This window comes from Streptomyces sp. NPDC049887, from assembly GCF_040656535.1.
GTDB lineage: Bacteria > Actinomycetota > Actinomycetes > Streptomycetales > Streptomycetaceae > Streptomyces.
This window is the reverse complement of sequence record NZ_JBFAMM010000014.1, coordinates 78,997-194,339: the sequence shown is the minus strand read 5'-3', so window position 1 is coordinate 194,339 and position 115,343 is coordinate 78,997. Positions and strand designations below refer to the sequence as shown.

92 protein-coding genes (2 of these 92 only partly in view) are annotated in these 115,343 nt (G+C 71.4%); 45 read left to right on the top strand and 47 right to left on the bottom strand.

From position 1 onward, the window contains the following. The 4 genes from AB0J10_RS19370 to eccD all read right to left on the bottom strand — a co-directional run. Nucleotides 1-750, bottom strand: partial view of a pitrilysin family protein gene (locus AB0J10_RS19370; RefSeq protein ID WP_363063089.1) — the 5' portion only. The gene continues 630 nt to the left of window position 1, outside the view; 750 of the gene's 1,380 nt are visible here — the first part of the coding sequence; its start codon is at nt 748-750; its stop codon lies off the left edge, out of view. Next, entirely contained in the window at nt 747-2,972 is a 2,226-nt protein-coding gene (locus AB0J10_RS19365; RefSeq protein WP_363063087.1) for a polyribonucleotide nucleotidyltransferase, read from the bottom strand. The genes AB0J10_RS19370 and AB0J10_RS19365 overlap by 4 nt, the downstream gene beginning before the upstream one ends. Before the next feature lie 281 nt (nt 2,973-3,253). After that, the gene (gene rpsO / locus AB0J10_RS19360) at nt 3,254-3,541 is read right to left on the bottom strand and encodes a 30S ribosomal protein S15 (RefSeq protein ID WP_059415298.1); all 288 of its coding nucleotides are present in this window, start codon (nt 3,539-3,541) and stop codon (nt 3,254-3,256) included. A 232-nt stretch (nt 3,542-3,773) separates the two neighbouring features. Next, nucleotides 3,774-5,273, bottom strand: coding sequence for a type VII secretion integral membrane protein EccD (eccD, locus tag AB0J10_RS19355; RefSeq protein ID WP_363063085.1), 1,500 nt, complete (start codon nt 5,271-5,273; stop codon nt 3,774-3,776). 223 nt (nt 5,274-5,496) lie between these two features. Here eccD and eccCa point away from each other — a divergent pair, with 223 nt between their 5' ends. From eccCa to AB0J10_RS19330, 5 genes are all read left to right on the top strand, one after another. Next, the gene (gene eccCa / locus AB0J10_RS19350) at nt 5,497-9,477 is read left to right on the top strand and encodes a type VII secretion protein EccCa (RefSeq protein ID WP_363063083.1); all 3,981 of its coding nucleotides are present in this window, start codon (nt 5,497-5,499) and stop codon (nt 9,475-9,477) included. After that, a complete protein-coding gene (locus tag AB0J10_RS19345; RefSeq protein ID WP_363063081.1) occupies nt 9,478-10,035 on the top strand; it encodes a hypothetical protein in 558 nt (185 codons plus the stop codon). A 72-nt stretch (nt 10,036-10,107) separates the two neighbouring features. Continuing rightward, the gene (locus AB0J10_RS19340; RefSeq protein WP_363063079.1) at nt 10,108-10,608 is read left to right on the top strand and encodes a hypothetical protein; all 501 of its coding nucleotides are present in this window, start codon (nt 10,108-10,110) and stop codon (nt 10,606-10,608) included. Nucleotides 10,609-10,620: 12 nt separating this feature from the next. After that, nucleotides 10,621-12,912, top strand: a complete 2,292-nt coding sequence (locus AB0J10_RS19335; RefSeq protein WP_363063077.1) for a hypothetical protein — start codon at nt 10,621-10,623, stop codon at nt 12,910-12,912. A 3-nt stretch (nt 12,913-12,915) separates the two neighbouring features. Continuing rightward, nucleotides 12,916-13,563 carry a hypothetical protein gene (locus tag AB0J10_RS19330; RefSeq protein WP_363063075.1) on the top strand — a complete coding sequence of 216 codons (648 nt, stop codon included), beginning with the start codon at nt 12,916-12,918 and terminating at the stop codon, nt 13,561-13,563. A 322-nt stretch (nt 13,564-13,885) separates the two neighbouring features. Here the strand turns inward: AB0J10_RS19330 and AB0J10_RS19325 are convergent, their stop codons facing one another. From AB0J10_RS19325 to eccB, 7 genes are all read right to left on the bottom strand, one after another. Beyond that, nucleotides 13,886-14,182, bottom strand: a complete 297-nt coding sequence (locus AB0J10_RS19325) for a WXG100 family type VII secretion target (protein WP_336546298.1) — start codon at nt 14,180-14,182, stop codon at nt 13,886-13,888. A gap of 63 nt (nt 14,183-14,245) precedes the next feature. Beyond that, on the bottom strand, nt 14,246-14,611 hold the full coding sequence (locus AB0J10_RS19320; RefSeq protein WP_336546299.1) for a WXG100 family type VII secretion target: 366 nt from the start codon (nt 14,609-14,611) through the stop codon (nt 14,246-14,248). Between the two features lie 101 nt (nt 14,612-14,712). Next, nucleotides 14,713-15,975: a S8 family serine peptidase gene (locus AB0J10_RS19315; protein WP_363063073.1), complete on the bottom strand. Its 1,263-nt coding sequence runs from the start codon at nt 15,973-15,975 to the stop codon at nt 14,713-14,715. Between the two features lie 24 nt (nt 15,976-15,999). Further along, a complete protein-coding gene (locus AB0J10_RS19310) occupies nt 16,000-17,757 on the bottom strand; it encodes a hypothetical protein (RefSeq protein ID WP_363063071.1) in 1,758 nt (585 codons plus the stop codon). Nucleotides 17,758-17,763: 6 nt separating this feature from the next. Then, nucleotides 17,764-18,267 carry a hypothetical protein gene (locus AB0J10_RS19305; protein WP_363063069.1) on the bottom strand — a complete coding sequence of 168 codons (504 nt, stop codon included), beginning with the start codon at nt 18,265-18,267 and terminating at the stop codon, nt 17,764-17,766. A gap of 256 nt (nt 18,268-18,523) precedes the next feature. Beyond that, on the bottom strand, nt 18,524-19,768 hold the full coding sequence (gene mycP, locus AB0J10_RS19300; protein ID WP_363063067.1) for a type VII secretion-associated serine protease mycosin: 1,245 nt from the start codon (nt 19,766-19,768) through the stop codon (nt 18,524-18,526). Between the two features lie 13 nt (nt 19,769-19,781). Further along, nucleotides 19,782-21,302, bottom strand: a complete 1,521-nt coding sequence (gene eccB / locus AB0J10_RS19295) for a type VII secretion protein EccB (protein WP_363063065.1) — start codon at nt 21,300-21,302, stop codon at nt 19,782-19,784. 181 nt (nt 21,303-21,483) lie between these two features. Between eccB and eccE the strand changes: the two genes are divergently transcribed. The 9 genes from eccE to AB0J10_RS19250 all read left to right on the top strand — a co-directional run bounded on the left by eccE (nt 21,484) and on the right by AB0J10_RS19250 (nt 34,133). After that, on the top strand, nt 21,484-22,818 hold the full coding sequence (gene eccE, locus AB0J10_RS19290) for a type VII secretion protein EccE (RefSeq protein ID WP_363063063.1): 1,335 nt from the start codon (nt 21,484-21,486) through the stop codon (nt 22,816-22,818). Continuing rightward, nucleotides 22,818-23,537, top strand: a complete 720-nt coding sequence (locus AB0J10_RS19285) for a hypothetical protein (protein ID WP_363063061.1) — start codon at nt 22,818-22,820, stop codon at nt 23,535-23,537. The genes eccE and AB0J10_RS19285 overlap by 1 nt, the downstream gene beginning before the upstream one ends. Before the next feature lie 216 nt (nt 23,538-23,753). Beyond that, nucleotides 23,754-23,987, top strand: coding sequence for a DUF397 domain-containing protein (locus AB0J10_RS19280; protein WP_363063059.1), 234 nt, complete (start codon nt 23,754-23,756; stop codon nt 23,985-23,987). Between the two features lie 524 nt (nt 23,988-24,511). Continuing rightward, on the top strand, nt 24,512-27,859 hold the full coding sequence (locus AB0J10_RS19275; protein ID WP_363063057.1) for an SCO5717 family growth-regulating ATPase: 3,348 nt from the start codon (nt 24,512-24,514) through the stop codon (nt 27,857-27,859). 208 nt (nt 27,860-28,067) lie between these two features. Then, nucleotides 28,068-30,053 carry an ABC transporter substrate-binding protein gene (locus AB0J10_RS19270; protein WP_363063055.1) on the top strand — a complete coding sequence of 662 codons (1,986 nt, stop codon included), beginning with the start codon at nt 28,068-28,070 and terminating at the stop codon, nt 30,051-30,053. A 3-nt stretch (nt 30,054-30,056) separates the two neighbouring features. Continuing rightward, entirely contained in the window at nt 30,057-31,196 is a 1,140-nt protein-coding gene (locus AB0J10_RS19265) for an ABC transporter permease (protein ID WP_363063053.1), read from the top strand. Continuing rightward, nucleotides 31,193-32,080, top strand: coding sequence for an ABC transporter permease (locus AB0J10_RS19260; RefSeq protein WP_363063051.1), 888 nt, complete (start codon nt 31,193-31,195; stop codon nt 32,078-32,080). The genes AB0J10_RS19265 and AB0J10_RS19260 overlap by 4 nt, the downstream gene beginning before the upstream one ends. Continuing rightward, a complete protein-coding gene (locus tag AB0J10_RS19255; protein ID WP_363063049.1) occupies nt 32,077-33,048 on the top strand; it encodes an ABC transporter ATP-binding protein in 972 nt (323 codons plus the stop codon). The genes AB0J10_RS19260 and AB0J10_RS19255 overlap by 4 nt, the downstream gene beginning before the upstream one ends. Then, entirely contained in the window at nt 33,045-34,133 is a 1,089-nt protein-coding gene (locus AB0J10_RS19250; RefSeq protein ID WP_363063047.1) for an ABC transporter ATP-binding protein, read from the top strand. The genes AB0J10_RS19255 and AB0J10_RS19250 overlap by 4 nt, the downstream gene beginning before the upstream one ends. Nucleotides 34,134-34,276: 143 nt before the next feature. Here AB0J10_RS19250 and AB0J10_RS19245 read toward each other — a convergent pair whose 3' ends face one another. The 9 genes from AB0J10_RS19245 to rimP form a co-directional block, all read right to left on the bottom strand. Next, a complete protein-coding gene (locus AB0J10_RS19245; RefSeq protein WP_363063045.1) occupies nt 34,277-35,227 on the bottom strand; it encodes a bifunctional riboflavin kinase/FAD synthetase in 951 nt (316 codons plus the stop codon). Nucleotides 35,228-35,285: 58 nt separating this feature from the next. Continuing rightward, nucleotides 35,286-39,098 (bottom strand): trypsin-like peptidase domain-containing protein, encoded by a 3,813-nt coding sequence (locus tag AB0J10_RS19240; RefSeq protein ID WP_363063043.1) that lies wholly within the window; start codon nt 39,096-39,098, stop codon nt 35,286-35,288. 218 nt (nt 39,099-39,316) lie between these two features. Further along, nucleotides 39,317-40,246, bottom strand: a complete 930-nt coding sequence (gene truB, locus AB0J10_RS19235; protein ID WP_363063041.1) for a tRNA pseudouridine(55) synthase TruB — start codon at nt 40,244-40,246, stop codon at nt 39,317-39,319. Beyond that, a complete protein-coding gene (gene rbfA, locus AB0J10_RS19230; protein WP_360591184.1) occupies nt 40,243-40,695 on the bottom strand; it encodes a 30S ribosome-binding factor RbfA in 453 nt (150 codons plus the stop codon). The genes truB and rbfA overlap by 4 nt, the downstream gene beginning before the upstream one ends. Before the next feature lie 57 nt (nt 40,696-40,752). Then, nucleotides 40,753-41,046: a DUF503 domain-containing protein gene (locus AB0J10_RS19225; RefSeq protein ID WP_363063039.1), complete on the bottom strand. Its 294-nt coding sequence runs from the start codon at nt 41,044-41,046 to the stop codon at nt 40,753-40,755. A gap of 156 nt (nt 41,047-41,202) precedes the next feature. Further along, complete coding sequence (infB, locus tag AB0J10_RS19220) at nt 41,203-44,286, bottom strand: translation initiation factor IF-2 (protein ID WP_363063037.1); 3,084 nt, start codon at nt 44,284-44,286, stop codon at nt 41,203-41,205. A gap of 154 nt (nt 44,287-44,440) precedes the next feature. Further along, nucleotides 44,441-44,731, bottom strand: coding sequence for a YlxR family protein (locus AB0J10_RS19215; protein WP_363063035.1), 291 nt, complete (start codon nt 44,729-44,731; stop codon nt 44,441-44,443). A 243-nt stretch (nt 44,732-44,974) separates the two neighbouring features. Further along, complete coding sequence (nusA, locus tag AB0J10_RS19210; protein ID WP_269728106.1) at nt 44,975-45,970, bottom strand: transcription termination factor NusA; 996 nt, start codon at nt 45,968-45,970, stop codon at nt 44,975-44,977. 2 nt (nt 45,971-45,972) lie between these two features. Next, a complete protein-coding gene (gene rimP / locus AB0J10_RS19205; protein ID WP_363063033.1) occupies nt 45,973-46,497 on the bottom strand; it encodes a ribosome maturation factor RimP in 525 nt (174 codons plus the stop codon). A 188-nt stretch (nt 46,498-46,685) separates the two neighbouring features. Here rimP and AB0J10_RS19200 point away from each other — a divergent pair, with 188 nt between their 5' ends. The 3 genes from AB0J10_RS19200 to AB0J10_RS19190 are packed head-to-tail and all read left to right on the top strand — an operon-like array spanning nt 46,686 to nt 48,579. Beyond that, nucleotides 46,686-47,261, top strand: coding sequence for a hypothetical protein (locus tag AB0J10_RS19200; protein WP_363063031.1), 576 nt, complete (start codon nt 46,686-46,688; stop codon nt 47,259-47,261). Further along, nucleotides 47,261-47,689 (top strand): DUF4439 domain-containing protein, encoded by a 429-nt coding sequence (locus AB0J10_RS19195; RefSeq protein WP_363063029.1) that lies wholly within the window; start codon nt 47,261-47,263, stop codon nt 47,687-47,689. Before AB0J10_RS19200 ends, AB0J10_RS19195 begins: the two co-directional genes overlap by 1 nt. 17 nt (nt 47,690-47,706) lie before the next feature. After that, nucleotides 47,707-48,579 carry an aminoglycoside phosphotransferase family protein gene (locus tag AB0J10_RS19190; protein ID WP_363063027.1) on the top strand — a complete coding sequence of 291 codons (873 nt, stop codon included), beginning with the start codon at nt 47,707-47,709 and terminating at the stop codon, nt 48,577-48,579. 150 nt (nt 48,580-48,729) lie between these two features. Here the strand turns inward: AB0J10_RS19190 and AB0J10_RS19185 are convergent, their stop codons facing one another. The 7 genes from AB0J10_RS19185 to AB0J10_RS19155 form a co-directional block, all read right to left on the bottom strand. Next, nucleotides 48,730-50,424 (bottom strand): proline--tRNA ligase, encoded by a 1,695-nt coding sequence (locus AB0J10_RS19185; RefSeq protein WP_363063025.1) that lies wholly within the window; start codon nt 50,422-50,424, stop codon nt 48,730-48,732. Between the two features lie 125 nt (nt 50,425-50,549). Then, a complete protein-coding gene (locus AB0J10_RS19180) occupies nt 50,550-51,092 on the bottom strand; it encodes a GNAT family N-acetyltransferase (RefSeq protein ID WP_363063023.1) in 543 nt (180 codons plus the stop codon). Nucleotides 51,093-51,120: 28 nt separating this feature from the next. Continuing rightward, complete coding sequence (locus AB0J10_RS19175) at nt 51,121-51,981, bottom strand: GNAT family N-acetyltransferase (protein ID WP_363063021.1); 861 nt, start codon at nt 51,979-51,981, stop codon at nt 51,121-51,123. Between the two features lie 165 nt (nt 51,982-52,146). After that, nucleotides 52,147-53,301 carry a flavodoxin-dependent (E)-4-hydroxy-3-methylbut-2-enyl-diphosphate synthase gene (ispG, locus tag AB0J10_RS19170; protein ID WP_363063019.1) on the bottom strand — a complete coding sequence of 385 codons (1,155 nt, stop codon included), beginning with the start codon at nt 53,299-53,301 and terminating at the stop codon, nt 52,147-52,149. 193 nt (nt 53,302-53,494) lie between these two features. Next, nucleotides 53,495-54,796 carry a site-2 protease family protein gene (locus tag AB0J10_RS19165; RefSeq protein WP_363063017.1) on the bottom strand — a complete coding sequence of 434 codons (1,302 nt, stop codon included), beginning with the start codon at nt 54,794-54,796 and terminating at the stop codon, nt 53,495-53,497. Further along, complete coding sequence (gene dxr, locus AB0J10_RS19160; protein ID WP_363063015.1) at nt 54,793-56,055, bottom strand: 1-deoxy-D-xylulose-5-phosphate reductoisomerase; 1,263 nt, start codon at nt 56,053-56,055, stop codon at nt 54,793-54,795. The genes AB0J10_RS19165 and dxr overlap by 4 nt, the downstream gene beginning before the upstream one ends. Before the next feature lie 119 nt (nt 56,056-56,174). Continuing rightward, the gene (locus tag AB0J10_RS19155) at nt 56,175-58,157 is read right to left on the bottom strand and encodes an acyl-CoA dehydrogenase family protein (RefSeq protein ID WP_363063013.1); all 1,983 of its coding nucleotides are present in this window, start codon (nt 58,155-58,157) and stop codon (nt 56,175-56,177) included. 2,120 nt (nt 58,158-60,277) lie between these two features. Here AB0J10_RS19155 and AB0J10_RS19150 point away from each other — a divergent pair. Continuing rightward, on the top strand, nt 60,278-60,820 hold the full coding sequence (locus tag AB0J10_RS19150; RefSeq protein ID WP_363063011.1) for a hypothetical protein: 543 nt from the start codon (nt 60,278-60,280) through the stop codon (nt 60,818-60,820). On the opposite strand, the gene AB0J10_RS19145 is transcribed toward AB0J10_RS19150, so the two are convergent. Continuing rightward, nucleotides 60,765-61,637 carry a helix-turn-helix transcriptional regulator gene (locus AB0J10_RS19145; RefSeq protein WP_363063009.1) on the bottom strand — a complete coding sequence of 291 codons (873 nt, stop codon included), beginning with the start codon at nt 61,635-61,637 and terminating at the stop codon, nt 60,765-60,767. The genes AB0J10_RS19150 and AB0J10_RS19145 overlap by 56 nt on opposite strands. A 630-nt stretch (nt 61,638-62,267) precedes the next feature. On the opposite strand from AB0J10_RS19145, the gene AB0J10_RS19140 reads away from it, so the two are divergent. The 11 genes from AB0J10_RS19140 (at nt 62,268) to metF (ending at nt 75,286) form a co-directional block, all read left to right on the top strand. After that, nucleotides 62,268-63,047 carry an alpha/beta hydrolase gene (locus AB0J10_RS19140; RefSeq protein ID WP_363063007.1) on the top strand — a complete coding sequence of 260 codons (780 nt, stop codon included), beginning with the start codon at nt 62,268-62,270 and terminating at the stop codon, nt 63,045-63,047. A 119-nt stretch (nt 63,048-63,166) separates the two neighbouring features. Further along, nucleotides 63,167-63,859 (top strand): type 1 glutamine amidotransferase domain-containing protein, encoded by a 693-nt coding sequence (locus AB0J10_RS19135; RefSeq protein ID WP_363063005.1) that lies wholly within the window; start codon nt 63,167-63,169, stop codon nt 63,857-63,859. Nucleotides 63,860-63,949: 90 nt separating this feature from the next. Beyond that, a complete protein-coding gene (locus AB0J10_RS19130; RefSeq protein WP_363063003.1) occupies nt 63,950-64,651 on the top strand; it encodes a phosphoribosylanthranilate isomerase in 702 nt (233 codons plus the stop codon). Next, nucleotides 64,651-65,322 (top strand): uracil phosphoribosyltransferase, encoded by a 672-nt coding sequence (upp, locus tag AB0J10_RS19125; RefSeq protein ID WP_363063001.1) that lies wholly within the window; start codon nt 64,651-64,653, stop codon nt 65,320-65,322. The genes AB0J10_RS19130 and upp overlap by 1 nt, the downstream gene beginning before the upstream one ends. An 88-nt stretch (nt 65,323-65,410) precedes the next feature. Then, nucleotides 65,411-66,094 carry an NAD(P)H-dependent oxidoreductase gene (locus AB0J10_RS19120; RefSeq protein ID WP_363062999.1) on the top strand — a complete coding sequence of 228 codons (684 nt, stop codon included), beginning with the start codon at nt 65,411-65,413 and terminating at the stop codon, nt 66,092-66,094. 132 nt (nt 66,095-66,226) lie between these two features. Next, nucleotides 66,227-70,324, top strand: coding sequence for an amino acid adenylation domain-containing protein (locus AB0J10_RS19115; protein WP_363062997.1), 4,098 nt, complete (start codon nt 66,227-66,229; stop codon nt 70,322-70,324). 9 nt (nt 70,325-70,333) lie between these two features. Beyond that, nucleotides 70,334-71,293: a pseudouridine-5'-phosphate glycosidase gene (locus tag AB0J10_RS19110; protein WP_363062995.1), complete on the top strand. Its 960-nt coding sequence runs from the start codon at nt 70,334-70,336 to the stop codon at nt 71,291-71,293. A gap of 73 nt (nt 71,294-71,366) precedes the next feature. After that, complete coding sequence (locus tag AB0J10_RS19105; protein WP_363062993.1) at nt 71,367-72,089, top strand: HemK2/MTQ2 family protein methyltransferase; 723 nt, start codon at nt 71,367-71,369, stop codon at nt 72,087-72,089. A 103-nt stretch (nt 72,090-72,192) separates the two neighbouring features. Beyond that, nucleotides 72,193-73,401, top strand: a complete 1,209-nt coding sequence (gene metK, locus AB0J10_RS19100; RefSeq protein WP_363062991.1) for a methionine adenosyltransferase — start codon at nt 72,193-72,195, stop codon at nt 73,399-73,401. A 2-nt stretch (nt 73,402-73,403) separates the two neighbouring features. Next, complete coding sequence (locus AB0J10_RS19095; RefSeq protein WP_363062989.1) at nt 73,404-74,387, top strand: carbohydrate kinase family protein; 984 nt, start codon at nt 73,404-73,406, stop codon at nt 74,385-74,387. After that, a complete protein-coding gene (metF, locus tag AB0J10_RS19090; protein WP_363062987.1) occupies nt 74,366-75,286 on the top strand; it encodes a methylenetetrahydrofolate reductase [NAD(P)H] in 921 nt (306 codons plus the stop codon). The genes AB0J10_RS19095 and metF overlap by 22 nt, the downstream gene beginning before the upstream one ends. A gap of 85 nt (nt 75,287-75,371) precedes the next feature. Here the strand turns inward: metF and AB0J10_RS19085 are convergent, their stop codons facing one another. Next, a complete protein-coding gene (locus AB0J10_RS19085; RefSeq protein ID WP_363062985.1) occupies nt 75,372-76,247 on the bottom strand; it encodes a LysR family transcriptional regulator in 876 nt (291 codons plus the stop codon). A gap of 267 nt (nt 76,248-76,514) precedes the next feature. On the opposite strand from AB0J10_RS19085, the gene AB0J10_RS19080 reads away from it, so the two are divergent. The 3 genes from AB0J10_RS19080 to AB0J10_RS19070 all read left to right on the top strand — a co-directional run bounded on the left by AB0J10_RS19080 (nt 76,515) and on the right by AB0J10_RS19070 (nt 79,460). Next, entirely contained in the window at nt 76,515-77,156 is a 642-nt protein-coding gene (locus AB0J10_RS19080; protein ID WP_363062983.1) for a disulfide bond formation protein DsbA, read from the top strand. 50 nt (nt 77,157-77,206) lie between these two features. After that, nucleotides 77,207-78,184, top strand: coding sequence for an EamA family transporter (locus AB0J10_RS19075; protein ID WP_363062981.1), 978 nt, complete (start codon nt 77,207-77,209; stop codon nt 78,182-78,184). Between the two features lie 67 nt (nt 78,185-78,251). Continuing rightward, nucleotides 78,252-79,460, top strand: a complete 1,209-nt coding sequence (locus tag AB0J10_RS19070) for an MFS transporter (RefSeq protein ID WP_363062979.1) — start codon at nt 78,252-78,254, stop codon at nt 79,458-79,460. 323 nt (nt 79,461-79,783) lie between these two features. On the opposite strand, the gene AB0J10_RS19065 is transcribed toward AB0J10_RS19070, so the two are convergent. The 4 genes from AB0J10_RS19065 to AB0J10_RS19050 all read right to left on the bottom strand — a co-directional run bounded on the left by AB0J10_RS19065 (nt 79,784) and on the right by AB0J10_RS19050 (nt 86,653). Then, a complete protein-coding gene (locus AB0J10_RS19065; RefSeq protein ID WP_363062977.1) occupies nt 79,784-81,229 on the bottom strand; it encodes an aldehyde dehydrogenase family protein in 1,446 nt (481 codons plus the stop codon). Nucleotides 81,230-81,403: 174 nt separating this feature from the next. Continuing rightward, a complete protein-coding gene (locus AB0J10_RS19060; RefSeq protein ID WP_363062975.1) occupies nt 81,404-82,516 on the bottom strand; it encodes an EamA family transporter in 1,113 nt (370 codons plus the stop codon). A 339-nt stretch (nt 82,517-82,855) separates the two neighbouring features. After that, nucleotides 82,856-84,454, bottom strand: coding sequence for a PucR family transcriptional regulator (locus AB0J10_RS19055; RefSeq protein WP_363062973.1), 1,599 nt, complete (start codon nt 84,452-84,454; stop codon nt 82,856-82,858). 102 nt (nt 84,455-84,556) lie between these two features. Beyond that, a complete protein-coding gene (locus tag AB0J10_RS19050) occupies nt 84,557-86,653 on the bottom strand; it encodes an ATP-binding protein (RefSeq protein ID WP_363062971.1) in 2,097 nt (698 codons plus the stop codon). Between the two features lie 591 nt (nt 86,654-87,244). Between AB0J10_RS19050 and gabT the strand changes: the two genes are divergently transcribed. Beyond that, a complete protein-coding gene (gene gabT / locus AB0J10_RS19045) occupies nt 87,245-88,579 on the top strand; it encodes a 4-aminobutyrate--2-oxoglutarate transaminase (protein ID WP_363062969.1) in 1,335 nt (444 codons plus the stop codon). Nucleotides 88,580-88,703: 124 nt separating this feature from the next. Next, the gene (locus tag AB0J10_RS19040) at nt 88,704-89,558 is read left to right on the top strand and encodes a phosphatase PAP2 family protein (protein ID WP_363062967.1); all 855 of its coding nucleotides are present in this window, start codon (nt 88,704-88,706) and stop codon (nt 89,556-89,558) included. A gap of 351 nt (nt 89,559-89,909) precedes the next feature. Here the strand turns inward: AB0J10_RS19040 and AB0J10_RS19035 are convergent, their stop codons facing one another. From AB0J10_RS19035 to AB0J10_RS19005, 7 genes are all read right to left on the bottom strand, one after another. Further along, nucleotides 89,910-90,401: a hypothetical protein gene (locus AB0J10_RS19035; protein ID WP_363062965.1), complete on the bottom strand. Its 492-nt coding sequence runs from the start codon at nt 90,399-90,401 to the stop codon at nt 89,910-89,912. A 248-nt stretch (nt 90,402-90,649) separates the two neighbouring features. Then, nucleotides 90,650-92,062: an FAD-dependent oxidoreductase gene (locus tag AB0J10_RS19030; RefSeq protein ID WP_363062963.1), complete on the bottom strand. Its 1,413-nt coding sequence runs from the start codon at nt 92,060-92,062 to the stop codon at nt 90,650-90,652. 20 nt (nt 92,063-92,082) lie between these two features. After that, complete coding sequence (locus tag AB0J10_RS19025; protein ID WP_363062961.1) at nt 92,083-92,895, bottom strand: ABC transporter permease; 813 nt, start codon at nt 92,893-92,895, stop codon at nt 92,083-92,085. Further along, nucleotides 92,895-93,830 (bottom strand): ABC transporter permease, encoded by a 936-nt coding sequence (locus AB0J10_RS19020; protein ID WP_363062959.1) that lies wholly within the window; start codon nt 93,828-93,830, stop codon nt 92,895-92,897. The genes AB0J10_RS19025 and AB0J10_RS19020 overlap by 1 nt, the downstream gene beginning before the upstream one ends. Then, nucleotides 93,827-94,978: an ABC transporter ATP-binding protein gene (locus tag AB0J10_RS19015; RefSeq protein WP_363062957.1), complete on the bottom strand. Its 1,152-nt coding sequence runs from the start codon at nt 94,976-94,978 to the stop codon at nt 93,827-93,829. The genes AB0J10_RS19020 and AB0J10_RS19015 overlap by 4 nt, the downstream gene beginning before the upstream one ends. A gap of 47 nt (nt 94,979-95,025) precedes the next feature. Next, complete coding sequence (locus AB0J10_RS19010) at nt 95,026-96,276, bottom strand: spermidine/putrescine ABC transporter substrate-binding protein (protein WP_363062955.1); 1,251 nt, start codon at nt 96,274-96,276, stop codon at nt 95,026-95,028. A gap of 53 nt (nt 96,277-96,329) precedes the next feature. Next, entirely contained in the window at nt 96,330-97,844 is a 1,515-nt protein-coding gene (locus tag AB0J10_RS19005; RefSeq protein ID WP_363062953.1) for a gamma-aminobutyraldehyde dehydrogenase, read from the bottom strand. Between the two features lie 175 nt (nt 97,845-98,019). On the opposite strand from AB0J10_RS19005, the gene AB0J10_RS19000 reads away from it, so the two are divergent. Then, the gene (locus AB0J10_RS19000) at nt 98,020-98,592 is read left to right on the top strand and encodes an NADAR family protein (protein ID WP_363062951.1); all 573 of its coding nucleotides are present in this window, start codon (nt 98,020-98,022) and stop codon (nt 98,590-98,592) included. 96 nt (nt 98,593-98,688) lie between these two features. Here the strand turns inward: AB0J10_RS19000 and AB0J10_RS18995 are convergent, their stop codons facing one another. Continuing rightward, on the bottom strand, nt 98,689-99,438 hold the full coding sequence (locus tag AB0J10_RS18995; RefSeq protein WP_363062949.1) for a DUF4190 domain-containing protein: 750 nt from the start codon (nt 99,436-99,438) through the stop codon (nt 98,689-98,691). 107 nt (nt 99,439-99,545) lie between these two features. Here AB0J10_RS18995 and AB0J10_RS18990 point away from each other — a divergent pair, with 107 nt between their 5' ends. From AB0J10_RS18990 to AB0J10_RS18980, 3 genes are read left to right on the top strand one after another with little or no spacing between them, the layout of a single operon-like run. Continuing rightward, entirely contained in the window at nt 99,546-100,571 is a 1,026-nt protein-coding gene (locus tag AB0J10_RS18990) for an adenosine deaminase (RefSeq protein WP_363062947.1), read from the top strand. A gap of 10 nt (nt 100,572-100,581) precedes the next feature. Continuing rightward, nucleotides 100,582-101,289: a glycerophosphodiester phosphodiesterase gene (locus AB0J10_RS18985; RefSeq protein WP_363062945.1), complete on the top strand. Its 708-nt coding sequence runs from the start codon at nt 100,582-100,584 to the stop codon at nt 101,287-101,289. Then, nucleotides 101,286-102,086, top strand: a complete 801-nt coding sequence (locus tag AB0J10_RS18980) for an SAM-dependent methyltransferase (protein WP_363062944.1) — start codon at nt 101,286-101,288, stop codon at nt 102,084-102,086. Before AB0J10_RS18985 ends, AB0J10_RS18980 begins: the two co-directional genes overlap by 4 nt. A 42-nt stretch (nt 102,087-102,128) precedes the next feature. On the opposite strand, the gene AB0J10_RS18975 is transcribed toward AB0J10_RS18980, so the two are convergent. After that, nucleotides 102,129-102,671 (bottom strand): hypothetical protein, encoded by a 543-nt coding sequence (locus AB0J10_RS18975; protein ID WP_363062942.1) that lies wholly within the window; start codon nt 102,669-102,671, stop codon nt 102,129-102,131. Between the two features lie 143 nt (nt 102,672-102,814). Next, nucleotides 102,815-104,005, bottom strand: a complete 1,191-nt coding sequence (locus AB0J10_RS18970) for a spermidine/putrescine ABC transporter substrate-binding protein (protein ID WP_363062940.1) — start codon at nt 104,003-104,005, stop codon at nt 102,815-102,817. 176 nt (nt 104,006-104,181) lie between these two features. Here AB0J10_RS18970 and AB0J10_RS18965 point away from each other — a divergent pair, with 176 nt between their 5' ends. Both AB0J10_RS18965 and AB0J10_RS18960 read left to right on the top strand, forming a co-directional pair. Next, a complete protein-coding gene (locus tag AB0J10_RS18965; protein WP_363062937.1) occupies nt 104,182-104,544 on the top strand; it encodes a DUF1304 domain-containing protein in 363 nt (120 codons plus the stop codon). Continuing rightward, complete coding sequence (locus AB0J10_RS18960; RefSeq protein WP_363062935.1) at nt 104,541-105,146, top strand: TetR/AcrR family transcriptional regulator; 606 nt, start codon at nt 104,541-104,543, stop codon at nt 105,144-105,146. The genes AB0J10_RS18965 and AB0J10_RS18960 overlap by 4 nt, the downstream gene beginning before the upstream one ends. A gap of 122 nt (nt 105,147-105,268) precedes the next feature. Here the strand turns inward: AB0J10_RS18960 and AB0J10_RS18955 are convergent, their stop codons facing one another. Then, nucleotides 105,269-106,708 (bottom strand): gamma-aminobutyraldehyde dehydrogenase, encoded by a 1,440-nt coding sequence (locus AB0J10_RS18955; RefSeq protein ID WP_363062933.1) that lies wholly within the window; start codon nt 106,706-106,708, stop codon nt 105,269-105,271. A 190-nt stretch (nt 106,709-106,898) separates the two neighbouring features. Here AB0J10_RS18955 and AB0J10_RS18950 point away from each other — a divergent pair, with 190 nt between their 5' ends. The 5 genes from AB0J10_RS18950 to AB0J10_RS18930 all read left to right on the top strand — a co-directional run bounded on the left by AB0J10_RS18950 (nt 106,899) and on the right by AB0J10_RS18930 (nt 112,005). After that, nucleotides 106,899-107,393: an Lrp/AsnC family transcriptional regulator gene (locus AB0J10_RS18950; protein WP_269728142.1), complete on the top strand. Its 495-nt coding sequence runs from the start codon at nt 106,899-106,901 to the stop codon at nt 107,391-107,393. Next, nucleotides 107,378-108,766, top strand: a complete 1,389-nt coding sequence (locus AB0J10_RS18945; RefSeq protein ID WP_363062931.1) for an aspartate aminotransferase family protein — start codon at nt 107,378-107,380, stop codon at nt 108,764-108,766. Before AB0J10_RS18950 ends, AB0J10_RS18945 begins: the two co-directional genes overlap by 16 nt. Nucleotides 108,767-108,945: 179 nt before the next feature. Next, nucleotides 108,946-109,674, top strand: a complete 729-nt coding sequence (locus AB0J10_RS18940; protein WP_363062929.1) for an ATP-binding cassette domain-containing protein — start codon at nt 108,946-108,948, stop codon at nt 109,672-109,674. Beyond that, nucleotides 109,656-110,792, top strand: coding sequence for a hypothetical protein (locus AB0J10_RS18935; protein ID WP_363062927.1), 1,137 nt, complete (start codon nt 109,656-109,658; stop codon nt 110,790-110,792). Before AB0J10_RS18940 ends, AB0J10_RS18935 begins: the two co-directional genes overlap by 19 nt. Nucleotides 110,793-110,853: 61 nt before the next feature. Next, nucleotides 110,854-112,005 carry an LOG family protein gene (locus AB0J10_RS18930; protein WP_363062925.1) on the top strand — a complete coding sequence of 384 codons (1,152 nt, stop codon included), beginning with the start codon at nt 110,854-110,856 and terminating at the stop codon, nt 112,003-112,005. Between the two features lie 20 nt (nt 112,006-112,025). Here AB0J10_RS18930 and AB0J10_RS18925 read toward each other — a convergent pair whose 3' ends face one another. The 3 genes from AB0J10_RS18925 to AB0J10_RS18915 form a co-directional block, all read right to left on the bottom strand. Further along, the gene (locus AB0J10_RS18925) at nt 112,026-113,057 is read right to left on the bottom strand and encodes an ABC transporter ATP-binding protein (RefSeq protein WP_363062923.1); all 1,032 of its coding nucleotides are present in this window, start codon (nt 113,055-113,057) and stop codon (nt 112,026-112,028) included. After that, a complete protein-coding gene (locus AB0J10_RS18920) occupies nt 113,057-114,700 on the bottom strand; it encodes an iron ABC transporter permease (RefSeq protein ID WP_363063115.1) in 1,644 nt (547 codons plus the stop codon). Before AB0J10_RS18920 ends, AB0J10_RS18925 begins: the two co-directional genes overlap by 1 nt. Before the next feature lie 92 nt (nt 114,701-114,792). Next, nucleotides 114,793-115,343 carry the 3' portion of a thiamine ABC transporter substrate-binding protein gene (locus AB0J10_RS18915; RefSeq protein WP_363062921.1) on the bottom strand. It continues 547 nt past the right edge of the window, so the window shows 551 of its 1,098 coding nt (coding positions 548-1,098); its start codon lies beyond the right edge, outside the window — the gene reads right to left on this strand; it ends in the stop codon at nt 114,793-114,795.

Below are 115,343 nucleotides of genomic sequence, written 5' to 3'. Positions count from 1 at the left end.
CCGGGCGTCCGTGCGGGTCAGGGCGCCGGCCTGCTCGAAGGCCCTGCGGACCTGCCGCACCACGGTCGCGTGGTCGATGTTGCCCGCCGCGGCGACGACCAGATGGGTCGGGTCGTAGTGCTTGCGGTAGAAGCGGGTGATCTGCGAGCGGTTCAGTGCGTTGATCGTGTCGACGGTGCCGAGGACGGGGCGGCCGAGGGGGGTGTCACCGAACATGGTGCGCGCGAAAAGGTCGTGCACGACGTCGCCGGGGTCGTCCTCGGTCATCGCGATCTCCTCGAGGATGACGCCGCGCTCGGCGTCCACGTCCTCGTCGAGGATCAGCGAGCCGGTGAGCATGTCGCAGACGACATCGATCGCCAGCGGCAGGTCCGTGTCGAGCACCCGCGCGTAGTAGCAGGTGTACTCCTTCGCCGTGAAGGCGTTCATCTCGCCGCCGACCGCGTCGACGGCGGCGGAGATGTCGAGGGCGGAGCGCCTGTGCGTGCCCTTGAAGAGGAGGTGCTCGAGATAGTGGGTGGCGCCGTTCAGCGAGGGCGTCTCGTCGCGCGAGCCGACATGGGCCCAGATGCCGAAGGTCGCGGAGCGCACGGACGGCAGGGTCTCGGTGACGATGCGCAGTCCCCCCGGGAGGGTGGTCTTGCGGACCGTGCCGATGCCGTGCTCGCCCCGGAGAAGCGTTTGGGTACGGGCGACGGCCCGCGCCTCCGAGGAGGTGCGGGCCGTCGTCCTGGCACTACGGGACGTCACTTGTCGGCGTCGTCCTTCTTCTCGCCGTCCTCGGCGCCGTCCTCGCCCTCGATCACGGGGATGAGGGAGAGCTTGCCGCGCTGGTCGATCTCGGCGATCTCGACCTGGACCTTGGCGCCCACCGCGAGCACGTCCTCGACGTTCTCCACGCGCTTGCCGCCGGCCAGCTTGCGGATCTGCGAGATGTGCAGCAGGCCGTCCTTGCCCGGGAGCAGCGAGACGAACGCGCCGAAGGTGGTGGTCTTGACGACCGTGCCCAGGTAGCGCTCGCCGACCTCCGGCATGGTCGGGTTGGCGATGCCGTTGATCGTGGCGCGGGCGGCCTCGGCGGCCGGGCCGTCGGCGGCACCGATGTAGATCGTGCCGTCGTCCTCGATCGTGATCTCGGCGCCGGTGTCCTCCTGGATCTGGTTGATCATCTTGCCCTTGGGGCCGATGACCTCGCCGATCTTGTCCACGGGGATCTTCACGGTGATGATCCGCGGGGCGTTCGGGGACATCTCGTCCGGGGTGTCGATCGCTTCCATCATCACGTCGAGGATGTGGAGGCGGGCGTCACGGGCCTGCTTGAGGGCCGCGGCCAGGACGGAGGCCGGGATGCCGTCCAGCTTGGTGTCGAGCTGGAGGGCGGTGACGAACTCCTTGGTGCCGGCGACCTTGAAGTCCATGTCACCGAAGGCGTCCTCCGCACCGAGGATGTCGGTGAGGGCGACGTAGTGCGTCTGGCCGTCGATCTCCTGGGAGATCAGTCCCATGGCGATACCGGCGACCGGGGCCTTCAGCGGCACACCGGCGTTCAGCAGCGACATGGTGGAGGCGCAGACGGAGCCCATGGACGTCGAGCCGTTGGAGCCGAGGGCCTCGGACACCTGGCGGATCGCGTACGGGAACTCCTCGCGGCTCGGGAGCACCGGCACGATGGCGCGCTCGGCGAGGGCGCCGTGGCCGATCTCGCGGCGCTTCGGCGAGCCCACGCGGCCGGTCTCACCGACGGAGTACGGCGGGAAGTTGTAGTTGTGCATGTAGCGCTTGCGGGTCACCGGGGAAAGGGTGTCCAGCTGCTGCTCCATACGGAGCATGTTGAGGGTGGTGACGCCCAGGATCTGGGTCTCGCCACGCTCGAACAGGGCCGAGCCGTGCACCCGCGGGATGGCCTCGACCTCGGCGGCGAGCGTACGGATGTCCGTGACGCCGCGACCGTCGATGCGCTTCTTCTCCTTGATGACGCGCTCGCGGACCAGGGACTTGGTCAGCGAGCGGTACGCGGCGGAGATCTCCTTCTCGCGGCCCTCGAACTCCGGCAGGAGCTTCTCGGCGGCCAGCGCCTTCACCCGGTCGAGCTCGGCCTCGCGCTCCTGCTTGCCGGCGATGGTGAGCGCCTCGGTGAGTTCGCTCTTGACCGCGGCGGTGAGGGCCTCCAGGACGTCGTCCTGGTACTCCAGGAAGACGGGGAACTCGCCGGTCGGCTTGGCGGCCTTGGCGGCGAGGTCGGCCTGGGCCTTGCACAGGACCTTGATGAAGGGCTTCGCGGCCTCGAGGCCGGCGGCGACGATCTCCTCGGTCGGCGCCTCGGCACCGCCCTTGACGAGCTCGACGGTCTTCTCGGTGGCCTCGGCCTCGACCATCATGATCGCGACGTCGCCGTCCTCCAGGACGCGCCCCGCGACCACCATGTCGAACACGGCGTTCTCGAGCTCCGAGTGGGTCGGGAAGGCGACCCACTGGCCGTCGATCAGCGCGACACGGGTGCCGCCGATCGGGCCGGAGAAGGGCAGGCCGGCCAGCTGCGTGGAGCAGGAGGCGGCGTTGATCGCGACCACGTCGTACAGGTGGTCGGGGTTGAGCGCCATGATCGTCTCGACGATCTGGATCTCGTTGCGCAGGCCCTTCTTGAAGGACGGGCGCAGCGGCCGGTCGATCAGGCGGCAGGTCAGGATCGCGTCCTCGGACGGCCGGCCCTCACGGCGGAAGAAGGAGCCGGGGATCTTGCCCGCGGCGTACATCCGCTCCTCGACGTCGACCGTCAGGGGGAAGAAGTCCAGCTGGTCCTTGGGGTTCTTGGACGCTGTGGTGGCCGACAGCACCATGGTGTCGTCGTCCAGGTACGCCACGGCGGAACCGGCGGCCTGCTTGGCCAGGCGGCCCGTCTCGAAGCGGATCGTACGGGTGCCGAAGGAGCCGTTGTCGATGACGGCTTCGGCGTAGTGGGTCTCGTTCTCCACCAGCGATATCTCCTCGTCTGCGTCCTCCGGCCCGCGTGGCGGGAGGACGGTGGCGGAGAAGCGCGCCTTGCGTGCGGGCCGGTCTTCGATCGAAGCTCCCGGTCGGCATGGCTTCCGGGGGCCACTACCGAGGACCGGCGGCGGAGGGGCGCTCCTCCTCGTTCGGTATTCCGTTTTCGGTATTGCGTTGTGCGACCAGACTACAAAGCGTCTGTGACTCTCCGCACGTACAGCAAAGGGAGCGGCCCCCTGGAAGTGGGAACCGCTCCCTCCACGTCGTCCTACTTGGCGCCCGCGGCACCACGGCGGATGCCGAGGCGGTCGACCAGCGTACGGAAGCGCTGGATGTCCTTCTTGGCCAGGTACTGCAGCAGCCGGCGGCGCTGACCGACCAGGATCAGCAGACCACGGCGGGAGTGGTGGTCGTGCTTGTGGGTCTTGAGGTGCTCGGTCAGGTCCGAGATGCGGCGGGAGAGCAGCGCGACCTGGACCTCGGGGGAGCCGGTGTCGCCCTCCTTGGTGCCGAACTCGGACATGATCTGCTTCTTCGTGGCGGCGTCGAGAGACACTCGGTACTCCTCTTGGTGTTCGATGCGCCTGCGAGTGCCCCTGGTCTTGGTCTCAGGGGAGCTTCCGTGACTCGGAGGCGAAGGCGCGATGGGCGCTGCACCCAGAGCCTGCCGGCTCCGGGGATCGCGTACACAAACGGCCGTCACACAGAGTACCAGCTCCCCGGGCCCCGGCAGGGCGCCCACCCTGCCGGGGGACCCGTCGCGGGCTTTCGGCGGCGCCCCCGGCGTCTCAGGAGGTCAGCGCCCGGATGGAGTGGTAGACCCCGAAGACCGCCAGGCACAGCGGTACGAGCGTGAGCAGCACGAACGTCTCCGCGATCTCCAGGAAGCGGCCCCAGAAGGGGGTGACGCCCTTGCGCGGGACGATCAGCCCGATGGCGATGATCACCGCGCCGACGCCGGCGACCGCGGCGGACAGCCACACCGTGCGGATGTCGAGGCCCGTGCCGTCGCCCTTCAGAGCGGCCACGACGAGCTCGGTGGGCGGGTTCAGTGACAGTCCGAGCCCCAGCAGCACCAGCGAGCCGAGGCCGGCCGCGAGGGCGCACCCGACCTGCGCCGTGTAGCGGAAGAGGTGGGCGCGCATCAGCATGGCGATGCCGGTGGCCAGGGCCAGCAGCCGGCCCCAGACGTCGTCGGAGAACCCGAGCACCGCGGCGGAGCCGACGGCCAGCAGGGCGCAGCCGCCGACGAGGCCGACGAGCAGTTCATGGCCGCGACGGGCCTGGGCGGCGATCCGCTCGGCGTCGACCGGGCCCTGCGGCTCCGGGTCGCCGCCGTAACCGCCGACCGCGGTGCGCGGGGGCTCGAACCCGACGGGGAGGCGGGCGAAGCGGGTGGACAGGCCCGGCAGGAAGGCGAGGGCCCCGACGGCGAGGGGGGCACAGACCGCGGCGGTCTCGGACGGCTCCATCCCGGTCGTGATCGCGACGAAGGTGACGAGCGTGCCGACGGCGGCGGCGAAGGCGAACGCCACGAAGGGCCCGTCCCCGCCGGGCGCGACCATCATCAGGATCACCGCCGCCACCAGTACGGCGGCGCAGGCCAGCAGGAACTGCAGCCGCCCGACGCCCTGGCCGGACGCCACCGGCAGCAGCCCGGCCCCGGCGACCGCGGCGTTCGCCATCGATCCGATCCCGAGGGCGACGGCGGCCCCGCGGTCCGCGTACACCCGGGCACGTACACAGGCGAGCGCGAGCAGCAGCACCCCGGCGACGGCGGCGAGGACGCCCGGCAGGCCGTGCGTGTCGTGGCGCGGATCGGCCGACCACAGCACGAAGGCGAGCAGCACGAGCAGCACCGAACCGCCGGAGAGGCCCGCACCGCGCATCAGGCCGTCCGTCCACAGCGTGCGGTCGCGGGCGACCGCGGACGCCACGGCGTCGGAGACGTCGTCGAAGACGGCCGGGGGCAGCGAATCGGCGAAGGGCCGCAGCGAGAGCAGCTCTCCGTCGAGGATGCGTTGGGAGATGAGGGACCGCGCGCTGTCGAGCACGGTGCCGTCGCGGCGGACCAGGTGGTACCCGACCGGTGCGCCCTCCGCCGGGCTCTGCCCCGACAGCCGCAGGATCTCGGGGTAGAGGTCGGCGAGCGGGAGGTCCTCCGGCAACGCCACGTCCACCCGGCCGTCGGGCGCGACGACGGTGATCCGGCAGAAGCCGGTGCCGCCGCCGGACGGAGTCGCGGGAGCCGGCCGGCCCGTTCCGGTGCCCGCCGCTGGGGCCGTCATACTCACCTGCTGCATCCCCTCGTGATTCGCATGGACCGTCGGGCCGAGCCGCGTTCCGAATGACCCTTTTTTTGCGGTAGTTCATGCGTGCGCAAACACGTCGGGCCACCCTACCGCCCGTCTCCGCACCCCCGCGCAAGTAGGATCCCTCCCCGCGGATGGAACCCGTCGCCACGGGGGCGCCGATAGGAACATTTCCGTCCGGCAAGGGAATTGGTGAGCTGTGAGTCAGATCGTCGTCAAGCGCCCACCACGGGTCCTGCCGTCCGAAGTGCCCGGTGAGCCGGTGCAGCTGCAACCACCGCCCGAACTGCCGAGGGGACAGCAGGAGGGCGCGCTCATGCAGTTGCTGCCGATGCTCGGTATGGGCGGTTCCGTCGTCTTCTTCTTCATGACGCCGAACCCCATCATGCGGATCATGGGCATGGTGATGATCGCGTCCACGGTCGCGATGGCGATCGCGATGCTCGTGCGCTACCGGCGGGGCACCCAGGGGGAACTCGCCGGACTGCGGAGGGACTACCTCAAGTACCTGACGCAGACCAGGCGTACGGTCCTCAGGACCGCCCGGCTGCAGCGGGACGCCCAGTACTACCTGCACCCGTCCCCCGAGCAGCTGTGGGCGCTGGTGGCCGAGGGCAGCCGGGTGTGGGAGCGGCGGGTCGCCGACGACGACTTCGGTCAGGTGCGCATCGGGCTCGGCAGCCAGCAGCTGGCGACTCCCCTGGTGGCGCCCGAGACGGCGCCCGTGGACGAGCTGGAGCCGCTGACCGCGGGCGCGATGCAGAAGTTCCTCACGACCCACGGCACACTCGACGGCCTGCCGATGGCGGTGTCCCTGCGGGCCTTCTACCACCTCACGGTGAGCGGCGAGCCGGACTCGGTACGGTCGGCGGCGCGGGCCATGGTCGGTTCCCTCGCCTCGCTGCACTCCCCCGAGGACCTGGTCGTCGCGATCGCTGCGGACCCCGCGACGGCGGGTCACTGGGAGTGGGCCAAGTGGCTGCCGCACGTGCAGGCACCGGGACCGGGCGACGGCGCCGGCAGCCGGCGTCTCATCACCACCGACGCGCGCGACCTGCAGGACATGCTCGCGAGCCGCCTCGAGGGGCGCCCCCGCTTCCAGGGCCCCCACAACCCGCTGCTCGACCAGCCGCACCTCGTCGTCGTCCTCGACGGGCCGTCCGTGCCCCCGATGTCTCCGCTCGCCGCCGCCGAGGGCCTCCAGGGCGTGACGCTGATCGAGGTCGTCCCGGGCGAGATGAACGCCCCCCGCGGCGGGCTGTCCGTCGTCGTGCACCCGGACTCCCTCCAACTGGAGTCGGGGCACGGCCTGGTCTACGACGGCGCCCCGGACCGGCTGAGCGTCGAGGCCGCCGAGGCGCTCGCCCGGCAGCTCGCACCGCTCCGGGTCGCCACGGGCGGGGACGACGACGAACCGCTGCTGGCCAACCTGGAGTTCACCGATCTGCTCAACCTCGGCGACGCCGCCTCCGTCGACGTCAGCCGCACCTGGCGGCCGCGTTCGCAGGCCGAACGGCTGCGGGTGCCGATCGGCGTGGGTGAGGACGGCTCTCCGGTCATGCTCGACCTGAAGGAAGCCGCGCAGGAGGGCATGGGCCCGCACGGGCTGTGCGTCGGTGCGACCGGTTCCGGCAAGTCCGAACTGCTGCGCACACTGGTGCTCGGTCTCGCCGTGACCCACTCGTCGGAGACCCTCAACTTCGTTCTCGCGGACTTCAAGGGCGGCGCGACGTTCGCGGGCATGTCGCAGATGCCGCACGTGGCCGCGGTGATCACCAACCTGGCCGACGACCTCACTCTGGTCGACCGCATGGGCGACTCCATCCGGGGTGAGCTGAACCGCCGCCAGGAACTGCTCCGCGACGCCGGCAACTACGCCAACATCCACGACTACGAGAAGGCACGCGCGGCGGGTGCTGCGCTGCAGCCCATTCCGTCGCTCGTGCTCGTCATCGACGAGTTCAGCGAACTGCTCACCGCCAAGCCCGACTTCATCGAGATGTTCGTCCAGATCGGCCGCATCGGACGGTCCCTCGGCGTCCATCTGCTGCTGGCCTCGCAGCGCCTGGAGGAGGGGCGGCTGCGCGGCCTGGAGACGTATCTGTCGTACCGGGTCGGTCTGCGGACGTTCTCGGCGGCCGAGTCGCGCGCGGCCATCGGCGTGCCGGACGCCTACCACCTGCCCAACGTCCCCGGCTCCGGGTACCTGAAGTTCGGTACCGACGAGATGGTGCGCTTCAAGGCGGCTTACGTCTCGGGCGTGTACCGGGCGAACGGACAGCAGACGGTCGCACCGGGCGGGCCGCTGCCCGTGGACCGCAGGCCGGTGACGTTCACGGCCGCAGCGGTACCGGTACGGTACGTCGAGTCGGCCGTGCAGGCGTCGGTGCCCGAGGCGCGCAGGCCCGAGGACGACGCGCTCGCCGACTCGGTGCTCGACGTGATCGTGCGGCGGCTCGAGGGCCGTGGCGCGGAGGCGCACCAGGTGTGGCTGCCGCCGCTGGACAACCCGCCGCCGCTGGACGAGATCCTGCCCGGTCTGTCGCCGGTGGAGGGCCGGGGGCTGACGCAGCCGGGCTTCGAGGGTGCGGGCAAGCTCGTCGTCCCGCTGGGCGTCGTCGACAAGCCCTTCGAGCAGCGCCGTGACGTGCTCCACCGGGACTTCTCCGGGGCCGCCGGCCATATGCAGATCATCGGTGGCCCCCAGTCCGGCAAGTCGACACTGCTGCGGACGATCATCTCGGGCTTCGCACTCACCCACACCCCGCACGAGGTGCAGTTCTACGGGCTGGACTTCGGTGGCGGCGGTCTGTCGTCGGTCGCCGGCCTGCCGCACGTGGGCGGTGTCGCCTCACGTCTCGACCCGGAGAAGGTCCGGCGGACGGTGGCCGAGGTGTACGGCGTCATGACGCGCCGCGAGGAGTACTTCCGCAGCGCGGGCGTCGACTCCATCGCCACCTACCGCAGGCTCCGGGCGCGCGGCGACATCTCCGTGGCGGAGCAGCCCTGGGGGGACGTGTTCCTGGTCATCGACGGCTGGGGGAACTTCCGCACGGACTACGAGGGGCTGGAGTCGGCGGTGCTCGACATCGCGGCCCGCGGTCTCGGCTACGGCATCCATGTGATCCTCACGGCATCCCGCTCCATGGAGGTCAGGGCCAACCTCAAGGATCACCTGATGAACCGGCTCGAGCTGCGGCTGGGCGACACCATGGACTCCGAACTGGACCGCAAGGCCGCGGTCAACGTGCCCACAGGCGTACCGGGCCGTGGTCTGACTCCAGAGACACTGCACTTCATGGCCGCGGTACCCCGCATCGACGGCATCAGTTCCGACAGCGACCTGTCCGAGGCCACGGCAGCCATGACGCAGGAGGTGTCCCGGCACTGGACTGCACCGGGGGCACCGCCGGTCCGGCTGCTTCCCCGCACGCTTCCCGTGGAGGGCCTGCCTGCCGGGTACGCGGAGCCGAAGCGGGGCATCGCCTTCGCCATCGACGAGAACAACCTCGAACCGGTCTTCGCCAACTTCGAACGCGACCCTTTCTTCCTGGTGTTCGGTGAGAGCGAGTCAGGCAAGTCGAACCTGCTGCGACTACTGATCAAGCAGTTGGCCGAGCGCTACGACGGGGACTCCTGCAAGTTCTTCGTCATCGACAACCGGCGCGCGCTGCTGGACGTGACCCCCGCCTCCCACCTGGCGGAGTACGTCCCCATGTCCAACAACATGGACCACCATGTGGACGCCCTGTCGGACCTCATGCAGCGCCGCACCCCGTCGGCGGACGTCACCGCCCAGCAGCTGCGCGACCGGAGCTGGTGGCGGGGGCCGTCGGTCTTCGTCGTCGTCGACGACTACGACCTGGTCTCCACGTCGAGCGGCAACCCGCTGGCGAAACTCACCGAGCAGCTGCCGTTCGCCCGGGACGTCGGCGTCCGCTTCATCATCGCCCGCAGCGCCGCGGGAGCGAGCCGGGCGGCCTACGAGCCGTTTCTGCAGCGGATGATGGAGCTCGGCGCTCAGGGTGTGCTTCTGTCCGGCGACCCGCAGGAAGGCGACATCCTCGGCGGAGTCCGTATGCGCCCGATGCCGGCGGGTCGGGGCTTCTTCGTCTCCCGTCAGCGGGGGAACCCGCTGGTGCAGACCGGGCAGATGCCCCATGTGCACGGGGAGAGCTGAGTGATAGGCGCGGCTGCATTCATCGGGTTCTTCGCGGTGGTCTTCCTCGCCTTCGCGGTGTTCGCCGACCCACGCAGACTCTGGTGGCGGTACCGGGCACCGCACTTCGAACACCCGGAGGCTCACGAGCCGCCGACGGCGTCCTTCACGGTGTGCCGTGTCGTCATGGTGGTCCTGGCTGTCTACCTCGGCTGGCAGGCGGTGGGGCTGCTGCGCCTCGCCGGGGTGTTCGAGACCCGTCCCGACCATGCGGAGGTCCTCGACCGCCTCAAGTCCGCGGTGGGTGTCATCGAGACGGACAAGAACGGCGGCCGTTACAAGGTGCCGGGCCGGGAGGGCTCGTGGGGTGATTTCATCAATCCACTGCTCGAAGGGCCGGGAGACGATCCCTATGCGTCTCTGGTCTCCGAAGCCGGGGATGTGGAGCGCTACGAAGTGGACGGAATCTGCCTGACGGTCACCGCCACGCCGTTGCCCGGCCAGTCCGAAATGGCGCACGCAGTCGGCACCCTCATGTACAGCGTCACGACCGATGTCGTGGACAGTCCTTGCACATGATCCCAGACACTGAATAGGTTGATCGATAAATGAGCGTTCGGTCGAACGTGGCACGGGGGAAGGAATATCGCGATGGCCTGGGATGAGTGGGAGCAGCTGAAGGCCGCGGCTGCAGAGCGGCAACCTGATCGGATGCAGATCAACGGGCTGCCTCCGGAGGACAGGCCCAACGCCGGAAATTCACAGGGTGATCTCAAGGTCTCCCAGGCGGACCTGGCGAAGATAGGGGACGAGGCCTTCAAGCTCTACAACCGGCTGTGGAAGGAAGCACGCGTCACCAGCACTGACTCGTGCGGAGCCGACTTGGACACTCAAGGCTTCGCCCTCGGCAAGGCCCTGCAGCACGTTTCCACGAGGTGGGACAAACAGCTCGGCACCGTCATGGATGCGTGCGCACTGATCTCGAACCACATGGACTTCACGAAGAACGCACACCAAGGCGACGAAATCTTCATCGAGCGCCACGTCAGTAGCATTTATGTGCTGGACGACGGGTTTGACGAGTCGTATGCACCGCCCGGGGAGAAGAACGCGGTGTACGGCGAAAAGAGCAAGAAGGACGAGAAGGGCTAGGGACGATCGCTCATGGATTTCGAATCCCTCCACTCGGCCAACTTCAAGCTGCTCGACGACGTGGTCACCGACTGGACGAATGCGCTCACCAGGCTCGCGGACCTGGAGAGGGACGCGCAGGAAGGCCTGCAGGGGAAGTCCGCCAAAGCGAACTGGGCCGGCTACAACGCCACGGTCTCGCGGGAGTTCATCGGCAAGACCGCCGGGGAGTTCCAGGACGCCCACACGCAGGCGACGTCGATCCGCAACATCATCCGTGACACTCGCGACGAGCTGAAGACCCAGCAGAGACTGCTGAAGGAAGCCGTGGAGCGGGGGAGGAACAAGCACCTCACCGTCACCGCGTCGGGCAGCGGGTTCACCGTCCGCGAGAATCCCGACGAGAAGGCTCCCGGAGGGCAGAAGGACGCCGAGGCTTTGCGCGACGAGCTCCAGGGCATCATCAACCAGGCCACGGAGATCGACAGCTCCGCCTCCACCGCCCTCAAGGCTCTCGTGGACCTCACCGACTACGGCTTCGCGGGTGTGAGCCAGAAGGACCGCGACTCGGCGATCGCCTCCCTCAAGGCGGCCGAGAGGCTGGCCGCGCTGGCCAAGAAGAAGCCCGAGGACCTCACCGTCAAAGAGTTCGACGAGCTCAACGCCGGCTTGAAGGAGCACTCCGGCGACGAGATGTTCGCCGAGCACTTCGCCGCGACGCTCGGTGCAAAGGGAACCCTGGAGTTCTGGGCCGGCGTCAATTCTCCCTTCTCGAACCGGGAACTCTTCTCAGACCGGCGCGAGCAGTTCGACGAGCTGCAGAAGCATCTCAGCCTCACGCTGGCCAACGCCACACAGGCGGACACGCCTGAGATGTCGAAGTGGAAGTACGAGATGACCGACCTCGGTAGCCAGACCGTCGGCAAGCAGGGCACCACCATGGGCTTCCAGGTCATGAGCAACCTCATGCGGTGGGGCAACTTCGAGGACCGGTTCCTGAAGGATTACGGCTCCGCCCTCATGGAGACCGAGAAGAGGTTCAGCAGCAACGGCCGCCACACGGCAACGGTATGGACCCGAATGGGCATGGACCCGGACCTCAACCGAACCGGCACCGACTCCGGCTCGGATCCGGTGATCGGCTTCATGAAGGCGCTCTCGAACAGCCCGGATGCGGCGACCGACTTCTTCAACGATTCCTTCGTCACGAAGGACGAGGACCACGAGTTCCTGCGCGACACGGACGGTGACGGCAACAAGGGCAAGGTTGGCCTCAGCAACTTCCAGTACCTTTTCGAGGAGCGTGACTGGCCCCCCGAGACGGACGACAAGGGTAAGGACAGCATCGCGGGTCGCAACAACCTGGCCCTTGCGCTGGAAGCGGCGACGACCGGCCATCCGGCGGGACAAATGCCCACGGCGGATACGCCCGCGCACAATGCCGAGCAGGCAAAGCTGGTGGAGAACATCTTCGCCTCGGTGTCCGAGAACCCCGAGCGACTGACCAAGTACGGCTACATGTCCGACAGTCTTGGCCAGATCGCGGCCGAGTACATGCCCGACATACATCGAGGACTACATCCCGGAGAAAAGCGGGAAGAAGACTTGTTCCCGGTGGCCGGAACCGCGGCGAAGCTGAAGGAGGTGGATGTCACTCGCTTCCTGTACACGGTCGGCCAGAACCCGGACGGTTACGCCTCGATCAACGCAGGACAGACGATCTACACCACCTCTCTCATGGAGTACCACTTCGCTCATCCCGAGGCATACCTGCCCGACAAGAATTTCGATGCGAACGAGAATCTCAAGAAGACGATCGAGGACATCGGAAGAGTCGCCGGAGAAATCGAAGGGACCATCGGAGCCGGGCGGGCATACGCGAACGAGCTGGACGGAGGCGCCAAGGACAAGGAGTTCAACGACGCCATCGAAACCACGGCCACCTGGGTGGGCACGGGCATCGGCATCGGAGTCGGCCTCGGCACGGCGCCCATGGTCGGACCAGGCGGCATCGTGGCCGGAGACGTGGCCGGGACCGCTGCGGACGAAATCCTTGGCAGCCTCACCGAAGGGCTTCTGAAGGACAGCTCGGACGAGGTCATCTACAGCAACGGCCAGGAGATAGACGACACCCGGAACTCCACGTACACACTCGTGGAGACAGCTGCCCAGAAGGCGGGCGAAAGCGCAAAGAACCCTTCACCCCACATTGTCTCCGCTGCCGCGACCGCAGCAGAACAGGGCTTCAGCAACGCTCAGGCCAATCTCGACAGTTTCATCGAAGGCCAGGGAGTACCCCGCCAACTCGACACCAAGAAGGACTGATTCATGGCCGCCCCGACAAAGAAGGTTGTGATCCCGCTCGCGTCCCTGATGTGCGTCGCATCGGCCTGCGGCGCGGCGTACGCTTTCGGATTTCCTCCGTTCGAGCGGCGCGGCGACATCAGGGCGGGCGAGGTGTGCGAGTCCCTCGGCAGTTCGGCGCAGGTGGTCCCCGCCCTTGAGGACTCGCTCCCGAGCGATCCCGAGTACCGATTCCAGAACAGGCTGAGTGGCAGGGACATCACATCGGAGAGCTCCGATTACACCGCCGACTGTCTCGTGTGGGGTGAGGGCGGACTCCTTCTCAGCAGCAGGACCGAGATGATCCTGACGGAGACAGCCGAAAGTTCGGCCTCCGACGTGCGCAGGTGGGCGACATCAGCACTCGACACCCGGGAATCCGACATCAAGAACTTCAACGCAGGCACCGCAGGCGTGACCGCGCCGCGCAAGGCGGCGGTCCTGGTGCCCTGCGCGTCGCCAGGGCGGATCCCAGGTGGGGCCTACAGCCTCAGTGTCGTTGTCGACTTGAGGAGACAGGCCGAATCGGGGGAATCCGCGATCCGCCAGGACTTGATCGACCTGGCGGTCAGTGCGGCGCACTTCTCCCACACGAAGGCGAAGTGCGATCTTCCATCCAAGCTTCCTGGGTAAGGGCTGCCCAGCGGGCCTTCCGACCTGCCTCGTGAATACAGAAGTTGGGCTGACAGCATGCTGAAGCCCCTGTAGACGGGTTCTCGATCAGAGAACCGTCTCCAGAGGCTTCACATGCTTGCCACCCGTCGGGAGTCACGTGTCCAGCCCCGCCTTCCGCTGCCTCACGCAGCAGTTGCGGCGGCACTGCCGCACAATCGGCTCCTGGCTGCGGTGGGGACACGCCCGCGGGGTCTGTGGTGAACAGGCAGGCGAAGGAGCGTCAGGGTGGGCACCTCCCGCACGTGCCCACCCTGATGCTGTCTTTGTGGTGCTCAGCTCACTAGAAGTGGCTGGCCGCCTTCTTGTCGCCGGCCTGGTAAGCCGGGGCCGCCTCGCGGACAGCCCGGGCGATTCCCTTGAGCGCCGTGTGGATGGCCCTCGTCTCCTGGTCCCACTTCTTGTGGGCGCCGTCGGCCGCGGTCTTGGCCTCGCCCTCGAAGGTGCTGGAGATGCCACGGATCTTCGTCTGGATGGCTTCCAGGGACTGGTCCAGGCGAGCCGCCTGCTTCTCGATCGTCGAGGCCGCCTGCTCCAGCGACGAGTAGGTGACGAGCATCATGTCGTTCTGTTGTGACACGGGACCTCCAAGTGCCCTTTAAATCTGCTTGCTGTCTTGCTGCGAGACCGACGTTTGCGTCCGTCAGTACCCGGCGATGTTCGAGGTGGCCTGCCGCGTCGCTCCAGCGTCACCCGAGAAGCCGGCGGTCACATCTACGCCGCGGAGAGCGGCCTCGACCTCGGACTCGGTGTTGCCTGCGGTGGTACGGGTGACCTGAATGGCTTCCTGGAAGTTGAGAAGCAGCTTGGCGATGCGCACCATGCCCTGGTTGATCTCGTTCTGCTTCACATCGAAGGCACCGGCGCCGATGCCCTTCCAGTTGCCTTCGAGGCTGTCGATGACGCCCTGGAGGTTCTTGAGCTGCCCCTTGACGTCTTCGAAGTTCCTGCTGATTTCGTCCTGGAAGTCCTTGAGACTCTGGTCTCCGACCTTCTGGACTCCTGCCATGGGTCCCTCTCCCTCTGTTGCTTCTCACTGGGCCGCGTTCGTGCCGATTTGCACGCACGGCGATGGTCTGTGGGGCTCCGGTAAAGGAGCGGGGGTCGCTGTCAGGCGGTGCGCCGTCGACGCACCACGACGAAGGCCGCACCTGCGAGGACCACGACGACTGCGGCGGCTCCGCCGAGGATGAGGCCCGTCCCGTTGCCGCCGCCGGCGGTCTTCTTGCTAGCGCCTGCAGCGGCTGCGTCGGAAGCGGGCTTGTCCTTCGGTGCCTGCGACGAAGCCGGCGAGGACGGTGCGGCTGAGCCTGCGGGCGCGGCGCCGCTCGTCCTCTTGTTGGTCAGAGGACTGAGGTTGGGGTCGCCCGGCTTACCGAGACCACGGTTGATGTGCGCGTTGGGGCGGACGATGCCGTGGCCGAGGTAGTTGCTGAGGGTGCCTTCCTTGGAACCCTCGGGCCGGGCCGCGCTCTCGAACATGACCCGGAGGACCTGGTTCGCGGTCCAGTCTGGGTGGAGAGACCAGATCAGTGCGGCGGAGGCGGAGGTGAGCGCAGTTGCCGAGCTGGTGCCGCCGTCACCGTCGCAGTAGCGGGTGAAGGTTGTGTCGCACCAGCCGGGGATGTCGTTGCCGGGGGCGGCGATATCAACGAAGTCGCCGTGCTGGGAGTAGTCGGCGACCCGACCATCCCTGTCCGTCGCGGCGACGCCGACCACCTCCGGATAGTTGGCGGGGTACAGCGGCTTGTTGCCCTTCTTGGCTTCGTTGCCAACGGCCGCGAAGAACAACTTCCCCTTCCTTTCAGCGTACTTGACGGCATCAATTTCTTGCTGAGTCATGTACTCGCTGCCGAAGGACATGCTGATGATCCGAGCATCACTGTCTGCGGCAAATCGAATGGCCTCTTCCGCGTCATGGGCGTTCACCGATTCCCTGTTCTGCAGATCAGTGTCAGAGATCCGCAAGGGTAGGATCTTCACCCCTGGGGCGAGACCTTTCAAGCCACCGCCTTCGCCCGTACCTGCGATCAGTTCGGCCATGTTCGTACCGTGGCCGCTGTAGTCGTCCGTGGCGTCGCCTTTGGCACTCGATGCATCCAGACCTTTCAGGACCTTGCCCTTCAAGGAAGGTATGGAGGAGTTCACTCCTGAGTCGATGACAGCAACGGTGATGCCCTCGCCGGTCGTCTTCTCCCAGATCTCCTCGGCATGCATCGCGTCCAGGTACCACTGCTTGGAGCGCATGTCCGCCGCGACAGCGACCGGGGCCATACCGATCAGGGCGGTGGCACATGCTCCTGCCAGTGCCACGGTGAATGCGAGAGCCTGCCGGGAGGCGCGACCCCGCATCCGGCTCGTTCCTGCTGTCATCCCGACTTCCGAACCTTCCTGTGCCTAGTCGATCACTGGCGGTACAGCACCGCGTCGCTGCGCTTTCCACGTCTGCTCGTCCTCAGTCAGGTAGTCAGGGCGCTTGGATTCACCACGCTCCTGATCCTGGCCATTGGACTGCCGTTGACCGGCCCTGAATCCGGGCGCAGTTCCCGAAGCCCGCGGCGTGCCTTGGACCCCGTTGCGTGGCATCCCGACGACACCGTTGACAGTCGGCGTGCCCTTTCCGGCTGCCCGATGCGCGGCATTGCCTGCACCGGAACCGATGACACCGGACTGGCCGGGCCTCGCGGCAGAGCCACGTTGGGCGAAAGTCTCGGCACCGATGACAGTGCCCTTCGGCATACGTGAGCCGGCGTCGCCCGAGACTGGGCGCTGTGGGGTTCCTCCGATGACGCCGTTCGAGTGGCCGGCGCGTCCGCCGGCCGAAGGCGTCTGGCCCGTGCGGCCGGCTGCGGATGGGCCGGCAGCACCCGGCCGGCCGACAGCAGGACTTTGCCCGGAAGTGCCCACGGCACCTGCTCGCCCTGCGGCGCTGCCAGTTCCCAGGGAGCCCGAGGGACGACCGAGAGCGCCTTGCGCGCCCGACGCGGTGGGGCTTCCGGCAACGCCATGCCGGCCGACTGCTCCTGCGCGTCCCGTAGCCGGGGCATTGTTGCCGGGCGCGCTGGGGCGGCCAACCGCGTTGGCGCCGGAACTTCCACCAGCTCGTGGCACGCCCGACGTACCCGTGACTCGCCGTGGCAACCCCTGTACAGGGGTGCCGAAGGCGGGTGGCACGGAAGAGAGTGGGCCTCCTGGGTTACCCGGCATACCCGTGGCAGATGAGGGCGGTGTTCCGCCGGGCGTCACGGTCGGGGCGTGGGGAGTCACCACGCTGTCGATCTCCATCGCCGTGTTCCGCTCCGTCACCGGCGGGGCCGTGTCGAGGGCCCCAGTTCGCGGTCCGCCACCTGCAGTACTCGTCCCACCTTGGTCAGCGCCTGACTGCCTGATGTCGCTCGAGGGTCCGGCACTGAGCCCCGCGTTTGCAGAGGAATCGCCCCACCTTCTGCCCAGTGTCGGCCGCGGCACGTCCGCGCTCAACGCCTTCGGAAACGTCGGCGCCTCCTGCGCGGCCAGCGATTCCTCCGACACCGCGTAGAAGGACGCCAGGCGGTTCATCTGGTTGATGGCCTCCTGGCGGTTCTTCTCGACCTTGACGGCCTCCATGTACTCCGGGTTGTTCTCCTTGTTCGGAGTCAGCGCGAAGTCCTCGACCGTCTTCGCCACCAGGCGGCTGTCGCGTTCCCTTGGCATGGAGTTGCGGACCGAGGTCAGGCCCGTGCTCGCGACCGTCATCTGCGTGCCTGCGGCGTTGGCGAACGTGGCCAGCGCATAGGCGTGCTTGGCCAGGGCGTCGCCGAAGCGCTTGAACTCGGTTGCGGCCTCGCCCTTCCACTCGACCCTGCCGACGTAGTCCGCGAGTTCCTTCGCGGCCTTGTTGAGGGCGTTCTTCGCCTTGACGAGAGCCTCGCCCGCGCTCTCCAGATCCGCGGGATTGGAGTTCTCCACGAGGTCGAGCATTTCGTTGAGCTGCCTGGCCTCGAAGTCCGTCCTGCCGAAGAACCCTCCGGGCCCGCTGCCACTACCGAGGCCGATGTCGTCCATTATCGTCGCGAAGCGTTCGAAGGCGTCCGTCGCGCCGAACCGGGCCCGGATCTGTGTTGCGTCTTCCGCCTGCTGCTGCTCGGGGGTCAGCGGCTTCTTGTTCTCACTCATCGGCGATCACCCCAGGTCCCCGTCACCGGACTGCTTGCTGTCGTCACGCGGCTGCTCGGTCCGGCCGGTCTCGCCGGGTGCGTTGTCCTGCTTGTGCTCCGCCGCCCGGCGCTCCTGCGCCTGGTGTTCCTGGAGTACGCGCGTCTGGATCGAGTGGAAGCGCTGTCGCAGGTCCTCTTCCAGGTTGTCGAATCCGACCTCGGCTCCGCGCACGGCGATGCTCAGCATCTCGATCTGGTCGCCAAGGGACTTCGAGAGCTTGACGATTTCGGTGTGGACCCGGTTGTACTGCGCGTAGAGACCGTCAGCCTCGGCGAAGCCCGAACCGGGGGCGCTGAACGAGCTGCGGGGCACCGTCCGGGTGGCCAGCTTCGACTTGCCGGCCTCGCCTTCCTCGAGTTCCGCGAGCAGCGCGTTCACCCGTTCCTGGAAACGCTTCAGCGCGCCGACGCCGCGCTCAAGGTCGCTCGAGCCCTTCGCGCCGCCCTCGCCAGCGTCCGTTGGCGACATTACGACCGGTCCTCCCCGTTTACAGTCATCACAAGAAATTCACACAACGTGATCGTGGAACGTTGTGACTCATCATTCACTCATACACAGAGGCCACTCTAGTCACTGCCTCTGACAGGCCCAAGTGGCTTGCCCGCCACCCGACTTCCCCCGACTCCCGCCCTTCGTCCGACGACCTGTCGACCCTATGCGGTTGCAACGGGCTTCGAATCCGTACGGCTACTCAGACGCGAACGGCCCCGTGGTCCGCCGGCGTTCATGTCACCGCCCCCGTCCCCCGTCCCCTCGCCCGCCGCCGCGCGTCCCGCACCGTCACCGCGCCGCCGACGATCACGGCGACCAGGACCGCGCCGCCCACCACGACGTACGTCGCGAGGCGCGCGTTGCGTTCATCCGCGGTCTCGCCGAGGTGGAGTTCGGCGGGGGTCGGGGCCTCGGCGCCGGAGAGGCCCTCGTGGGCGACGGGCTTCTCGATCGGCTCGTCGTCCTCGGTGAGCGCGCGCACCGGGTCGACGACGCCCCAGCCGACGAGGCGGTCGTGCCCCGCGATGGACCGTTCCGCGGTCTGCTGGAGCTGGGCGACGACCTGCTCCTGCGTCCAGTCCGGGTGCTTGCTCTTCACGAGCGCCGCCACCGCCGCCACGTAGGGCGCGGAGAAGCTGGTGCCGTTGTCGGCGCAGTGGCCGCCGCCGGGAACCGTGGTGACGACGTCCACGCCGGGGGCCGCGATGCCGACGAAGTCGCCGGACTGGGAGAACGCCGCCCGTTCGTTGTTGCGGTCGGACGAGGCGACGGCGAGCACACCTTCGAAGGAGGCCGGGTAGGTCTTCTTGACGTTCCCGCCCGTCCCGTCGTTGCCCGCCGAGGCGACGACGACGATCTCCCTGTCCAGGGCCTTGTCGATGGCCTGCATCAGCTCGGGGGCGGGTTCCACGGCGCCGGCCGTGTCCTGGGAGATGTTGATGACGCCGGCGCCTTCGGCCACGGCGTGGTCGATGGCCGTCGCGAGGGTCCTGGCCGTGCCGTGCCCCTCGGCGTCGTTCTGCTGGATGGGGATGATCGTGGCCCCGGGGGCGAGGCCGACGAAGCCGGTGCCCTTGGCGGGGCGTGCGGCGATGATCCCCGCGACCTTGGTGCCGTGGCCGACGGTGTCGGAGGTGCCGTTCTCGTTGCCGCGTTCGATCTTGTTGCCGGACGCGTCCTTGAGGTTCCTGTCGAGGAGGTTCCTGCCGCTCCTGACGTCGACCGCCGGGGTCAGCTGCGGGTTCTTGACGTCGACGCCGGTGTCGATGACGGCGACCCTGACGCCCTTGCCGGTGGACTGCTTCCACAGCTCGTCCAGGAGGACGCGCTGCAGCGCCCAGGGGCGGCCCTCGTACTGCTTGCCGGGGTAGGTGCACTGGTCGGGGCCGTCCGCCAGCGCGGGTGCGGCGGGCACGGCCACCAGGGCGAGCGCGACGGCCGCCGGGGCGGCCAGCAGGCGCCGGTACGTGTGCGTCATGTCGGGTACCGCCTCACGAGCCCTGCGGCTGGCGTGCGGCGCCCGTGGAGAGACGGGGGCCGGTCGGCAGGAAGGAGGACCACGCGGCCGGCACCGGCACGGGGTCGACGTCCTTGTAACCGAGCCGGTTCTGGGCCTGCTGGGCCTCCTGCTGCCGGGCCTCACGCTCCTTCCTGGATCCGGAGGCACCGATCCCGGAGTCGTCCGTCGCGCTGTCGCCGTTGGACTGCATGGCGTACCGCAGTCCGGTGTCGGTGACGAGGAAGAGGAACCCGGTGTCCGTACGGGAGCCCTTGAACTGGCGGAAGAGCTGACCGGAGCCGGGGGTGACGTAGGCGCTGCTGGAACCGGTGGGGAGGGTGGCGGGGAACTCGGTGCCCGCCCAGGTGCTGAGGGTGGTGGAGCCGTCGTCGTCCACCTCACGGAGGACGTTGCAGACGGTGTTGCGGCTTCCCTCGTCCGTGCTCGCCGAGTTGACGGGCGCCGGGGCGTGCTCGGGCCACTTCTTGTCCTGGCCGAACGCCCGGCCCGGCCGGAAGGCGGCGGCGCTGACGGGCTCGGCACGGCCGTCCTGGCCGAGGCCGATCAGGTCCCGGCTGCTGAGCAGCAGCTTTGCCGTGAAGTCGGTCACGGGGGCCACCCGGCCGCTGAGGACGACGTACTGCTGGACCCGGGTGCCGTCGGTGGCCTTGAGGACCATGCCCACCTTGTTCACCTCGTCCGGGAGGTCGCCGGGGACGCCGGCGTCCCGGCCTGCGCCGGGAACCGTCGGGAAGCCGACCTTGTCGCCCTTGTGCAGGGTGTCCAGCCACGCGGCGGACACCCGCTGGGGGGCCCGTCCGAGGCCGACGAGCTGGCGCAGGAGAAGTTCGTCCTTGTCGACGGGGTACGCGGTGCCGCCGGCGTCGACGACCCAGCGGGTCGTGTCGGGGCCCTCGACGTAGATCAGCTCCCCGCCGCGGAGCCGTTGGGCCCCCTCGGTCTTCCGTTCCTCCCGCTCGGCGAGGACGAAGGCGGCCTTCTGGATGGTGCGGCCGCCCTCGCCGGGCCGTTCGCAGACCGCCCAGCGCTTGGCGACGCCGGCTTCCTCGGCGTCCGGCAGGCGGTCCGGGGCGTAGGGGATGCCGAGCGTTGCGCCGTGCGGGATCCTGCCGTTGTCGAGCACGGACTCGTCGACGTTGATGACCTTGCCCTTGTCGGGGTCGAGGAGCAGCTTCGCCGACGACATGTTCAGCACGGGGTGGAGCTGCTTCTTGCCCTTCGTCTCCAACACGACATAGCGGGTCGTCGACTTGCTGGCGATGATGACGTTCTCTTTGGGCTTGTCCCAGTTCTGGGGTGCCACCGGCTTGAACATGCCCCACGCGCCGAAGACGGCGAGGACCACCACGGCCACGATGGCTCCGGGAACCACCGCGCGCAGGGGCCGGGGCGCCCCTTCCTCCGAACCCGTCGTGTTGGGCTGCACGAACTGCGCGACCAATCTCCGCTTCGCGAAGGTGTATGCGTTGAGTTCGTCCCGACGTGATGCCATCTGTCCGCTGTCCCTCTCCCCGCTGGGGCGACCAGGTTGCCGTGCCCCCGTGCCGGGGCCCGTCGCCGCACAGCCCCTACTATGCCTGCTGGCACTTGCGCCCCACTGCTCAGGTAGGGTGATCGCCCGGTCAACGCCCATGGGAATTTGGTAAATACGGACACGAGGGGGCAACGCGGCGATGGGTACGGCGACTCGCTCGCGAAGTGGGCGGACTTCCGGACAGACCCCTGAGAGTTCCCGGCGGCAACGCAGCAACGTCCCGCCGGACGGTGGACCCCGGGCCGCTCCGGCCGCGACCACTCTGCGGCCCCTCGCGAGCGCCGGCCGGATCGGACCGTTCCAGTTGCGGCAGTTGGTGCTCGTGGAGCTGGCGCTCGCCGTGGTCCTGGTGGGCGCCGCGCTCGGCGGTCTCTGGCTGGTCCCCGCCTGCGCCGCCGCAGCGGCCCTGCTGCTTCTCGCGGTGGTCCGGCGGCGCGGTCACGCGCTGCCGGACTGGCTGTCCACGGCCCTCCGCCTGAGGGCGCGCCGCCGGGCGGCCGAGCCCGCGGGCGCGGACGTGGATCCCTCTCTGGCGCCTCTCGCGGAAGCCGCTCCGGGGGTACGCCCGTTCACCTACGTGGACCGCGATCGCCGCACGGTCGGCATGCTCGGGGACGGCTCGTTCCTGACGGCGGTCGTGCGGGTGGAGGCGAGCGGCTCCGGGCTGCGTCCCGCCTTCGGGTCGCGGGCACTGCCGATGTCGCTGCTCGGCGGTGCGCTGCAGGTCGACGACATCGCCGTGGAGTCCGTGCAGTTGGTCCAGCAGGTGCGGTCCGCGCCCGCGCCGCATCTGCCGCAGCAGTCGGTCGCCCGACTGTCCTACGCCCCCCTGCAGGAACGCACGGGTGCACCCGCGTTGAGGATGACGTGGGTTGCCGTGAAGCTGGACCCGGAGCTCTGCCGCGAGGCCGTCGAGGCCAGGGGCGGCGGCGTGGACGGCGCGCAGCGCTGTCTGGTGCGAGCCGCCGACCATGTGGCGAGCCGACTCACCGGGGCCGGCTTCCAGGCGGTGGTCCTGGACCAGGAGGAGCTCAACTCCACGATCGCGACCGCGGTCTGCGCGAGCCCACGGGCCGCCGCGCTCGCCGGCCGGCCGGGTGCCGCCGCCCAGCGCCGCACCGCCGAGACCTCCCGCGTCTGGCGCTGCGACGACCGCTGGCACACGACGTACGCCGTCGGCCGCTGGCCCGAGTTGGGGCGTGGGGCGCAGCCGCTGCCCATGCTCGTGTCGGCCCTGACCTCGGCCCCGGCCCATGCGACCACGTTCAGTCTCACGCTGCGGCGCGGCGCGCGTCAGGGTGCGCTGGCGGTGAGCGGACACCTACGGATCACAGGTGGCTCGGACACCGAACTGGTCGGAGTGCGGCGGGTGTTGGAGCAGGCCGCACGCGCGGCCAAGGTCGGGCTGCTGCGGCTCGACCGCGAGCAGCTGCCCGGCGCGCTGGCGACGATGCCTCTGGGAGGTGCGCGGTGATGGGTACGGCGGCGGGCTCCGCACGCGGGCTGAGGGGGCTTTTCGGCCCCCGGCACGCGGGGCACACGATGGCGGCGGACGACCTCGGAGCGCTGTCCCTGCCGGTGGGCGACGACGGGGTGGTGATCGGCGACGACGCCGAGGGCCGTCCCCAGATCGTGGGTTTCCACCGTTCGACTCCGTACGACGTGCTGTTGATCGGCGGTCTCTGGACGGCGCAGGTGCTGGCGCTGCGTGCGGCGGGTACGGGCGCCCGGGTGGCGGTCGAGACCGGGCGGTCCGGGGCGTGGACGACACTGGCGCAGGCGGCTGGAGCGGGCCTGGAGTGCATCACGCTCCACGACGTGGGCCGCGTGCCGCCGATGGGTGCCACTGTCGGCAGTCCGGTGGTCGTCGTCCGCGACTGCGGGATGCGGCCTCCCCGGGGGCGTGTGGTGTCGTCGCCGTGGCAGTCGGTGCTGACGCTGCTGCCGTATCTGAGTCCGGTCGCGCCCCGGCTCCTGCGGGACGCCACGTTGGTGGGCGTGCAGCGGGTCTCGCCGCAGGAGGCCGAGCAGATCGGCCGGATCCTCGGGCTCGGGCGGGCGGAGACCGATGCCCTGCCGACCCTCGCCGACGGGGTGACGCTGTGGGTGTCGGGACGCGAGCGCCACTGGGTGATGACGAGCGGGACGGACGCCGAGACGGGCCTGCTGGGTGTGGCCCGCCGGATGGACTGATTACGTCCCGGCCGCCGGCGGTCCGGCCGTCCCCGTGTGATCCTGCGGCCTGTCCCCGAGCGGCTGTGGTCCTGAACGTCGCTGGATAGGATGCCCGGTGTGACCCGGGCAACATCCATATGCGCGGCCCCTTTTGGGGATCTCGTGGGGGACGGTGCACGACCGGGCCCGTTCGGGGCACTTGGTTCTCGGCACCACCGAAAGGAAGCGTGACTCATGGGCAGCGCACAAGAGAAGGAAGAGCTGTACGCCCTCGACATCTCCGGCGTCGAGTGGCGCGGCGCGCCCGGCACCAGCCCGGACGAGGAGCGCGTCGAGATCGCGTACCTGCCCGGCGGTGCGGTCGCGATGAGGTCGTCGCTGGACCCGGGGACCGTGCTGCGTTACACCGAGGCGGAGTGGCGGGCCTTTGTGCTCGGGGCCAGGGACGGGGAGTTCGACCTGCGCTGAGGACCAGGCGAGTCCGGTTCCGCGCTCGGGGGCCGCGGCGGCGAGTCCCGTCCACGCCGAGGACCCCGGGCCGGTCGTGGGGCCTGGTTCCGGACTCCGGGGCGGGAGACCGGACCTGCCCGCTCAATTCCCGGTGCCGGGTGCTCGGTCGGTGCGGCCGCGGCGGGGCGGCTGCCCCGGCCGCGTTCGACGGTGGGCGCTGACCGTCGGACGTCCGCACTTGTGTCGATCCTGTGACGCCTCGAGTGCCCCGGTGCCCACGCCTTTGCCGGTTTCGCCCTCACCCCGTGGACGCCGCCTGCCACCTGGGGTGAGCCGCGGCGGAGGATGGCGCGGCGGACAGCCGTCGGTGGACGGTCCGGCCTGCCGTACCGTCGGTGTTGGCGATTAGGGTGGGTCAGGGCGCAGCAAGAACCTGCGGGCAGGTGCGCGGCGTCGTACGGGGGGAGAGCCGGGCGGACCGACGACGGTCACGGTCGCCCCCACCCACCACGGCACGAGGGTGCTCGACCACAGGAGGCAAAGTGAACGGCGATCGGGACGAGATCCGCGAGGGCTGGAGCACGCCCGTCGACGATCAGTCCGACGCGGAGCCCTCGGAGATGACGGGTGAGTTCACCATCGACTACACCCCGCCTGCCTGGTACACGCAGAACGCGTCGGGGAACACGGCGGGCGGCTCCCCCGCGCAGGGGGCGACTCCCCCGCCGCCGTCCGGTGCTCCGGTCGCCGTGCCGGGCCTGCCTCCGGGCAGCGGTTTCGAGCCGAACTGGCCTCCGGTGGCGCCCGCCCCGGCGCACCACCAGGCACCCGTGCCCCCTTACGAGCCGGCACCCGGGTCCGAGCCGGTGGCCACGGCTCAGGGCCCGGCTCACGATCCGGTCCGGGATCCGGCCCAAGCGGCGGGAGTCGCAGCGGGCGGTCCGGCTCCCGCAGATGCCCCCGCCGTTCCGGCAGACGCGGCGTCGCAGCCGTTCGGCGGCGGCGATGTGGAGAGCGGGGCGACGATGCGTTTCTCCCCCGCCGCGCTGAAGCGTGAGATCGCGGAACGCGAGGCGGCGGCCGCTGCGGAGCAGGGGGCCGTCGGGGCTTCCGACGGGGCTCCGTCACCCGCCTCGGACACCGGCGGCCGGTATGACGATTCCGTCGCGGCCGAGGGCGGGACGCGCGGCGGACGCGCGGACGCGTCCGGGCCCGAGGACGCGTCCGGGCCCGAGGACGACGGCGGCAGCACGGCCACCGAGGGCGTTGTGGCCGAGGCCGGAAGCCCCGTCGCTCAGCGGAACGAGGATGACGACGCGCCCGAGGACGGTCCCGCGGCTGTGGGCGGGCGTGCGGACGCGGCCCACGCCGAGGGAGAGGCGGGCGAGTCCGCCGATGTCGGACCCGACGCAGAACGGGACGACGCCGCCCACGACCGTCGGCCGGCCGACGCGGGTCCCACCGACGGCACGCCCTCCGACGAAGCGCCCGCCGACACCGCGCCCGGGGACGGCACGCCTGCCGACACCGTGCCCGGGGACGCAGCGCCGCAGGACGCGGTCCACGAGCCCGCCACCCCGCAGGACGCGGTCCCATCGGTGACGCCGCAGGACGCCTCCCCGGCGCCGGCCGCCGCACAACCGTGGGCTCCGGCTCCGGGCGCCGCGCAGGGTGACGGCGGCGGTCTGCCACCGCTGCCGCCGGCCTTCCCGCCCGCCGCGCCCGCCGCCGCGCCCCAGTGGCCCGTACAACCGCAGTCCACGGACCAGCCCGCGGCCGCCGGCTCCCAGTACCCGTCGCCCGTTCGGCCCGAGCCGACCTCGCCCACCGCGGGGGCGCCCGGTCAGCCCGGTTACGGCTTCCCGCAGCCGGACCTCCAGGACCGGAACCCCGTCGCCCCGCATACCGGCTACGGCTTCCCCCAGCAGGCGCACCAGCAGCCCCGGCAGGACGTACAGCACCCCAACCCGGCTGCGCCGCAGCCCGGTTACGGCTTCCCCCAGCAGGCAGACGGCCCGGGGCTGCCCCGGGCGCAGCAGCCCGGTGCTCCGCTGCCGCCTGCCGCTCCCGGTTCCGACGCCCGGCCCCCGCAGGGCGGTTACGGCTTCCCGCAGGCGGGCCGGCAGCCAGGTGTCCCCGGGCAGCCGCCGCACCACGCGCCCCAGGGCGGGCAGCCGCCGCACCCTCCGGTGCCGGCCGCTCCCCGGTCGCCGGCGCAGCAGCCGCCGCCGGAGCAGCCCGCCCAGGCGCCCGGACAGCCGCATCCGCACGGGCAGATACAGCAGCCCCCGGTGGGCCCGGTCGACCCGCGGACCGGTGCGGCCTGGCCCCAGCCCGTCGCGCACGACCAGCGCGAGCGTTCCGTGCCGGGTGCTCCGCTGGGATACACGGCGGCGGTGGAGCTCTCGTCCGACCGTCTGCTGCGGAACACCAAGCCCAAGGCCAAGTCGAGCCGCAACCCCTCCGCCTCGGCCCGGTTCAGGATCGGTGGCAAGAAGGAGGAGGCCGAGCGGCAGCGCAAGCTCGACCTGATCCGCACACCGGTGCTGTCCTGCTACCGGATCGCCGTCATCAGCCTCAAGGGCGGCGTCGGCAAGACGACGACCACCACCGCGCTCGGCGCCACCCTGGCCACCGAGCGGCAGGACAAGATCCTGGCGATCGACGCCAACCCGGACGCCGGCACGCTCGGGCGACGGGTGCGGCGCGAGACCGGCGCGACCATCCGCGACCTGGTCCAGGCGATCCCGTACCTCAACTCGTACATGGACATCCGCCGGTTCACCTCGCAGGCGCCCTCCGGCCTGGAGATCATCGCCAACGACGTGGACCCGGCCGTCTCGACCACGTTCAACGACGAGGACTACCGACGCGCGATCGACGTGCTGGGCAGGCAGTACCCGATCATCCTCACCGACTCCGGGACCGGTCTGCTCTACAGCGCGATGCGGGGCGTGCTGGATCTCGCCGACCAGCTGATCATCATCTCCACCCCGTCCGTGGACGGCGCGAGCAGCGCGAGCACGACGCTCGACTGGCTCTCGGCACACGGGTACGCGGAGCTGGTGCAGCGTTCGATCACCGTCATCTCCGGTGTCCGCGAGACCGGCAAGATGATCAAGGTTGAGGACATCGTGCAGCACTTCGAGACCCGCTGCCGCGGTGTCGTGGTCGTGCCGTTCGACGAGCATCTCTCCGCGGGCGCCGAGGTCGACCTGGACATGATGCGCCCGAAGACGCGTGAGGCGTACTTCAACCTGTCCGCGATGGTCGCGGAGGACTTCGCCCGGGCCCAGCAGGCGCAGGGCCTGTGGACCTCCGGCGGCCAGGGCCACCAGCCGCCGCACATGGCACCGCCGATGCCCAACCAGCCGTACGGGGGACATCCGCAGCCGGGGATGCCGTACGCGCCGGCCCCCCAGCCGCCGCAGCACCCGGGGCAGCCTTCGCAGCAGCCGGGTCAGCCGCCCCAGCCGGGCGGTCCGCAGCACCCGGGTCAGCCGCCGCACGGCGGTCACTCCCCGCAGTACTCGGGGCAGCCGCCGCAGGGCGGGCAGCCCCCGTTCGGGGGACAGGATCCCCATGGCGGGCAGCAGCCGTACGGCGGGCCGATGCCGGGCGGGCAGCAGCCGTGGCAGCAGACTCCGCCGTCCCGGGCTCACTCCGTGCCGAACCCGGCCGGGCCGCCGCAGACACCGCCCGGAGCCTTCCCCGCGCAGCCTCCCCAGCCGGGTCAGCCGCCGGCCCAGGGCGGGACCTCCGGCCGGCAGCCGGGCGAGTCCGGTCAGCCGGGCCAGGGCGATCCCCAAGGACCGCTCCCGCCCGGTGGTTACGGCTACGGCTACCCCGGGCAACAGCCGCCGCAGGCACCGCCGGCCTCTCAGCAGTAGGGCGTCAGCGGTTCAGACCAATGAGGGCCCGCACCGTTTTCCACGGTGCGGGCTCTTTGGCGTTCATGCAGCCCACAAGGGTTTTGACGCGGCGTCACGGCATCGTTGACTCGTCTGGACCACGCTGATAGACCTTCGCATCACCAGTTGGCGCCCAGAAGATCCACGTGCCTCCTCCATGCGAGTTACGACGCGAGGTCAACGTCCCATGATCACAACGGCTCCGCACCGCTCCCCCCGCCCGAACCGCCCCTTCCGCTCGCGGCCGGGACGTCGCCCGCGTCGCCTGCTGCGGCTGCTGCTCGTCTGCGGTATCGCGGCCTCCGCGCTGTCAGCCGTACCACCGTGGACACCGGCCCAGGCACAGGCTCAGCCCCGGGCAGAACGTTCCACGCACGGCACCGGGCAGCTCACGGACGGCCGCACGAGCCGGGACGGCACCGGCACGAGTCAGGACGACGGCAGGAGCGACGACAAGGACGGGGCGGACAACGTTCTGACCGTGGCCGTCTCGCAGAGCGTCGACTCCCTCAGCCCGTTCCTCGCGCAGCGACTCGTCTCCACCAGCGTCCACCGGCTGATCTACGAGTACCTGACGAACTACGACCCCGGGGACGCGCGCCCGGTACCGGGTCTGGCCACCGCCTGGAGCCCGTCCCCGGACAAGCTGACCTGGACGTACACGATCCGCGAGGACTCCACCTGGTCCGACGGCAGACCCGCCACCGCCGAGGACGCGGCCTGGACCTTCAACAAGATGATGAAGGACCCGAACGCCGCGACCGCCAACGGCAGTTTCACGGCCAACTTCGCCGAGGTCACGGCTCCGGACCGGACGACGCTCGTCATCCGGCTCAAGAAGCCCCAGGCCAACATGACGGCGCTGGACGTCCCGATCGTGCCGAAGCACATCTGGGAGAAGGTCGGCGACTTCTCGACGTTCAACAACGACAAGGCGTTCCCGATCGTGGGCAACGGGCCGTTCGTCCTGACCGACTTCAAGGTCGACCAGTACATCCGGCTCAAGCCCAACAAGGGCTTCTGGCGGGGCGCACCGAAGTTCGACGAACTCGTCTTCCGGTACTACAAGGACGGTGACGCCGCGGTCGCCGCGCTGCGCAAGGGGGAGGTGTCCTTCGTCCCCAATCTCACCCCGGCACAGGCCGCTTCCCTGGAGAACGCCGAGAACATCAAGGTCAACGACGCCCCGGGGCGTCGCTTCTTCGCCCTGGCCGCCAACCCCGGCGCGCGGGCGAAGAACGGCGGCCGGTTCGGCAGCGGTCACCCCGCGCTGCTCGATCCGGTCGTGCGCAGGGCACTGTTCCACGCGGTCGACCGGCGGACCATCGTCGACAAGGTGTTCCAGGGCCATGCCGTGGAGGGCGAGGGATACATCCCGCCCCGATTCGCCCCGTACTTCTGGAGGCCGGACGCCTCGCAGCGGATCGCCCACGACCCGGCGAAGGCCGCCGCCCTGCTCGACGCGGCCGGCTACCGGAAGAACGGCAGCGGCAAGCGGACGGGCAAGGACGGCCGGCCGCTGGACTTCCGCATCCTGTGCCACGCCACCGACCCCAACGACAAGGCGGTCGGCAAGTACCTCCAGGAGTGGTGGGGGGACCTGGGCATCGGGCTGAAGGTCGACTGTCTCGACAATGTGTCCGACCCGTGGCTCAAGGGTGACTACGACCTGGCGTTCGACGGCTGGTCGGTGAATCCCGACCCGGACTTCGTCCTGTCGATCCACACCTGCTCGGCCCTGCCCGCAACCCCCGGGGACACCGGTGCCACGGACAACTTCATCTGCGACGAGCGGTTCGACGAGTTGTACGCGCAGCAGGCGGTGGAGTACGACACCGCCAGGCGCGGCGGCCTGGTCCGGCAGATGCAGTCCCGGCTGTACGACACCGGCCTCATGAACGTCATGGTGTACCCGAACGCGCTCGAGGCCTATCGCACCGACCAGATCAAGTCCATCACGACGATGCCCGAGGCCGGGGGCAACCTGTACGGGCAGGACGGCTACTGGAGCTGGTGGTCCGCCGAGCCCGCCGCCGCGGGCCGGGCGGCCTCGGGCGGTGGCGGCTCGTCCGCCGCTGTCGCGATCGGCATCGGGATCTCGGTCGTCCTGGTCATAGCGGTCGGCGTCCTCACCAGTCGGCGCCGCCGTGCCACCGCCGACGACCGCGAGTAGCCGATGAGCAGCACCACGAACTCCTCCGGCTCCTCCCCCGACGCCCCGGACGCCCCGGACGCCCCGGCGGGCACCGCCCCACCGGGCGCCTCCGGGATCGAGATGAAGGTCGTGGCGCCGTGGCACGGCTCCCCCGGCGGGGGAGCCCGGACGTCCGGCGGGAGGGCGGCCGCCTATCCGGCGTACCTCGCCGGCAAACTCGGCGGGGCGGTCGTGTCGTTGTTCGCCGTCCTCGTGACCAGCTTCTTCCTCTTCCGGATCATCCCCGGTGACCCGGTCAAGGCGATGACGCACGGCATGCCGACCAGTGCCGAGCAACTGGCCACGCTGAGACGGCAGTTCGGGCTCGATCTGCCACTGTGGCGGCAGTTCACCGAGTACTGCACCGGCGCCCTGACGGGCGACCTCGGCATGTCGTACCAGTTCCGTGCGCCGGTGGGCGAGCTCATCGCCCAGAAGCTTCCGGCGACGCTGCTGCTCACCGGTGTGGCGGTGGTCGTCTACTCGGCGCTCGGGCTGTGGCTCGGTACACGCTCGGCGTGGCGGCACGGCGGGCTCGGTGACCGGCTGAACACGGGCGTGGCGCTGACGTTGTGGTCGGTGCCGTCGTTCTGGCTCGGGCTGCTGCTGATCATCACCTTCTCGGTGGGGATCGGGCCGGTGCCGGGCGTCTTCCCGACCGGAGGCATGGAATCGGGCGGCACGTCCGGTGTCGCGCACGTCCTGGACGTGGCGCACCACATGGTGCTCCCGGTGCTGACGCTGGTGGCCGTCGGTTACGCGCAGACGCTGCTGGTGATGCGCTCCTCGCTGCTCGACGAGATGGGCGGCGACTATCTGACGACGGCCCGGGCCAAGGGATTGCGGGACGACGACGTGCGGCGACGGCACGCGGTTCCCAACGCCCTGCTGCCGACGGTGACGATGGTGTTCATCAACCTCGGACATGTGGCGGCCGGGTCGATCCTCGTCGAGACGGTCTTCTCCTGGCCCGGGCTCGGCGGGCTGTTCTACCAGGCGCTCAGCGTCCCCGACCTGCCCCTGGTGCAGGGGCTGTTCGTGGTCTTCGCGGGGGCGATGATCCTGATGAACCTGCTCGCCGACGCGCTCTATCCGCTGCTCGACCCGAGGGTGGGCCGATGACCGGATCCCTGCACTGGGCGCGCCGACGCGCCTCGGTCGCGCGCTTCTGGCGCCGGTACCGCACCCACCGGGCCGGGGTCGTGGGCCTCGCCGGTCTGGCACTGCTCGCCCTGATCGCCGTCGCCGCGCCGCTGCTGGTCGGCACCGACGTCCAGAGCGTGACCCACGCCCCCGGCAGGGCGCTGGAGTCGCCGAGCGGCGCCTTCCCGCTCGGCACGGACCGGTTCGGGCGCTCGCTGCTCGGGCTGCTCGTCTGGGGGGCCCGGATCTCGCTCACCGTGGGCCTGCTCGCCGCCGTGCTGTCGGTGGCCATCGGTACGCTCGTGGGCATCGTCGCGGGTCACTACGGCGGCTGGTTCTCCACGGTCGTCATGAGGATCACCGACTGGTTCCTCGTGATGCCGACCCTGGTCCTGGCGATCGTGCTGGCCACGGTGCTGTCGCGGAGCGTGTGGACGGTGATCCTGGCCATCGGGGTCACGACCTGGCCGACGACGGCGCGGCTGGTGCGCGCGCAGACGATCGCGGTCGAGTCGCGGCCGTACATCGAGCGAGCGAGAGCCCTGGGCGGCGGCCACCGGCACATCATGACCCGCCATGTGCTGCCCAATGTGATGCCCCTGGTACTGGCCCAGACGACCCTCGGCATCTCCACCGCCATCCTCACCGAGGCGACGCTGGCGTTTCTCGGGCTCGGTGACCCGTCGGTGGTGTCATGGGGCGGCATGCTCCAGGACGCCCGGGAGGCGGGCGCGGTGTCGTCGGGCCACTGGTGGTACCTCGCGCCGCCCGGGATCGCCGTCGCGCTGGTGGCGCTGGCGTTCACGCTGTGCGGGCGGGCCGTCGAATCCGTCCTCAATCCCAGGCTGGGGGTGGCCCGTTGAGTCTGCTGGAGATCAGGGACCTGCGGGTGACGTACGGGTCCGGGGCGTCAGCCGTCCCGGCCGTGCGCGGAGTGGACCTGAAGCTCGCCGCCGGGCGGAAGCTGGGGGTGGCGGGCGAGTCGGGCTGCGGGAAGTCGACGCTGGCCCTGGCGCTGCTGCGGCTGCTGCCCGGATCGGCCCGGCTGTCCGGCGAGATCCTGCTGGACGGCGAGGACGTGCTCACCATGAAGTGGGGCCGGCTGCGGGCGGTGCGGTGGGCGGGGGCGTCCGTCGTCTTCCAGGGGGCCATGCACTCGCTGAACGCGGTGCACCGCATCGGGGACCAGATCGCGGAGCCGCTGCTCGTGCACGGCCGGGCGACGCACGGGGCCGCGCGTCGGCGTGTCGGGGAGTTGCTGGAGCAGGTGGGGCTGCCGGCCTCGCGCGCGGCGGCGTACCCGCACGAGCTGTCCGGCGGGCAACGACAGCGTGTGATGATCGCGATGGCACTGGCCTGCGACCCCCGGCTGCTGGTCGCCGACGAGCCGACGACCGCGCTGGACGTGATGGTCCAGGCTCAGGTCCTGCGACTGGTCGAACAGCTCGTGTCCGGGCAGGACATCGGACTGCTGATGATCAGTCACGATCTGTCGGTGCTGGCCGGCACCTGCGACCGCCTCGCCGTGATGTACGCGGGCCGGGTGGTGGAGGAGGGCCCGGCCCGCGCCGTGTACGACGCGGCGGAGCACCCCTACGGCCGGGCGCTGTCGGCGGCGTTCCCGCGGATCGGGGATCCCGCGTCGCGCCGGGCCCCGCGCGGGCTGCCGGGCGACCCACCCGACCCTTCGGCACTGCCGGGGGGCTGTACGTTCCGTCCGCGCTGCCCGGTGGCCCTGGAGGTGTGCGGCAGGGACGAGCAGAAGCTGCGCCGGGCCGGTCCGGACCGGCTCGCGGCCTGTGTCCGCGTCGATGTGCGGGAGGAAGCATGAGCGCTGTCGACGAGACCGGAACGGACCGGAGGGAGGCGTCCCCGGATGCCGCCGACGTCCCCCTGCTGTCGGCCTCCGGTGTCCGGGTGTCCTTCCCCGGCCGGCGGGGGGCCGCCGCGGCGCGCGCCGTCGACGGGGTCGATCTGGACATCGGCGCTGGGGAGATCGTCGCACTGGTCGGCGAGTCCGGCTGCGGCAAGACGTCCCTGGCGCGGGCGCTGCTCGGTCTGGTACGGCCGGAGGCGGGGCGGGTGTCCTTCGGAGGCGCGCCGCTCGCCCACGACTCCCGGGCGCTGAAGGCGTACCGCAAGCGGGTGCAGCTGGTGCTGCAGGACCCGAGCGGATCGCTCAACCCGCGGCACACCGTGTACGAGGCGGTGTCGGAGGGGCTGCGGATCCACGGGTACGAAGGCGGCGAGCGGGAGGCCGTCGCGGAGGCGCTGGCGCGCGCGGGTCTGCGGCCGCCGGAGCGGTTCTTCCTGCGCTACCCGTATGAGCTGTCCGGGGGCCAGCGCCAGCGTGTGGTGATCGCGGGCGCGCTGGTCCTCCGGCCCGAAGTCATCGTGGCGGACGAACCGGTGGCCTCCCTGGACGCCTCGGTACGCGGCGAGATCCTGGCACTGCTCCTGCGTCTGCGCGATGAACTGGGCCTCTCCGCACTGGTGGTGACCCATGACCTGGGCCTGGCCTGGAACATCGCGGACCGGGTCGCCGTGATGTACCTGGGGCGCATCGTGGAGACGGGTACGGTGGAGGATGTTCTGACGCACCCTCGACATCCCTACACACAGGCGATGCTGTCGGTGCTTCCGGAGTCGGCGGTGGCGCCGGTGGTCCTCTCCGGCGAACCGCCGGACCCCTCGCGCGTACCGCCCGGATGCCGCTTCCACCCCCGCTGCCAGGTCCTCGCCTCGGGAGCGGCCGACGCCGCCGGTGTCGCGGGCAGGTGCCGTACGGAGGATCCGCCGGTCCTCGCCGGGGGCTCGACGGCTGCGGTGGCCTGCCACTGGGCGGTCTCGACGGGGGCGGCTCCCGGAGGGGGCCTCGACGGCAATGGGGACCCGGTGGTCCCGCCGAGGGCGTGAGGCGGCCCGAGAAGGGTCCGTGCGGGGATTGCCGCCCGGCGGGGTCCGAACGGACCCACGGGCGCGCACGGGGCGAGGCGGCACCCCGGTTCATGCCGAGGCCCCGCTCGCGCCCCGGCTCCCGGGCGCCGGGCCGTGGCGCCCTACGCGTCGTACTCCGCGGTCAGTTCGCGGGCGCGCTTCACATCCGCGGCGATGGCGTCGAGAAGGGCATCGACGGACTCGAACTTCGCCATGCCGCGTACATAGGCGAGGAAGTCGACGGCCACGTGGAGCCCGTACAGATCGAGGCCGACGCGGTCGATCGCGTAGGCCTCGACGGTCCGCTCGGTGCCGTCGAACTGCGGGTTGGTGCCCACGGAGATCGCGGCGGGCATCCGCTCGCCGCCGGCGTCGAGCCACCCCGCGTAGACGCCGTCGGCGGGGATCGCGGTGTGCGGCAGCGTCTCCACGTTGGCCGTCGGATAGCCGAGCTCGCGGCCGCGCTGGGCTCCGCGGACGACGACGCCCTCCACCCGGTGCGGACGGCCCAGGATCTCCGCCGCCCCCTCCATGTCCCCCTCGGCGATCAGCCGCCGGGTCAGCGTGGACGAGAAGGGCTCGCCGCCGCCGGCCTCGCCCCGCACGAACAGGTCGACCACCTCGACCTCGTAGTCGTAGGTGCGGCCGAGTTCGGCCAGGAAGTCGACGTTGCCGGCCGCCTTGTGGCCGAAGCGGAAGTTGGGCCCCTCGATGACCGTGCGGGCGTGGAGTTTGTCCACGAGCACCTTCACGATGAAGTCGGCGGGCGACAGCTTCGAGAACTCGGAGGTGAACGGCAGGATCAGCACCGCGTCCACACCGAGTCCCGCCATCAGCTCGGCACGCCGGTGGTGCGGAGCGAGCAGCGGCGGGTGGCTGCCGGGGCGCACGACCTCGCTCGGGTGCGGGTCGAACGTGACCACGACCGACGGCACGCCCAGCTCACGGGCGCGCTCCACGGTCCGCCCGATGATCAGTTGGTGGCCGCGGTGCACGCCGTCGTAGGAACCGATGGTGACGACGCTGCGCCCCCAGTCCTGGGGGATGTCCTCCAAGCCACGCCAGCGCTGCACTGTGACCGCTCCTCGCCCGAACCCGAATTATCGAACCTGTGTACGCAAGGATGACTTCTCACGCAGGTCTAAGACTGCCATGCCCGCGCAACGCCGTCGGCATCGGCACCTGGCTGCTCAACACCTCCAGCGTCCGGCGTGTGCTGGGTCCGATCACCACCGCCCACTCCCGCGGCGCCGCGGCCTGCCAGCTCACCACCTCGGCGGCGAATCCGGGCACCTGGCGGGCCAGCTCGACGAGTCGGCGGTCGAAGCGGTTCGCGCCCTCGGGAGTGCGCACGAGGAGGAGGCCGACACGATGGACCAGTTCGCGGACTCGGGAACCCGCCGGTCGCCTTCCCGGCGCGCACACGGCTGCCTGGAGCAGGGCGTCCAGGACCTCCGGGTCCCCGCCCGCGTACCGCTCGTGCTCCAGGAGGACGTCCAGCAGCTCGGTGCGCAACGGCTCGCCGGCCGGGCCCCCCGGTGTGGCGAGCACGGCGGCGACCGCGCAGCGTACCTGCACGGGGCGGCCGCGCAGCAGGTCCACGACCAGCGGCAGGAGCACGGCTCGCGCCGACGCGCCCTGCCGCAGCCGGAGCCCGACGAAGGCCGCCGCGTCCGGGGCACCGGCGGGCCGCAGGCCCACGTACTCGCTCACCAGCCCGGCGGCACGGCGGGCCAGCGCGGGCGTACCGAGTCCCGCGAGCGCCCGCAGCACGTCGCCCGCGCCGTCGCCCGGTCGGCGCAGCGCGGCGCGGAAGGCTGCGAACACCGGCTCGGGGTGGGTCGTTGCCGCACTGACGAGAACGTCTGCGGGGACTCCCGGATCGTGGTCGCGATACGCCTCGAGGGCCCTCGCGAGGTAGCACGGCCGGCTGCGCGGGTCGCGGACGAGGACGGCCAGCGCCGCGCCGTGCAGAGCGCTGTCGGCGGGCCGCGCGAGCAACGCGAGCGCCGCGTATCTCAGCAGGTCCCGGTCGCCCTCGCCGGTGACGTGGGCCGCCACCACGGGGGCGTACGTGGCCGCGGCGAGCCGGCGCACCGGCCGGGTGTCGTCGTGGGCCCAGCGGTCGACGGCCCGGCAGACGGCGGACGGCTCGTCCTCGGCGAGCGCGGCCAGCAGCTCCCGGGCACGGGGGTGCACGGTGCTGACGAGCGCCTCGCAGAGGTCGTCGACGGCCCGTCCCCGGTGGGTGTGGAGGAGCGCCTGGGCCGCCGCGGCGACGGTGGGCCTGATGGCGGCGCCGGGCGCGGCGGGCAGCGGCCGGTCGTCGGTGAACCACCGGCAGAGCAGCGGCTGGACGGCCCGGGGCGACCGGGCCAGCCGTTCGGCGACCGCGTCCAGATAGCGGGGAGGCCGGGCGGCACCCGGTTCTTCCCCGTGCCGTCGGCCGCCCGGCGCGGGACGGGTGACGCCCGGCGACCCGGCCGGTCCCGCGCCCGACACCTCGCTGGCCGCCGACCCGACATCGCCCCGCGGCGAACGGGCCGGGCCGGCACCGGGCAGCGTGCCTGCCGGGAATGCGCCGGCGTGGCCCGGCGGCGCGCCGTCCATCACGGCAGCGGCGCCCCTCGGCGTGCCGCCGCGGGCGGTCCCGGCGCGGTCCGGGGGTCCGTCGGCCGGGACGAGACGGCGCAGCAGGTCGATGCGCTCGGCCTCGCCGATGTGCAGCGCCTGCCAGAACGAGGGGCCGAACTCGCCGAGTGCGGCCGGCCGGCGGGGGCCACCCGGCCGCAGCGAGCGCCGGGTGATGCGGTCCGCCAGGGTGCGCAGCACGCCGAGGTACCGGCGGGCGCGCGGCACTCGCAGCAGCGTCTCCCTGAGCAGTCCGGCGGCCCACCAGCGCACGTCCGCGCCCGGCCCGAGCCCCGGGTCGGACCTGCCGTCGGAGCCGTCGAGTCCGTCGAGCACGTCCAGGCTCTCGGGCCCGCCGGACCCCGGCGAACCGTCCAGGCCGTCGAGCACGTCGACCAACGCCGCGAGCCGCGGTGCCAGTGCGGGCTCCCCGGATCGGCGGTCCAGCAGCAGCAGGGCCTGGACGACCGTGCCCTTCCGGTGCCGGGGCAGGGCCGGTGCGGCTCCGTCCGAGGCGGCGGGGTCCGTGGGCCCCGGGCGGCGCAGCAGCGGATGCAGGACCGTGTCCACGTCGAGGTGCGCCGCCTGCAGCCACTCGGCGACTTCCTCGTGGGCGAAGCGGTACCCGCCGCCGGCGGGCACCAGCAGTCCCGTGGCGAGCACCGCGGACGCCCAGCCCGTACGCCAGGGGAAGAGGTTCCCGAAGGTCTCCCGGTCGAGTCCGCCCTCCCCCTGGCCGAGGCAGTGGCGTGCGGCCTCGTGGACCCGCCCGGCCACCCGGGCCGCCAGCCGGCGCACGGCGGCCGCCTCCGGCTCGGCCCCAGCGGCCCCGGCGATCCGCGTGGCGGCCCGCAGGCACATCAGGTCCGTGTGCGCCGAGAGGACGTCCTCACGCGACGGCTGTCCCGGAACGTCGTCGGGCAGTGCTTCCCGCACCTCCGCGAGCAGCGTGAGGGCCAGCGGATGGCGGGCGTCCGAGGCGGCCGGCGCAGCGGCCGGGAGTCCGAGGCGCGTCCTCGCCCGCCGGGCCTCCCCCTCGGTCAGCGGGCCGAGGTGCAGGGCGGGCCGGCGCATGCCGGCCGCCGGGTACAGCGGAGCGGTCCGTTCCCAGTACTCGGGCCGGCAGGCGAGGACGAGCCGTACGCCGTGCCCGCGCAGCCAGCGCGTCGTCTCCGCCGCCCAGTCGGGGAGCCGGGCGGCTAGGGCGGGGGGCATCTCCTCGGGGCCGTCGAGGAGGACGAAGAGCGGTCGGCCCGCCTCCCGGGCGACCCGTGCCACATGGTCCGGTGCTGCCTCGGCGCCGGCCGTGGGAACCGCCCAGGGACCGCTGCGATGGGCCGTGACACCGGCGACGACCCGGCCGGAGCGCGCGAGCGCACGGGCCACGGCGTCCGCCAGGCCGCGGTCGTCCGCCGAGAGGTCGGCGCCGCGCAGCCAGATCGAGACGGCCGGTTCCGTTCCGTGGTGGGCACGGCGGGTGGCGAGCGCGGCGAGTTCGGTGGTCCGCCCGCTGCCGGGGGCGCCGGTCAGGGCGAGGACGAGCGCCGGGGACTCCTCGAACTCGGTGAACTCCCGGACCACGTGGGCGCGTTCGACGGGTTCGGACCGGGCGTCCCCGGCGCGGACCGGGCGGGCGGGGCCGAGGGACACCGCGGCGAGCCGCAGGGCGCCGGCGAGATTGAGATCGGCCCCGAACCCGGCGACGGTCCGGGCGTTGTGCCGCAGCAGCGCGGCGAGCGGCCCGGCGGGGTCGATCGCGGCGGCCGTGCGCAGGGGTACGGCGAGCCCCGCCACGGGATGTCCCGTGGCGGGTGCGGTACCCGCGAGGACGGCCACGACGGAGCCGGTCCTGGTGTCCACCACCGGTCCGCCCGTGGCCGCACCGCCGGGGCCCAGGGCGTCGCTTCCCTCGGTGCCGACGGCCAGTTCGACTGCGCCGTCGAGCCGGTGCGCACGGCCTGCCACGGTGTAGGTGGCCGGGATCTCCCCGAGGACGCGCGCCTCGCGCCAGCCGCCGGCGGGGATGCGCACGTACGCGCCGTCCTCGGGCCGGTCCCGGACGGCGAGGGGCAGGGGTCTCAGTCCGAGCCCCGTGGTCCGGACGAGTGCGAGATCCGCCTCCGGGAGGAATGTGACACCGTCGGCGGCCACGGCTCCGCCGCCGGGCGCCCGCAGCACGATCCGGTCGAGCCCATCGACGGCCTCATGGCTGGTGACGACCGTGCCCAGGTCGTCCACGGCGAAGCCCGTCCCGCACGGCCGGCCCGCCGGATCACAGATGCGCACCAGCGTCGCCAGGTCCCCGCGTCCCATGGTTCCGACGGTAGGCCGGTGTTGATCACCGGGAGAAGGCCACCGGACGAACGCGCCCCCGAGTGCACCCCCGATGCACTCCGAGCGCCTGCCCGTTGGGGTGAATCCCCGCTGCGGGGCGGATAGACACCCTCCGAGGGGGATCGTGGAGCGGGCAGTGGCCCTGCCCGCTCCACGATGGAGTTCTCCCGGCGGCCCCGCCGGGGTGTCCGCGGCCGTCAGCCGAAGACCGCGAGGCTCTTCGCCTTGCCGCTTTGCTGCTCGACCAGCGCCAGGAACCGTTCCTCGGGCCCGAAGACGGCGACCGGACCTCGCGTGGGGTACTCCGGCATGTCGAGGCGTACGCCGTTGAGCAGCAGCCGGGCCCGTCTGGCGTCGACGTCCCAGCGCGGGAACGCCGCCGCGGCGGCCTCGCCGATAGGCATGACCGTCAGCTCCTCCTGGAGCTGGTCGAGCGTCCTGGCCGCGTCGAGCTTGTACGGCCCGACGCGGGTGCGGCGGAGCGCGGTCAGGTGCCCGCCGACGCCGAGCCCGGCGCCGAGGTCGCGGGCGAGGGCCCGGATGTAGGTGCCGGAGGAGCAGACCACCGAGACGACGAGATCGGTCACCGGGGTGCCGTCATCGGCGACGGCCTCGCGGACGTCGTGGACGGTGAACCGCGAGACGGTCACCGGACGCGCGGGGATGTCGAACTCCTCGCCGCCGCGCACCCGCGCGTAGGACCGCTTGCCGTCGATCTTGACGGCGCTGACCTTCGACGGCACCTGCATGATGTCGCCGGTCAGTTCGGCGACCTGAGCGTCGACGGCGTCCCGGGCGATCCCCGAGGCATCGGTGGACGAGGTGATCTCGCCCTCCGCGTCGTCGGTGACGGTGTTCTGGCCGAGCCGGATCGTGCCCAGGTACTCCTTCTCGGTGAGTGCCAGGTGGCCGAGCAGCTTGGTGGCCTTCTGGACGCCCAGCACGAGCACGCCGGTCGCCATCGGGTCCAGTGTGCCCGCGTGCCCGACCCGGCGGGTGCGCGCGATGCCGCGCATCTTGGCGACGACGTCGTGGGAGGTGAAGCCGGCCGGCTTGTCGACGATGACGAGACCGTCCCGGGTGGCGCTCCCGGTGGCGGCGGGGGCGGTGTCGCTGTGCTGGCTCATTCGGAGGCCGCGTCCTCGTCCCTGTCCTCGTCCTCCGGCTTGCGGTAGGGGTCGGCCCCGCCCGCGTAGGTCTTGCCCGTGGACGCCTGGCGGACCTCGGCGTCCTTGGCCCGTGCCTTGTCGAGCAGGTCGTCGATGGTCCGGGCGTTGTCCGGGAGGGCGTCCGGGACGAAGGTCAGGCTCGGCGTGAAGCGGACGCCCGTCTGACGGCCGACCTCGGATCGCAGGACGCCCTTCGCGGACTCCAGCGCGGCGGCGGACGCCGCGCGCTCCTCGTCGTCCCCGTACACCGTGTAGAAGACCGTGGCCTCCCGCAGGTCGCCGGTGACCCGGGCGTCCGTGATCGTGACGAAGCCCAGCCGCGGATCCTTGATTCGCCGGTCCAGGGTCTCCGCGACCACGACCTGGATGCGATCGGCCAGCTTGCGGGCCCGCGCGTTGTCGGCCACCGGTCCTTCTCCTCTTTCGTGCGGTGGTCCGGGGGGCACCCCCCGGACGGTGCAGTCTCAATCATCGTCTCCGTGCAGCCGCCGTCGCACCGACAGCAGCTCCACTTCGGGCCGGGCGGCGACGAGGCGCTCGCACCGGTCCAGTACATCTGTGAGGTGTCCCGGGTCCCCGGACACCGCCGCGAGGCCGATCTCGGCCCTGCGGTGCAGGTCCTGTCCGCCCACCTCGGCCACGGCCACCGCGTACTTGCGCTGGAGCTCGGCCACGATCGGGCGGACGACGGAGCGTTTCTCCTTCAACGAACGGACGTCGCCGAGGAGCAGGTCGAAGGACAGCGTCCCCACATACATGTATGTCCGGATGTCCCGCCGGTACGGGTTCGGTCTGCGTCCTGCCCGCTCTTGGCAGGTACATCAAGAACCGTACACGCACGGCCGGGGCCGATCGACGGGATTACCTCCCGCCGACCGGCCCCGAGCACCGGTGTGCGTGTCAGCCGTGCGGCGTCAGCCGCGGGGCTTCTCGCGCATCTCGTACGTCGCGATGACGTCGTCGACCTTGATGTCGTTGAAGTTTCCGAGGTTGATACCGCCCTCGAAGCCTTCGCGGATCTCGGTGACGTCGTCCTTGAAGCGACGCAGACCCTCGATGTTGAGGTTCTCCGCGACGACCTTGCCGTCGCGGATGAGGCGCGCCTTGGTGTTGCGCCGGACCTCGCCGGAGCGGATGAGGACACCCGCGATGTTGCCCAGCTTGGACGAGCGGAAGACCTCGCGGATCTCCGCCGTGCCGAGCTCGACCTCTTCGTACTCCGGCTTGAGCATGCCCTTGAGGGCCGCCTCGATCTCCTCGATCGCCTGGTAGATGACCGAGTAGTAGCGGACGTCCACTCCCTCGCGCTCGGCCATCTGCGTGGCACGCCCGGCGGCGCGCACATTGAAGCCGATCACGATGGCGTCGGAGCCGGTCGCCAGGTCGATGTCCGACTCGGTGACCGCACCGACACCGCGGTGCAGCACGCGGATGTCGACCTCTTCGCCGACGTCCAGCTGGAGCAGCGAGGACTCGAGGGCCTCGACCGAACCGGACGCGTCGCCCTTGATGATGAGGTTGAGCTGCTGGACCTCGCCCGCCTTGAGCACCTTGTCGAGGTCCTCGAGGGACACCCGGCGGGTGCGCTTGGCGAACGCGGCGTTGCGCTCACGCGCGGCACGCTTCTCGGCGATCTGACGGGCCGTGCGGTCCTCGTCGACGACCAGGAAGTTGTCGCCGGCGCCCGGGACGTTGGTGAGACCCAGGACCAGGACGGGAGTCGACGGGGTCGCCTCCTCCACGTTGTTGCCCTTGTCGTCGAGCATCGCGCGGACACGGCCGTACGCGTCGCCGACGACCATCGTGTCACCGATGCGCAGGGTGCCTCGCTGGACCAGGACGGTCGAGACGGCACCACGGCCGCGGTCGAGGTGGGACTCGATCGCGATGCCCTGCGCGTCCTGCTCCGGGTTGGCCCGCAGGTCCAGGGCGGCGTCCGCCGTCAGGACCACGGCCTCCAGCAGGCTCTCGATGTTCAGGCCCTGCTTGGCGGAGATGTCGACGAACATGGTGTCGCCGCCGTACTCCTCGGCCACCAGGCCGTACTCGGTCAGCTGACCGCGCACCTTCGTCGGGTCCGCGCCCTCGACGTCGATCTTGTTGACCGCGACCACGATCGGCACGTCGGCCGCCTTGGCGTGGTTCAGAGCCTCGATCGTCTGGGGCATCACACCGTCGTTGGCCGCCACCACGAGGATCGCGATGTCGGTCGACTTGGCACCGCGGGCACGCATGGCGGTGAACGCCTCGTGACCCGGGGTGTCGATGAAGGTGATGCGGCGCTCTTCCTCGTTGACCTCGGTCGAGACCTGGTACGCACCGATGTGCTGCGTGATGCCGCCGGCCTCGCCCGCGACGACGTTCGTCTTGCGGATCGCGTCCAGCAGCCGGGTCTTGCCGTGGTCGACGTGACCCATGACGGTCACCACCGGCGGACGCGCGACCAGGAACTCCTCGCCGCCCTCGTCCTCGCCGAACTCGATGTCGAAGGACTCGAGCAGCTCGCGGTCCTCCTCCTCCGGGCTGACGATCTGGACCGTGTAGTTCATCTCGCCGGCCAGGAGCTGCAGCGTCTCGTCGGAGACGGACTGCGTGGCCGTGACCATCTCGCCGAGGTTCATCATCACGGCGACGAGCGACGCCGGGTTGGCGTTGATCTTCTCCGCGAAGTCGGTGAGGGAGGCGCCACGCGACAGACGGACGGTCTCGCCGTTGCCGCGAGGCAGCATCACACCGCCGACCGACGGGGCCTGCATGGCCTCGTACTCCTGGCGCCTCTGCCGCTTCGACTTGCGGCCACGGCGCGCCGGACCGCCGGGACGGCCGAAGGCACCCTGCGTGCCACCGCGACCGCCGGGGCCGCCCGGACGTCCGCCGAAGCCGGGACGGCCACCGCCGCCACCGAAGCCGCCACCGCCGCCGCCGGGACGCGGGCCGCCGAAGCCGCCGCCACCACCACCGGGACGACCGCCGCCACCGCCGCCACCGGGGCGACCGGCGAAGCCGGGACGTCCGGCACCGCCGCCGCCACCGGGACGGCCGCCGGGACCACCGGGGCCACGGCCGCCGGGACCGGGACGCGGACCGGCAGCGGGACGCTGCGGCATCATGCCCGGGTTCGGGCGGTTACCACCGGGGCCGCCACCGGGGCCACCGGCTCCACGCGGAGCCTGCGGACGCGGCATGCCGCCCGGAGTGGGACGGGAACCACCGGGAGCCTGCGGACGGGGACCGCCCTGGCCGGCGCCCTGCGGACGCGGGCCACCGGGGGCACCCTGACCACCGGGACGCGGCGCACCACCGGGACGGGGCGCCTGCGGGCGCGCCATGCCGGTCGAGCCACCGGAGGTGAAGGGGTTGTTGCCCGGACGCGGGCCCGCGGGACGGGCACCGGGACGCGGGGCCTGGCGCTCGCCACCGGGGCGCGGGGCACCGGGACGGGCACCGCCGCCGCCCTGGCCCTGGCCGGGACGGGCGGCCGGACGCGGGCCGGGAGTGGCACCGGGCCGGGGACCGGCAGCCGGGGCGGCCGGGGGCGCGGTGAACTCCGGCGCGGCCGGAGCGGCCGGGGCCGGCTTCGGGGCCGCCGCGGGCTTGGGGCCCGGGGTCGGCCGCGGGCCGGGAGCCGGGGCCGCGGGAACGCTCTTGGGAGCCTCGGCGGCGGCCGGCTTGGGGGCCGGTGCGCCGGGCTTGGGGGCAGCGGGACGCGCCGCCTGCGCCGGGGAGGGCCCGGCGGGCGTGGGCGCGCCGCCCGCACGGCTTGCCGCCGCGGGGGAGGGCGCGGACTTGCGCGGTGCCGCGGGCTTCCCGGCAGGGCGCTTCGCGGGGGCGGCCCCGGAGCCCTGCTGGAAAGCATCGGTCAGTTTGCGTACAACCGGCGCCTCGATCGTCGAGGACGCCGAACGGACGAATTCACCGAGTTCCTGGAGCTTGGCCATGACGACCTTGCTCTCGACGCCGAACTCCTTGGCGAGTTCGTATACCCGGACCTTAGCCACTTCGCTCCTTTTAGGTCCGGGTTACCGCCGGACCGTCGCTACTTCATGGGCGTACTCATCGCGTACTCATCGAGTGCTCATCGCAATCTCGACCTACTTCCGACTCGCGAGGTACCTGACCGCACGGGGATCCGTGCGGTGCTGCTCTTCCTTCTTACGGTGCTGCCTGCGCCGCCGTCGCCCCGATTTCCCGGCGGACGTCCGCGGTGTCGAGCGGCCCCTGGGCCCTGAGGGCCCTCGGGAACGCCCGGCGGCGGACCGCCAGGTCGAGACAGACCGAGGCGGGGTGCAGATAAGCACCCCGGCCGGGCAGCGTACCGCGATGATCGGGGACGCATACGCCCTCGACCGCCACGATGCGCAACAGATCGCGCTTGGCCGCTCGCTCCCGGCACCCCACGCAGGTTCGCTCAGGGCATGCGCGGGCATGCGTCCGACCAGACACGTCCAAGTCTACCTCCCCGCACCGACCTCACCCCTTTGGGGCAAGAATCGAACAGTTGATGGCGCAAAACGCTTGGCGATCCCGCGGTCACGGAACGAGTCTGCGCCCCGATCCATTCCCCGGCACCCCGGGTCGGTGACGGAGCGCGACCCGCGCTCCGCCCCGCTCGTCCGGACCGGATCAGCTCGGCGGGCCGCCCGGTGCCCGGACAGGACCTGCTCGGCGAGCCGCCCCGGGTACGGCTCAGCCCTGCTCGGCGGGCTGCTCGGTGTCCGGCCGGATGTCGATCCGCCAGCCCGTGAGCCGTGCGGCGAGGCGGGCGTTCTGCCCCTCCTTGCCGATGGCCAGTGACAGCTGGTAGTCGGGCACCGTCACACGCGCGGACCTGGCGCCGAGGTCGACGATCTCGACCTTGGACACCCGGGCCGGGGACAGCGCGTTCGCGACCATCTCCGCCGGGTCGTCCGACCAGTCCACGATGTCGATCTTCTCACCGTGCAGCTCGGCCATGACATTGCGCACCCGGCCGCCCATCGGGCCGATGCACGCACCCTTGGCGTTCAGGCCGCTGCGGGTGGACCGCACGGCGATCTTGGTCCGGTGGCCGGCCTCACGGGCGATCGCCGCGATCTCGACCGAGCCGTCGGCGATCTCCGGCACCTCCAGCGCGAAGAGTTTTTTCACCAGATTGGGGTGGGTCCTCGACAGGGTGACGGAGGGGCCGCGCACGCCCTTCGCCACCCGTACGACGTAGGTGCGCAGCCGCAGGCCGTGCGAGTAGTCCTCGCCCGGCACCTGCTCCTGCACCGGCAGGATGGCCTCCAGCTTGTCGTCCAGCTTCACCAGCACGTTCTTGGGGTCCTTGCCCTGCTGGACCTGGCCGGCCACGATGTCGCCCTCACGGCGGGCGTACTCGCCGAAGGTGACGTCGTTCTCGGCGTCGCGCAGCCGCTGCTGGATGACCTGGCGGGCGGTGGACGCCGCGATCCTGCCGAAGTCGTGCGGGGTGTCGTCGAACTCACGGGGCTCCTGGCCCTCGTCGAGTTCCGACGGGTCCTCCTTCGCCCACACCGTCACGTGCCCGGTCTGCCGGTTCAGCTCGACCCGGGCGTGCCGGCGGCTGCCCTCGGTGCGGTGGTACGCGATGAGGAGGGCCGACTCGATGGCGTCGACCAGCAGGTCGAAGGCAATCTCCTTCTCCTGTGCCAAGCCCCTCAGGAGCTTCACGTCGATGTCCACGGCTACGCCTCCTCTTCTTCCTGAATGCCGTTCTTGTCCTTGCGGTTGAACTCGAGCTCCACACGGGCCCTGGCGATCTCGTCGAAGGCGAGTCTGCGTGCGGTGGGCTTGCGCCCCTTCACCCCCGGCACCTCCAGGTCGAGACCCTCGTCGTCGACGTCGAGGATCCGCGCGACCAGCTCCTCGCCCGGCTTCCCGTCCGGGGTGGTCAGCTGGAACCGGGCGAGCCGGCCCTTGGCGCGCACGTAGTGGCGGTGTTCGCTGAGCGGGCGCTCCGCACCGGGGGAGGTCACTTCGAGCTGGTACTCGCCCTCGCCCATGGCGTCGCTCTCGTCGAGCCTGTCGGAGATGACACGGCTGAGCTCGGCACAGGCGTCGAGATCGACGCCTTCCTCCGAATCCACGACGACACGGAGCACACGGCGGCGGCCGGCCCGGGACAGTTCGATCTCTTCCAGATCCAGGTCCGCGGCGCTGACGAGCGGTTCGAGCAGTCCGCGCAGCCTCTCGCTCTGGGTGGTGCTCATCCGGGTGACTCCTCGGCCGCGTGTGCTGTTGTGGGTTTCGTCGTGTGTCAGCACAAAGGGTATCCGGTCGCGGGGGGTGTTGCCGTCCACCCACCGATGACCCGCAGGTACGCTCGCCTGCGGTGATCACATCAAGGCGTCGTCCACCCGATCGGGTGAATGCGTGCCAGGGCCCGAGGAGAGACCAGGTGGAGCGCACCGGAACGACGCGCAGAGGTGCCCTCTCGGCCGCCGGGGCGGCCGCCGCCGCGGTGCTGACCGGGTGTTCGCCGGACCGACCCGGCGCACGGCGCGCCACGCCCCGGAGCGAGTCGGCGGAGACCGTGCTGCGCCGGCGCAGCGCCGAACTGAGCGGCGCCCTGCTGCTGCGGTACGACGCGGTGCTGACGGCCCATCCGGCACTGGCGGCCCGGCTGACACCGCTGCGGGGCGAGGTCGTGCGGCATGTCGAGGCGCTCGCGCCCACCGGGTCACGGCCGCTGCCCGGGACCTCGGCGTCCCGCCCGGCCCCGTCCTCCTCCCCCGCACCGTCCGCGTCCGGGCCCGCGCGCCCCGGGCCGTCCTCCACGGCGAGCCCCGCGGCGCCCCCGGTGCCCGCCGACGCCGGGGCGGCCGTGCGCGAACTCGCCGCCGCCGAGCGGACCACCGCCGACGGGCACACCGCCGCGCTGAGCGGCGCCCCGCCGGAGTACGCACGGCTGCTGGCCTCGGTCGCCGCGGCCGGTGCGGTCCATGCCTATCTGCTGACGGAAGGGTCCCGTTGATGAGCGACACGCTGGCCGCGGCGCAGGCCGCCCTCGCGGCCGAGCACGCCGCCGTCTACGGCTACGGCGTGGTCGGCGGCCGGGTCGGCGAGGCCCGCCGGGCCGAGGCCGTGGCGGCGTACGCCGCGCACCGGGCCCGCCGGGACGCCCTGGAGCGCACGGTCCGTGATCTCGGCGGCAGGCCCACCGCCGCGCAGGCCGCCTACGCGCTGCCCTTCGCGGTGCCCGACGCGGCGGCCGCGGTGCGGCTCGCCGCCGTACTGGAGGACCGGGTCGCCGGCGTCTACTCCGATCTGGTGCGGGCCGCCCGGGGCCCGCTCCGCCACGACGCCGCGGCCGCGCTGCGCGAGGCGGCGGTGCGGTCGGTGCGGTGGCGCGGTACCGGCGTAGCCTTTCCCGGGCTTGCCGAACGAGCCGCCGCGCAGTGAAGGGGAACAACGCACGCATGGGTTTCGAACCGCCCCGGCGTCTGGTGCGGGCGCTCGGCGACAACGACTGGACCGGGCAGCTGCCGAAGCTCGTCGAGGAGACCGCCGCCCGCGACGGGCTGGAGATCGAGCGGGTGGTGGTGCCCGGCGGCCGGAGCAGTCTGGTCGTCCTCGTGCGACGGCGGGACGGCACGCCCGCGGCCCTCAAGCTCGTGCCGCCGCTCGCGGCGCCGGAGCTCGAGCGGGCGGCACTCGCGCACTGGAACGGATTCGGCGCGGTGCGGCTGCTGGGCGGTTCCGGTGGCGCGCTGCTGCTGGAGCGGCTGCATCCCGAGCTGTCCGTGCGCTCGCTCCCGGAGGCGAAGGCGCTGCTCGAGGCCGCGGGCACGGCGCGCCGGCTGTGGGTGGAGCCACCGTCCGGCCATGCCTTCGAGACCGTGGCCGAGCGCACGGCCCGCCAGGTGTCCGCGCTGCCGGAACGCGCCGCCGCCGCACCGCAGGCGCTGGTGGACGAGGCGTTGGCCGCGCGGGAGGAACTGCTCGCGCACTCCCCCGAATCGCTGCTGCTGCACGGGAACTTCCGCCAGAGCAAGGTGCTCGCGGGCGACCGCACGCCCTGGTTGGCGGTCGGGCCGGAGCCGTTGGTCGGCGAGCGGGCTTACGATCTGGCGCGGCTGGCCAGGGACCGGGTGGAGGACCTGGTCGCCGCGGCAGCCGGCGCTGCAGCGGCCCGCCGCCGGGTGAACCGGCTCGCGGACTCGCTGGACGTCGACCGGGACCGGTTGCGCGGCTGGACGCTGTTCCGCGCGGTGGAGTCGGGCACGCGGGCGATCGCCGAGGGGCGGCACGCCGAGGGTGAGCTGTCGCTGGAGTTCGCCGGCTGGCTGTGAACCGCCGGTGAGCGTGCGGACGGGCCGGTGACGGCTCCGTCCCGCGGCGCCCACACCGGGGACCGGCGCACAGCGGCGGAAGGGACCGAGGGTCGGCCGCCGCGGAACGGCCCACCCTCGGTCTCCAGCGTCGGCGCGGGCGCCGCCGCGTCAGTCGGTGAGTCGCGCGACGGCCTCCTCGACCGTCAGCTCCTCGCGCTCGCCCGTGCGGCGGTCCTTCAGCTCCAGGACGCCCTCGCCGGAGCGCCGGCCCGCCACCAGGATCTTCGGGACGCCGATCAGCTCGGCGTCGGTGAACTTCACGCCCGGGGAGACACCGGCCCGGTCGTCCACGAGCACCCGCAGGCCCGCCGCGCCGAGCTTCTCGGCCACGTCGAGTGCGAGCTCGGTCTGCAGCGCCTTGCCGGCGGCGACGACGTGGACGTCCGCCGGGGCGATCTCGCCGGGCCAGCACAGGCCCTGCTCGTCGGCGTGCTGCTCGGCGAGGGCGGCCACGGCGCGGGAGACGCCGATGCCGTAGGAGCCCATGGTCACGCGGACCGGCTTGCCGTTCTGGCCCAGGACGTCGAGCTGGAAGGCGTCCGTGTACTTGCGGCCCAGCTGGAAGATGTGGCCGATCTCGATCGCGCGGTCGAGCTTCAGTCCGGTACCGCAGGCGGGGCACGGGTCGCCGTCCTCGACGACGACCACGTCCAGGTAGTCGTCGACCTCGAAGTCACGGCCGGCGACGACGTTGCGGGCGTGCTTGTCCTGCTTGTTGGCGCCGGTGATCCAGGCGGTGCCCGGGGCGACGCGCGGGTCGGCGATGTAGCGGACCTTCTCCAGGCCCTGCGGGCCGACGTATCCGCGCACCAGGTCGCGGCGGCCGACGAAGTCCTCGGCGGTGACCAGCTCGACGGTCGCCGGGGCCAGGTGGTCCGTGAGCTTGCCGAGGTCGACCTCGCGGTCACCGGGCACCCCGACGGCGACGATCTCGCCGTCGACCTTCACGAGGAGGTTCTTGAGCGTGGCGGAGGCGGGCACGCCGAGGTGGTCGGCGAGCGTCTCGATGGTCGGGGTGTCCGGGGTGTCCAGCTCCTCGACGGGGCCGTGCTCGCCCGTGACCGGCTTCAGGCCGAAGGTGACGGCCTCGGTGTTCGCCGCGTAGTCGCAGGAGGGGCAGTGGACGAAGGTGTCCTCACCGGCGGCGGCCGGGGCGAGGAACTCCTCGGAGGCGGAGCCGCCCATGGCGCCGGAGACGGCGGAGACGATGCGGTGCTCCAGACCGAGGCGCTGGAAGATCTTGATGTAGGCCTCGCGGTGCAGCCGGTAGGACTCCGCCAGGCCCTCGTCGCTGGTGTCGAAGGAGTACGAGTCCTTCATCTGGAACTCGCGGCCGCGCAGGATGCCGGACCGCGGACGGGCCTCGTCGCGGTACTTCGTCTGGATCTGGTACAGGATGACCGGGAGGTCCTTGTACGAGGTGCACTGGTCCTTCACCAGCAGGGTGAAGATCTCCTCGTGGGTGGGCCCGAGCAGGTAGTCCGCGCCCTTGCGGTCCCGGAGGCGGAACAGCTCGGCGCCGTACTCCTCCCACCGCCCGGTCGCCTCGTACGGCTCCTTCGGCAGCAGCGCTGGCAGCAGCACCTCCTGGGCGCCGATGGCGTCCATCTCCTCGCGGACCACCCGCGCGACGTTCTCCAGGACGCGCATGCCGAGGGGCAGCCAGCTCCAGATACCCGCCGCGTTCCGGCGGACGTAGCCGGCGCGGACCAGCAGCTTGTGGCTGAGCGTCTCGGCGTCCGCCGGGTCGTCGCGCAGTGTCTTGACCATCAGACGGGACATGCGCTGGACCTGGGCTGCCATGGATTGTCTCCTGCGTACAAGTGCGTACAAGAAAGGGTGATGTCCAGGAGGTTAGCCGGGCGGTGCCAGCGGGCGGAAATCAGTTCCGTTCGGTACGCCCGTCGCGCGTGCGTGCGGTGCGGCCGTCAGACGCCTCGCAGCAGCGGCAGCGGCGCCCCCATCACCGCGTACGGCTTCGGGGCGCTGGGGAAGAGGACCTGGCGCGCCAGGTCCCGGTAGCCGAGGGCCCGGTACAGCCCGCGGGCCGGGCTCTCCGTGTCGATCGCGGACAGGATCGAGCGGGGCTGGTCGGCTCCGTCCGTGATGGTGGTGATCAGCCGGCGGCCGATGCCCCGCCCCTGGTAGGCGGGGTGCACATGGAGCTCGGTGATCACGAACGAGTCGTCCAGCCAGTCGTCGGAGCCGTTGCCGCGCAGATACGGCTCCACGACCGTGGACCACCAGTGGGTGCGGTCGTTCGGCATCCCGTACACGAACCCGACCAGTCGGCCCGCGGAGGTCGTCGCGCCGAGGGCGTGGGCCCCGGGGCAGAGCAGGTGCCGGAGCACGATGTGGCGGCGGATACCGATCTCCTCCGCGGTGAGGCCGAAGGCGAGGGCCTGGACGGAGAGGGCGTCGTCCACGCGAGCGGCGAGGTTGACCGGCGCGACCTCGACATCGTGTTCCATGCGGGAACCCTACTTCGACGCCGGCCGCTCAGAACAGCACGCTCATGAACGCACCGACCTCGCGGAACCCCACCCGTCGGTAGGCCGCGCGGGCCGCGGTGTTGTAGTCGTTCACGTACAGGCTGACGACCGGTGCGACATCGGCCAGGGCGTAGCGGATCACTGCCGCCATCCCGGTCTCGGACAGGCCGCGTCCACGGTACTCGGGGGCGACCCAGACGCCCTGGACCTGGCACGCCAGCGGGGTGGCGGCGCCGATCTCGGCCTTGAAGACGACCTTGCCGTCGTCGATCCGGGCGAAGGAGCGGCCCGTGCCGACGAGTTCGGCGATCCGCGCCTGGTAGAGCAGTCCGCCGTCGCCCGCCGTCGGGGAGACGCCGACCTCCTCGGTGAACATGGCCACGCAGGCAGGCATGATCACCTCCATCTCGTCCTTGCGGATGCGCCGTACGCAGGGGTCGGGCTCGATGTCCGGGGGCAGGGACTCGGTGACCATGAGCGGCTGGTGGGCGCGGACTTCGCGGGCCGGGCCCCAGCTGGGTTCCAGCAGCTTCCACAACATGGAGGTGGTCTCGGCCGGTCCCACGATGGACGAGCAGCGGCGGCCGGTCCTGCGCGCGCGGTCGGCGAAGGCGCGGACGGCCTCGGGCGTGGCGCAGATGGGGACGAGATTGGCACCCGAGTAGCAGAGCGAGCGGAGCCGTCCGTCCGCGTACCAGCCCCACATCTCGCCGCCGAGGCGCCACGGGTCGAGTCCGGCGACCTGGACCCGGGCGGTGACGAACGCGTTGGCGACCGGGTCGCTCTCCAGAACCGCGAGTGCGGCCCCCAGGTCGTCGGGATCGAGGACCCGGCTGGTCGTCTGCGTCAACACGAGAGGGCCCTCCATCACTCCTTGCGGGCAACGACAGGTGCCGCTCGGTCTGCCGGCACCTGCGCGTATCAGTGGTGGTGTACGGCCTGCCGGTCTGTGCACTGTACCCGGATACCCGGGAGCGGGCCCCTCACGCGAAAGGGCCGGGCCGCCGCGCGGTCCGGCCCTCGCGGCCGTCGGTCAGCTGACGGAGACCTCGGGCTCCCCGGAGGCCACGCCGTCCTTCTCCATCTGCTCGGCGATCTTCATCGCCTCCTCGATCAGGGTCTCGACGATCTTCGACTCCGGCACCGTCTTGATCACCTCGCCCTTGACGAAGATCTGGCCCTTGCCGTTGCCGGAGGCCACGCCCAGATCGGCTTCGCGGGCCTCGCCCGGGCCGTTCACGACGCAACCCATGACCGCGACGCGCAGCGGCACCTCCATGCCCTCGAGGCCCGCGGTGACCTGGTCGGCCAGCTTGTAGACGTCGACCTGGGCGCGGCCGCAGGACGGGCAGGAGACGATCTCCAGCCGGCGCTGGCGCAGGTTCAGCGACTCCAGGATCTGGATGCCGACCTTGACCTCCTCGGCCGGGGGCGCGGACAGCGACACACGGATGGTGTCGCCGATGCCCTCGCTGAGCAGCGCGCCGAAGGCGACGGCGGACTTGATGGTGCCCTGGAAGGCCGGGCCGGCCTCCGTCACGCCGAGGTGGAGCGGGTAGTCGCACTGGGCGGCCAGCTGCCGGTAGGCGTTGACCATGACGACCGGGTCGTTGTGCTTGACCGAGATCTTGATGTCGCGGAAGTCGTGCTCCTCGAAGAGGGAGGCCTCCCAGAGCGCCGACTCGACCAGCGCCTCGGGGGTGGCCTTGCCGTACTTCTGGAGCAGCCGCCGGTCGAGCGAGCCCGCGTTCACACCGATGCGGATGGGAGTGCCGGCGTCCTTGGCCGCCTTGGCGATCTCCTTGACCTTGTCGTCGAACTGCTTGATGTTGCCGGGGTTGACGCGGACCGCGGCACAGCCCGCGTCGATGGCCGCGAAGACGTACTTGGGCTGGAAGTGGATGTCCGCGATCACCGGGATCTGCGATTTCCGGGCGATGGTGGAGAGCGCGTCGGCGTCGTCCTGCGTGGGGCACGCGACGCGGACGATCTGGCAGCCGGACGCGGTGAGCTCGGCGATCTGCTGCAGCGTGGCACCGACGTCGGAGGTCCGTGTCGTCGTCATCGACTGCACGGACACGGGCGCGTCGCCACCGACGGCCACCGAGCCGACCTGGATCTTGCGGCTGATCCTCCGGTCGGCGAGCTTGGTCGGAACGGACGGCATCCCGAGAGAAATCGCGGTCATCTGCTGTGCAACCCCAAGGTGTGGATCGAGGCCCCGACAGGGCGGGCTCCAGCCTTCGACATTACGCCACGGGTCCGCGGCCCAGCACACCGCGGCGGCAAACCACCCGAAGGGACGCGGCCGGACGCCATACGGTGTCCGGCCGCGGTTTCCGCCCGGGGTCCGGGCGGTGTCCCCCGGGCGAACACGCTCCCTAGGAGATCCTCACCGGGTTCACGATGTCCGCCACCAGCACGAGCAGCGTGAAGCAGATGAAGATCCCCGCGACCACGTAGGCGACGGGCATCAGCTTCGCCACGTCGAAGGGGCCGGGGTCGGGCCGGCGGAAGAGCCGGGCGATGTTGCGGCGCACGGATTCCCAGAGCGCTCCCGCGATGTGCCCGCCGTCCAGCGGCAGCAGCGGCAGCATGTTGAACAGGAACAGCGAGAGGTTGAAGCCGGCGAGCAGCATCAGGAACGTGGCCACGATGTTCTGGGTGGGGGCGTCGAGGTTGAGCACCTCGCCGCTGATCCGGGCCGCGCCGACCACCCCGACCGGGGAGTCGTCCTTGCGCTCGCCGTCGCTGAAGGCCGCGGCCCACAGGTCCGGCACCTTGGCCGGGAGCGAGATGATCGCCTGGACGCCGTTCTCGAACATGTCGCCCATGCGGTCCAGGGACTGCCCGAAGGTCTGCGGCACGATCTCCGTCCTCGCCGCGAAGCCGAGGTAGCCCGCCGGCACGAACTCGCCGGGGACGACCTGACCTTCGGCGTCCTTCTTGGCCACCATGTTCTTCAGCAGGGTCGCCTGGAGGACCTTCTCCTCGCCGGCTCGGTCGACCGTGATGGTGGCGGGGCCGATGGTGTCGCGGATGCGTCCGGACAGCTCTCCCCAGTCGCTGACCGGCACCCCGTTGAAGGCGACGATCCGGTCGTCCTTGAGCAGTCCCGCGGCCGAGGCCGGGGATTCGGGGTCGGTGGGCCTGCAGCTGCTGCGCTCCTCGCTCTGCGGGATGACGCACTGCTGGACACCCGCGACCTGGGTCGTCTGGGTGGCGAAGCCGAACGACATCGAGACCCCGAGGAAGATCGCCACGGCGAGCACCAGGTTCATGAAGGGGCCCGCGAACATCACGATGACGCGCTTCCACGGCTTGCGCGTGTAGAAGAGCCGGGTCTCGTCGCCGGGCTTGAGCTCCTCGAAGGCCGCCGTGCGGGCGTCCTCGATCATGCCCCGCCAGGGGGAGGTGGAGCGGGCCTCGATCCTGCCGTCCGGGCCGGGCGGGAACATCCCGATCATGCGGATGTAGCCGCCGGCCGGGATGGCCTTGATCCCGTACTCGGTCTCCCCCTTGTGGCGCGACCAGATCGTGGGGCCGAAGCCGACCATGTACTGGGGCACGCGGATACCGAAGAGCTTGGCGGTCGAGAGGTGGCCGAGTTCATGCCAGGCGATGGAGAAGAGCAGTCCGACGGCGAAGAGCGCTATGCCGAGGACCGTCAACAGAATCGTCATGCGCGAGCCTCCGCTGTCGCCTTCTCTGCCTGCGCGGCCAGTTCCCGGGCGCGGGCGCGCGCCCAGGTCTCCGCTTCCAGGACGTCCGTGACCGTCAGCGAGGTTCCCCTCCCGGGGGTGCCGTGTTCGCCGACGACTGCAGTGACCGTATCCATGATTCCGTTGAACGGCAGCCGTCCCGCCAGGAAAGCGTCCACGCACTCCTCGTTCGCCGCGTTGAACACCGCGGGGGCGGTGCCGCCTTGCTCCCCGACCTGCCGGGCGAGTGCCACGGACGGGAAGGCCTCGTCGTCGAGCGGGAAGAACTCCCAGGTGGAGGCCGTCGACCAGTCGAAGGCGGGAGCGGCGTCCGGCACCCGCTCCGGCCAGCCGATGCCGATGGCGATGGGGCCGCGCATGTCCGGCGGCGTGGCCTGGGCGAGCGTGGAACCGTCCGTGAACTCCACCATCGAGTGAACGTAGGACTGGGGGTGGACCACTACCTCGATGCGCTCGAACGGGATGTCGTAGAGGAGGTGCGCCTCGATGACCTCCAGGCCCTTGTTGACCAGGGTGGCGCTGTTGACCGTGATCACCGGCCCCATCGCCCAGGTGGGATGCGCGAGGGCGTCCTCGGGGGTGACCCGGGAGAGCTCGGCCCGGGTGCGGCCGCGGAAGGGGCCGCCGGAGGCGGTGACGACGAGCTTGCGGACGTCGGCGCGGGTGCCGGCGGCCAGGGCCTGGAACAGCGCGGCGTGCTCGGAGTCGACGGGGATGATCTGGCCGGGCTTCGCGAGCGCCCTCACCAGCGGGCCGCCGACGATGAGCGACTCCTTGTTCGCCAGCGCGAGGGTGCGGCCCGCTTCGAGTGCGGCGAGGGTGGGGGCGAGGCCGATGGACCCGGTGATGCCGTTGAGGACGGTGTGGCACTCGGAGGCGGCGAGGTGGGACGCCGCCTCCGGCCCGGCCAGGATCTCGGGGAGCGGCTCGCCCGTTCCGTACCGTGCCCGCAGGGCTTCCCGGAGCGCCGGAACGGCGTCCTCGCGGGCGACGGCGACCGATCGCACGCGCAGGCGGTGCGCCTGCTCGGCGAGCAGGTCGACCCGCCCGCCGGCGGCGGAGAGCGCGGTGACGCGGAAGCGGCCGGGATTGCGCAGGACCAGGTCGATGGCCTGGGTGCCGATGGACCCGGTGGAGCCGAGGACGACGACGTCCCGGCGGCCTTCGGACGGATCGAAGGCGATGTGCGGATCGGCGAGTGGGACTGGGCTGTCGCTCATGCCCCCATTGTGGCCGTTGCCGACGCGGGCCCCGACAGCGCGTCCCCTGCGCGCCGCCGCTGCGGGCGCCGCCCGGAGGCGGCGGATCCGCAGCAGCGGCCGCACGGCGGCCCGACCGGTCAGCGGAACGGGCGGTGGACGTTCTCCCGCGTCGCCGGGCCGGGGGTCGCGTCCGCGATCCAGGGTCCGTCGCCGCTCGGGTCGAGGACGCCCTCCTCGAGCCAGGTGTAGGAGCCGGCGAGGACGTCCTTGACCACGGACCGGTCGAGGTCGTCGGTGTTGGTCCACAGCCGTCCGAAGAGCTCCTCGACCCGGATGCGGGACTGCCGGCAGAAGGCGTCCGCCAGCCGGTACGCCTCCCGGCCGTGCTCCCCGGTCCTGCGCAGCAGTTCGGCCCGTACGCAGACGGCGCTCATAGCGAACAGCTCAGCGCCGATGTCGACGATCCGGCCGAGGAAGCCCTGCTTGGTCTCCATCCGGCCCTGCCAGCGGGACATGGCGTAGAACGTGGAGCGGGCGAGCTTGCGCGAGGTGCGCTCCACGTACCGCAGGTGCACGGAGAGGTCCGTGTGCCCACGCGGGTGGAACTCGGCGTACGAGCGGGGCAGCTGGCCCGGGCCCGCGACCAGCCTGGGCAGCCAGCGGGCGTAGAACGCCGTGGCCGCCGCGCCCGCCTTGGCCTTGTCGCCGAGCGACTTGTCGGGGTCGATGATGTCGCCCGCCACCGAGAGGTGCGCGTCCACCGCCTCGCGCGCGATCAGCAGATGCATGATCTCGGTGGAACCCTCGAAGATGCGGTTGATGCGCAGGTCACGCAGCAACTGCTCGGTGGGGACGGCCCGTTCGCCACGGGCGGCGAGGGACTCCGCGGTCTCGAAGCCGCGTCCGCCGCGGATCTGGACGAGTTCGTCGGCGATGAGCCAGGACATCTCGGAGCCGTAGAGCTTGGCGAGGGCGGCCTCGATGCGGATGTCGTTGCGGTCCTCGTCGGCCATCTGGGACGCCAGGTCGACGACGGCCTCCATGGCGAAGGTGGTCGCCGCGATGAAGGAGATCTTCGCGCCGACGGCCTCGTGCTTCGCGACCGGTTTGCCCCACTGCTCGCGGACCGCGGACCATTCACGGGCGATCTTCAGGCACCACTTCCCGGCGCCGACGCACATCGCGGGCAGTGACAGACGTCCGGTGTTCAACGTGGTCAGGGCGATCTTCAGGCCGGAGCCCTCGGGGCCGATGCGGTTCGCGGCGGGCACCCGGACCTGGTGGAAGCGGGTCACGCCGTTCTCGATGCCGCGCAGGCCCATGAAGGCGTTGCGGTTCTCGACCGTGATGCCCTCGGCGCCCGCCTCGACGACGAAGGCGGTGATGCCGCCCTTGTGGCCCTCGGACTTGGGGACCCTGGCCATGACGACGAGGAGGTCGGCGACGACGCCGTTGGTCGTCCACAGCTTCACGCCGTCGAGCACGTAGTCGTCACCGTCGGGCACGGCCGTGGTGGCCAGGCGCGCCGGGTCGGAGCCGACGTCCGGCTCGGTGAGCAGGAACGCCGAGATGTCGGTACGGGCCAGGCGCGGCAGGAACTTCTCCTTCTGCTCCTGGGTGCCGAAGGTCTTCAGCGGCTGCGGTACGCCGATCGACTGGTGCGCGGACAGCAGCGCGCCGATGGCGGGGCTCACGGAGCCGACCAGGGCCAGGGCCTTGTTGTAGTACACCTGGGTGAGGCCGAGGCCCCCGTACCTGGTGTCGATCTTCATGCCGAGGGCGCCGAGTTCCTTGAGTCCCTCGATCACCTCGTCGGGGATCCGGGCCTGGCGCTCGATGAGCGCGCCGTCGATCTTCGTCTCGCAGAAGTCGCGCAGTTTGGCGAGGAACTCCTCGCCGCGCTGCACGTCCTCGGAGGCCGGCAGCGGATGGGGGTGGATCAGGTCGAGCCGGAAGCGGCCGAGGAACAGTTCCTTGGCGAAGCTGGGCTTGCGCCAGCCCTGCTCGCGCGCGGCCTCGGCGACCTGGCGTGCCTCACGCTCGGTGACCTTTGGTGCCCCGGTGGCCTCGGGGGACACAGTTACCTTCGGGGCGTCCTGCGGAGTGGATGGTGCGGACATGAGGGACTCACCTCGCCGCTGTCGGAGGGCGGCCGGACCGGAATTACCGACCGGTGCTACTCGTCCGTATCTACCCGATTACCGGCCTCCCCACCAGTCCTGCGGGGCAGCCGGGTGGATCGTGACGGGCCACCGCGGGAGGGCGGCCTGAGCCCCCGCACAGTGGCTCCCTCACAGTGCGGTTGACCTGCGGTTTCTCTCTGAGCTGCGGAAACGCCCGGCGGTCCGGCGCGCATCTTCACGCATCCGGCCCGGTCCCCACCCAGCGACGATCACCGTGTTCCCGTGCGACCGGGAACAGCAGCCGGGGTCTCGGCCTGCCGCGACAGCCGGGGGCATCGGCCGGTCCGGCGGGGCGGCACCCCGGCCCGCGTGCGCGGCCGTGACGGCCGTGGCGCTCTCCCGCCACGGCCGGATACCGGGCCGAGGTGTCGCCGGGCGGGCCGGAGCGCGGCGCCGGCCGGCCGACGGGCCGACCGACGGGACCGGGGCCGCGGTCTTGGGGATCAAGGGGGCGGCGGGCCGCGGTGCGGGCAGTGCACCGTCGCGATGCGGTCGTGGACGGCCGGGACTGGCCGCAGAGCCGAGCAGCGGCTGCGAGGCGGTCACGGGCGCCGGGAGCACGGTCGTGCGGACAGCGGGCGGTGGCCTCCGGCCGGTCGCGCGGACGACCTGTTCCCTCGCTCGCGTGGCCGTGGGAACGGGGCCGGGCGCGCGCCGGTCGAAGTCGATCCCCGACCCACAGCCGGGGCGCCTCCGCGCGATCCCACTGGCGGCCCCGGACTCGATGTGGCCGATTTCGACACGGGCCATCGGGCCGACGTCGAACTTCGCCACACGGGACCTGATCAGTTTCGGACAGATTTCTTAACATCTCGCCGCAGAGGATGTCTGACATTTATCGTAGTTGCGGCAAGATCGAACCTCGGTACGCCGAAGTGAGGTCGGCCGACACACTCAGGGGGGAGCAATCCAACGTGCGTACGAGCGGAGCGGTTCGTGCTCCATGTCGGCCTGAAACACCTCGTGCCCAGCAGGCGCGGGATGCGGGGCTTTCGGACCGGACGCCCGGCTGCAAGCGGGTTTCGCGGTCCGAGAACTCGATCATGAACTGCCGCGACGAAGGCTTTTCCACCATTGCGCCGCGCTCACCACATGTCCGCGTTGGAATTCGTGAGCGGCTGCCCCGGTCGCGCCCGCCCGGAGCAAGCAGGCAATTCGTCTGCCCGGAACCGGTGCTCACGCCGGCGACGCTTTCGACACCCAGCGCCGCGTGATTGCGTTGGCGTCGCTTCCGGCGGTCCGGCCCGACGGCACGGTCAAGGATCTCTCGTCCGAACAGAAGGCTGCGCCGCGGGATTCGGCGGTCGGTCGCGACGCTTCGGCCCACGTCGCTCCTCCAGCGCGGATCGCATCGCGGTCGGCCGGGAGGGCGGCGGCCGACCGGGCAGCGCGGAACTCACGTGGGACTCGCTTCGCTCGGCGATCCGCGGCGAGTCCCGGTACGCCCGGCCGGGCCAGTGGAGAAGAGGTGTGGCGGCCGTGCGCGCGGGTGCCGCCGCAGGCCCGCGGAAGGACGGTCGCGTCGGCGAAGGCGGCACCGTCCGCCGATCCCGGGCTGTCGCACAGGTCGGCGGGCTCCGGCCGACCGGACGCGGCGCGAGGGCATCTCGGCGTCCTCGCACCACCACGTCGCCCGGCTCCCTCGGACCGCGAACGCCGGCGAGATCCTGTCGAAAGCCCCGGGCGTGGCGGCCGACTTCAAGAAACTCGTCAACAACGAAGTGAACCGATACGAAGAGGATTACGAGGCACTAGGGTTGCCACCGTGTCGACGATCTGAGAAAACAACGCGCGCGCGTGCCCTACGACTCCGCGAGCAACCGTGCACAGAGGGGGAAATGTGCCATGCCCAAGGCAGGCCGCCCGCAAACCTGGGGCCGAGAACCGGAAAGAGGGATCGACGATCGGTGGCAGCCCATCGGGGCCGGATCCACGGAATGAACCGGAGCCGTCGCCGCAGTCCCCAATCCGGAAGCGTCACCGGATTTTACCGCCATCTGCGCGTCAACCGACTGCGCTTTCAGGCCGAACAGGAAAGCGCGCGTCTGTTCGCTTCCATGCCGGTCCCGGATCCCTTCGACTTCGACCAGCTGGTCGGGAACATCGCGGAGGTCAAAGGCCGGCAGATCGTCATGAAGCCGATTCCCGACCATCTGACCGGACTCGACGACGTGTGCGGTCTCCTGATCAAACACCACACGTACCCACTCGACCTGCTACTCCACCCCAAGGGCCGCTCGCCGTCCGACGAACTCGAGTTGAAGGTGCACCAACTGGTGCACCTCTGGGCCGGGGACAACACCGGAATCGTCAGATCGCCCGGCATTCTGCGGGCCGGCACGGTGGAACCGGACACCGTGCTCCCGGCGACCGGGCCCTCGGAGCACGACGCGCTCATCGAACTACGCGCCGACAACGTGGCGCGGCTCATCGGCCAGAGGAGCACACACCAGTCCGTCGGCGGGGGACACCCGCCGCGAGCCGTCCCGCCGGTGGCGAAGCCCCCGCCCGGCCGTGAATCGCGGCAGCCGCCCGCCCAACCGGCTATGCCGAGCGCCTGTCCGCATCATCGGCCAGTATCTCCACCATCGTCTCGCTGATGAAGTCGCGGAGCTGGTCCCAGGATTCCTTGGGCATGTCCTGGCCCGCACCGCGCGCGACCATCACGGTGAACCTGTTGCGCACGGCCCGGGCCGAGAGGATGAGGGCGTCGACCTCCGGATCGTCCTGCCGGAAGTACACCGGCGGCACGTCGAAGGCGAGCGCCAGGGCATCGAGGGCCTCATCGCTGGGTTCGGCGACCTCTCCGGCACGCAGGGCCCGGAGCATCGCCCCGGTGAGCACCGCGGAACCGCTCTTCCGGTTCCCCTCGGACGCGAGGTGCGCGTCCGAGGGCGGCACCCCTCCATAGACCTCGATGCGCAGCGCCTCCAGTTTGCGGGCCACGCGGGCACCGTCGGGGGACGGCCCCTCCTCCGGCTCCTCGGGCTGCCCGAAGGAACGCCGCTGCGCGGCGAGCAGTTCGGCGCGGGTCACGTTGTAGGCGGCGGCCAGCGCCGTCACCGCCTGGTCGGACAGTGGCCGTTTGCCCTGTTCGGCGGCCCGCACCGGCATCGGTGACGAGGTATTGGTGTACCGGGCCGTGTCCGACTGAGTCATCCCCGCGTCGCACCGCAGGTCGGCGAGATTCGGCGATTCATTGCGCGGAAAGAGTTCATCCAGATCGGCATCCAGGAAAGCGGCGATCGCCGACAATCGCTCCGGGGGAGGAGCCGCCAAGCCGTTCTCCCAGCGATATACCGCGTTCACCTTCACGTGAAGCCCCGCGGCCAGAGTGGCCTGCGAGAGGCGTTTGATGACACGACGGTCACGCAACTTGCCGCCGTCGAAGACACGGTCGGGCACAGGCAGCTCCACAAGATGAGGGTTCAAGGGATTCTAGTGCCCCGCCAGGGGAAGGTCTTGACATCCGAGATTATCGACCTGGGTCAGCGCATACCACCAGAGGCGCGTCCGCCTTCGCGGACGCCGCCCGCACCGCGCTTCGCCCGTCACGTTCTTCCCATGTTTGCCGGCTTCCTCGAGACCATCGTGCACCCTCCGGAGGAAGCGGCGGATATCGAGTCATTCTTGGCCGTCTTCAAGCGATCCAGGAGCTTGACTGGATCAGCGGAAGTAGATAGATTCATCTTCGGGTGATCGAGGGGGCGAGTTCGGGGACGCCCCCTCCCGGGTCTCCGTGCACATAGCGCTCGCGGCACCACCGCGGTGCGCTCCGCCCGAGGCCGGTGCACCAACGCCGGTTCCCATCCGGTGTTGTGCGCCGGCGGCCATCCCGCCCCTGCACCATCCGTCCGACCTCCTCCCGGCGAAGCCGGACGGCATTCTCGCAATTCCCGCGCATCCGCGTTTGGGGAACACGGCGGCGCGTGTCCAATCCCATCCGTCCGGGGCCGACGGAATTCGCCGCACACCCCGCCCCGCCCACTTTCCGATTTCGCGCGCCCGCGCGTTCTTTTCCCACGTCGTCACAGGAGGCGATCTGTCATGCCCACGATCTCCGTCGGCAACTCGCGTGTCCACTACACCGTGACCGGTGAGGGTCCGGCCCTGCTGCTGGCGCACGGCGTGGGCAAGGGCGGCCAGGTCACCTTCGGCCACCTCGTCGAGGAGTTCGCACGCCGCAACACCGTCATCCTCCCCGAGCTGTCCGGCAGCGAGACCGCGACGGACGACGGCACGCCGCTGACCGTCGAACAGCTCGCCGACGAGGTCGCCGCCGTGATCGAGCACGCCGGTCTCGGCCCCGTGGACCTGGTGGGCTTCTCGCTCGGCGGGGCCGTCGTCGCCGCCACCGCCGCGCTTCACCCCGGGCTCGTCCGCCGCCTGATCCCGGTCGGCGGCCTGGTCAAGTCGGATCTCTACATCCAGAACCTGATCGGTCTGACCCTGAGCCAGAAGCACGACCCGAAGGCCTTCGGCCGCGTGCTCAGCACCACCGCCTTCAGCCCGCGTTTCATCCGCAGCCAGCCCAGCCTGAGCGACGTCGAGAACCTCGGCGCCGAGCTGAGCCCGTCCAGTGGCCGTATCCGCCAACTCGAGCTGCTCGTCCAGGTGGACATCCGCGACCTGGTCGGAAAGGTCGAGGCCGAGACCCTCGTCCTGGCCCCGTACCCGGACGCCGCGGTGCCGGCCGAGCACTCCCGCGAGCTGGCCGCCGCCATCCCGAACTCGTCCTACGCCGAGATCGACAGCGGCCACATGGTGATCTTCGAGAAGCCGGTCGAGTTCGTGAAGCTGGTCCAGGACTTCATCCACAAGGCCTGACGCCCGCCGGGCACCACCCGGCCCTTCACCACCATCCCGGGCGCGGCCCCGCCGCTCGACGTTCGCGTGGTCGCGCCCGACCACCCGCGGAGCACTCCGCAGCGATTCCAGGAGGAAGCATGGCCAAGATCCTGCTTGCCGTCAGCAGCCACGAGACCCTGGGGGACACCGGTAACCGGACGGGCTACAGCGTCTCCGAGGCGGCCCACCCCTACAACGTCTTCGTCGGCGCCGGCCACGAGGTCGACTTCGTCTCCGTGCGCGGCGGCGAGCCGCCGGCCGTCGTCTTCGACGGCGAGGAGAACGACCCGGAGATCATCGGCTTCCTCGCCGACGAGACCGTCAAGGCCAAGCTCGTGGCGACCCGCCGGGCGGCCGACGTGACCCCCTCCGAGTACTCCGCGATCTTCTACGTCGGCGGCCACGGAGCCATGTGGGACTTTCCCGACTCCCCGGACCTGGCCCGTATCGCCATGGACATCCACGGCCGCGGCGGCGTCGTCTCCGCCGTCTGCCACGGACCGGCCGCCCTCGTCAACCTGCGCCTGCCGGACGGAACCCACCTGGTGCGCGGCAAGCGCGTCGCCTCCTTCAGCAACGAGGAGGAGAACTCGCTGGGCCTCGTCGAGGTCATGCCCTTCCTTCTCGAGGACCGGCTGAAGGAGACCGGGGCGCTGCACACCAAGGCGCCGATGTACGAGGCCCACACCCAGAGCGACGGCCGGGTCATCACGGGGCAGAACCCCGCCTCCGCCGCCCCCGTGGCACGTCTCGTCGTCGCCGAGCTCGAGCGGGCCGCCGGCGGCCGCTGAGGCGTTCCCCGGCCGCACGGCCGTCGTCACCGGACGAATCCCATCGCAGACCGGCCCCGGCTCGGAACGACGGGGCCCAAGGAGGCACACGTGTACGGCTTGATCCAGGTCGCGGGCATCATCGACCAGTCCGAGGCCGACCTCATCATCGAGGAGGGCGCCGACTGGCTCGGCTTCGCCCTGCGCCTTCCCGCCAAGAACGAGGACCTGTCGGAGGCGGAGGCCGCGGCCATCGTCAAGGCGATCCAGCCCGACAACAAGGGCGTCATCATCACCTACCTGACCGACGCCGACGAGATCGCCGGCTTCTGCGCCGAGATGGGCGTCGGCGCGATCCAGCTCCACGGGGACGTGACCCCCGCCGAGCTGCGCCGGCTGCGCACACTGGCCCCCGACCTCTACGTCCTCAAGAGCCTCGTGGTGAAGACGGACAACATCGACGAGCTCCGCGAGGTCGTCGAGACCTCCGCCGAGTGGGTCGACATGTTCATCACCGACAGCTTCAACCCGGCCACCGGCGCCAAGGGGGCGACCGGGCTGACCCACGACTGGGCCGTCAGCGCCGAACTCGTCCGGATCTCCCCCAAGCCCCTGATGCTGGCCGGGGGGCTCACCCCGGAGAACGTCGCGGCGGCCATCGAGGCCGTCCGCCCCGCCGCCGTGGACTCGCACACCGGCCTGGAGGACCCCACCACCCGGCGCAAGGACCGCCAGAAGGTGCGCACCTTCGTACAGGAGGCCCGTCGTGCCTTCGCCCGGGTCGCCGCCGAGGACGGGCGGAGCCGGTCCTGATGACCACGCGAACCGAGCCGCTGCGGGGCGTGACCCACCTGCTGCCCCAGACCAACCGGCTGCGCGCCCTGCACTCGATCGTCCGCGACCACCAGGCCAGGCGGGAGGACTTCGTGCCCGCCGCCAACCGGATCATCCGCGGGCTCCTCGACGCCGCGCTGGACCTGCTCCCCTACGAGCCCCGCGACGTCCGCACCCCGGTCGGCCGGACCTACCGGGGCCTGTCCCTGGCCTCACAGGTCTACGGCGTCTCCGTCGCCCGGGCCGGCGACAGCATGGAGTCCGAGCTGCGCCTGATGGCGCCCGAGACCCGCCTGGGCAAGATCCTCATCCAGCGGGACAAGGTCACCAAGCTCCCGCACCTGCACTACGCGGCGCTGCCCTCCGGGATCGACCGGGGCCACGTGCTGCTCCTCGACCCCATGCTCGCCACCGGCGGCACCGCGCTGGCCGCGATCGGCGTACTGCTCGACCACGGCGTGCCCGAGGAGCACATCGTCTTCGTGAACCTGCTGTCCGCCCCCGAGGGGATCAAGGCCGTCCACGACCGTCATCCCGAGGTGCGGATCGTGACCTCCTCCATCGAGGAGCGCCTCAACGAGCACGCGTTCATGCTTCCCGGCATCGGTGACTTCGGCGACCGCTACTTCGGGACCGACATCCCGGCGTGAGCGCCCTCCCCGTCGGAGCGGGCGGGGCTCCGGGCCCCTGGAATCCCGCCGCTCCGGCCCTTCGACCACCGCACCAAGGAGGACTCCCGTGTCCACCGCCGACACAACCTCGTCGACGACGAAGATCGCGATCGTCTACTACTCAGGCACCGGCAACATCCACAGACTCGCCGTGGCCGCCGAGGAGGCCGCCGCGAAGACGGGCGCCGAGGTCCGGCTGCGCCGGGTCGCCGAGTACGTCGACGCCTCCCTGGCCCCCGAGTTCACCGAGTGGACCGCGGCATGGCGGGAGAACGCCGAGGCCATCGCGGGCATCCCCACCGCCGGCGCCGACGACCTCGACTGGGCCGACGCGATCCTCCTCGGCGGCCCCGGCCGGTTCGGCATGATCCCCGCGCCCCTCAAGCACTTCATCGACCTCGCCTGGCCCCTCAACGCACGCGGGGGCCTGTCGGGCAAGGTCATGTCGTCGTTCACCTCGACGGGCGCCCCGCACGGCGGCCAGGAGGCGACGATCCTGTCGCTGAACACCGTCTTCTACCACTGGGGCGGGATCATCGTGCCGCCCGGCATCACGGACGACATCATGACGGCGCCCAGCAACGGCAACCCCTACGGCGTCAGTTCGGTCTCGGGCAGGCAGGCGATTCCGGGCCGGCTGGCGGAGAACGTCACAGAGGACAACCTCGCCGCCATCGCCCACCAGACCCGCCGCATGCTGGAGGTCGCCGACACGCTGCGCAGGGGCCGGGCAGCCGACGCCGACCGGTGATCACCGGTCAGTGCCCCGGCACGGCCACGGATCACCCGGCCGGTGCGCGCGCCGGCCGGGTCTTCGTCACGGGCGGGTGACCACCAGGGCCCGCCCACCACACGGCACACACGCACACCCAGGGGGACTCACATGACCACGGACGCGTCCGACCGGACCCCGGCCACCCGCCCGTCGCTGCCCGAACTGCTCCTGCGCACCGCCGCCGACCGCCCGGACGACACGGCGGTGATCAGTGGCGGCGAGCACGTGACCTTCGCCGAGCTGGTGGGAAGAAGCCGAGGACTGGCCGGGCACCTGAGGGACCTCGGCGTGCGAGCCGACCAGTGCGTCGGTCTGTTCGTCGAGCCCTCGTCCGACCTGATGATCGGGGTGTGGGGGATCCTGTTCGCGGGCGGCGCCTACCTGCCGCTCGCCCCGGAGTACCCGGAAGAGCGCCTGCGCTACATGATCGAGCACTCGGGCGCGAAGGTGATCGTCGTCCAGGGCCACCTCGTCGAGCGCCTTGCGGCACTGGCCCCCGCGGACACCGTGATCGTCCGGCTCGAGGACGCCCGCGAGCCAGCCCCCGGCACGGACGTCGACATCGCCCCCGACTCGCTGGCCTACGTCATCTACACCTCGGGCAGCACCGGCCGGCCCAAGGGCGTCATGATCGAGCACCGCAGCATCGCGAGCCAGATGTCCTGGCTGCAGACCGCCCACGGCATCGACCGCACCCGGGTCATCCTGCAGAAGACCCCGATCAGCTTCGACGCCGCCCAGTGGGAGATCCTCGCCCCGGCCGTCGGTTCCGTCGTCGTGGTGGGCGAAGCCGGCATCCACCGGGACGCCGAGCGGCTGGTGAACGCGGTCAGGAGCCACTCCGTGACCACGCTCCAGTGCGTCCCGACCCTGCTCCAAGCACTCCTGGACACAACCGAGTTCGACTCCTGCGGCTCGCTGGAGCAGGTCTTCACCGGCGGCGAGGCCCTCTCGAAGCCCTTGGCCCGCACCTTCCTGGAGACCCTCCCCGGGTGCGAGCTGATCAACCTCTACGGGCCGACCGAGTGCACGATCAACTCGTCGTCCTTCACCGTGGCCGAGTCCACGGTCGACGACGGCCCCAACTCGATCTCCATCGGCGCCCCGGTCGACGCCACGGAATACCACATCCTCGGCCCCGACCTCACCGAACTGGCGGTGGGCGAGATCGGCGAGTTGTACGTCGGCGGCATCCAGGTCGCGCGCGGCTACCTGCACCGTCCCGACCTGACCGAACAGCGTTTCCTGGACAACCCGTTCGGTCCCGGACGGCTCTTCCGGACCGGCGACCTGGCCTGCTGGAACGCCGACGGCACCGTCCAGTTCACCGGCCGCGCCGACAACCAGATCAAGCTGCGCGGCTTCCGTGTGGAGCTCGACGAGATCAGACTCGCCATCGAGACCCACGACTGGGTCCGGCACGCGGCCGTGCTGGTCAAGGACGACCCGAGGACAGGTTTCCAGAACCTGATCGCCTGCGTCGAACTCGACCCGAAGGAAGCCGCCCTGATGGACCAGGGAAGTCACGGCGCACACCACCAGTCCAAGGAGAACAAGCTCCAGGTCAAGGCTCAGCTGTCGAACCCGGGCATACGGTCCCGGGCCGAGCTCGGCGACCTCCCCGTCCTCGACCTGCCCGGCCGGACACCCACACCGGCGCAGCGCAGCCTCGCCTTCGCCCGCAAGACCTACCGCTTCTACGAGGGCGGCGCCCCGGTGGCGGAGGCCGACCTGCTGAAGCTGCTGGCCCGCCGCCCCGCCGCCGTGCGCGGGCGGGAGCTCGCCGATCTGGACACCGGCGAACTCGGCGCGATCCTGCGGAACTTCGGGCAGTACCTGAGCCCGGAGCGGCTGCTCCCCAAGTACGCCTACGCCTCGCCCGGTTCCCTCTACGCCACCCAGCTGTACCTGGAGATCACCGGCTTCCCGGGAATCCGCTCGGGCATCCACTACCACCACCCGGTCGACCACCGACTGGTGCTGGTCTCCGAGACCGGCACGCCGGGAGACGCGGCCGCGGGCCCCCGGATCCGGGCCCACTTCCTGGGGCGGCGCGATGCCATCGAACCCGTCTACAAGAAGAACATCCGGGAGGTCCTGGAGATCGAGGCCGGCCACATGGTCGGACTCCTCGAGGAGGTCCTGCCGCAGTACGGCCTGGACGTCGAACCCGCCCCGTTCGTCCCGGAGGTCAAGGCCGAGCTACGGGTCGCCGACAGGGACCACTACCTCGGCGCCTTCGACTGGGTGCCGTGCCGGGGGCCCCGCACGGACGAGGACATCGACCTGTACGTGCAGATCCATCCCGGCAGGGGGCTGGACCGGCCGGCCGGGCAGTACCTCTACGAGGGCGACCGGCTGCGCTTCGTCTCCCCGGACCTGATCCTGCGCAAGCACGTCATCGCGATCAACCAGGCGGCCTACGACCGGGCGGGCTTCGGCATCTCGGTGATCAGCCGCAGCCCGCAGGAGTGGCGGCGCTACGTCGACCTCGGCCGCACGCTCCAGCGCCTGTCGATGAACGACCTCGACATCGGCTTCATGTCCTCGGGCTACAGCTCGCAGAGCGGCGACGACCTGCCCTCCGCCCGGCGGATCGACGCAATGCTGCGCGAGCTCGGCCGGCCCGGCGGGGCCTCGTACTTCTTCGTCGGCGGCCGGGTGAGCCAGGAGCAGCGGCGGCACGAAGGCATGCGGGAGGACGTGGTCCACATGCGCGGGCCCGCGGAGCTGATCCGCGACGACCTCGTCGACTACCTGCCGGACTACATGATCCCGAACAAGGTCGTCATCCTGGACGCGCTGCCGACCACCGCCAACGGCAAGATCGACCTCAAGGCTCTGGCCGTCTCCGACAAGGTGGAGGTGGGGGCGGCCGACCGACCCTTCGTGGCTCCCCGGAACGAGACGGAACGCCGGGTGGTCGGGCTGTGGAAGGAGGCGATGAAGCAGGAGAGCGTCTCCGTGCAGGACGACTTCTTCGCCTGCGGCGGCAACTCGCTGCTCGCCGTCGGCCTCATCAACCGGATCAATCGGACGTTCGCGGCCGACCTGCCGCTCGAGGTCATCTTCACCTCGCCGACCGTGGAGGGGCTGGCCCGCCGGATCACGGGCGAGTCGACGGGCGACACCTCGCGACTGGTCCCCCTGCAGGCGGAGGGCCCCGGACGCCCCATCCACTGCTGGCCCGGCCTGGGCGGCTACCCGATGAACCTGCGGCTCCTCGGCGAGCGGCTGGGCAGGGACCGGCCGTTCCTCGGGGTGCAGGCGCACGGGATCAACCCGGGCGAGACGCCCTACGGGACGGTCCGGGAGATGGCGGCCGAGGACGTCAAGGCCATCACGAGGCGGCAGCCGGAGGGGCCCTACACCTTGTGGGGCTACTCCTTCGGGGCCCGGGTCGCCTTCGAGGCCGCATACCAGTTGGAACAGGCCGGCCACACCGTCGACCACCTCTTCCTGATCGCCCCCGGCTCGCCGAAGGTCCGCTCGGACAGCGAGGTCGGCGAGGTCGGCGAGGTCGGCGAGGAGCGTGTCGCCACGTACCGGAACAGGGCCTACGTGACGATCCTCTTCTCCGTCTTCACGGGCACGACCAGCGGTCCCCTGCTGGAGAAGTGCCTCGCCGTCGTCGAGGACGACGAGGGTTTCGCCGACTTCATCAACGAGCACCTCCCGAACCTCGACGTCGGCCTGGTGCGCCGGATCATCCAGGTCGTCGGGACGACCTTCGAGTTCAGCTACACCTTCCGCGAACTGCGGGAGCGGCGGATCTCGGCGCCCATCACCATCTTCAAGGCGCAGGGGGACGAGTACTCGTTCCTCGACGGCAGCAGCGGTTACTCCTCCGCCCCGCCGACCGTCGTCGAGTTGGAGGCCGACCACTACTCCCTGCTCAGGGCACCGGACATCGACGAGCTTGCGACGGCCATCCGCCGGCGCCTGAACATCCGGAAGGACACCGTCATGCCTCACGTCAACATCAAGCACTTTCCGATGGCACTCAGCGACGAACAGCAGTCCGAACTGGTGTCGGCGGTGACCAAGGCGGTCACCAACGCCTTCGGCTGCGACGAGGGGGTGGTGTCGATCGCGGTCGAGCCGGTCGACCAGGAGCTCTGGAACGAGGAGGTCTACATCCCGGAGATCGTCAACCGCAGACACATCCTCAGCAAGGTACCGAACTACGGCCCCGACACCCACTGAAAGACGGCTGTGACGACTACGACCTCACTTCCCCACAAGGACATCCCGCTCGTCTTCGGTGCCGAGGTGGCCGACGCGCTCCACGACGGCCGCCCGGTGGTCGCGCTGGAGTCCAACGTCATCACCCACGGCCTGCCGTACCCGGACAACGCCGCGACGGCCCGCAAGGTCGAGGAGGCCGTCCGGGCCGGCGGCTCGGTCCCGGCCACGATCGCCGTCGAAGGCGGCAAGATCGTGGTCGGCATGACCGACGCCGACATCGACCGGTTCGCCTCGACTCCCGACATCCCCAAGGTCAGCAGCCGGGACATGCCCGTCGTCCTGGCGCAGGGCCGGATGGGCGCGCTGACGGTCGCCTCCTCCCTGGTGGCGGCCGAGCTCGCGGGCATCCCGTTCTTCTCCTCGGCCGGCATCGGCGGGGTGCACCGGGGCGCGGACAGGACCATGGACGTGTCCTCCGACCTGATCCAGTTCACCCGCTCCAAGGTCGCGGTGGTGTGTGCCGGCGGGAAGAAGATCCTGGACCTGGGCCTGACGCTGGAGTACCTGGAGACCCAGTGCGTACCGGTGGTCTCGTACCGGTCGGACGACTTCCCGGCCTTCTACTGCGTGTCCAGCGGTTTCCGCAGCCCGCTGCGGCTGGACGACGACGAGGTGATCGCCCGGTCGATCGAGAACCACTGGGCGTTGGGCAACAACAGCTCGTTCCTGATCACCACGCCGGTCCGGCCGGAGGAGGCGATCGACGGCGACGAGGTCGACGCGGCGATCACCGAGGCCATGACCGCAGCCGACCGGGACGGCATCCGGGGCCAGGCGATCACGAAGTACCTGATGCGTGCGGTGGATGCGGCCACGGGAGGCCGCTCGTCCAGGGCCAACATGGCCGTGCTCATCAGCACGGCCGAGGTCGGCGGCCGGCTGGCCGCGGCGCACGCCCGGCTCCGGGCCGGGTCCCTGTCCGACTGACCGAGGCTCCCTCCGCCAACCCCCGACGACCGAACGCGTTTCCCCTCGCACACCAACGAATGGACACGACACCATGACGAAGCTCGACCAGCAGTCCACGACCGAAGCCGAGTCCTACCGCCCGCTCGTATCCGAGGAGCGGGTGAAGGAGATCAGGGAACTGCGCCGGGCCATGACCTCGCACGGCGGCGGCGAGGAGGGCGAGCAGACCCATCCGTTCCTGGGCCTGACCCTTCGGGTCCCCTCGCAGGTCATGACCCCCTGCCCGGTGTCCCCGATGCTCGGCGGCGCGGTGTTCGCCGAGGTCGAACCGGGTGACCGGGTCCTCGACATGGGCACCGGCAGCGGTTCGCTGGCCCTGATCGCTGCCAAGAAGGGCGCCGATGTCCTGGCGGTGGACCTCAATCCGCACGCCGTGACCGCCGTCCGGGTCAACGCGGAGCTGAACGGGGTCGCCGACCGCGTCGAGGCGCTCGAGAGCGACGTCTTCGGTTCGGTCGAAGGCCGCTTCGACCTGATCGTCTTCAATCCGCCGTTCCAGTGGTTCGCCGCCACCGACTACGCGGACGTCGCGGGCACCGACGCCGGCTACCAGGCACTGACCCGCTTCTTCCGCGAGGCCCGCGCCCATCTGACGGAGACGGGTCGCATGATCCTCTTCTTCAGCACCATGGGCGATGTGGCGTACTTCGAGAAGCTGGTGGCCGACGAGGGCTTCGACCACGAGGTGGTCTTCTCCACCACCCGGCCCGTCTTCGACGTGCCGGTCGAGTTCACCGTGCACCGCCTGTCCTGATCCGGGCACCCACCGGGGCCTCCCGATCGGGAGGCCCCGGTCTCCGGGTGCACATGCCCCGCCGGACCTTCCACGCCCGTCCGTACGACAGGAGCGCCACGCCGTGTCCCACCGTCTGTTCACCTCCGAATCGGTGACCGAGGGTCATCCCGACAAGATCGCCGACCGGATCAGCGACACCGTCCTCGACGCCCTGCTGGCCCAGGACCCGCGGTCCCGGGTGGCGGTGGAGACCCTGATCACCACCGGCCAGGCGCATGTGGCCGGCGAGGTGACCACCTCCGCCTGGGCCGACATCCCCGCGCTGGTCCGTGGGGCCGTCCTGGAGATCGGCTACGACTCGTCCGCCAAGGGCTTCGACGGCGCCTCCTGCGGCGTCTCGGTCTCCATCGGCGCACAGTCCCCGGACATCGCGCAGGGCGTCGACACCGCCTACGAGAACCGGGTGGAGGGCGATCAGGACGAGTTCGACAAGCAGGGCGCCGGAGACCAGGGTCTGATGTTCGGCTACGCCACCGACGAGACACCGAACCTGATGCCACTGACGATCGAGGTGGCGCACCGGCTGTCGCGCCGGCTGACCGAGGTCCGCAAGGACGGCACCGTCCCGTATCTGCGTCCTGACGGCAAGACCCAGGTCACCATCGAGTACGACGACGCGACCCCGGTCCGTCTGGACACGGTGGTGGTCTCCTCGCAGCACGCGAGCGGCATCGACCTCGACGCCCTGCTGACCCCCGACATCCGGCGACACGTGGTGGAGTACGTGCTGGCCGGCCTGGTGGAGGACGGCATCAAACTGGACACCGAGGGCTACCGCCTGCTGGTCAACCCGACCGGCCGCTTCGAGATCGGCGGGCCGATGGGCGACGCCGGCCTGACCGGCCGCAAGATCATCATCGACACCTACGGCGGCATGGCCCGCCACGGCGGTGGCGCGTTCTCCGGCAAGGACCCGTCGAAGGTCGACCGCTCGGCCGCCTACGCGATGCGCTGGGTCGCCAAGAACGTCGTGGCCGCCGGTCTCGCCTCGCGCTGCGAGGTCCAGGTCGCCTACGCGATCGGCAAGGCCGAGCCGGTGGGCCTGTTCGTCGAGACCTTCGGCACCGCCGAGGTCGACGTGGAGAAGATCGAGAACGCCGTCGCCGAGGTCTTCGACCTCCGCCCGGCCGCGATCATCCGCGACCTTGACCTGCTCCGCCCGATCTACGCCCAGACCGCCGCCTACGGCCACTTCGGCCGCGAGCTGCCGGACTTCACCTGGGAGCGCACCGACCGCACCGAGGCCCTTCGCGCGGCCGCAGGGATGTGATCATGGACATCGCCGTCACCGGTTCCATCGCCACCGACCACCTGGCCACCTTCCCGGGGCGCTTCGCCGAGCAGATCGTCCCCGAGAGCCTGGCGACGATCTCCCTGTCGTTCCTCGTGGACGACCTCCAGGTGCGCCGGGGCGGTGTCGCCGCCAACATCTGCTTCGGGCTGGGCCGGCTCGGGCTGGCCCCGGTGCTCGTCGGCGCGGCAGGCACGGACTTCGCCGAGTACGACGCCCAACTGCGCGCCTCCGGTGTGGACACCGGATCGGTCCGGCTCAGCCCCGCGCGCCACACCGCACGCTTCATGTGCACGACCGACGTCGACCACAACCAGATCGCCTCGTTCTACCCGGGCGCCATGGTCGAGGCACAGGAGATCGACCTGGCCGAGGTCATGGACCGCGTGGGCGCCCTGGACCTCGTCCTGGTCGCCCCCGACGTGCCGGAGGCGATGGTCCGCCACACCAGGGCGGCACACGCCGCCGGCATCCCGGTCGCCGCCGATCCCTCGCAGCAACTGGCCCGACTCGACCGGGAGTCGACCCGGCTGCTCGTGGACGGGGCCCGGTTCCTCTTCACCAACGCGTACGAGAGCGCGCTGCTGCAGCAGAAGGCCGGGTGGAGCGAGGCCGAGGTGCTGTCGCGCGTGGGCGTGTGGATCGTCACCCGCGGCGCCGACGGGGTCTCGATCCTGACCGCCGGCGGACCGGCCGAGCACGTGCCCGCCGTCGCGACCGACCGGGCCACCGACCCCACCGGCGTGGGCGACGCCTTCCGGGCCGGCTTCCTCGCGGGCCTCTCCCGGGGACTGCCCCACCGCCGTGCGGCCCAACTGGGGTGCGCCGTGGCCACGATCGTCCTCGAGTCCTTCGGCACCCAGGAGTACAAGCTGCTTCCCTGGGACCTGTCGGAGCGTCTGCTGCGGGCCTACGGGGCCGAGGCGGCGGCGGAGGTCGGCACATGGCCGGGAGAGCCGGCGTGACGGGGCTGCGCGAACTCCTCGCCACCGGGGCCCCCTCGTTCTCCTTCGAGTTCTTCCCTCCCCGCACGGAGACGGGAGCGGCCGGCCTGTGGCAGGCGATCCGCCGGATCGAGGCGTTCGCGCCGAGCTTCGTCTCGGTCACCTACGGGGCCGGGGGGTCGACCCGGGACCGCACCGTCGAGCTGACGAAGCGGATCGCGACGGAGACCACGCTGCGCCCGGTGGCCCACCTGACGGCGGTGGCCCACTCGGTCCCCGAACTGCGGCACGTGATCGGCCAGTACGCGGACGCCGGCGTCCGGGACGTCCTGGCCCTGCGGGGGGACCCGCCGGGCGACCCGAACGCCCCCTGGATCCCGCACCCGCGCGGCTTCTCCAACGCCTGGGAGCTGGTCCGGCTGGTACGGCAGTCGGGGGCGTTCAGCGTCGGCGTGGCCGCGTTCCCCGAGCGCCACCCGCGCTCCCCCGACTGGGAGTCCGAGATCCGGCACTTCGTGGCCAAGTGCCGCGTGGGCGCGGACTACGCGGTCACCCAGATGTTCTTCCGTGCCGAGGACTACCTGCGGCTGCGGGACCGGGTCGTGGCGGCGGGGTGCGACATCCCGATCATCCCGGCGATCATGCCGGCCACGGACGCCCGGCAGATCGCCCGGTTCACCGAGCTGAGCGCGGCCACGTTCCCCGAAACCCTGGCCCGGCGGCTGGAGGCCTCGGGCGGCGGATCGGCGGGGCTGCGCATCGGCGTGGACCACGCGGTGGCCATGGCCGAGCGGCTGCTCGCCGAGGGCGCTCCCGGCCTGCACTACATCACGCTCAACCGGTCCACCGCGACCTCGGAGATCCACCGTGCGCTGCTCGGCTCCGGCCTGACCGAACGCGCCCTGGCGACCCGGGCCTGAGTCCCTGCCGCACCGTCGGGAAACGAGCCGGGGGCGACCTTCACCCGATCGGGTGAGGCCGTCCCCGGCTCGTTCGCGCGCCCGTTCACTCCCCCGCGATGCCCAACAGCTCCAGGAAGGCCGCGGCCGCCGGAGTGAGGCTCTCGCGGCCCCAGATCACGTACTCGGCGCGGGCCGGGGCGTCCGTGACCTCGATGGTGGCCAACCCGGCGAGCCCCGCGACGTACGCGGGCGGGAGCAGGGCCACGCCGAGGCCCGCGCCCACCAGGCGGGCCAGGTAGTCCGCGTTGGTCACCTCGAAGGCGACCTCGCGGGTGAGGCCGGCGGCGGTGAAGGCCAGATCGGACTGGGCCCGGCCGGCGGTCTTCGCCGGGAGGTCCACGAACACCTCCGAGGACAGCCGATGGAGGTCGACCGAAGTCTCGCCTGCGAGCGGGTGGTCCGGGGAGACCACCGCGACCAGCCGCTCCCGGGCCATCTCCCGGGCCATGACGCCCCTGGGGCGGGCCGTGATCGGGATACCGAGGAAAGCCACCTCGATCTCGCCCTGCCGGACCCGCTCGACGAGTTCGTCACTCGCTCCCACGCTGAGACTGACCCGGGCCTTCGGATGGCGCCGGTGGAAGTCCTTGAGGACGTTCGGGACATCCACGGCGGCGACGGTGGGGATAAGGCCCACCGCGAGGCGTCCGCGCACCTCCCCGACGGCCGCCGCGACCTCGGCGGCGGCCCGCTCCGCCGCGTCCAGACACTGGCGGGCGGCGGGCAGGAAGGCGGCGCCCGCCGGGGTCAACCGGACCCGGCGGCTGGTGCGTTCGAAGAGCCTCGCACCCAGTTCCTTCTCCAGGCGCGCGATCTGGTGGCTGAGCGCGGACTGGACCACCAGGCAGCGTTGGGCGGCCCTCGTGAAGCTGTTCGTCTCGGCCACTGCGATCACGTAGCGCATCTGCTGGAGCTCCATGGATCCATCGTGATGCGCGATTCATCGCGTGACAAGCATGTGTTGGACTCATCGATGCATCCGGCCCGACACTGGTGACAACGAACACGGCAGGAACGCCCTCGGGCCAACTCCGCCGGGCGGGCCCCCGATCGGGGCCCTTCGGCAAGCCCGAGAGCCGCGCTTCCGCCGCCCTCTCCCCGCCTCCCGCACCTGGGCGCACACCGCCGAGGCGTGCTCCGTCGCGCCCTCGCGCCCATGACACGACCGAAAGGACGAGCCACCGCCATGAGCACCGCGCCACCGCGTCCCGAGACGACCGTCGCCGACATCTGGGTGGACCCCCGCTGCCCCTGGGCGTGGATCACCTCCCGCTGGATGCTGGAAGTGGAGCAGGTCCGGCCGCTGGAGACTCGTTTCCACATCATGAGCCTGTCGGTCCTCAACCAGGGCCGCGAGGTCCCGGAGAAGTACCGCCAGGGCATGATCGACGGCTGGGCCTGCGTGCGGGTGTGCGTCGCGGCACAGCAGCGGCACGGCAACGAGGTGCTGCGCCCCCTCTACAACGCCATGGGCCGTCTGATCCACCACGAGAAGGCCGGCCTCGGCCACGACATGATCCGCGTCGCCCTGGAGGAGGCGGGCCTGCCCGCCGACCTGATCGAGGCCGCGGAGGACACCACCTGGGACGAGCCGCTGCGGGCCGAGCACCACGAGGGAATGGACCCGGTCGGTTCCGAGGTCGGCACTCCCGTGATCCATGTGCCCGGCCCCGACGGCAAGCCGCTGGCGTTCTTCGGACCAGTGCTCACCCCCGCCCCCCGTGGCGAAGCCGCCGGAGCGCTCTGGGACGGCGTGCTCGCCGTGGCGAGCACCGACGGCTTCTTCGAGCTGAAGCGCGGCCGCGACCGCGACCCGATCTTCGACTGAGCCGGCCGGACGCCGCGAACCACGGTGATTCCCACGGGATTTGAGGCAAGATGAAGAGCAGACGGAACGGACTCACGGCGTCCCTGACTGGCCTGGCTCCGGCCATCTGGGGCAGCACCTACCTGGTAACCACCGAGCTGCTGCCGCCGGACCGGCCGCTCCTGGCGACCACGATGCGGGCCCTACCGGGCGGCCTGTTCCTGCTGGCCGTCGGACGGAAGCTTCCTGTCGGCGTCTGGTGGTGGCGCGCACTGGTTCTGGGCGTGCTCAACATCGGCGCCTTCAACTTCCTGCTCTTCGTCGCGGCCTACCGGCTTCCGGGCGGAATCGCCGCCTTGATCATGTCGGCACAGCCCATGTTCGTCGTGATCCTCGCCGCCCTCTTCCTCGGCGAGAGGATCAGAGCCATCCATGCCCTGGCCTGCGCGATGGGAGCCGGGGGCGTGGGGCTGCTGGTCTTCAAGGGCGCGGCGTCGCTCGACACCGTCGGAGTCCTCGCGGCGGCCGGCGGAGCCCTGTGCATGGCCTCGGGCATCACACTGACCAAGCGGTGGGGACGGCCGGAGGGTGTCGGCCTGCTCACGTTCACCGGGTGGCAACTCACTGCGGGCGGTCTGGTCCTGGTGCCGTTCTGGCTGTCGCTGGAAGACCTTCCCGAGGGACTCACCGGCTCCAACGTCATCGGGTTCGCCTACCTCATCACCCTTGGTGCGGTCCTGAGCTACATCGTCTGGTTCCGGGGCATCGAACGCCTGCCGGCCGTGGCGGTGTCCTTCCTCGCACTGGGCAGCCCGGTCGTGGCGACCCTGCTGGGCTACTTCGTCAAGGACCAGACGCTGTCCGTCCTGCAGATCGTCGGCATGGTCGTGATCTTCCTGGCGGTCGTGCTCGGCCAGCCGCGCCCACCCCGACCGAAGCCCCGGGAGACTCCCTCGGCTCCGCCCCGCACCACCGGCTCGCGCCTGCCCGACCACCCCGCTCTGGAGCAGGAACACAGCGGACAGCGGCGGGCGCACCCCACGCCATGACCTCCCCGCTGGCCCCGGCGGCACGAGGCACGCACGCACCACGCCTGACCACGTCCGGAGAGATGACATGACCATTCAAGATGAGACAACCCCCGTAGCGCCGCAGAAGCAGGTGTCCCCGACCAGGGGATGGCTGGGCGTGGCTGCCATCACCGCAAGTCTGTTCGTCTTCCTCACCACCGAATTGATGCCGATCGGCCTGCTCACCCCGCTCAGCGAGAGCCTCGACGTCTCCGTGGGCACGGCCGGACTCATGGTCACGGCGCAGGGTGTCGCGGCAGGTCTCGGCGTGCCGTTCCTCGTGGCATGGACGCGGCGCGTCAACCGGCGCCGGCTGCTGACCACGCTGCTGGCCGTCCTGGCCGTCGGCAACCTGGTCACCTCGATCGCCCCGAACTACCCGCTGATCCTGGGCACCCGCCTGATCATGGGCTTCGCCAGCGGCGTCTTCTGGGCCATCGGCGTCAGCATGGCCATGCGCATCGTCCCCGAGAGGCACGCGAACCGGGCCGCCGCCGTCGTGATGTCCGGCATCTCGATCGCCACCGTCGTCGGCATCCCGCTCGGCACCCTGCTGGAGAGCGCCGGCGACTGGCGCGCCACGTTCCTCATCTGGGCCGGTCTCAGCGCCCTGGTGTTCCTCGCGGTCGCCTTCACGATCCCGTCGCTGCCGTCGGCCAACGCGGTCTCGGTCCGCGAGGTCTTCGGACTGCCCGTCAAGAACGTGCCGCTGCGCGTGGTCCTGGCCATGGTCGTCTTCTTCGTCCTCGGCCACTTCGGTGCCTACACCTTCGTCCGGCCCTACCTGGAGGAAAGCGCGTCCGCCACCGTCGGCTTCATCACCGTCGTCCTCATCGTCTTCGGTATCGGCGGCGCGATCGGCAACTTCATCGGCGGCCAGACCGTCAACAAGAGCCTGCGGGGCAGCTTCATCGTGGGCGGTCTGATCCTGATCGGCGCACTCGTCATGCTGCTGACCACCGGCACGAACGACGTCGGCGTGATCGCCGCCATGATCCTGTGGGGCCTGGCCTTCGGTGTCGTCCAGCTCAGCCAGATCAACATGACGCTCGCGGCGGCTCCCGAGACCTTCGAGGCCGCGATGTCGCTCAACACCATGGCCTACAACACCTGCATCGCCCTGGGCGCCCTCATCGGCGGCCTGTTCGCCGACCACGTGGGCGTCTCGAGCGTCATGTGGTTCGGCATCGTCCTGGTCGCTCTCGCCGTGATCCTCCGTGCCGTCACCGGCCGCCGGACCACGCCTGCGAGCTGACCCCTCCCGACCACCGAAGTGCGGTTCCGGTCCTGCCCTCGCAGTGAGGGAGTGACCGGGGGCGGACGTCGCGCACACCCCCGCCACGACGTTCCGCACCGCCTCCGGTGCCGTGGGCGCGTGTTCCTGCCGGCGACGGCGGAGCACGCGCCCACTCCGCGTTCCGGCCCGGCTCCGACAGCCGGACGTCCGCCTCGCACCGCCGCTCTTCCGGTCGGTCCCCGGCACGGGCTCCGTCCTGGACCAGGCGGCAGTCATCGCCCTGGAAGGAGAGACGGCCGGAGCCCCCGCACAGTGGGCTCCGGCCGTCGGTCGGGGACGTACTACAGGGCGAGTCCGGTGAGGACCAGCACCCGCTCGTACGTGTAGTCGTCCATCGCGAACTTCACGCCCTCGCGGCCCACGCCGGACTGCTTGGCACCGCCGTAGGGCATCTGGTCGGCCCGGTAGGACGGGACGTCGCCGACGATCACGCCACCGACCTCCAGCGCCCGGTGGGCGCGGAAGGCGGTCTGCAGGTCGTGGGTGAACACGCCCGCCTGGAGGCCGTACTTGGAGCTGTTCACCGCCGCGAAGGCCTCGGCCTCGCCGTCGACGCTCTGGACGGTGAGGACCGGCCCGAAGACCTCCTCGCAGGCGAGGGTGACGTGCGCCGGGACCCCGGTGAGCACGGTCGGGGCGTAGGAGGCGCCGTCGCGCTTGCCACCGGTGTGGAGCCGGGCCCCGGCCTCGACCGCCTCCTCGACCCAGGACTCGACGCGCTTGGCGGCGTCCTCGCTGACCAGCGGGCCGACGTCGGTGGACGGGTCGGACGGGTCTCCGGTGTTCTGCGCCTCGACCGCGGCGACGATCCTCGGCAGCAGCCGGTCGTACACCGACGCGTCGGCGATCACGCGCTGCACGGAGATGCAGGACTGGCCGCCCTGGTAGTTGGAGAAGGTGGCGATACGGGACGCCGCCCAGTCCAGGTCCTCCTCGGAGGCGAAGTCGGCGAGGACGACGGCCGCGCCGTTGCCGCCGAGTTCCAGGGTGCAGTGCTTGCGCGGCACCGAATCCATGATCGCGTAGCCGACCTTGTCGGAGCCCGTGAAGGAGATGACCGGGAGGCGCTCGTCCTGGACGAGGGCGGGCATCCTGTCGTTCGGGACCGGCAGCACCGACCAGGAACCGGCGGGCAGCTCGGTCTCGGCGAGCAGCTCGCCGAGGATCAGGCCGGACAGCGGGGTGGCCGGAGCGGGCTTGAGGACGATCGGCGCGCCGACGGCGATGGCCGGGGCGATCTTGTGGGCGCAGAGGTTCAGCGGGAAGTTGAACGGCGCGATACCGAGGACGACGCCCTTCGGGAAGCGGCGGGTGAGGGCGAGGCGCCCCTGGCCACCGGCGTCCGTGTCGAGCCGCTGGGCCTCGCCCCCGTTGAAGCGACGGGCCTCCTCTGCGGCGAACCGGAAGACGGAGACGGCACGGCCGACCTCGCCGCGGGCCCACTTGACGGGCTTGCCGTTCTCGGCGGAGATCAGCTGGGCGATCTCCTCGGTGCGCTCGACGAGGCGCCGGGAGACGTGCTCGAGGGCGGCGGCGCGGACATGGGCCGGGGTCGCGGCGAACTCGTCCACGACGGCGTGCGCGGCGGCAACGGCCTCCTCGACCTGGGCGTCGGTGGGGACGGCGACCGTGCCGACGAGACGGCCGTCCCAGGGGGAGGTCACGTCGAAGGTCGTCTCGCCGGTGGCCTGGCGGCCGGCGAGCCAGAAGGCGTGGGTGGAAGTCATTTGGGGGTCCCGGCCCTTCCGAAGTAGTGGGTTGCCTCTTCTCACACGTTAGGGCGGCCGGGCCGGAACGTGGGTTGTCCGCGTTGGAGTGGTCGGCCGGGTCGCCCTGCCGGTTTGGCGAGTGCACGGGTCTCCGATCACCCGCCGTTCGGGGACGCGCGGGCTCCGCAGGTGTCAGCGGCGGCGTTCGGTACTGACGATCAGGCAGACGCCGGCCACGACGACCGCGCCGCCGACGGCGATCGGCCAGGTCAGCCGCTCCCCGAGGATCAGCGCGCCGAGGAGTACGGCCACGACCGGGTTGACGTAGGCGTAGGTGGCCACGAGCGAGAGCGGGGCGGAGTGCAGCAGCCAGACGTACGCCGTGAACGCGATCAGTGAGCCGAAGACGACGAGATAGGCGAGGGCGGTCCAGGAGCGGCCGGAGACGTCGGCGAGCACGAAGCCCCGCTGTTCACCGCGGCCCAGCCCGACGAGCAGGCAGCCGATCCCGCCCGCGACCATCTCGTAGGCGCTCGCGGCGAACGGGTCGGCCGGCATGGGGATGCGGGAGGAGGAGAAGGAGCCCACCGACCACATGACGGTCCCGGCGATCACCGTCAGCACGCCCCAGAGGCGGACGTCGCCGCTCAGCCCCGGCAGGGTCAGCACGGCGAGCCCCGCGAGCCCGAGGAGGACACCGCCGTACGCTCCGGTGCCGGGCCGCTCGCCGTACGCGCGCCGCAGGACGACGACCCAGGCCGGGACGACGGCGACCAGCAGCGCGGCGAGTCCGGAGGGGACGGCCGTCTCGGCGAGGACCACGAGCCCGTTGCCGCCGAGGAGCAGCAGCAGCCCGACCACGGCGGCCGAGACCAGTTGGGCGCGTGTGGCACGCAGCGCGGACGGGCCCCGGCGCCAGGCGACGATCGCGACGAGGAGCAGCCCGGCGACGACGAACCGCGCTCCGGCCGACAGGAACGGCGGCACGGTCTCCACGGCCACGCGGATGCCGAGGTACGTGGACCCCCACACGACGTAGACGATGGCGAGCGCCGCCCACACCGGCCCTGATGTCCGGCGGCCGGACGCGGACGCGGGCCCGTCCGCGCCGTCGACGGCGGACGCGGCACCGGGTTCGCAGAGGAGGGCGGCTGCGGGGCCGGCGCCGGGTTCAGCCCCCGCCTCCGTGCCGGGTGGGGTGCAGGCTCCGGTGGCCGGCCCGGCCGGGGGTCTGCTCGCGCGGGGCGGACCGGGACTGAGGGCTCCGGGAGTGGGGTTGCCGGCGTCTGCCGCGGGTTGTGTCATCGGTCCTTCCCGTCTCGTGGACGGCCGGACGGATGCCCCCCGCCCGACTGGTGATCACGAGGGAGGACCTTAGGCAGTTCGGCTGCCGAACACCATGTTTTCTGCCCGCTTTCGGGCAGGGAAGGGGGAATTTCTCTGGCCGGATCGCGCGGAGGGGCGGTCTGCGTGGCGGCGCCACTCGGCCGGGTGTCTCCGCGGGACTGCGGTCGGGGCCGGTGGTCGAGGGGGCGGCAGCCCGGGCTGCCCCGGGGCCGGCTCCGGCGCCGCCCGACGCCCCGGGCGCGGGCCGTCGGGCGCGGGCCGTCGGCCCCGGGCAGGGGCGGGAACGGGCTCAGCGGCTCAGCGGCTCGGCGGAGGCTCCGGGCCCTGCTCCGGGGCCGGGGCCGGCGGCGGGGTCTCGGTCGCCTTGAGGGCCAGCCAGAGCTCCATGCGCACGTCGGGGTCGTCCAGGGAGCGGCCGAGGATCTCCTCGACACGCCGCATGCGGTAACGCAGGGTGTGGCGGTGGACGCCCAGGTCGGCCGCGGCCGCGTCCCACTGGCCGTGTCGGGAGAGCCAGGCGCGCAGCGAGGCCACGAGGTCGCCGCGGCCGGTCGCGTCGTGCTCCCTCAGGGCTCGCAGCATTCCGTCGGCGAAGGCACGCACCGCGTCGTCCGCGAGCAGCGGCAGCACGGAGCCGGCCGCGAGCTCCTCGTGCTCGACGAGCGCCCGGCCCCGCCTGCGGGCGACGGAGAGTGCCTGTTCGGCCTGCTTGTACGCCGTGGCGGTCGCGATAGGGCCGGCCGGCGCGGACATGCCGACGACCACCCCCGCCTCGTCCGTCTCGCGTTCGGTGTACGGCTCGCACGCGAGCGCGACCGATCCCCCGTCGGCGGCGAGGACCACGAGCCTGCCGTCGCTCTCCCATACGGTCAGCACCGACTCACCGGCCCGGGAGGCCGCGGCCTCCAGCGCTTCGGCGAAGGCGTGCACGGGTTGCTCGGCCGCGGGGTCCGGTTCGCCGGACGGTTCGGCGATGAGCAGCCGGAACGGGGCGTCCAGTAGCCCTCCGTACAGGTCCCCGGCGACCGTCCTGGCGTGGTCCGGCTGGCCGGAGAGCATCATCCTCAGCACCGCCGCGCCGAGCCGCTGCTCGGCGGCCTGCAGCGAGCGCGACCGTTCCGTCGTGAGCGTCAGCAGGGCCACCGCGGAGTGCACGGCGTAGCGCTCGGCGGTGCCGAGCGGCGCCCCGGTGCCGACGGCGAGCGCGCCGCGTACCCGCCGCCCGGTGCCCAACGACTGGAGTTCGACGCGGTCCTCCGTACCGCCGACGACCGCGCTGGCGGGTGCGGGGCGCTCCCGCAGGCGCTCCACGTCGCCCGTGAGCCGTGCCGCGCGCCGGACGGCCCATTCGGGCGCGGCGGCGACGACGGCACCGGAGGCGTCGTACAGCGCGGCCCAGCCGTCCACGTGCGCGGCGAGCTTGGCGAGCAGGGCGGCGGGGCCCTCGGCGAGCGCGGCGCGCGTCAGCTCTCGCTGGGCCTCGAAGCCGGCGGTGACCGCTCGGTACTGATCGGCCGCGATGGCCGCCGAGACCGCCTTGCTGATGGCCAGGAACGGCGTGCGCCGGGGCACTTCGAGGAGGGGGAAGTCCTCGGCCTCGGCCGCCTCCAGCAGCGCCTCCGGGATGTCGTCGTAGTTGACCCCGACGGCGAAGCCCAGCCCGGCGACGCCCGCGCCCGCGAGCCGGCGCACATAGCGGCGCATCGCCTCGCGGTCGGCGGCATCGAGGGTCATCGCGGTGACGAGCAGCAGCTCGCCGCCCTCCATGTACGGCACGGGGTCCGCCAGCTCGCTGGCGTGCACCCAGCGCACGGGGGTTCCCAGCCGGTCCTCACCGGCGCGGACGGCCAGCTTGAGCGCGGAGTGCTGGACGAGGGAAGCGAGGGTGACCGGCATGGGACCGCGGACTTTCGGCAGAGGGTGGATGCTTCTGGACCTATTTCGCCGTCCCGTATGAACGGCGTAGCTCGATTCTGCCACCGCGTACGGGTACCCGGTTCAGTTCCGCATATCCACCAGGAGAGGCGGCGTGTACTCGCCGCGGACCGACGTCAGGGAGAGCACGGCGTGCCCGGCCGGCACGGAGTGTGCCAGCTCGGACGCCGACCAGCGCTCCCGCTCGACCTCACGGACCGTCACCGCCTCGGCCGTCGCGGCCTTGCCCGTCACGACCCGGCGCATGAAGTGCAGCGCCTTGGTCAGCGGCTCGTCGGAGATGATCTGCCGGTTGGTGACGTCCTTGGTCTGCACCCATTCCTTGCCCCAGGACTCGGCGAACCGGCCGCCGTCCCACGGCCCGAGCCCGGCGAACGCCATCCGGCAGCCGACCGCGCCCAGCAGCGGCCCGCGCAGCGCCTCCGGCACGTCCTCCAGGGTCCGCAGCGTCAGCACCACCCCGGCGTGCGCCGAGCGCAGCCGCTGCACGGCCCTGATTGAGTCGGGCGTGACCGTGTGGGTGGCGTCGTCCAGGACCAGGCAGGCGAACAGCGAGCGGTCCGAGCGGCTGAGAGCGGCCTCGGTGAACTGGGCGAGCACGAGCCGGGCGATGATCCGTGACGCCTCGGCGTGGCCGCGTTCCGGGAGGTCGATCCGTACCCTCAGCGGGTGCTCGACGGCTCGCAGCGAGAACTGCCGGCCGGACGCGCCGGTGCGGAAGAACCCGGCGAACGCCGGCCGGTCGAGGTATGCGATCCGCTCCGCGAGCAGCACCCCGATGTCGTCGGCACGCTCCGACTGCCGTGCCCGCGCCTCCAGTTCCCTCAGCTGCGACACCTCGCCCGCGGCCTGCAGGGCGGCCCGCAGCCCGTCCAGCGCCCCGGGCGCGCCACCGAGGAGGTCTCGCAGTTCGGGCACCGCCGGGAAACGGCCGTGGACGCCGCGGTACGGCCCGATGAGCTGCGCGAGGGCGGTGGCGGCCCGCCGGCCGTCGGCCGAAAGGTCCCCGACGAGCGCCTCGGCGAGGGTCCGGGCGGCCTCGTCCGGGTCGTCGCTGCCGCCGTAGAGGTCGAGGTCGTGTGTGGATTCCGCTCGGCCAGGGGCGATGACCAGGTCGAACGCTTCGTCGGGAGCGAGCGCCGTGCCGTGCGCGGTGACGGCGACGACGGCGGCACGGTTCGCCAGTGCCTGGAGGCACATGGCCTCCACCACGGGCCGCACGAGCCGCACGGTCTTCCCCGACCCCGACGGCCCGACGGCGAGCAGCGAAGTGCCGAGCAGCGCGGGTTCGAGGGCGACTCCGGTGGTGCGGCGGGCGTAGGGGTTGCGGGGGTGGTCGGCGGCGGTGCCGATCCTGACCTGGTTCGCGGCGAGGTCGTGCACGGCGGTGCGCACCGGCAGGTCCCGTGCGCCGGAGGGATGCGCACAGGCCGCCGCGCCCTCGGCGCGGACCACGTCGGTGAAGGCCGCCAGCCGTTCGGGCCTGGCCCGCACCCCCTGCCAGGCACGGCGGATCCGCGCGTAGTCGACGTCGCCGAGCGAGCCGTTGCGCGTCGCCTCGGCGAGGGTGCGGGCCGTGTCGTCCAGCCCCGCGGTGCGCAGGTCCGGCCAGTCGGCGGGGTCCTCCCGCGGCGGGGGCGGCGGGGCGGGCACGTCCCTCCTGCGCGAGTAGCGGCGCCAGATCTCCGGTACATGGCCGATCCGGGCGAAGAGGACGAGGAGCCCGCCGCCGACGAGGGCGTAGTAGACGTAGCTCGCGGTGGCCCACAGGGACGGGTCGGCACGCCAGGAGTCCGGGGTGAGCACGAGCAGCGGCCAGAGCCAGTAGCGGCCGAGGTAGCCGTTCCACAGCAGTGACCAGAGCAGCCAGCCCGCGAGCAGGGCGATCAGCGCGCCCGTGAAGAGCCGCCGCGCCGGGACGGGGTCCGGCTCCTCCGCCGGGCGCGGCCGGTGCCCCAGCCGCCAGACGCCCGGTTCGGCGTCGGGCCGGGGGGTGCGCAGCCAGTCGGCGACGGAGGCGCGGGCCGCCGGGGGGCGGGACGGCACCGGCGGGGCGCCGTGCGGCATCGGTGGTGGGCCCGCGGGACGCGGGACGGGCCGTGCGCTGCCGGTGCCGCCCGATCGGGCTCCGCGTGCGTCGTACGTGCCTTCGGTCTCCATGAACCCCTGCCCCCTGACCAGCCAGGTCCGCGCGTCTGTGCCACCGTCAATCTAGTGCCCGCCGCCGGGGAGTTCAGCGATCCCGCACCGCGAGTGCGGCGGCCGGTGCGCGCCCGACCGTGAGCCGCGCCCCGCCTCCGCGAGCGGGGCTGCGGGGAGGCGGCCACTGCCCGGCCCCGAGCGTCGCCCGCACGGCCGCAGAGCGGTGACGGCCCGGACACGCCGGCTCCTCCACGCCTCCCCTCGGGCCCGTTCCTCGGCGGCGCGCCTCCCCGCACGATGCTCCCCGCCCCTGCCCGCCCGGGGCGGACCCGGGGCGGACCCGGGGCGGTCCGAGCAGGCGGCCCGCGCCCGCACTCGGCCCGGCCCTGCACTCTCACTCTGCCCGGACCTGCGCCCGAACCGCCCGCCGAGGCGCCGCGCGCCCGTCCCGCCTCCCCGCACCACCGCCCGCACCACGCCGGTCTCTATGTCCGTCACGGACAAGGACACGCCCCCACCACTACCGAACGGAGCATGCCGGACCCCCCGACCCGGACCTAGCCTGCGAAGAAAGAAGAAGTGCGTCCGGAAACACCCCCAGGAGCCCTCATGAGCGCAATTCCGCAGGAGCGCCGCGTCGTCACCGCCATCCCCGGCCCCAAGTCGCAGGAGCTGCAGGCCCGCCGTCTCTCCGCGGTCGCGGGCGGCGTGGGCTCCGTGCTGCCGGTGTTCACCGCCCGCGCCGGCGGCGGCATCATCGAGGACGTCGACGGCAACCGTCTGATCGACTTCGGGTCCGGTATCGCCGTGACCACCGTGGGCGCCTCCGCCGAGGCCGTCGTACGCCGGGCCTCCGCGCAGCTCGCGGACTTCACCCACACCTGCTTCATGGTCACGCCCTACGAGGGCTACGTCGAGGTCTGCGAGGCCCTGGCCGAGCTCACCCCGGGCGACCACGCCAAGAAGTCCGCGCTGTTCAACTCCGGCGCCGAGGCCGTCGAGAACGCCGTCAAGATCGCGCGGGCCTACACCAAGCGCCAGGCCGTCGTCGTCTTCGACCACGGCTACCACGGCCGCACCAACCTCACCATGGCGCTGACCGCGAAGAACATGCCGTACAAGAACGGCTTCGGCCCCTTCGCCCCCGAGGTCTACCGCGTCCCGGTCGCCTACGGCTACCGCTGGCCCACCGGCCCGGACAACTGCGGGCCCGAGGCCGCCGCCCAGGCCATCGACCAGATCACCAAGCAGATCGGCGCGGACAACGTCGCCGCGGTCATCATCGAGCCGGTTCTCGGCGAGGGCGGCTTCATCGAGCCGGCCAAGGGCTTCCTCCCGGCGATCGCGCAGTTCGCCAAGGACAACGGCATCGTCTTCGTCGCGGACGAGATCCAGTCCGGCTTCTGCCGCACCGGCCAGTGGTTCGCCTGCGAGGACGAGGGCATCGTCCCGGACCTGATCACGACCGCCAAGGGCATCGCCGGCGGTCTGCCGCTGTCCGCCGTCACCGGCCGCGCCGAGATCATGGACGCCGCGCACGCGGGCGGCCTCGGCGGCACCTACGGCGGTAACCCGGTCGCCTGCGCCGGCGCGCTCGGAGCCATCGAGACCATGCGCGAGCAGGACCTCAACGGCAAGGCCAAGCGCATCGAGGAGGTCATGAAGGGCCGCCTGTCCTCGATGGCGGAGAAGTTCGACATCATCGGCGACATCCGCGGCCGCGGCGCCATGATCGCGATCGAGCTGGTCAGGGACCGGGCCACCAAGGAGCCGAACCCGGAGGCCGCCGGCGCCCTCGCCAAGGCCTGTCACGCCGAGGGCGTCCTCGTGCTCACCTGCGGCACCTACGGCAATGTGCTGCGCTTCCTGCCCCCGCTGGTGATCGGTGAGGACCTGCTGAACGAGGGTCTGGACGTCATCGAGTCGGCGCTCGCGGGCGTCTGAGCGGGACGGGCGGGGTGTGACCGCCCGTGATCGCGCGCTCTCTGTGAAGAACGTGTGGGGGGCCAATGGCGGGATGGCATTCCCGCTGTCGGTCCCCCCTCCTGCTGCCGTACGGTTTCCGCAGATGAGAGAAACACCCCGCTCGCAGGAAACTGCGGGCGACTCCATGGCGTGGCCTCCCCAGTCCCGCCCTGGCCGTGCCTTCGCGCACACCACCGGAGCCCTGTGCTCCGGATCTCCTCTCCGATCGGATGGCCGCCCGCCCCAAACCCCCCGGGGCGCGCGGCAAACCGGTCCTCACGGCCGTCCCGGAACCACCCCCCCTGTTCCGGGGCGGCCGGCCTTCTCCTTCGGCTTCCGCGGGTCCTTCGGCCCGCTGAGCGGCCCCGCCGTCGTCGCGGCCCTGTGCGCCGCGCTCCTCGCGCTGATCACCTGGCAGGTCGTGGGCCACGGGCCGCTGCGCGCACTGGACGAGCACGTCGACCGGGCGGTCGTGGGCAACGGCCCCGCGGGCCTCACCGAACTCCTCGCCGATCTCGGCAACGTGCAGGTCGCACTGCCGGTCCTGGCCGCGGCCGTCGGCCTGGCGCTGTACCGGCGCCGGCCGGGCCCCGCGGCGGCGGTCGTCACCGCCATGGCCCTCGTACCGGCGCTGGTGTCACCGCTGAAGGAGCTGACCGACCGGCCCGGCCCGCTGACCCCGGAGACGGGGTACTTCCCGTCGGGCCATGCCGCGACCGCGATGGTGGCGTACGTCGGCGCCGCCCTCCTCGTCGGCAGACGGCTGATGCCCGCCGCCGTGCTGCTCACAACGGCGACCGGCGTCGGTCTGGTGCTGCGCGGCCACCACTGGCCGCTGGACGTCCTCGGCAGCTGGTCCCTGTGCGGGGTGCTGCTGGCCGGTGCGGTCCTGGTCAGCTCCGGGGGTGGGCGTCGTAATGGCGCCGGAACTCCCGGCCGCCGCACCGGTCCCGGCTGATCGTCCAGATCGTCGGGCCGCGCAAGCCCGGCCGGGTGCCGTGGTGCTGCGGGAACCGCGGTTCGCCGTCCCGGTCGGGCAGTCCGGTGCCCCGGCGACGTCGGCGGGCGGAGGCGTGACGTTCCCGACCGTGGCCGCCGGGAGCCCGGTGGCGACCTGGTCGGGACGGAGAGCGGGGAGGAACCGCTCGGTGCCGCCCGCGACCCGTAAGCGCATGGAGAGCGTGTCGGCCCTCGCTTCCGGAAGTCCGCGTTCCCCATCGTGTGGTACCCGGTCGTCGAGGCCCTGATCGGAACCCGGGTCGTGGTGCCGGCCCCGGGGCGTGCCGGGTCGTCGCGCAGAACGGGTGCCTCACTCCCCCGCGCGGCCCGCGGCGGCCGCCGCGGCCTCGTGCATCGACAGCTCCAGCAGCGCGGGGTCAGTGAGGGTTCCCGAGCCGTCCGGGAGAACCACCCAGCGCACGCCCCCGGCGGTGCGCCCCGGATACGGCAACACCACCCAGGCGCCGGGCCCCGCGGCGTGCGTACCCGTGCCGACCCAGCGCTCGGAGGAGCCCGGCGGCACGAAGAAACCCATGCGCGGGGCCGGGCTGCGGCCGTTTCGGGCGGCCCCGAAGTGGGCGAGGACCGGTCCCGGCCGGTCCGTGAGCCGCGTCAGGACGTCCAGCGCGGGTCCGGCGATCCTGCCGGGCAGGACGAGCACGTCCCAGTGCCTGCCCGTGGGGAACAGGGCGACACCCCTCGGGTCGCTCTCCCACCGCCTGCGCCAGTCGTCGGGGTCGGGCGCCGCCGACACCAGCCAGTCCACACCCGCGCCGATCCCCCGGCCCCCGGTTCCCATCATCTCCACAGCCTCCGTTCCGTGCGCCTCGCCGCGTGCGCGGTCCGTGCGTCCATCCGGTCAGAGCGGGAAGTGCCCGCGCTATGACGCGGGTTCGGGCGACCGGTGGAGGAATTCCTCCGGGACGGGACGGGAGCACGCACGGGCACACCGACCGAGGCGCGGATCGGGCGCGGAAGCACGGGACACGGGACCGGACGGGGAAGCGGAACGGCCGGGCCCCCGAGGGGCCCGGCCGCAGGGCGGGGGTGTCAGCTGTCGAAGCCGAGGCCGAGGCGGTCCATCGTCCTCAGCCACAGATTGCGCCGGCCGCCGCGGGCGTCCGCCCGGGCCAGCGACCACTTGGTGATGCCGATCCCGGCCCAGGCCACCGGCTCCGGCGGGAAGGGCAGCGGCTTTCTGCGGACCATCTCCAGCCCGGTGCGCTCGGTCTGCTCTCCGGCGAGCAGATCGAGCATCACATCGGCGCCGAAGCGGGTGGCGCCGACACCGAGCCCGGTGTAGCCGGCGGCGTAGGCGACCTTTCCGCCGTGCGCGGTGCCGAAGAACGCCGAGAAGCGCGAGCAGGTGTCGATCGCGCCGCCCCAGGCGTGGGTGAAGCGCAGGCCCTCCAGTTGCGGGAAGCACTCGAAGAACTGGCCCGCCAGTTTCAGGTATGTCTCCGGCCGGTGGTCCATCTCGGCGGAGACCTTCCCTCCGTACGGGTAGATGGCGTCGTAGCCGCCCCACAGGATCCGGTCGTCGGCGGTGATCCGGAAGTAGTGGAACTGGTTGGCGCTGTCGCCGAGGCCCTGCCGGTTGCGCCAGCCGATCGCGGCACGCTGCTCGGGCGTGAGCGGTTCGGTCATCAGGGCGTAGTCGTACACCGGGACGGTGTACGGGCGGATCCGCTTGACCAGCGACGGGAAGACGTTCGTGCCGAGCGCGACCCGGCGGGCGAAGACCCGCCCGTAGGAGGTGCGCACGGCCATGCCTGCGCCCGCCGAGGAGAGGTCGAGGGCCCGGGTGTTCTCGTAGATCCTCACGCCGAGGCCGAGACAGGCCCGTTTGAGGCCCCAGGCCAGCTTGGCCGGGTGGAGCATGGCCACACCCTCCCGGTCCCACAGGCCGCCGAGGAAGGTCGGGGAGTCGACCTCGGCGCGCACGGCGTCCCGGTCGAGCAGTTCCAGGCCGCCGAAGCCGAGCCGGCCGGCCTCCTCGTGCATCTCGCGGAGCTCGTCGAGCTGGTGGGGCTCGGTCGCCACGTCGATCTCGCCGGTGCGCTCGAAGTCGCAGTCGATGCCGTGGCGGGCGACGGCGTCCTCGATGGCGTCGAGGTTCCGCGCGCCGAGCTCCTCCAGCCTGGCCATGTCCTCCGGCCAGCGGGCCAGGCCGTTGGCGAGCCCGTGGGTCAGGGAGGCGGCGCAGAAGCCGCCGTTGCGGCCCGAGGCGGCCCAGCCCACCTCGCGGCCTTCGATCAGGACGACGTCCCGCAGCGGGTCGCGCTCCTTGGCGAGGAGCGCGGTCCACAGTCCGCTGTAGCCGCCGCCGACGACGAGCAGATCGGTCCGCTCCTCGCCGGTGAGGGCGGGCAGGGCGGCGGGCTTGCCGGGGTCTTCCAGCCAGAAGGGGACGGGCTGGGCGTCGGAGAGTGATGAGGCAAAGGTCATGGCTGCTGGGGCCATGGTTTCCACTCCTTCGGGTGCTACTTGGGCAGTGCGGTCTTCCTCCGCCGACCGCTGATGATCTGGCCGGCGACGACGACGATGACCGCCAGGGCGAACATGGCCGTACCGATGACGTTGATCTGGACGGGCGTGCCGCGCTGGGCCGAGCCCCAGACGAACATCGGGAAGGTGACGGTGTTGCCCGAGTTGAAGTTGGTGATGATGAAGTCGTCGAACGAGAGGGCGAAGGCGAGCATCGCGCCCGCGGCGATGCCAGGCGCGGCGATCGGCAGCGTGACCCTCAGGAAGGTCTGCACCGGTCCCGCGTAGAGGTCCTTGGCCGCCTCCTCCAGCTTCGGGTCCATCGACATCACCCGGGCCTTGACCGCCACCACGACGAAGCTGAGGCAGAACATGGTGTGCGCGATGAGGATGGTCGTCGGCCCCAGCTCCGCCCCCAGGTTGAGGAAGAGCGTCAGCAGGGAGGCCGCCATGACGACCTCGGGCATCGCCATGGGCAGGAAGATCAGGGAGTTGATCGCCCCGCGGGCCCGGAAGCGGTAGCGGACGAGCGCGAAGGCGATCATCGAACCGAGGACCGTGGCGCCGATCGTCGCCCACAGCGCGATCCACAGGGACAGGCTGAGTGAGTCGCACATGTCGGCGACGCCGCACGGGTCCCGCCACGCGTGGGTGGAGAACTCCCGCCAGGAGTAGTTGAAGCGCCCCGCCGGCTTGTTGAAGGAGAACACCATCACGATGACGTTCGGCAGGACCAGGTACGCGAGCGTGAGCACGCCCGCGATCACGACCAGGTTGCGCCGTATCCACGTCGTTGAGAGTCGCAACATCAGACGAGATCCTCCGTACCGGCCCGGCGGATGTAGACCGTCACCATGATCAGCACGACGGCCATGAGAATGAACGACAGCGCGGCCGCGGTCGGGTAGTCGAGCACCCGCAGGAACTGCGACTGAATGACGTTGCCGACCATCCGGGTGTCGGTGGAGCCGAGCAGTTCGGCGTTGACGTAGTCGCCGCTCGCCGGGATGAAGGTCAGCAGCGTTCCGGAGACGACACCCGGCATCGACAGCGGGAAGGTCACCTTCCGGAAGGCGGTCGAGGGCCTGGCGTAGAGGTCCCCCGCCGCCTCGTGGAGCCGCGGGTCGATCCGCTCCAGCGAGGTGTAGAGCGGCAGGATCATGAACGGCAGGAAGTTGTACGTCAGACCGGTGACCACGGCGAGCGGGGTGGCCAGCACCCGGTTCCCCTCGGTCATCCCGAGCCAGCCGGTGACGTCGAGGAAGCCGACGGTGTTGAGTACGTCCACCACCGGTCCGCCGTCCGCGAGGATCGTCTTCCACGCGAGCGTCCGGATCAGGAAGCTGGTGAAGAACGGCGCGATGACCAGCACGAGCAGCAGATTGCGCCAGCGTCCCGCCCTGAAGGCGATGAGGTACGCCAGCGGATAGCCGAGCAGCAGGCACAGGATCGTGGCCGTGCCCGCGTACAGCACCGACCGCAGGAACTGCGGGTAGTACTCGCTCAGCGCGTCCCAGTAGGTCCGGAAGTGCCAGGTGACCTGGTAGCCCTCCTCCAGGGAGCCGGTCTGCACGGACGTCGACGCCTGGTAGACCAACGGCAGGGCGAAGAAGACCAGCAGCCACAGGATGCCCGGCAGCAGCAGCCAGTAGGGCACGAGCTTGCGGCGCACCGGCTGCTTGCGCGGTACCGGCCCCGTCCCGGCCGGGGCGGGCGAGGCGGGGGGTGCCTCGGTGACGGTCATGCTGTCTCCTCCACCGTCTCCACGCCCGCGTCTATGTCCTGGGCGGCGTCGAGGCCGAACGTGTGCTCGGGGTTCCAGTGCAGGACGACCTCCGCGCCCGGTACCAGGCGCGGGTCCCGCTCGACGTTCTGCACGTACACCTCGAGCTCGGGGCAGACCGGGCTGTCGATGACGAACTGGGTGGAGACGCCGATGAAGCTGGAGTCCGCGATCTTCCCGGTGAACCGGTTGCGGCCCTCGGTGATCTCGCCGGCGTCGTCGGCGTGCGCCAGGGATATCTTCTCGGGCCGTACACCGACGAGGAGCTTGCCCCCGGTACTGGGGTGGGTGGCACAGCGCGCGGTGGGCAGCCGCAGCTTGGCGTCGGCGGCGGTCACGACGACCTGGCCGCCGGCGGCCTCCGCGACCTCGGCCTCGATGAGGTTGGAGGTGCCGAGGAAGTTGGCGACGAACGTCGTCTGCGGGTTCTCGTAGAGGTCGGAGGGGGCGCCCAGCTGCTCGACCCGGCCCCCGTTCATCACCGCGACCGTGTCGGCCATGGTCATGGCCTCCTCCTGGTCGTGGGTGACATGGACGAAGGTGATGCCGACCTCGGTCTGGATGCGCTTGAGCTCCAGCTGCATCTGGCGGCGCAGCTTCAGGTCGAGGGCGCCGAGCGGCTCGTCCAGCAGCAGCACCTGCGGGTGGTTGATGAGCGCGCGGGCGACGGCGACGCGCTGCTGCTGCCCACCGGAGAGCTGATGGGGCTTGTGCCTGGCCTTGTCGCCGAGCTGGACGAGTTCCAGCATCTCGTCGACCTGCTTCTTCACGGACCTGATGCCGCGGCGGCGGAGCCCGAAGGCGACGTTCTCGTAGATGGTCAGGTGCGGGAAGAGGGCGTAGCTCTGGAAGACGGTGTTCACCGGTCGCTTGTACGGCGGCAGGTCGGTGACGTCCTTGTCGCCGAGGAAGACCGAGCCGGTGGTCGGGTCCTCCAGGCCGGCGATCATCCGCAGCGTGGTGGTCTTGCCGCAGCCGGAGGCGCCGAGCAGGGCGAAGAACGAGCCCTCGGGGACGGTCAGGTCCAGCGGGTGCACGGCCGTGAACGAGCCGTAGGTCTTGCTGATCCCGGTGAGGCGGACGTCTCCGCCCGCTGTCTTGTCAGTCATGGATCGCGGTCCCAGGTGTCGAGAGGGGAGCAGGGAAGCAGGAACGGTCAGGCGCCGATGAGCTTGGCGAACTTCTCCTCGTACGCCGTCTCTTCCTCGCTGCTGAGCGAGCGGAAGGCATGGGACTTCGCGGCCATGGCCTTGTCCGGGAGGATCAGCGTGTTCCTGGCGAGCGCCGGGTCGATCTTGGCGAGTTCGGGGCCGACGCCCTCGACCGGGCAGACGTAGTTGATGTAGGCGGCGAGCTGGGCCGCGACCGGGAGCTCGTAGTAGTAGTCGATGAGCTTCTCGGCGTTGGTCTTGTGCCGGGCCTTGGCCGGGACCAGCAGGTTGTCGCTGGAGGTCATGTAGCCGGCGTCGGGGATGACGAACTGGATGTCGGGGTTGTCCACCCGGAGCTGGACGAGGTCCCCGGCCCAGGCCAGACAGGCGGCGATGTCGCCCTTGTCCAGGTCCGAGGTGTAGTCGTTGCCGGTGAAACGGCGGATCTGCTTGGTGTCGACGGCCCGCTGGACCTTCGCGATCGCCGCGTTGTAGTCGTCGCCGGTGACCTTGCCCGGGTCCTTGCCCATGTCGAGCAGAGTCATCCCGATGGTGTCGCGCATCTCGGAGAGACAGGCGACCCGGCCGCGCAGCGACTTGTCCTCCAGCAGCTGGGAGACGCTCTCGATCCTCCGGCCGCCGGTCGCCTTGGAGTTGTAGGCGATGACGGTGGAGATGCCGGTCCAGGGGTACGAGTAGGCCCGCCCGGGGTCCCAGTCCGGGCTGCGGAACTGAGGCGACAGATGGGCGTACGCGTTCGGCAGGTTGGCGGGGTCGAGCTTCTGCGCCCAGCCGAGGCGGATGATGCGGGCCGCGAGCCAGTCGGTGACGTTGATGAGGTCGCGCCCGGTCTCCTGACCGGCGGCGAGCTGCGGCCTGATCTTGCCGAAGAACTCGACGTTGTCGTTGATGTCCTCGGTGTACTTGACGCTGATCCCGGTGCGCTTGGTGAACGCGTCGAGCGAAGGGTGGCTCTTCTCGTCCTCGCTGATGTCGATGTACTGCGTCCAGTTGGAGAAGGTGATCCGCTTCTCCTCGGCCGAGTGGTCGTCGGAGGCCGCCGCTCCTGCGCCCTCGCGCTTGGCGGGCGGGATGCCGCAGGCGTTCAGCGCGCCCATGCCGCCTATGGTGAGCGCGCCCACGCCCGTCGCTCGCAGCAGCGAGCGACGGGAGAGCGCGCCCCGGCCGTTCGTCAAGCTCCGCCGCATAGCGGCCAGCTGGGCCTCCGAGAGGCGCTCGGGCTGGTACTGCTTCATGCGCTGTGTTGCCTTTCGGGATGGGTCGCCGTTCGGTCGTACGGCTGTGGCTGCTATCGGTCCCCGAAGATCGTGCGGTGCCAGTCCTTCCTGACCACCGCGGTGTTGTCGTACATCACATGCTTGACCTGCGTGTACTCCTCGAAGGAGTACGCCGACATGTCCTTTCCGAACCCGCTGGCCTTGTAGCCGCCGTGGGGCATCTCGCTGATGATCGGGATGTGGTCGTTGACCCATACGCAGCCCGCCTTGATCTCGCGGGTGGCGCGGCCCGTCCGGTACACGTCACGGCTCCAGGCGGACGCGGCGAGCCCGTAGGGGGTGTCGTTGGCGAGCGCGATGCCCTCGTCGTCGGAGTCGAAGGGCAGGACCACCAGGACGGGCCCGAAGATCTCGGACTGCACGATCTCGCTGTCCTGGGCGGCGCCGGAGATCAGCGTGGGCAGGTAGTAGGCGCCCTTCGCCAGGTCGCCGCCGGGTGCCCTGCCGCCGGTGACCACGGTGGCGTACGAGCGAGCCCGGTCGACGAAGCCGGCGACCCGGTCGCGCTGGGTGTGCGAGACGAGCGGGCCGAGGTCGGTCGCCGGGTCGAAGGGGTCGCCGAGCCGTACGGTCGCCATCAGATCGGCGACGCCGGAGACGAACGCGTCGTAGAGCGGGCGCTGGACGTAGGCGCGGGTGGCCGCGGTGCAGTCCTGACCGCTGTTGATCAGCGCGCCGGCGACCGCCCCGTGCACGGCCGCGTCGAGGTCCGCGTCGTCGAACACGACGAACGGCGCCTTTCCGCCGAGCTCCAGGTGGAGCCTCTTGACGGTGGCCGTGGCGACCTCGGCGACCCGCTTGCCGACGGGCGTCGAGCCGGTGAACGACGTCATGGCGACGTCGGGGTGGCCGACCAGGTGCTCGCCCGCTTCCCTGCCGTTGCCGGTGACGATGTTGAGTACGCCGTCGGGGATGCCCGCCTCGGTCGCGGCCTGGGCGAACATCAGCGAGGTCAGCGGGGTGATCTCGGCGGGCTTGAGGACGATGGTGTTGCCCGCGGCGATGGCCGGGAGGACCTTCCAGGCGGCCATCTGGAGCGGGTAGTTCCAGGGCGCGATGGAGCCGACGACGCCGATCGGCTCCCGGCGTACGTACGACGTGTGGTCCCCGCTGTACTCGCCCGCGGACTGCCCCTGGAGATGGCGCGCGGCCCCCGCGAAGAAGGCGGTGTTGTCGACGGTGCCGGGGACGTCGAACTCCCGGCTGAGTTTGATCGGCTTGCCGCACTGGAGCGATTCCGCCTGGGCGAGGTCCTCGGCCTGCTCGGCGAGCACGGACGCGAACCGGTGCAGGGCGTCGGAGCGCTCGCCGGGCGTGGCACCCGCCCAGCCCGGGAACGCCGCCCGGGCCGCGGCGACGGCCGCGTCGACGTCGTCGCTGCCCGCCAGGTCGTAGGTGAGCACCTGCTCCCCGGTGGCGGGGTCTACGATTGCGTGGTTACGTCCCGATGTGCCGGGGCGCAGCTCTCCGTCGATGTACTGTGCGCCGTCCTTGAAACGGTCCCGCACCTGGAAGCGGTTGCCCATGACGCTCTCCGTAGTTCCAGATCGAAGTGAGTGCCGATCCTGACAGAGGCAAACTTCGTCAACAAGTGATTCCGTAGTTGCGCTTTGGTTACGCGACGGAATCGGTCGACCATGTGTCGCGTCAAGGCGGGAATCCCCGTACGGAGTGTCAGTGGTGGATGCCAGACTCGCGTGCATGGGGATCACCGACGTATCGGCCGAGTCTTTGACAGAGCAGGTCAGAAACGGTAGACGGATCAAATATCTGCACTTCTGGGGCCACAGGCCGCGGCCCGACGGTGCCATCGGCGCCAGTTGTCTGAGCCAGTGGTGGCCGGCGCCGTTCACGGTTGACGAAATCGAGTATGCGACCGCCGAGCACTGGATGATGGCCCGCAAGGCCCGCCTCTTCGGGGACGCGGAGGCGGAGGGCAGGGCCGTGGCGGCCGCGAGCCCGGCCCAGGCGAAGAAGGAGGGCCGGCTGGTACGCGGCTTCAGCGACGTGGTCTGGGAGCGCGAGCGCCTCGGCATCGTCGTCGAGGGCAACGTCCACAAGTTCTCGCAGCACCCGGAACTGTCCGCGTTCCTGCTGGGCACCGGCGAGCGGGTGCTGGTGGAGGCGAGCCCGATGGACCGCGTCTGGGGCATCGGCCTGGCGGCCGACGACGAGCGGGCGAACGACCCGGCGCGCTGGCGCGGGCTGAATCTGCTGGGCTTCGCGCTGATGGAGGTGCGGGAGCGACTGAGGACGGGCCGTACGACGGAGTGAGGCGCCCCCGGCGCCATGGGCGCGGCTCCCGGGTGAGGGGGGCGGCGGCCTCGGCCCGGTGGCGGGCGCGACCGGGCGGCGCGGGGGGCCGCCCGGTCAGCGCGTCGCCGAGGCCACGGTCAGCGTCGTCGCCCAGGGGTCGTCCCCGGACCGCTCGAGGAACTCCGGATCGTTGGCGACCGCCCAGATCACGAGGCCGAGGAAGGCGGCACCTACCACGATGCCGATGGCACCGAGGATGATCCCGGCGAGTGCCATCCCGCCGTTGTTCGCCTCGCCGCGCCGGGCACGGGCACGGCCGATGAAGCCGAAGATCAGTGCCAGGACGCCGAGGACGATGCCGAGCCCGTAGAGGCAGAACCCCACTACGGCGATGATGCCGAGCACCAGTGCCGTGATCCCCATGCCGTTCGCGGGGGCCGGTGCCCACCCACCGGCGCCGTAGCCGGGATAGCCCGGGTAGCCGGCGTGCGCTCCGTAGGACGATCCGCCGAATGTGCCGCCCGGTGCTCCGGCCGGGTGGCCGTACGGGCCCGGAGCCGACTGCCCGGGTCCGCCCGGGGCGATCGGCGGCGGGGGCACCGCAGTGCCGTCACTCCCGGTGCCCGTCCCGGGACCGGGCGGCGGGGCGAACGGGTCGCCGGTCGGCACGGAGGTGACCGTGGGGTGGTCGTGGACGCCCGGAGGACCGCCCGGCGCCGCGCTGCCCGGCCCGGGCCGGTCCTTCTTGCCCAGCTCCACCTTGTCCTGCTGGTCCTGCTGGTCCTGCGGGGAGCGGCGCTCCGGCGGAGCCCACGGGTCCTCCGGCCCGTTCCCGCCCGGCCGCTGGTCGCTCTGGTCTGACATGAGGCTCCCCCATCGTGGACTTGTCATGCTACGGGCCCGCTCCGCGCGCGACCCGCCCCGCCTACGATGATCCCTGACCGGCACGGACAGCACACACGGAGGACCCGGTGACCGATCTGCTTCCCTTCATCGAGGGCCTTCCCAAGGCCGAGCTCCACGTGCACCACGTGGGGTCGGCGTCACCGCGGATCGTGTCCGAGCTGGCGGCCAGGCACCCCGACTCCCAGGTCCCCCTCGACCCCGCGGCGCTCGCCGAGTACTTCACGTTCACCGACTTCGCGCACTTCATCGAGGTCTACCTGTCGGTCGTGGACCTGGTCCGCACCCCCGACGACGTCCGCCTGCTGACGTTCGAGGTCGCCCGGGACATGGCCCGGCAGAACATCCGGTACGCGGAACTCACCGTGACCCCGTTCAGCTCGACCCGCCGCGGCATCCCCGAGCAGGGGTTCATGGAGGCGATCGAGGACGCCCGCAAGGCGGCCGAGGCCGAGCTCGGCGTCCTGCTGCGCTGGTGCTTCGACATCCCCGGCGAGGCGGGCCTCGACGCCGCCGAGGAGACCGCCCGGCTGGCCGTCGACCTGCGCCCCGAGGGTCTGGTCTCGTTCGGTCTCGGCGGGCCCGAGATCGGCGTGCCCCGTCCGCAGTTCAAGCCCTACTTCGACCGCGCCATAGCCGCAGGGCTGCGATCGGTTCCGCACGCCGGCGAGACCACGGGCCCGCAGACCGTCTGGGACGCGCTCAACGACCTGCGGGCCGAGCGCATCGGCCACGGCACCAGCGCACCGCAGGACCCGGAGTTGCTGGCCCACCTCGCCGAGCACCGGATCCCGCTGGAGGTCTGCCCGACCTCCAACATCGCCACCAGGGCGGTGGCCGCGCTCGACGAGCACCCGATCAAGGAGATGGTGTCGGCCGGCGTGCTCGTCACCGTCAACAGCGACGACCCGCCGATGTTCGGGACCGATCTCAACAACGAGTACGCGGTGGCCGCCCGGCTGCTCGAGCTCGACGAGCGGGGCGTCGCCGCCCTCGCGAAGAACGCCGTGGAGGCGTCGTTCCTCGACCCGTCGGGAAAGGCCCGGATCGCCGGCGAGATCGACGCGTACACCGAGCGGTGGCTCGCGAAGTGAGGTCCGGCCCATGCGCCGTGTCACGGCCGTAGGACATCGCGGCGATCCCTACGTCGCGCGGGAGAACACCCTGCCCTCGCTGCGGGCGGCGATCGACCGGGGCGCGGACGCCGTCGAGGTCGACGTCCGGCTGACCCGCGACGGTGTGCCCGTGCTGCTCCACGACGGCACCCTCGAGCGGCTCTGGGGACACGACCGGCCGCTGGCCCGGCTCTCCCACGCGCAGCTCACCGGGCTGACCTCAGGCGGGCTGCCGACCCTCGAGGAGGCACTGGCTGCGGTCGGCGGGCACCGGCTCATGCTGGACCTGCCGGGCGCGGACGAGGCGGCCGTCCGCACGATCATCGGCACGGTGCACCGGAGTGGCGCAGCCGACCGCGTCTACTACACGGGCGGTCCCGTCGGCATGCTCGCGGTCCGGGACGCCGACCCGGACGCGGAGATCGCGCTGACCTGGACCACGCTCGCCCCACCGCGTCCCGTGCTGCTCGCGTCGCTGCGGCCGCGCTGGCTCAACTACCGCTTCGGGCTGGTGAGCCGGGAGCTGGCGGACCGGGTCCACACGAGCGGATATCTGCTTTCCGTGTGGACCGCGGACACGCGTGGGACGATGCGCAGGCTCGTGGGTCGCGGAGTCGACTCGATCACCACGAACCGCGTGGACGCGCTCACCCGAGTCCTGCGCGATTCCCGGACCGGCAGAGGACACACGTCGTGACAGGGCCCGAGGACACCGGCCAGGACCGGATCCGCACTGACATCGCCCACAACGCCCGCGTCTGGAACTACTGGCTGGGCGGCAAGGACAACTACCTGATTGATCGTCAAGTAGGCGACATGGTCACCGGGATGTACCCGAGCATCGGTCATGTCGCGCGCGCCGACCGGGCGTTCCTCGGCCGCGTCGTGACCCATCTCGCCGGAGACGCCGGAGTGCGTCAGTTCCTCGACATCGGCACCGGACTGCCGACCGTGGACAACACCCACGAGGTCGCCCAGCGCATCGCCCCCTCCGCGCGGATCGTGTACGTCGACAACGACCCGATCGTGCTCACCCACGCCCGTGCCCTGCTCACGAGCACCCCCGAGGGCCGCACCGAGTACATCGACGCCGACGCGCACCGGCCCGACGACATCCTGCGTGCCGTGGAGGGGACGCTCGACCTGTCGCAGCCGGTGGCCGTGATGATGCTCGGCATCCTCAACTTCGTGCTCGACACGGACGAGGCCCGCTCGATCGTGCGGCGCGTCATGGACGCCGTTCCGTCCGGCAGCCACCTCGCGCTCACCCACCCGACGCTGGAGCTCGGCGGGGAGGGCAACGCGGAGGCGATGGCGTTCTGGAACGAGAACGCGACACCGCCCATCACGGCCCGGACCCGTGCCGAGTTCGCCGGCTTCCTGGAAGGGCTGGACCTGCTGGAACCGGGCATCGTCTCCTGCGCGCGCTGGCGCGACGGCGGGGCGACCACCGTCGAGGTCGCGCAGTTCGGCGCGGTGGGGCGCAAGCGCTGACGACGGGGGGCGGGCCGTTCGGCCGGCGCCGCGCACGGCCGCTCAGCCCGCTGCCGGCTCCACCGCCCGGTCCGCCGGCCCGCCCTCCGTGAGCGCCTCCAGCCGCTTGGTCATCCGCCGTACGACGAGCAGCGGGACCACCCCGAACACCCCGAAGGACATGTCGATGACGGTCCAGCCGAAGGGGATGCCGCGGATGGGCCCGCAGATCAGCGCCAGCGGGATGATCCCGGCGCAGGCGATCAGGCCGAACTCGACGACCCAGATGTTGCGCACGGGGTCCCGGTACGGACCGTAGAAGGCGACCGCGATGACAAGATGGGCGAAGGCCAGCCAGTCGGTGCCGTAGAGAAGGAAGGGATGGCTTTCGTCGGCGGTCTCCAGTCCCTCCCGCACCCGCTCCATCCACTCGAGCAGCCCCGGGAACGCGTCCGCGACCGGTGCCGCCCAGGACGTCAACGCCTCGTGCAGCAGGCGCACTTCGGTGACGAGCGGAAAGGCTGTCAGCCCGCTCAGCACCAGGCACACGATGAAGACCGCCAGCCATACCCGTATGCGCCGCAACAGCGCTCTGCCCTCGCTCATGGCCGCAGCGTACGCCCGGCCGCGGAGCGCCCCGACGGAGGGGCGGCGGCGGTCGGCGCGCAGGACGCGCGGGGGCGCGGGTGGGCGAGCCCCGGTCCGGGATCGGCCCGGCCCCGCCCCGTTCACAGAGGGGCGACCGCGGCCTACAGCCCCACGATCCCGTTCCATCGCTTCGTCAACTCCCGCCGTTCCGCGGACGTGATGTCCCGGGCGATCGCCAGCCTCCGGCGCATCGCGTCGTCGGGGAAGACCAGCGGGTCCTCGGCCAGGGCGGCGAGTTCCGCGTCGCCCGAGTCCGCGAGGACGTCGCGGGCCGCGGGCACCGGGCAGACGTAGTTGACCCAGGCCGCGAGTTCGGCCGCGACCTCGGGCTCGTAGTAGTGGTCGACGAGCGCTTCGGCATTGCGCTTGTGCCGGGCGAGGTTGGGGATCATCAGGGACTCCGCCCAGAGTTCCGCGCCCTCCTCCGGCACCACGAACTCGATGTCGGGGTTGTCGGCCTGGAGCTGGATGACGTCACCCGAGTATGCCTGGCAGGCGAGGACGTCGCCGGTGGAGAGGTCCTTGATGTAGTCGTTGCCGGTGAAACGGCGGATGTGCCTGCGGTGCACGAGCTTCTCCAGCTGGTCGCACACGGTGTGGAAGTCGTCCGAGGTCCAGCGGGTGACGTCCACGCCGTTGCCCTGCATGAGGAGCGCGAAGGACTCGTCCAGCCCCGACAGGAGGGTGACCCTCCCCCGGAGGTCGGCGGCCCACAGGTCCTCGGTGCTCCGGATCTCGCGGCCGAGCCGGGCGCGGTTGTAGGCGATGCCCGTGATCCCGGACTGCCAGGGGACGCTGTGCCGCCGGCCCTCGTCGAACGCGGGTGAGCGCAGCTGGGGGTCCAGATGCTCGGTGACGTTCGGCTGGCGGTCCCGGTCCATCTCCTGCACCCAGCCGAGGCGTACGAAGCGGGCGGCCATCCAGTCGCTGACGACGACGAGGTCCCGCCCGGTCACCTGATGGTTCATCAGTGCCGGGCTGATCTTGCCGAAGAACTCGTCGTTGTCGTTGATCTCCTCGGTGTAGCGGACGGAGATCCCGGTGCGCTCGGTGAAGGCGTCGAGGGTGGGGCGGCGGGAGGTGTCCTCCCCGTCGGTGTCGATGTAGAGCGGCCAGTTGGCGAAGTCGAGAATGCGGTCGCGGCCGGACAGGTCCCGTCCGGCGCGGTCGCCGGGCGGGACGTAGGCCGGGGGCACTCCGCAGCCGGTGAGGGGTAGGCCCGCGGCTCCGGCACCCGCGGCACCCAGGGCGCGCAGCACGGAACGGCGGGACAGGAGGGATGTACCGGGCATCGGAGAACGCTTCGGCTTGGCGGGCACGGTCGGCAGGATGCCGGGCGCGGGGAGCGGGCGGCAATGGACGGTGCGTCGAGCGGGAGCCCCTGGCAAAGACATCCTGTCGATCACAGACAGATGTCTATAATCTCTGGACACATGTCCAAGTGTTGTGGAGAACGGAGGAGCGTGCCGTGACAGCGACCGCTCATGTCCTCGTGGCGCTCGTGGCCGCCCTGCACCTGTACTTCCTGGTGCTGGAGATGTTCCTGTGGCAACGACCGCCGGGGCGGCGGCTGTCGGGCTTCGACGCTGGGACCGCACGGGCCACGGCCCCCCTGGCCGCCAACCAGGGGCTCTACAACGGCTTCCTGGCCGCGGGACTGGTCTGGGGCATGATCGCCGCGCCCCCGACGGGCCATCAGTTCCAGGTGTTCTTCCTGGTGTGCGTCGTGATCGCCGGGCTGTACGGCGGCGCCACCGCCAACCGGCGCATCTACGCCGCCCAGGCGCTCCCCGGTGCCCTGGCACTGGCGACCGTACTGGCGGCCGGATGAGCGGGCCCTCCGGAGTCGGGGCGGGCGGGGTTTCAGGAGCCGGGACGGGCGGGGACCCGCGGGCCGAGCGCACCCGGGACCGCCTGCGCCGTGCGCTCCTGGACGAGTGCCGACAGCGGCCGTTGGCCGAGGTGAGCGTGGCGGGACTGGTCCGGCGGGCCGGACTGGGCCGGGCCACGTTCTATCTGCACTACCCGGACCTGGACGCGCTGGCGGTGGACGCGTGCGCGGGAATCGTCCGGGACGCGGTGGAGGCGCTGCACGCCTGGCGCGGGGTGCCGGACCCCGCGGCGCCGCCGGCCGCGCTGACGGACTTCTTCAGGGGTGTCGTCCCGCACACCGGCGTGTACCGCGCTCTCCTTCGCGAGGGCGGCGGCGGCCCGCTCGGCGACCTCCTGCACCGCGAGTTGAGGGAGCGGAGCCGCCGTGAACGGGAACTGGTGGGCGCGGCCGCGCCCGACCTGGTCGCCTCGGCGGTCGCCGCCGCTTTCACCGGCCTCCTCGCGGACTGGCTGCACGGCATCGTCGACTCCGGCCCCGCGGACATGGCGGCCCGGGTCTGGCGCCTGCTGCTGACGCTGCACACGACGCCACTGGGTTGACCGGGCACCGCGGGGGCCTGCCCCGGGAGCCGGGGCGCGTGGCGCGCACGAGGCCACCGGGGCCGATGCCCCGGTGGCCTCGTGCGGTGTCGCGGCGGGCGCGGCGCGCCCCGCGGGGTGAGCTACGCGTCCAGGGACGTCATGACGTGCTTGATGCGCGTGTAGTCGTCGAAGCCGTACGCCGACAGGTCCTTGCCGTAACCCGACTTCTTGAAGCCGCCGTGCGGCATCTCGGCGACCAGCGGGATGTGGGTGTTGATCCACACGCAGCCGAAGTCCAGCACCTTGGACATGCGCATCGCGCGGGCGTGGTCCTTGGTCCACACAGAGGACGCGAGGGCGTACTCCACCCCGTTCGCGTACTCGACGGCCTGCGCCTCGTCGGTGAAGGACTGGACCGTGATGACCGGACCGAAGACCTCCTTCTGGACGATCTCGTCGTCCTGCTTGAGGCCGGAGACGACGGTCGGGGCGTAGAAGTAGCCCTTGTCGCCGACGCGCTGCCCGCCGGCCTCGACCTTCGCATGGGCCGGGAGCCGGTCGATGAAGCCGGAGACCTGCTTCAGCTGGTTCTCGTTGTTGAGGGGACCGAACAACACGTCCTCGTCGTCGGGCATGCCGGTCTTGGTGTCCTGCGCGGCCTTGGCCAGCGCGCTCACGAACTCGTCGTGGATGGACTCGTGCACGAGCACGCGGGTCGCGGCCGTGCAGTCCTGGCCCGCGTTGAAGAAGCCGGCGACCGAGATGTCCTCGACGGCCTTCGCGATGTCGGTGTCCTCGAACACGACGACCGGCGCCTTGCCGCCCAGCTCCAGGTGGACGCGCTTCAGGTCCTTCGACGCCGACTCGGCCACCTGCATGCCGGCCCGCACGGAACCGGTGATGGAGGCCATTGCCGGGACGGGGTGCTCGACCATCATCCGGCCGGTGTCACGGTCGCCGCAGATGACGTTGAAGACGCCCTTCGGCACGATGGAGCCGATGATCTCGGCGATGAGGACCGTGGACGCCGGGGTGGTGTCCGACGGCTTCAGCACCACCGTGTTGCCGGCGGCGAGGGCCGGGGCGAACTTCCACACAGCCATCATCATCGGGTAGTTCCACGGGGCGACCTGCGCGCAGACGCCGACCGGCTCGCGGCGGACGATGGAGGTCAACCCCTCCATGTACTCGCCGGCCGAGCGGCCCTCGAGCATCCGGGCCGCGCCCGCGAAGAAGCGGATCTGGTCGACCATGGGCGGGATCTCTTCACTGCGGGTGAGCCCGAGCGGCTTGCCCGTGTTCTCCGACTCGGCCGCGACCAGTTCCTCGGCCCGCTCCTCGAAGGCGTCCGCGATCTTCAGCAGGGCCTTCTGGCGCTCGGCCGGGGTGGTGTCGCGCCAGGCGGGGAACGCCGCTGCTGCGGCGGCCATGGCGGCGTCCACGTCCGCCTGGCCGGACAGCGGGGAGGTCGCGTACGCCTCGCCCGTGGCCGGGTTGACCACCTCGATGGTCCGCCCGTCAGCGGCGTCCCGGAACTCTCCGTCGATGTAATTGCGCAGACGACGCAGTTCGGTGGTCACAGCCACCCCTCCTCAGATGTCCGATGGGTGAGACACCCCCACACTACGCGGCCCAGGCTAGCCCGACGAGTGACGCTTTCGACAGACCCAACACCACTGAACTTCGAAATCGGTAACTTTTCAATCGCTCAACAACGAATTTCATCGCCCACCGGTTGCGGAATCTACGACTCCGGTGCACAGTGTGCTCGTGGCAAGTCGAAGCACAGACTCCAGGACCGGGGGCGGCGGTACCTCCCCCACGATCGATGCCGTCTCCCTGGCGATCATCGAGCAACTGCAGGAGGACGGGCGCCGTCCCTACGCCGCGATAGGCAAGGCCGTGGGCCTTTCCGAGGCGGCGGTCCGGCAGCGCGTCCAGAAGCTGCTCGACCAAGGCGTGATGCAGATCGTCGCCGTGACGGACCCGCTCACCGTGGGCCTGCGGCGCCAGGCGATGGTCGGGATCAACGTCGAGGGCGACCTGGACCCGGTGGCAGATGCGCTGACCGCCATGTCCGAGTGCGAGTACGTCGTCATGACGGCGGGCTCGTTCGACCTGATGGTGGAGATCGTCTGCGAGGACGACGACCACCTGCTCGAAGTGATCAACCGGCGCATCCGCACCCTCCCCGGCGTGCGCTCCACCGAGAGCTTCGTCTACCTCAAGCTCAAGAAGCAGACCTACATGTGGGGAACCCGATAGCCGTGAGCAAGGACCGCAGCGACCTCTCAAAGTCCGCCTACGACCACCTGTGGATGCACTTCACCCGCATGTCGTCGTACGAGAACTCCCCCGTGCCCACCATCGTGCGTGGTGAGGGCACCTACATCTACGACGACAAGGGCAAGCGCTACCTCGACGGCCTGGCCGGCCTGTTCGTGGTCCAGGCGGGCCACGGCCGCAGGGAGCTTGCCGAGGTGGCCGCCAGGCAGGCCGAGGAGCTGGCCTTCTTCCCGGTGTGGTCCTACGCCCACCCGAAGGCCGTCGAGTTGGCCGAGCGCCTCGCCGGAGAGGCCCCCGGCGACCTCAACAAGGTCTTCTTCACCACCGGCGGCGGTGAGGCGGTGGAGACCGCGTGGAAGCTCGCCAAGCAGTACTTCAAGCTCATCGGCAAGCCGACCAAGTACAAGGTCATCTCCCGCGCGGTCGCGTACCACGGCACCCCGCAGGGCGCCCTGTCCATCACCGGCCTGCCGGGCCTGAAGGCCCCGTTCGAGCCGCTGGTGCCCGGCGCGCACAAGGTCCCGAACACCAACATCTACCGCGCGCCGCTGCACGGCGACGACCCCGAGGCCTTCGGCCGCTGGGCCGCCGACCAGATCGAGCAGCAGATCCTGTTCGAGGGTCCCGACACCGTCGCCGCGGTCTTCCTGGAGCCCGTGCAGAACGCCGGCGGCTGCTTCCCGCCGCCGCCCGGGTACTTCCAGCGGGTCCGTGAGATCTGCGACCAGTACGACGTACTGCTGGTGTCCGACGAGGTCATCTGCGCCTTCGGCCGCCTCGGCAAGACCTTCGCCTGCGACAAGTTCGGCTACGTACCGGACATGATCACCTGTGCGAAGGGCATGACCTCGGGCTACTCCCCGATCGGCGCCTGCATCGTCTCCGACCGGCTCGCCGAGCCGTTCTACAAGGGCGACAACACCTTCCTGCACGGCTACACCTTCGGCGGCCACCCGGTCTCCGCGGCCGTCGGCCTCGCCAACCTCGACCTGTTCGAGCGCGAGAAGCTCAACCAGCACGTCCTGGACAACGAGAGCGCGTTCCTCTCGACGCTGCAGAAGCTGCACGACCTGCCGATCGTCGGCGACGTCCGCGGCAACGGCTTCTTCTACGGCATCGAGCTCGTGAAGGACAAGAACACCAAGGAGTCCTTCAACGACGAGGAGACCGAGCGGGTCCTCTACGGCTTCCTCTCCAAGGCGCTGTTCGACGCCGGCCTGTACTGCCGTGCCGACGACCGCGGCGACCCGGTCGTCCAGCTCGCCCCGCCGCTGATCTCCACCCAGGAGACCTTCGACGAGATCGAGCAGATCCTGCGCGGCGTCCTCACCGAGGCCTGGTCGAAGCTGTAGCCGGCCCCGCCCGCGCCGGCGGCCCGGACGCCTCCCTTCGGGTGAGAAGGGAGGCGTCCGGGCCGCGTGCCGTGTGTACACCCGGCTCCGAGTCCCTACGGTGCTGTGACCGATCGGCCTCGGGGTCGTTCGCCCGTGCGGGGGAACGGACCCCACGGATCTGAACCGAGGTGTACGCCATGGTGGTCCCGCCGGACAACGATGTGCTCTGGGCGCGGTCCCTGAACCACGCCTTCGGCGGCTCGCCCGCCCTCTGCGGTGTCTCCCTCGGGGTGCGCGAGGGAGAGATCCTCGCGGTGAACGGCCCGCGCGGCAGCGGGAAGACGACCCTGCTGCGCTGTCTCTCGGGGCAGATCGTGCCGCAGCAGGGCGAGGTGTGGTTCAACAGCACACCCGTCCACACCATGGGAGCACTGAACCGCGAGCGGCTGAGGCGAGAGCGCTTCGGCTGGATCGGACCGGAACCCCAGCTGGTGCCCGAACTGACCGCCTGGGAGAACGCGGCGCTGCCACTGCTGCTGCGCGGCTCCTCGCACCGCAAGGCCAGGACCGCCGCCCTGGAGTGGATGGAGCGGCTCGACATCGGGCGGTGCGCCCGCAAGCGGCCCCCGGCGCTGCAGCAGTCCCAGCGGCAGCGGATCGCCCTCGCCCGCGCCCTGGTCACCACTCCCGCGGTGCTGTTCGCCGACGAACCGACCGCCACACTGCACAGCTCCGACCGGGCCCAGGTGCTGCGCACCCTCACCACCGCCGCCCGGTCGCACCGCATCACCCTTGTGCTCGCGACCCACGACGAGGAGGTCGCGACCCTCGCCGACCGCGGTGTGTCGCTGGTGGACGGCCGGCGGGTCACCCCGGTGCAGGACACGGAGGCGGAAGGCCTGGCCGAGTGCTCGCTCTCCGTCTGAGCCGCGGCTCCCACCCCCTCGTCCTGCTGCGCCGCCTCCTGGTGGCGACGGCCTCGGCGGGGGTGGGCTTCCTCCTCCTGTGCACCCTGGCCTACGCGGTGTCCGGCCCGCATCCCTCCGATCCGGCACTGCAGCGGCTGGCGTGGTGTCTCGCCCCGCTGGCGGCCACGGTCCAGTTCGCCGTGGCGGTGGCCCGCACGGACCCGGGTACGCGACCCCGTCAGGGCCTGTCCGCCGTCGGACTCGGACCGGTGCGCATGAGCGCGCTGGCGGCCGCGTCCACCGCCGTGTCCTGCGTTCTCGGCAGCACGGTGGCGCTGCTGTTCTTCCTGCACCTGCGTGGGGACCTGAGCGGAATGCCGTTCGACGGCGACGCGGCGGAACTGCTCGCCGCGGGCGAGCCGATGCCGCTGGGGGCGGTGGTCCTGCTGCTCGCCCTCGTCCCGCTCCTCGGCGCCGGGGCGGCCGCACTCGCCCTGCGTCCGCGCCGCCGGAAGGACGGCGAACTCCCCGACGACGAACCCGAGCACGCCGCGGGGACGCCCGGCGGCCTCCCCTGGGGCGTCGCGCTGACGGCCGTGGGCGTCGCGATCGAGGCGTACACGGGCCGGGGCCCGGCGGGCGCCGGCGGCACCCCCGGCGGGGTGCTCGCCGGCTGGACGCTGACCGCGGTGGGGCTCGCGATGGCAGGCCCCGGCATCGTCCACGTGTGCGGGCGGGTACTGCAGTCCGCACGGCCCGGGGCGATGCGGCTGCTCGCAGGGCGAGCGCTCATGGAGGACGCACGCCGGATCGGACGCCCCCTCGGCGTCGTGTGCGCCGTGGTGTCCGCCCTCATCGCGGCCTCCGCACTCGCCGGGGAACGCCCGCAGCCCTTCGGGCCGCTGACCGCCCTCGGGGCGACGCTCGTCGTGGCCTGCACCCTGGCGACGCTGCTCACCTCGGCCGTAGAGGCACGGCAGGCCCGGGCGGGCACACGGGCCGGTCTGCTCCAACTGGGCGCCTCCGTCGCCCTGCTGCATGCCACCGCCATGCTGCGGGCCGTGGTCCTGCTGGCCGTCTTCGCTCCGCTCACCTGGGCGGTGGCGGAACTGGCGGCCCTGCCACTGCGGCGCTGAACCGGGTCGGGGCCCCGACCCGGACACGGGGGCCCCGGACCCGGGACATATCGTGGCGGCCATGGTTAACGGACAGAGGCCGCGGCTCGGCTCGTCGTTCGACGACGACCGGGAGATCGAGACGCTCGAGGAGTTCGACCAGGTCGTCGCCCGGCGGGGCAGCCTCGCGGGGCACCGAATACAGTCCGTCGACCTGAGCGGGCGCACTCTCGCGCTCCTCTCGTGCGACACCACCGCCACGGCCTTCCTCGGCTGTGCCATGGAGCCGGACGCCGCGGCCAAGGTCCGCGCGGACGGCGCCCTCGTCTTCCCTCCTCTGCCGGACCTCCCGTTCGACCCCTACCGGGGGCTGCTCTACACCCCAGACGAGCTCTTCGACGGCCTCGCCGACGGCGGCTACGGGGTCACGCCCGACGCGCTCGCGTACGAGTGGTTCCAGCTCACCAAGGCCGACCGGGACATCTACGCCTCGATGCTCAGAGCCCTGCACGACGACGCCGTCTCGGACGCCCTGGACGAACTCCTCGACGGGGTGCCGGTCGTCGGGGTGATGGGGGGTCACGCGATGAGCCGCGGCACCGACGAGTACGCCGGCGCTGCCCGGCTGGGCCGCGCACTCGCCCGCGCCGGGCTGACCGTCGCCACCGGCGGCGGCCCCGGGGCGATGGAGGCGGCGAACCTCGGCGCCTACGCGGCCCCGCACCCCGACGACATGCTGGACGAGGCCCTCGAACTCCTCGCCAAGGCACCGTCGTTCACCCCCTCCGTCACCGACTGGGCGGCCACCGCCCTCGAGGTCCGCTCGCGCTGGCCGCAGGGCGGCGACTCGGTGGGCATCCCCACCTGGTTCTACGGGCACGAGCCGCCCAACCCGTTCGCCGCGCACATCGCCAAGTACTTCGCCAACGCCACCCGCGAGGACGGGCTGCTCGCCCGCTGCACGGCCGGTGTCGTCTTCCTCCCCGGCGCCGCGGGCACGCTGCAGGAGATCTTCGACAACGCGACCCCGAACTACTACGAGTCGCGGGGCGAACCGACGCCGATGGTCCTGGTGGACCGCGCCCACTGGACCGAACGGCTCCCGGCCTGGCCGCTGCTGCGGTCCCTGGCGGAGGGCCGCGCGATGCAGACGCGCATCGCCCTGGTCGACTCGGTGGAGGAGGCGCCCGGGGCACTGGCCCGGCTGGCGGCCGCCGCACGTCCGGCCGGCTGAGGCCCCGGGCGACAGCCGGATCAGTCGCCGGTGCCGGGTCGCAGGACGACCACGTCCTCCGCGGCGAACGCGACCCCGACCTCGGCGCCCGGCTCGGGCGCGTCCCCGAGCCCGCACTCGGCCTCCAGCGGCGGTGCGTCGTGCGGCCGCAGGCGTACGGCGACATGGTGGCCGCGGAAGGTCAGCGACTCGACCGCGCACGGCAGTCCCGCACCGGGCGGCCGGAGCCGTACCGCGGACGGCCGTACCAGCAGCCGGCAGGCGCCCTGGGGCGAGCCCGTGGGAACCGGGACGCCGCCCCAGGGGGTCTCGGCCGTGCCCCCGGTCACCGTCGCGGGCACCACGTTGGCGAAGCCGAGGAACCGGGCGACGAATTCCGAGGCGGGCCGCTGCCACACGTCCCGCGGCGTACCCGACTGGGCGACGCGTCCGTCGCGCATGACCACGACCCGGTCGGCGAGCGCGAAGGCCTCCCCCTGGTCGTGGGTGACGGCCAGCACCGTGGTGCCCAGCCGGCGGAACACCGCACGCAGTTCGACGACGAGCCGTTCCCTGAGGGTGCGGTCGAGCTGACCCAGTGGCTCGTCGAGCATCAGCAGCCGCGGGCTGGGGGCGAGCGCCCGGGCGAGGGCGACGCGCTGCTGCTCACCACCGGAGAGCTCGCCGACGGCCCGTCGCGCGGCGCCGGGGAGCCCGACCAGTTCCAGCAACTCCTCGACCCGCAGACGCCGCTCGGCCTTCGGCACACCGTGCATCCGCAGCCCGAAGGCGACGTTGCCGCCGACGTCGCGCTGCGGGAAGAGCTGGTGGTCCTGGAACATCAGGCCCACCCCGCGGCGGTGCACCGGCACTCCGCTCTGGTCGCCGCCGCCGAGCAGCACCCGGCCGCCGTCCAGGGGCTGGAGCCCGGCGACGGCCCTCAGCAGGGTCGACTTGCCGCTGCCGCTCGGTCCGAGCACACACACGATCTCGTGCTCCGCGACCTCCAGGTCCACTCCGTCCAGCGCCGTCCGCCGCCCGAAGCGTACGGTCGCGCTCTCCAACGCCAGCATCAGAACTCCCCCGCGGAACGGTCGGGACGGAGCCGGTCGAGCAGCAGCAGGGCCGCCGCGCAGACCAGCATGAGGATCGTCGAGAGCGCCATCGCCTGGCCGTAGTTGAGCTCCCCGGGACGGCCGAGGAGCCGGGCCACGGCGACCGGCAGGGTCGGATTGTCCGGCCGGGCGATGAAGACGGTGGCACCGAACTCGCCGAGCGAGACGGCGAACGCGAAACCGGCTGCGACGAGCAGCGCCCGGCGCACCAGCGGCAGGTCCACCTCGCGCCATGCCCGCAGCGGCGAGGCGCCCAGCACGGCCGCCGCCTCCCGCAGCCGTGCGTCGACGGCCCGCAGCACGGGCAGCATCGTCCGTACGACGAAGGGCACTCCCACGAGTGCCTGGGCGAGCGGCACGAGGATCCAGGAGGTGCGCAGGTCCAGCGGCGGCTCGTCGAGGGCGATGAGGAAGCCGAAACCGACGGTGACGGCGGAGACCCCGAGCGGCAGCATCAGCAGCGCGTCGAAGCCGCGGACGAGCCGACCGGCCCTGGAGGCCCGACCGGACGACGTCCGGGGGAGGGTGAGCGCCGCGGCCGCGAGACCGCCGACGACGAGCGCGATCGCGGTGGCGGCGAGCGCGTACTGGAGGGAGTTCCACACGGCCTCGACCGGTGGGACGAGGAACGTGCCACCGCTCGCCTCGGCGGACTGCAGGGCCCGGTAGAAGGTGAGGCCGTAGCCGCCGGGTCCGTCGAACGACCGCTCGACCAGCACCGCGAGCGGTGCCAGGATCAGCGTCGCGACCGTGGCGAGCACCCCGCCCAGCAGGGCCCATTGCCCGGCGCCCCTCGGACGGTGGGCGGCGAGCGCCGGATCGACGAGTCGCAGCGCGGTCTCCCGTCGCCGCACGGTCCGGGCGTGCACGGCGAGGACCGCGCCCACGGCGGCGAACTGCACCAGGGTCAGCACGGCGGCCGTGGTGAGGTCCAGCACCTGGGCGGTCTGCCGGTAGATCTCCACCTCGAGCGTGGAGTAGGCCGGGCCACCGAGGATCTGCACGACGCCGAACGAGGTGAAGGTGAAGAGGAACACCATCAGCGCGGCGGCGGCCACGGCCGGGGTCAGCGCGGGCAGGGTGACCCGCCGCCACGCCCCGAAGCGGCTTGCGCCGAGGACCCGTGCCGCCTCCTCCTGGCGCGGGTCGAGCTGGGCCCACAGGCCGCCCACGGTCCGCACCACCACTGCGTAGTTGAAGAACACATGGGCGAGGAGGATCGCCCAGACCGTCGTGTCGAGCCGCACGCCCCACAGGTCGTCCAGCAGCCCGCCCCGGCCCAGGAGTGCCAGGAACGCGGTGCCGACCACGACGGTGGGCAGCACGAACGGCACGGTGACGACCGCCCGCAGCAGCTGCTTGCCGGGGAAGTCGCAGCGGGCGAGGACATAGGCGCCGGGCAGCGCGATCAGCAGGGTCAGCCCCGTGGAGGCCAGCGCCTGCCAGAGGGTGAACCAGAGCACCTGGAGGATGTCCGGGCGGCCGACGACCTCGGCGATCCCGCCGAACCGCCAGGAGTCCCCCGCCCGCAGTCCGCGGGCGACGATGGAGGCCACGGGGAGGGCGAAGAAGAGGGCGAAGAACACGACGGGCAGGGCCATCAGGGCCGAGCGGGCCGCGGCGGCGCGCAGGGACGCCGGGCCGCGCGAGGGGTTCCTCCGGCGCGGACCGGCGTTCCCGCCGGACGTCCCGGTTACTTCAGGACGAGTGAGGACCACGACTGGATCCACTGGTCCCGGTTCTCGGCGATCTTCTCCGGAGCCATCGTCCGCGGCTCGGCGATCGCCTCGCCGAACTCGGTGAACAGCGGGGGCAGCTTCGCGTCCTCGGCCACCGGGTTGACGAACATGTTGAGCGGCATGTCCTCCTGGAACTTCCTGCTGATCAGGAAGTCCAGCAGGGCCTTTCCGCCGGCCTCGTTCCGGGCGCCCCTGAGCAGGCCGGCGGCCTCGGTCTGGCGGAAGCAGGTGCCGGTGGAGACGCCGGTCGGCGCCGCCTTCGGCCGCGGCTCGGCGTACAGCACCTCGACCGGCGGGCTGGAGGCGTACGAGACGACGAGCGGCCGGTCGCCCTTGGCCGCCCTGCCGCCGGCGGAACCGGAGAACTCCTGGTTGTAGGCGATCTCCCAGCTGTCGACGACCTTGACGCCATTGGCCCGCAGCTTCTTCCAGTAGTCCTGCCAGCCCTTGTCCCCGTACGCGGCAGCGGTACCCAGGAGGAAGCCGAGGCCCGGCGAGGAGCGTT

Coding starts and splice junctions, on each gene's coding strand:
- eccD (WP_363063085.1), bottom strand. CDS start 5,273: ATGACGGCCCCAGCGGCGGGCACCGGAACGGGCCGGCCGGCTCCCGCG.
- AB0J10_RS19340 (WP_363063079.1), top strand. CDS start 10,108: ATGGCCTGGGATGAGTGGGAGCAGCTGAAGGCCGCGGCTGCAGAGCGG.
- AB0J10_RS19335 (WP_363063077.1), top strand. CDS start 10,621: ATGGATTTCGAATCCCTCCACTCGGCCAACTTCAAGCTGCTCGACGAC.
- AB0J10_RS19330 (WP_363063075.1), top strand. CDS start 12,916: ATGGCCGCCCCGACAAAGAAGGTTGTGATCCCGCTCGCGTCCCTGATG.
- AB0J10_RS19320 (WP_336546299.1), bottom strand. CDS start 14,611: ATGGCAGGAGTCCAGAAGGTCGGAGACCAGAGTCTCAAGGACTTCCAG.
- AB0J10_RS19315 (WP_363063073.1), bottom strand. CDS start 15,975: ATGACAGCAGGAACGAGCCGGATGCGGGGTCGCGCCTCCCGGCAGGCT.
- AB0J10_RS19310 (WP_363063071.1), bottom strand. CDS start 17,757: ATGAGTGAGAACAAGAAGCCGCTGACCCCCGAGCAGCAGCAGGCGGAA.
- AB0J10_RS19305 (WP_363063069.1), bottom strand. CDS start 18,267: ATGTCGCCAACGGACGCTGGCGAGGGCGGCGCGAAGGGCTCGAGCGAC.
- mycP (WP_363063067.1), bottom strand. CDS start 19,768: ATGACGCACACGTACCGGCGCCTGCTGGCCGCCCCGGCGGCCGTCGCG.
- eccB (WP_363063065.1), bottom strand. CDS start 21,302: ATGGCATCACGTCGGGACGAACTCAACGCATACACCTTCGCGAAGCGG.
- eccE (WP_363063063.1), top strand. CDS start 21,484: ATGGGTACGGCGACTCGCTCGCGAAGTGGGCGGACTTCCGGACAGACC.
- AB0J10_RS19285 (WP_363063061.1), top strand. CDS start 22,818: ATGGGTACGGCGGCGGGCTCCGCACGCGGGCTGAGGGGGCTTTTCGGC.
- AB0J10_RS19280 (WP_363063059.1), top strand. CDS start 23,754: ATGGGCAGCGCACAAGAGAAGGAAGAGCTGTACGCCCTCGACATCTCC.
- AB0J10_RS19270 (WP_363063055.1), top strand. CDS start 28,068: ATGATCACAACGGCTCCGCACCGCTCCCCCCGCCCGAACCGCCCCTTC.
- AB0J10_RS19265 (WP_363063053.1), top strand. CDS start 30,057: ATGAGCAGCACCACGAACTCCTCCGGCTCCTCCCCCGACGCCCCGGAC.
- AB0J10_RS19260 (WP_363063051.1), top strand. CDS start 31,193: ATGACCGGATCCCTGCACTGGGCGCGCCGACGCGCCTCGGTCGCGCGC.
- AB0J10_RS19250 (WP_363063047.1), top strand. CDS start 33,045: ATGAGCGCTGTCGACGAGACCGGAACGGACCGGAGGGAGGCGTCCCCG.
- AB0J10_RS19240 (WP_363063043.1), bottom strand. CDS start 39,098: ATGGGACGCGGGGACCTGGCGACGCTGGTGCGCATCTGTGATCCGGCG.
- truB (WP_363063041.1), bottom strand. CDS start 40,246: ATGAGCCAGCACAGCGACACCGCCCCCGCCGCCACCGGGAGCGCCACC.
- AB0J10_RS19225 (WP_363063039.1), bottom strand. CDS start 41,046: ATGTATGTGGGGACGCTGTCCTTCGACCTGCTCCTCGGCGACGTCCGT.
- rimP (WP_363063033.1), bottom strand. CDS start 46,497: ATGAGCACCACCCAGAGCGAGAGGCTGCGCGGACTGCTCGAACCGCTC.
- AB0J10_RS19195 (WP_363063029.1), top strand. CDS start 47,261: ATGAGCGACACGCTGGCCGCGGCGCAGGCCGCCCTCGCGGCCGAGCAC.
- AB0J10_RS19190 (WP_363063027.1), top strand. CDS start 47,707: ATGGGTTTCGAACCGCCCCGGCGTCTGGTGCGGGCGCTCGGCGACAAC.
- AB0J10_RS19185 (WP_363063025.1), bottom strand. CDS start 50,424: ATGGCAGCCCAGGTCCAGCGCATGTCCCGTCTGATGGTCAAGACACTG.
- AB0J10_RS19180 (WP_363063023.1), bottom strand. CDS start 51,092: ATGGAACACGATGTCGAGGTCGCGCCGGTCAACCTCGCCGCTCGCGTG.
- AB0J10_RS19175 (WP_363063021.1), bottom strand. CDS start 51,981: ATGGAGGGCCCTCTCGTGTTGACGCAGACGACCAGCCGGGTCCTCGAT.
- ispG (WP_363063019.1), bottom strand. CDS start 53,301: ATGACCGCGATTTCTCTCGGGATGCCGTCCGTTCCGACCAAGCTCGCC.
- AB0J10_RS19165 (WP_363063017.1), bottom strand. CDS start 54,796: ATGACGATTCTGTTGACGGTCCTCGGCATAGCGCTCTTCGCCGTCGGA.
- dxr (WP_363063015.1), bottom strand. CDS start 56,055: ATGAGCGACAGCCCAGTCCCACTCGCCGATCCGCACATCGCCTTCGAT.
- AB0J10_RS19155 (WP_363063013.1), bottom strand. CDS start 58,157: ATGTCCGCACCATCCACTCCGCAGGACGCCCCGAAGGTAACTGTGTCC.
- AB0J10_RS19150 (WP_363063011.1), top strand. CDS start 60,278: ATGCCGGTCCCGGATCCCTTCGACTTCGACCAGCTGGTCGGGAACATC.
- AB0J10_RS19140 (WP_363063007.1), top strand. CDS start 62,268: ATGCCCACGATCTCCGTCGGCAACTCGCGTGTCCACTACACCGTGACC.
- AB0J10_RS19135 (WP_363063005.1), top strand. CDS start 63,167: ATGGCCAAGATCCTGCTTGCCGTCAGCAGCCACGAGACCCTGGGGGAC.
- upp (WP_363063001.1), top strand. CDS start 64,651: ATGACCACGCGAACCGAGCCGCTGCGGGGCGTGACCCACCTGCTGCCC.
- AB0J10_RS19115 (WP_363062997.1), top strand. CDS start 66,227: ATGACCACGGACGCGTCCGACCGGACCCCGGCCACCCGCCCGTCGCTG.
- AB0J10_RS19105 (WP_363062993.1), top strand. CDS start 71,367: ATGACGAAGCTCGACCAGCAGTCCACGACCGAAGCCGAGTCCTACCGC.
- AB0J10_RS19095 (WP_363062989.1), top strand. CDS start 73,404: ATGGACATCGCCGTCACCGGTTCCATCGCCACCGACCACCTGGCCACC.
- metF (WP_363062987.1), top strand. CDS start 74,366: ATGGCCGGGAGAGCCGGCGTGACGGGGCTGCGCGAACTCCTCGCCACC.
- AB0J10_RS19085 (WP_363062985.1), bottom strand. CDS start 76,247: ATGGAGCTCCAGCAGATGCGCTACGTGATCGCAGTGGCCGAGACGAAC.
- AB0J10_RS19080 (WP_363062983.1), top strand. CDS start 76,515: ATGAGCACCGCGCCACCGCGTCCCGAGACGACCGTCGCCGACATCTGG.
- AB0J10_RS19075 (WP_363062981.1), top strand. CDS start 77,207: ATGAAGAGCAGACGGAACGGACTCACGGCGTCCCTGACTGGCCTGGCT.
- AB0J10_RS19070 (WP_363062979.1), top strand. CDS start 78,252: ATGACCATTCAAGATGAGACAACCCCCGTAGCGCCGCAGAAGCAGGTG.
- AB0J10_RS19065 (WP_363062977.1), bottom strand. CDS start 81,229: ATGACTTCCACCCACGCCTTCTGGCTCGCCGGCCGCCAGGCCACCGGC.
- AB0J10_RS19060 (WP_363062975.1), bottom strand. CDS start 82,516: ATGACACAACCCGCGGCAGACGCCGGCAACCCCACTCCCGGAGCCCTC.
- AB0J10_RS19055 (WP_363062973.1), bottom strand. CDS start 84,454: ATGCCGGTCACCCTCGCTTCCCTCGTCCAGCACTCCGCGCTCAAGCTG.
- AB0J10_RS19050 (WP_363062971.1), bottom strand. CDS start 86,653: ATGGAGACCGAAGGCACGTACGACGCACGCGGAGCCCGATCGGGCGGC.
- gabT (WP_363062969.1), top strand. CDS start 87,245: ATGAGCGCAATTCCGCAGGAGCGCCGCGTCGTCACCGCCATCCCCGGC.
- AB0J10_RS19040 (WP_363062967.1), top strand. CDS start 88,704: ATGAGAGAAACACCCCGCTCGCAGGAAACTGCGGGCGACTCCATGGCG.
- AB0J10_RS19035 (WP_363062965.1), bottom strand. CDS start 90,401: ATGATGGGAACCGGGGGCCGGGGGATCGGCGCGGGTGTGGACTGGCTG.
- AB0J10_RS19030 (WP_363062963.1), bottom strand. CDS start 92,062: ATGGCCCCAGCAGCCATGACCTTTGCCTCATCACTCTCCGACGCCCAG.
- AB0J10_RS19025 (WP_363062961.1), bottom strand. CDS start 92,895: ATGTTGCGACTCTCAACGACGTGGATACGGCGCAACCTGGTCGTGATC.
- AB0J10_RS19020 (WP_363062959.1), bottom strand. CDS start 93,830: ATGACCGTCACCGAGGCACCCCCCGCCTCGCCCGCCCCGGCCGGGACG.
- AB0J10_RS19015 (WP_363062957.1), bottom strand. CDS start 94,978: ATGACTGACAAGACAGCGGGCGGAGACGTCCGCCTCACCGGGATCAGC.
- AB0J10_RS19010 (WP_363062955.1), bottom strand. CDS start 96,276: ATGAAGCAGTACCAGCCCGAGCGCCTCTCGGAGGCCCAGCTGGCCGCT.
- AB0J10_RS19005 (WP_363062953.1), bottom strand. CDS start 97,844: ATGGGCAACCGCTTCCAGGTGCGGGACCGTTTCAAGGACGGCGCACAG.
- AB0J10_RS19000 (WP_363062951.1), top strand. CDS start 98,020: ATGGGGATCACCGACGTATCGGCCGAGTCTTTGACAGAGCAGGTCAGA.
- AB0J10_RS18995 (WP_363062949.1), bottom strand. CDS start 99,438: ATGTCAGACCAGAGCGACCAGCGGCCGGGCGGGAACGGGCCGGAGGAC.
- AB0J10_RS18985 (WP_363062945.1), top strand. CDS start 100,582: ATGCGCCGTGTCACGGCCGTAGGACATCGCGGCGATCCCTACGTCGCG.
- AB0J10_RS18975 (WP_363062942.1), bottom strand. CDS start 102,671: ATGAGCGAGGGCAGAGCGCTGTTGCGGCGCATACGGGTATGGCTGGCG.
- AB0J10_RS18970 (WP_363062940.1), bottom strand. CDS start 104,005: ATGCCCGGTACATCCCTCCTGTCCCGCCGTTCCGTGCTGCGCGCCCTG.
- AB0J10_RS18960 (WP_363062935.1), top strand. CDS start 104,541: ATGAGCGGGCCCTCCGGAGTCGGGGCGGGCGGGGTTTCAGGAGCCGGG.
- AB0J10_RS18940 (WP_363062929.1), top strand. CDS start 108,946: ATGGTGGTCCCGCCGGACAACGATGTGCTCTGGGCGCGGTCCCTGAAC.
- AB0J10_RS18930 (WP_363062925.1), top strand. CDS start 110,854: ATGGTTAACGGACAGAGGCCGCGGCTCGGCTCGTCGTTCGACGACGAC.
- AB0J10_RS18925 (WP_363062923.1), bottom strand. CDS start 113,057: ATGCTGGCGTTGGAGAGCGCGACCGTACGCTTCGGGCGGCGGACGGCG.
- AB0J10_RS18920 (WP_363063115.1), bottom strand. CDS start 114,700: ATGGCCCTGCCCGTCGTGTTCTTCGCCCTCTTCTTCGCCCTCCCCGTG.